Annotated in this window: 112 protein-coding genes and 1 tRNA gene (2 of these 113 cut by a window edge); 44 read left to right on the forward strand and 69 right to left on the reverse strand. The window is 68.9% G+C overall.

The features are described 5' to 3' along the window. The 3 genes in view from DA69_RS10875 to DA69_RS10885 are tightly spaced (at most 20 nt apart) and all read right to left on the reverse strand, a layout consistent with a single transcriptional unit that may run on beyond the window. A protein-coding gene (locus DA69_RS10875; RefSeq protein ID WP_025976110.1) for a hypothetical protein crosses the window boundary here: on the reverse strand, positions 1–210 show its 5' end (the start). Its footprint begins 294 nt before the window's first position; 210 of the gene's 504 nt are visible here — the first part of the coding sequence; it begins with the start codon at positions 208–210; its stop codon lies beyond the left edge, outside the window. A gap of 20 nt (positions 211–230) precedes the next feature. Beyond that, the gene (gene ubiB / locus DA69_RS10880) at positions 231–1814 is read right to left on the reverse strand and encodes a 2-polyprenylphenol 6-hydroxylase (protein ID WP_025976109.1); all 1584 of its coding nucleotides are present in this window, start codon (positions 1812–1814) and stop codon (positions 231–233) included. Continuing rightward, a complete protein-coding gene (locus DA69_RS10885) occupies positions 1802–2587 on the reverse strand; it encodes a class I SAM-dependent methyltransferase (protein WP_025976108.1) in 786 nt (261 codons plus the stop codon). The genes ubiB and DA69_RS10885 overlap by 13 nt, the downstream gene beginning before the upstream one ends. Before the next feature lie 123 nt (positions 2588–2710). Between DA69_RS10885 and DA69_RS10890 the strand changes: the two genes are divergently transcribed. Next, positions 2711–3007 carry a 4a-hydroxytetrahydrobiopterin dehydratase gene (locus DA69_RS10890; RefSeq protein WP_025976107.1) on the forward strand — a complete coding sequence of 99 codons (297 nt, stop codon included), beginning with the start codon at positions 2711–2713 and terminating at the stop codon, positions 3005–3007. Beyond that, positions 3004–3798 (forward strand): SDR family oxidoreductase, encoded by a 795-nt coding sequence (locus tag DA69_RS10895; RefSeq protein WP_025976106.1) that lies wholly within the window; start codon positions 3004–3006, stop codon positions 3796–3798. Before DA69_RS10890 ends, DA69_RS10895 begins: the two co-directional genes overlap by 4 nt. A 221-nt stretch (positions 3799–4019) precedes the next feature. Here the strand turns inward: DA69_RS10895 and DA69_RS10900 are convergent, their stop codons facing one another. The 5 genes from DA69_RS10900 to DA69_RS10920 all read right to left on the reverse strand — a co-directional run bounded on the left by DA69_RS10900 (position 4020) and on the right by DA69_RS10920 (position 9195). Then, positions 4020–5363 carry an amidohydrolase family protein gene (locus DA69_RS10900; RefSeq protein WP_025976105.1) on the reverse strand — a complete coding sequence of 448 codons (1344 nt, stop codon included), beginning with the start codon at positions 5361–5363 and terminating at the stop codon, positions 4020–4022. A gap of 3 nt (positions 5364–5366) precedes the next feature. After that, positions 5367–6863 (reverse strand): amidohydrolase, encoded by a 1497-nt coding sequence (locus DA69_RS10905; protein ID WP_025976104.1) that lies wholly within the window; start codon positions 6861–6863, stop codon positions 5367–5369. A 116-nt stretch (positions 6864–6979) separates the two neighbouring features. Beyond that, a complete protein-coding gene (locus tag DA69_RS10910) occupies positions 6980–7261 on the reverse strand; it encodes a DUF167 family protein (RefSeq protein WP_025976103.1) in 282 nt (93 codons plus the stop codon). Positions 7262–7501: 240 nt separating this feature from the next. Further along, on the reverse strand, positions 7502–8431 hold the full coding sequence (locus DA69_RS10915; protein ID WP_025976102.1) for an electron transfer flavoprotein subunit alpha/FixB family protein: 930 nt from the start codon (positions 8429–8431) through the stop codon (positions 7502–7504). Then, positions 8431–9195, reverse strand: a complete 765-nt coding sequence (locus tag DA69_RS10920; RefSeq protein WP_025976101.1) for an electron transfer flavoprotein subunit beta/FixA family protein — start codon at positions 9193–9195, stop codon at positions 8431–8433. Before DA69_RS10920 ends, DA69_RS10915 begins: the two co-directional genes overlap by 1 nt. Before the next feature lie 125 nt (positions 9196–9320). Here DA69_RS10920 and DA69_RS10925 point away from each other — a divergent pair, with 125 nt between their 5' ends. Then, positions 9321–9662, forward strand: a complete 342-nt coding sequence (locus tag DA69_RS10925; protein ID WP_025976100.1) for a hypothetical protein — start codon at positions 9321–9323, stop codon at positions 9660–9662. 29 nt (positions 9663–9691) lie between these two features. On the opposite strand, the gene DA69_RS10930 is transcribed toward DA69_RS10925, so the two are convergent. Then, complete coding sequence (locus tag DA69_RS10930; RefSeq protein ID WP_025976099.1) at positions 9692–10264, reverse strand: cob(I)yrinic acid a,c-diamide adenosyltransferase; 573 nt, start codon at positions 10262–10264, stop codon at positions 9692–9694. 34 nt (positions 10265–10298) lie between these two features. Beyond that, positions 10299–10502, reverse strand: a complete 204-nt coding sequence (locus tag DA69_RS10935) for a twin transmembrane helix small protein (RefSeq protein ID WP_025976098.1) — start codon at positions 10500–10502, stop codon at positions 10299–10301. A gap of 143 nt (positions 10503–10645) precedes the next feature. On the opposite strand from DA69_RS10935, the gene DA69_RS10940 reads away from it, so the two are divergent. Together DA69_RS10940 and DA69_RS10945 are read left to right on the forward strand one after the other, a co-directional pair. After that, complete coding sequence (locus DA69_RS10940) at positions 10646–12802, forward strand: TonB-dependent receptor domain-containing protein (RefSeq protein ID WP_025976097.1); 2157 nt, start codon at positions 10646–10648, stop codon at positions 12800–12802. A gap of 113 nt (positions 12803–12915) precedes the next feature. Further along, entirely contained in the window at positions 12916–14040 is a 1125-nt protein-coding gene (locus DA69_RS10945) for a hypothetical protein (protein WP_025976096.1), read from the forward strand. A 218-nt stretch (positions 14041–14258) separates the two neighbouring features. Here DA69_RS10945 and ahcY read toward each other — a convergent pair whose 3' ends face one another. Further along, positions 14259–15650 (reverse strand): adenosylhomocysteinase, encoded by a 1392-nt coding sequence (ahcY, locus tag DA69_RS10950; protein WP_025976095.1) that lies wholly within the window; start codon positions 15648–15650, stop codon positions 14259–14261. A 254-nt stretch (positions 15651–15904) separates the two neighbouring features. On the opposite strand from ahcY, the gene DA69_RS10955 reads away from it, so the two are divergent. Next, positions 15905–17389: a globin-coupled sensor protein gene (locus DA69_RS10955; protein WP_025976094.1), complete on the forward strand. Its 1485-nt coding sequence runs from the start codon at positions 15905–15907 to the stop codon at positions 17387–17389. 75 nt (positions 17390–17464) lie between these two features. Then, positions 17465–18481, forward strand: coding sequence for a biotin synthase BioB (bioB, locus tag DA69_RS10960; RefSeq protein ID WP_025976093.1), 1017 nt, complete (start codon positions 17465–17467; stop codon positions 18479–18481). Between the two features lie 53 nt (positions 18482–18534). On the opposite strand, the gene DA69_RS10965 is transcribed toward bioB, so the two are convergent. The 12 genes from DA69_RS10965 to DA69_RS11020 all read right to left on the reverse strand — a co-directional run bounded on the left by DA69_RS10965 (position 18535) and on the right by DA69_RS11020 (position 27571). After that, positions 18535–18732, reverse strand: coding sequence for a hypothetical protein (locus DA69_RS10965; RefSeq protein WP_025976092.1), 198 nt, complete (start codon positions 18730–18732; stop codon positions 18535–18537). Positions 18733–18783: 51 nt separating this feature from the next. After that, entirely contained in the window at positions 18784–19758 is a 975-nt protein-coding gene (locus tag DA69_RS10970; protein ID WP_235599149.1) for a hypothetical protein, read from the reverse strand. Between the two features lie 82 nt (positions 19759–19840). Further along, positions 19841–21046, reverse strand: a complete 1206-nt coding sequence (locus tag DA69_RS10975; RefSeq protein WP_025976090.1) for a divergent polysaccharide deacetylase family protein — start codon at positions 21044–21046, stop codon at positions 19841–19843. Positions 21047–21167: 121 nt separating this feature from the next. Beyond that, on the reverse strand, positions 21168–22607 hold the full coding sequence (locus DA69_RS10980) for a S41 family peptidase (protein WP_025976089.1): 1440 nt from the start codon (positions 22605–22607) through the stop codon (positions 21168–21170). A gap of 342 nt (positions 22608–22949) precedes the next feature. Then, positions 22950–24044, reverse strand: a complete 1095-nt coding sequence (locus DA69_RS10985) for a murein hydrolase activator EnvC family protein (protein ID WP_025976871.1) — start codon at positions 24042–24044, stop codon at positions 22950–22952. Next, positions 24044–24508: a 23S rRNA (pseudouridine(1915)-N(3))-methyltransferase RlmH gene (rlmH, locus tag DA69_RS10990; RefSeq protein WP_025976872.1), complete on the reverse strand. Its 465-nt coding sequence runs from the start codon at positions 24506–24508 to the stop codon at positions 24044–24046. Before rlmH ends, DA69_RS10985 begins: the two co-directional genes overlap by 1 nt. 24 nt (positions 24509–24532) lie before the next feature. Continuing rightward, entirely contained in the window at positions 24533–24982 is a 450-nt protein-coding gene (gene rsfS / locus DA69_RS10995; RefSeq protein WP_025976873.1) for a ribosome silencing factor, read from the reverse strand. A 114-nt stretch (positions 24983–25096) separates the two neighbouring features. After that, the gene (locus DA69_RS11000; RefSeq protein ID WP_035302174.1) at positions 25097–25783 is read right to left on the reverse strand and encodes a nicotinate-nucleotide adenylyltransferase; all 687 of its coding nucleotides are present in this window, start codon (positions 25781–25783) and stop codon (positions 25097–25099) included. Between the two features lie 136 nt (positions 25784–25919). After that, positions 25920–26537 carry a DUF6655 family protein gene (locus DA69_RS11005; RefSeq protein WP_035302177.1) on the reverse strand — a complete coding sequence of 206 codons (618 nt, stop codon included), beginning with the start codon at positions 26535–26537 and terminating at the stop codon, positions 25920–25922. Next, entirely contained in the window at positions 26534–26974 is a 441-nt protein-coding gene (locus DA69_RS11010) for a VOC family protein (protein ID WP_025976876.1), read from the reverse strand. The genes DA69_RS11005 and DA69_RS11010 overlap by 4 nt, the downstream gene beginning before the upstream one ends. Positions 26975–26983: 9 nt before the next feature. Then, positions 26984–27223, reverse strand: a complete 240-nt coding sequence (locus DA69_RS11015) for a zinc-finger domain-containing protein (RefSeq protein ID WP_024355136.1) — start codon at positions 27221–27223, stop codon at positions 26984–26986. A 57-nt stretch (positions 27224–27280) separates the two neighbouring features. Further along, positions 27281–27571 carry a hypothetical protein gene (locus DA69_RS11020; RefSeq protein WP_025976877.1) on the reverse strand — a complete coding sequence of 97 codons (291 nt, stop codon included), beginning with the start codon at positions 27569–27571 and terminating at the stop codon, positions 27281–27283. A 189-nt stretch (positions 27572–27760) separates the two neighbouring features. Between DA69_RS11020 and DA69_RS11025 the strand changes: the two genes are divergently transcribed. Further along, positions 27761–28735, forward strand: a complete 975-nt coding sequence (locus DA69_RS11025; RefSeq protein ID WP_025976878.1) for an ABC transporter ATP-binding protein — start codon at positions 27761–27763, stop codon at positions 28733–28735. Positions 28736–28834: 99 nt separating this feature from the next. Here DA69_RS11025 and DA69_RS11030 read toward each other — a convergent pair whose 3' ends face one another. After that, positions 28835–29230, reverse strand: a complete 396-nt coding sequence (locus DA69_RS11030; RefSeq protein WP_025976879.1) for a hypothetical protein — start codon at positions 29228–29230, stop codon at positions 28835–28837. Positions 29231–29307: 77 nt separating this feature from the next. Here DA69_RS11030 and DA69_RS11035 point away from each other — a divergent pair, with 77 nt between their 5' ends. Then, the gene (locus tag DA69_RS11035; protein WP_025976880.1) at positions 29308–29784 is read left to right on the forward strand and encodes an RNA pyrophosphohydrolase; all 477 of its coding nucleotides are present in this window, start codon (positions 29308–29310) and stop codon (positions 29782–29784) included. A gap of 165 nt (positions 29785–29949) precedes the next feature. On the opposite strand, the gene DA69_RS11040 is transcribed toward DA69_RS11035, so the two are convergent. The 5 genes from DA69_RS11040 to DA69_RS11060 form a co-directional block, all read right to left on the reverse strand. Then, positions 29950–30219: an ATP synthase F1 subunit epsilon gene (locus DA69_RS11040; protein ID WP_025976881.1), complete on the reverse strand. Its 270-nt coding sequence runs from the start codon at positions 30217–30219 to the stop codon at positions 29950–29952. Positions 30220–30222: 3 nt separating this feature from the next. Continuing rightward, positions 30223–31743 carry a F0F1 ATP synthase subunit beta gene (atpD, locus tag DA69_RS11045; RefSeq protein ID WP_025976882.1) on the reverse strand — a complete coding sequence of 507 codons (1521 nt, stop codon included), beginning with the start codon at positions 31741–31743 and terminating at the stop codon, positions 30223–30225. Positions 31744–31780: 37 nt separating this feature from the next. Further along, complete coding sequence (locus tag DA69_RS11050; protein ID WP_025976883.1) at positions 31781–32650, reverse strand: F0F1 ATP synthase subunit gamma; 870 nt, start codon at positions 32648–32650, stop codon at positions 31781–31783. A gap of 37 nt (positions 32651–32687) precedes the next feature. Next, complete coding sequence (atpA, locus tag DA69_RS11055) at positions 32688–34220, reverse strand: F0F1 ATP synthase subunit alpha (protein ID WP_025976884.1); 1533 nt, start codon at positions 34218–34220, stop codon at positions 32688–32690. 67 nt (positions 34221–34287) lie between these two features. Beyond that, entirely contained in the window at positions 34288–34842 is a 555-nt protein-coding gene (locus DA69_RS11060) for a F0F1 ATP synthase subunit delta (RefSeq protein WP_025976885.1), read from the reverse strand. A gap of 226 nt (positions 34843–35068) precedes the next feature. Here DA69_RS11060 and DA69_RS11065 point away from each other — a divergent pair, with 226 nt between their 5' ends. Genes DA69_RS11065 through DA69_RS11075 form a run of 3 tightly spaced genes read left to right on the forward strand, consistent with a single transcriptional unit; the run spans position 35069 to position 37778 of the window. Continuing rightward, a complete protein-coding gene (locus tag DA69_RS11065; protein WP_025976886.1) occupies positions 35069–36079 on the forward strand; it encodes a cation diffusion facilitator family transporter in 1011 nt (336 codons plus the stop codon). 55 nt (positions 36080–36134) lie between these two features. Then, the gene (locus DA69_RS11070; RefSeq protein ID WP_025976887.1) at positions 36135–36962 is read left to right on the forward strand and encodes a TerC family protein; all 828 of its coding nucleotides are present in this window, start codon (positions 36135–36137) and stop codon (positions 36960–36962) included. Between the two features lie 3 nt (positions 36963–36965). Further along, positions 36966–37778: a glutaminyl-peptide cyclotransferase gene (locus tag DA69_RS11075; RefSeq protein ID WP_235599150.1), complete on the forward strand. Its 813-nt coding sequence runs from the start codon at positions 36966–36968 to the stop codon at positions 37776–37778. A 158-nt stretch (positions 37779–37936) separates the two neighbouring features. Here the strand turns inward: DA69_RS11075 and DA69_RS11080 are convergent, their stop codons facing one another. Next, positions 37937–40099: a primosomal protein N' gene (locus DA69_RS11080; RefSeq protein ID WP_025976889.1), complete on the reverse strand. Its 2163-nt coding sequence runs from the start codon at positions 40097–40099 to the stop codon at positions 37937–37939. Between the two features lie 171 nt (positions 40100–40270). On the opposite strand from DA69_RS11080, the gene fsa reads away from it, so the two are divergent. From fsa to DA69_RS11095, 3 genes are read left to right on the forward strand one after another with little or no spacing between them, the layout of a single operon-like run. Next, positions 40271–40924: a fructose-6-phosphate aldolase gene (fsa, locus tag DA69_RS11085; RefSeq protein WP_025976890.1), complete on the forward strand. Its 654-nt coding sequence runs from the start codon at positions 40271–40273 to the stop codon at positions 40922–40924. Between the two features lie 25 nt (positions 40925–40949). Further along, positions 40950–41651 (forward strand): DUF484 family protein, encoded by a 702-nt coding sequence (locus DA69_RS11090; RefSeq protein ID WP_025976891.1) that lies wholly within the window; start codon positions 40950–40952, stop codon positions 41649–41651. 11 nt (positions 41652–41662) lie between these two features. Next, positions 41663–42577 (forward strand): tyrosine recombinase XerC, encoded by a 915-nt coding sequence (locus DA69_RS11095; protein ID WP_029972433.1) that lies wholly within the window; start codon positions 41663–41665, stop codon positions 42575–42577. 107 nt (positions 42578–42684) lie between these two features. On the opposite strand, the gene lpdA is transcribed toward DA69_RS11095, so the two are convergent. The 3 genes from lpdA to DA69_RS11110 form a co-directional block, all read right to left on the reverse strand. Continuing rightward, positions 42685–44097: a dihydrolipoyl dehydrogenase gene (gene lpdA / locus DA69_RS11100; RefSeq protein WP_025976893.1), complete on the reverse strand. Its 1413-nt coding sequence runs from the start codon at positions 44095–44097 to the stop codon at positions 42685–42687. 205 nt (positions 44098–44302) lie between these two features. Then, a tRNA-Gly gene (locus DA69_RS11105) sits at positions 44303–44377 on the reverse strand. A 273-nt stretch (positions 44378–44650) separates the two neighbouring features. After that, the gene (locus DA69_RS11110; protein ID WP_025976894.1) at positions 44651–45433 is read right to left on the reverse strand and encodes an SDR family oxidoreductase; all 783 of its coding nucleotides are present in this window, start codon (positions 45431–45433) and stop codon (positions 44651–44653) included. A gap of 54 nt (positions 45434–45487) precedes the next feature. Between DA69_RS11110 and DA69_RS11115 the strand changes: the two genes are divergently transcribed. Further along, positions 45488–45892 (forward strand): YkvA family protein, encoded by a 405-nt coding sequence (locus DA69_RS11115; protein WP_025976895.1) that lies wholly within the window; start codon positions 45488–45490, stop codon positions 45890–45892. A 177-nt stretch (positions 45893–46069) separates the two neighbouring features. Here the strand turns inward: DA69_RS11115 and DA69_RS11120 are convergent, their stop codons facing one another. Further along, positions 46070–47071, reverse strand: coding sequence for an NADPH:quinone oxidoreductase family protein (locus DA69_RS11120; protein WP_025976896.1), 1002 nt, complete (start codon positions 47069–47071; stop codon positions 46070–46072). A 109-nt stretch (positions 47072–47180) separates the two neighbouring features. Between DA69_RS11120 and DA69_RS11125 the strand changes: the two genes are divergently transcribed. The 3 genes from DA69_RS11125 (at position 47181) to DA69_RS11135 (ending at position 51866) form a co-directional block, all read left to right on the forward strand. Continuing rightward, the gene (locus tag DA69_RS11125; RefSeq protein ID WP_025976897.1) at positions 47181–48056 is read left to right on the forward strand and encodes an isoaspartyl peptidase/L-asparaginase family protein; all 876 of its coding nucleotides are present in this window, start codon (positions 47181–47183) and stop codon (positions 48054–48056) included. Positions 48057–48232: 176 nt separating this feature from the next. Beyond that, positions 48233–50143 carry a BCCT family transporter gene (locus DA69_RS11130; RefSeq protein ID WP_025976898.1) on the forward strand — a complete coding sequence of 637 codons (1911 nt, stop codon included), beginning with the start codon at positions 48233–48235 and terminating at the stop codon, positions 50141–50143. A gap of 70 nt (positions 50144–50213) precedes the next feature. Further along, on the forward strand, positions 50214–51866 hold the full coding sequence (locus DA69_RS11135; RefSeq protein ID WP_025976899.1) for a serine hydrolase: 1653 nt from the start codon (positions 50214–50216) through the stop codon (positions 51864–51866). 178 nt (positions 51867–52044) lie between these two features. Here the strand turns inward: DA69_RS11135 and DA69_RS11140 are convergent, their stop codons facing one another. From DA69_RS11140 to prmC, 5 genes are all read right to left on the reverse strand, one after another. Beyond that, the gene (locus DA69_RS11140; RefSeq protein ID WP_025976900.1) at positions 52045–52446 is read right to left on the reverse strand and encodes a hypothetical protein; all 402 of its coding nucleotides are present in this window, start codon (positions 52444–52446) and stop codon (positions 52045–52047) included. An 85-nt stretch (positions 52447–52531) separates the two neighbouring features. Beyond that, complete coding sequence (locus tag DA69_RS11145; RefSeq protein ID WP_025976901.1) at positions 52532–53266, reverse strand: DUF4893 domain-containing protein; 735 nt, start codon at positions 53264–53266, stop codon at positions 52532–52534. 85 nt (positions 53267–53351) lie between these two features. Further along, positions 53352–54698 carry a hybrid sensor histidine kinase/response regulator gene (locus tag DA69_RS11150; RefSeq protein ID WP_025976902.1) on the reverse strand — a complete coding sequence of 449 codons (1347 nt, stop codon included), beginning with the start codon at positions 54696–54698 and terminating at the stop codon, positions 53352–53354. An 82-nt stretch (positions 54699–54780) separates the two neighbouring features. Then, positions 54781–55680, reverse strand: a complete 900-nt coding sequence (locus DA69_RS11155; protein WP_235599151.1) for a DUF4167 domain-containing protein — start codon at positions 55678–55680, stop codon at positions 54781–54783. 276 nt (positions 55681–55956) lie between these two features. After that, entirely contained in the window at positions 55957–56865 is a 909-nt protein-coding gene (gene prmC / locus DA69_RS11160) for a peptide chain release factor N(5)-glutamine methyltransferase (protein WP_025976904.1), read from the reverse strand. A 72-nt stretch (positions 56866–56937) separates the two neighbouring features. Between prmC and DA69_RS11165 the strand changes: the two genes are divergently transcribed. Then, complete coding sequence (locus DA69_RS11165) at positions 56938–58212, forward strand: YihY/virulence factor BrkB family protein (RefSeq protein WP_025976905.1); 1275 nt, start codon at positions 56938–56940, stop codon at positions 58210–58212. Between the two features lie 10 nt (positions 58213–58222). On the opposite strand, the gene prfA is transcribed toward DA69_RS11165, so the two are convergent. Beyond that, the gene (gene prfA, locus DA69_RS11170) at positions 58223–59290 is read right to left on the reverse strand and encodes a peptide chain release factor 1 (RefSeq protein ID WP_025976906.1); all 1068 of its coding nucleotides are present in this window, start codon (positions 59288–59290) and stop codon (positions 58223–58225) included. A gap of 198 nt (positions 59291–59488) precedes the next feature. On the opposite strand from prfA, the gene DA69_RS11175 reads away from it, so the two are divergent. The 3 genes from DA69_RS11175 (at position 59489) to DA69_RS11185 (ending at position 61722) form a co-directional block, all read left to right on the forward strand. After that, a complete protein-coding gene (locus tag DA69_RS11175) occupies positions 59489–60106 on the forward strand; it encodes a response regulator (protein ID WP_025976907.1) in 618 nt (205 codons plus the stop codon). An 86-nt stretch (positions 60107–60192) separates the two neighbouring features. Next, complete coding sequence (locus tag DA69_RS11180) at positions 60193–60963, forward strand: sulfite exporter TauE/SafE family protein (RefSeq protein WP_025976908.1); 771 nt, start codon at positions 60193–60195, stop codon at positions 60961–60963. A gap of 66 nt (positions 60964–61029) precedes the next feature. Next, the gene (locus DA69_RS11185) at positions 61030–61722 is read left to right on the forward strand and encodes a hypothetical protein (protein ID WP_025976909.1); all 693 of its coding nucleotides are present in this window, start codon (positions 61030–61032) and stop codon (positions 61720–61722) included. Between the two features lie 3 nt (positions 61723–61725). Here the strand turns inward: DA69_RS11185 and DA69_RS11190 are convergent, their stop codons facing one another. From DA69_RS11190 to DA69_RS11210, 5 genes are all read right to left on the reverse strand, one after another. Then, on the reverse strand, positions 61726–62322 hold the full coding sequence (locus tag DA69_RS11190; protein ID WP_025976910.1) for a glutathione S-transferase N-terminal domain-containing protein: 597 nt from the start codon (positions 62320–62322) through the stop codon (positions 61726–61728). Between the two features lie 2 nt (positions 62323–62324). After that, a complete protein-coding gene (gene ispG / locus DA69_RS11195; RefSeq protein ID WP_025976911.1) occupies positions 62325–63479 on the reverse strand; it encodes a flavodoxin-dependent (E)-4-hydroxy-3-methylbut-2-enyl-diphosphate synthase in 1155 nt (384 codons plus the stop codon). 80 nt (positions 63480–63559) lie between these two features. Next, the gene (locus tag DA69_RS11200; RefSeq protein WP_025976912.1) at positions 63560–64690 is read right to left on the reverse strand and encodes a helix-turn-helix domain-containing protein; all 1131 of its coding nucleotides are present in this window, start codon (positions 64688–64690) and stop codon (positions 63560–63562) included. 98 nt (positions 64691–64788) lie between these two features. After that, positions 64789–67068 (reverse strand): phosphoenolpyruvate--protein phosphotransferase, encoded by a 2280-nt coding sequence (gene ptsP / locus DA69_RS11205; RefSeq protein WP_025976913.1) that lies wholly within the window; start codon positions 67066–67068, stop codon positions 64789–64791. Positions 67069–67123: 55 nt separating this feature from the next. Then, positions 67124–68413 (reverse strand): aspartate kinase, encoded by a 1290-nt coding sequence (locus DA69_RS11210; protein WP_025976914.1) that lies wholly within the window; start codon positions 68411–68413, stop codon positions 67124–67126. Positions 68414–68458: 45 nt separating this feature from the next. Here DA69_RS11210 and ubiG point away from each other — a divergent pair, with 45 nt between their 5' ends. Next, positions 68459–69289, forward strand: a complete 831-nt coding sequence (gene ubiG, locus DA69_RS11215; protein WP_029972436.1) for a bifunctional 2-polyprenyl-6-hydroxyphenol methylase/3-demethylubiquinol 3-O-methyltransferase UbiG — start codon at positions 68459–68461, stop codon at positions 69287–69289. A 4-nt stretch (positions 69290–69293) separates the two neighbouring features. On the opposite strand, the gene DA69_RS11220 is transcribed toward ubiG, so the two are convergent. The 5 genes from DA69_RS11220 to DA69_RS11240 form a co-directional block, all read right to left on the reverse strand. After that, a complete protein-coding gene (locus DA69_RS11220) occupies positions 69294–69827 on the reverse strand; it encodes a GNAT family N-acetyltransferase (protein ID WP_082891490.1) in 534 nt (177 codons plus the stop codon). 88 nt (positions 69828–69915) lie between these two features. Continuing rightward, the gene (locus DA69_RS11225) at positions 69916–70365 is read right to left on the reverse strand and encodes a DUF1178 family protein (protein ID WP_025976917.1); all 450 of its coding nucleotides are present in this window, start codon (positions 70363–70365) and stop codon (positions 69916–69918) included. Continuing rightward, entirely contained in the window at positions 70362–71201 is an 840-nt protein-coding gene (locus DA69_RS11230) for a carbon-nitrogen hydrolase family protein (RefSeq protein WP_025976918.1), read from the reverse strand. The genes DA69_RS11225 and DA69_RS11230 overlap by 4 nt, the downstream gene beginning before the upstream one ends. Continuing rightward, positions 71202–71459, reverse strand: a complete 258-nt coding sequence (grxC, locus tag DA69_RS11235; RefSeq protein ID WP_025976919.1) for a glutaredoxin 3 — start codon at positions 71457–71459, stop codon at positions 71202–71204. It lies immediately after the preceding gene. A gap of 35 nt (positions 71460–71494) precedes the next feature. Further along, complete coding sequence (locus DA69_RS11240; protein WP_025976920.1) at positions 71495–72301, reverse strand: ComF family protein; 807 nt, start codon at positions 72299–72301, stop codon at positions 71495–71497. On the opposite strand from DA69_RS11240, the gene DA69_RS11245 reads away from it, so the two are divergent. Further along, the gene (locus tag DA69_RS11245; protein ID WP_025976921.1) at positions 72300–73196 is read left to right on the forward strand and encodes a methyltransferase domain-containing protein; all 897 of its coding nucleotides are present in this window, start codon (positions 72300–72302) and stop codon (positions 73194–73196) included. The two genes, DA69_RS11240 and DA69_RS11245, sit on opposite strands and share 2 nt — an antisense overlap. Positions 73197–73199: 3 nt before the next feature. Here DA69_RS11245 and DA69_RS11250 read toward each other — a convergent pair whose 3' ends face one another. The 4 genes from DA69_RS11250 to DA69_RS11265 are packed head-to-tail and all read right to left on the reverse strand — an operon-like array spanning position 73200 to position 76124. Continuing rightward, complete coding sequence (locus DA69_RS11250) at positions 73200–73376, reverse strand: Flp family type IVb pilin (RefSeq protein WP_024355184.1); 177 nt, start codon at positions 73374–73376, stop codon at positions 73200–73202. Positions 73377–73402: 26 nt separating this feature from the next. Continuing rightward, a complete protein-coding gene (locus DA69_RS11255; protein ID WP_025976922.1) occupies positions 73403–73819 on the reverse strand; it encodes a (deoxy)nucleoside triphosphate pyrophosphohydrolase in 417 nt (138 codons plus the stop codon). Continuing rightward, positions 73816–75204, reverse strand: a complete 1389-nt coding sequence (gene argJ / locus DA69_RS11260; RefSeq protein ID WP_025976923.1) for a bifunctional glutamate N-acetyltransferase/amino-acid acetyltransferase ArgJ — start codon at positions 75202–75204, stop codon at positions 73816–73818. The genes DA69_RS11255 and argJ overlap by 4 nt, the downstream gene beginning before the upstream one ends. Beyond that, on the reverse strand, positions 75201–76124 hold the full coding sequence (locus tag DA69_RS11265; protein WP_025976924.1) for a peptidylprolyl isomerase: 924 nt from the start codon (positions 76122–76124) through the stop codon (positions 75201–75203). The genes argJ and DA69_RS11265 overlap by 4 nt, the downstream gene beginning before the upstream one ends. Positions 76125–76400: 276 nt before the next feature. Between DA69_RS11265 and secA the strand changes: the two genes are divergently transcribed. Beyond that, positions 76401–79253 (forward strand): preprotein translocase subunit SecA, encoded by a 2853-nt coding sequence (secA, locus tag DA69_RS11270; protein WP_025976925.1) that lies wholly within the window; start codon positions 76401–76403, stop codon positions 79251–79253. A 123-nt stretch (positions 79254–79376) separates the two neighbouring features. Further along, positions 79377–80540 (forward strand): class V aminotransferase, encoded by a 1164-nt coding sequence (locus DA69_RS11275; RefSeq protein ID WP_025976926.1) that lies wholly within the window; start codon positions 79377–79379, stop codon positions 80538–80540. A 4-nt stretch (positions 80541–80544) separates the two neighbouring features. Here the strand turns inward: DA69_RS11275 and DA69_RS11280 are convergent, their stop codons facing one another. From DA69_RS11280 to DA69_RS11290, 3 genes are read right to left on the reverse strand one after another with little or no spacing between them, the layout of a single operon-like run. Continuing rightward, on the reverse strand, positions 80545–81354 hold the full coding sequence (locus DA69_RS11280) for a hypothetical protein (protein WP_025976927.1): 810 nt from the start codon (positions 81352–81354) through the stop codon (positions 80545–80547). Between the two features lie 34 nt (positions 81355–81388). Continuing rightward, positions 81389–82276: an alpha/beta fold hydrolase gene (locus DA69_RS11285; RefSeq protein ID WP_025976928.1), complete on the reverse strand. Its 888-nt coding sequence runs from the start codon at positions 82274–82276 to the stop codon at positions 81389–81391. A gap of 5 nt (positions 82277–82281) precedes the next feature. Next, positions 82282–82776: a Fur family transcriptional regulator gene (locus DA69_RS11290; RefSeq protein WP_025976929.1), complete on the reverse strand. Its 495-nt coding sequence runs from the start codon at positions 82774–82776 to the stop codon at positions 82282–82284. A gap of 151 nt (positions 82777–82927) precedes the next feature. Here DA69_RS11290 and DA69_RS11295 point away from each other — a divergent pair, with 151 nt between their 5' ends. Next, on the forward strand, positions 82928–83716 hold the full coding sequence (locus DA69_RS11295; RefSeq protein ID WP_025976930.1) for a SapC family protein: 789 nt from the start codon (positions 82928–82930) through the stop codon (positions 83714–83716). A gap of 102 nt (positions 83717–83818) precedes the next feature. Here DA69_RS11295 and DA69_RS11300 read toward each other — a convergent pair whose 3' ends face one another. Both DA69_RS11300 and DA69_RS11305 read right to left on the reverse strand, forming a co-directional pair. Then, entirely contained in the window at positions 83819–84226 is a 408-nt protein-coding gene (locus DA69_RS11300) for a MaoC family dehydratase (RefSeq protein WP_025976931.1), read from the reverse strand. 17 nt (positions 84227–84243) lie between these two features. Beyond that, positions 84244–85266 carry an NADP-dependent oxidoreductase gene (locus tag DA69_RS11305; protein WP_025976932.1) on the reverse strand — a complete coding sequence of 341 codons (1023 nt, stop codon included), beginning with the start codon at positions 85264–85266 and terminating at the stop codon, positions 84244–84246. Between the two features lie 327 nt (positions 85267–85593). Between DA69_RS11305 and DA69_RS11310 the strand changes: the two genes are divergently transcribed. After that, on the forward strand, positions 85594–85899 hold the full coding sequence (locus DA69_RS11310) for a hypothetical protein (protein WP_025976933.1): 306 nt from the start codon (positions 85594–85596) through the stop codon (positions 85897–85899). 70 nt (positions 85900–85969) lie between these two features. Here the strand turns inward: DA69_RS11310 and DA69_RS11315 are convergent, their stop codons facing one another. After that, entirely contained in the window at positions 85970–86698 is a 729-nt protein-coding gene (locus tag DA69_RS11315) for a response regulator (protein ID WP_025976934.1), read from the reverse strand. Positions 86699–86896: 198 nt separating this feature from the next. On the opposite strand from DA69_RS11315, the gene DA69_RS11320 reads away from it, so the two are divergent. The 10 genes from DA69_RS11320 (at position 86897) to DA69_RS11365 (ending at position 97199) form a co-directional block, all read left to right on the forward strand. After that, positions 86897–87103, forward strand: a complete 207-nt coding sequence (locus tag DA69_RS11320) for a NepR family anti-sigma factor (protein WP_025976935.1) — start codon at positions 86897–86899, stop codon at positions 87101–87103. Beyond that, a complete protein-coding gene (locus DA69_RS11325) occupies positions 87100–87708 on the forward strand; it encodes a sigma-70 family RNA polymerase sigma factor (protein WP_025976936.1) in 609 nt (202 codons plus the stop codon). Before DA69_RS11320 ends, DA69_RS11325 begins: the two co-directional genes overlap by 4 nt. An 80-nt stretch (positions 87709–87788) precedes the next feature. Next, entirely contained in the window at positions 87789–89474 is a 1686-nt protein-coding gene (locus DA69_RS11330) for a sensor histidine kinase (RefSeq protein ID WP_235599152.1), read from the forward strand. Between the two features lie 47 nt (positions 89475–89521). Beyond that, complete coding sequence (locus DA69_RS11335; protein WP_025976938.1) at positions 89522–89659, forward strand: entericidin A/B family lipoprotein; 138 nt, start codon at positions 89522–89524, stop codon at positions 89657–89659. Positions 89660–89797: 138 nt separating this feature from the next. Beyond that, positions 89798–90916, forward strand: coding sequence for an alanine dehydrogenase (ald, locus tag DA69_RS11340; protein WP_025976939.1), 1119 nt, complete (start codon positions 89798–89800; stop codon positions 90914–90916). A gap of 48 nt (positions 90917–90964) precedes the next feature. Continuing rightward, a complete protein-coding gene (gene obgE, locus DA69_RS11345; RefSeq protein WP_025976940.1) occupies positions 90965–92020 on the forward strand; it encodes a GTPase ObgE in 1056 nt (351 codons plus the stop codon). A 186-nt stretch (positions 92021–92206) separates the two neighbouring features. After that, positions 92207–95101 carry a DNA polymerase I gene (polA, locus tag DA69_RS11350; protein ID WP_025976941.1) on the forward strand — a complete coding sequence of 965 codons (2895 nt, stop codon included), beginning with the start codon at positions 92207–92209 and terminating at the stop codon, positions 95099–95101. A gap of 31 nt (positions 95102–95132) precedes the next feature. Continuing rightward, positions 95133–95441 carry a GNAT family N-acetyltransferase gene (locus DA69_RS11355; RefSeq protein WP_025976942.1) on the forward strand — a complete coding sequence of 103 codons (309 nt, stop codon included), beginning with the start codon at positions 95133–95135 and terminating at the stop codon, positions 95439–95441. Between the two features lie 38 nt (positions 95442–95479). Continuing rightward, positions 95480–96703 (forward strand): NAD(P)/FAD-dependent oxidoreductase, encoded by a 1224-nt coding sequence (locus tag DA69_RS11360; protein ID WP_025976943.1) that lies wholly within the window; start codon positions 95480–95482, stop codon positions 96701–96703. 145 nt (positions 96704–96848) lie between these two features. Beyond that, positions 96849–97199: a zf-TFIIB domain-containing protein gene (locus DA69_RS11365; protein WP_025976944.1), complete on the forward strand. Its 351-nt coding sequence runs from the start codon at positions 96849–96851 to the stop codon at positions 97197–97199. 9 nt (positions 97200–97208) lie between these two features. Here the strand turns inward: DA69_RS11365 and DA69_RS15030 are convergent, their stop codons facing one another. Further along, on the reverse strand, positions 97209–98933 hold the full coding sequence (locus tag DA69_RS15030; protein WP_025976945.1) for a hypothetical protein: 1725 nt from the start codon (positions 98931–98933) through the stop codon (positions 97209–97211). A gap of 209 nt (positions 98934–99142) precedes the next feature. Between DA69_RS15030 and DA69_RS11375 the strand changes: the two genes are divergently transcribed. From DA69_RS11375 to DA69_RS11395, 5 genes are all read left to right on the forward strand, one after another. Beyond that, positions 99143–99850, forward strand: coding sequence for a response regulator transcription factor (locus tag DA69_RS11375; RefSeq protein ID WP_025976946.1), 708 nt, complete (start codon positions 99143–99145; stop codon positions 99848–99850). Continuing rightward, positions 99819–101429, forward strand: coding sequence for an ATP-binding protein (locus tag DA69_RS11380; protein ID WP_025976947.1), 1611 nt, complete (start codon positions 99819–99821; stop codon positions 101427–101429). The genes DA69_RS11375 and DA69_RS11380 overlap by 32 nt, the downstream gene beginning before the upstream one ends. Continuing rightward, positions 101426–101881, forward strand: coding sequence for an HPr kinase/phosphorylase (locus tag DA69_RS11385; RefSeq protein ID WP_025976948.1), 456 nt, complete (start codon positions 101426–101428; stop codon positions 101879–101881). The genes DA69_RS11380 and DA69_RS11385 overlap by 4 nt, the downstream gene beginning before the upstream one ends. 77 nt (positions 101882–101958) lie before the next feature. After that, the gene (locus tag DA69_RS11390) at positions 101959–102363 is read left to right on the forward strand and encodes a PTS sugar transporter subunit IIA (RefSeq protein ID WP_025976949.1); all 405 of its coding nucleotides are present in this window, start codon (positions 101959–101961) and stop codon (positions 102361–102363) included. Next, positions 102360–102656, forward strand: a complete 297-nt coding sequence (locus tag DA69_RS11395; RefSeq protein WP_029972442.1) for an HPr family phosphocarrier protein — start codon at positions 102360–102362, stop codon at positions 102654–102656. Before DA69_RS11390 ends, DA69_RS11395 begins: the two co-directional genes overlap by 4 nt. Here the strand turns inward: DA69_RS11395 and mnhG are convergent. The 8 genes from mnhG to DA69_RS11435 all read right to left on the reverse strand — a co-directional run. Further along, positions 102616–103047 carry a monovalent cation/H(+) antiporter subunit G gene (gene mnhG / locus DA69_RS11400; RefSeq protein ID WP_025976951.1) on the reverse strand — a complete coding sequence of 144 codons (432 nt, stop codon included), beginning with the start codon at positions 103045–103047 and terminating at the stop codon, positions 102616–102618. The two genes, DA69_RS11395 and mnhG, sit on opposite strands and share 41 nt — an antisense overlap. Beyond that, complete coding sequence (locus tag DA69_RS11405; RefSeq protein WP_025976952.1) at positions 103044–103325, reverse strand: K+/H+ antiporter subunit F; 282 nt, start codon at positions 103323–103325, stop codon at positions 103044–103046. The genes mnhG and DA69_RS11405 overlap by 4 nt, the downstream gene beginning before the upstream one ends. Next, on the reverse strand, positions 103322–103819 hold the full coding sequence (locus DA69_RS11410; protein WP_029972443.1) for a Na+/H+ antiporter subunit E: 498 nt from the start codon (positions 103817–103819) through the stop codon (positions 103322–103324). The genes DA69_RS11405 and DA69_RS11410 overlap by 4 nt, the downstream gene beginning before the upstream one ends. Beyond that, positions 103816–105411 (reverse strand): monovalent cation/H+ antiporter subunit D, encoded by a 1596-nt coding sequence (locus DA69_RS11415; protein ID WP_025976954.1) that lies wholly within the window; start codon positions 105409–105411, stop codon positions 103816–103818. The genes DA69_RS11410 and DA69_RS11415 overlap by 4 nt, the downstream gene beginning before the upstream one ends. Beyond that, positions 105408–105752, reverse strand: coding sequence for a Na+/H+ antiporter subunit C (locus DA69_RS11420; RefSeq protein ID WP_025976955.1), 345 nt, complete (start codon positions 105750–105752; stop codon positions 105408–105410). Before DA69_RS11420 ends, DA69_RS11415 begins: the two co-directional genes overlap by 4 nt. Further along, positions 105749–108703 carry a monovalent cation/H+ antiporter subunit A gene (locus tag DA69_RS11425; RefSeq protein WP_051582068.1) on the reverse strand — a complete coding sequence of 985 codons (2955 nt, stop codon included), beginning with the start codon at positions 108701–108703 and terminating at the stop codon, positions 105749–105751. Before DA69_RS11425 ends, DA69_RS11420 begins: the two co-directional genes overlap by 4 nt. A 295-nt stretch (positions 108704–108998) precedes the next feature. Beyond that, on the reverse strand, positions 108999–110249 hold the full coding sequence (locus DA69_RS11430; RefSeq protein WP_025976957.1) for an NAD(P)/FAD-dependent oxidoreductase: 1251 nt from the start codon (positions 110247–110249) through the stop codon (positions 108999–109001). Next, positions 110246–111165 carry the 3' portion of a M24 family metallopeptidase gene (locus DA69_RS11435; RefSeq protein ID WP_025976958.1) on the reverse strand. 250 nt of this gene lie beyond the right edge of the window, so 920 of the gene's 1170 nt are visible here — the last part of the coding sequence; the start codon falls outside the window, past its right edge; the stop codon is at positions 110246–110248. Before DA69_RS11435 ends, DA69_RS11430 begins: the two co-directional genes overlap by 4 nt.

Consider the following 111165-nt stretch of genomic DNA (forward strand, 5'->3'; position numbering starts at 1 on the left):
AGGCGCGATCGCCGTCGTCGGCGCAGCCGGAGCGGCCTGCGGGCGAGCCGGAGCGGCGTCGCCCTCGAAGGCGTGCGGCAGGGTGGCCGCTGCTGCGCCCGAACCAGTCGCGGGGCCAGTCGCAGGCAGTGCAGGCGCCTGTTGCGCCAGCGCCGGGGCGGCCAGCAGGGTCGCGCCCATCAGGGCGGCGGTCAGAGAAAAGGTCTTCATGCGCAGGCTCCGAAGAAACGTCAGGCGACGATCATCGGCCAAAGCGTCAGCACCAAGGCGGCCGCCGACGCGCATAGGGCGACGGTGACGGCGGCGACCACCCAGGGCCGCGTTCCGGCCTTGTCGATCACCAACGTCTGAGACGGCGGCGGGTTCTGCACTAGGCGCGACAGCGCCTTCAGCGCGGCCACGGCCTCCTCCATCGCTTCCTTGGCCTGGTTCGCCGGCCCCAGCTCGCGGCGGATCCAGCGCTCGACCACCGGCTTGGCGGCCTCCCACAGGTCGTGATCGGGATTGAGGCGGCGCGCCACCCCCTCGACCGAGACCATGGTCTTCTGCAGCAGCACCAGTTCGGGACGCATATGCATGTCGAACAGGGCGGTGATCTCGAACAGCTGGCCCAGCAGGCGGCCCATCGACACCTGGCTGGCCTGGCGGCCGATCACCGGCTCGCCCACCGCGCGCAGGGCCTGGGCGAAGGTGTCGACCGAATGGTGGGGCGGGACATAACCGGCCTCGAAGTGGACCCGGCTGATGCGATCGTAGTCGCGGCTGATGAAGCCCCACAGGATCTCGGCAAGGTAGCGGCGCTCGGCCGGTCCCAGCCGCCCGACGATGCCGAAGTCGATGGCCGTCAGTTGCGCGGGCGCGTCGGCGAACAGATTGCCCTCGTGCAGGTCGGCGTGGAAGACGCCGTGATCCAGCGCCTGAACCAGGAAGGCGCGCACCACCTTGTCGGCCAGGGCGTCCTTGTCGAGGCCCGGCAGTTGGACCAGCGCCGGGTCCGTCATCGGCAGGCCGGACGCCCATTCCAGGGTCAGCACCCGCTTGCCCACCCCGTCCCAGACGACGGCGGGCGCGGACATATAGCCGTCCTTGGCCATGACCTCGGCCAGTTCGGAGGCGGCCGCCGCCTCCAGCCGCATGTCCAGCTCAAGCTGCAAGGACTGGGCGATGATCTCGACGAAGGCGCGCGGCTCCAGCCGACGGGCGGGCTCGACGAAGCGGTCGACCAGCTTGGCCCCCAGACGCATGGCGTCCAGCCCCTGGGCCACGCGGCGCTCCACGCCGGGGCGCAAGACCTTGACCGCCACCTTGCGCCCGTCCGCCAGCCAGGCCGGATGCGCCTGCGCCAGCGACGCGGCGCCCATCGGTTCGCTCAGATCAATGAACAGGCTTTCGACCGGACGGCCCAGCGAGCGTTCGATCTCGCGCTTGGCCTCCTCCAGCGGGAAGGGCGGCAGCTTGTCCTTCAGCCGGCCCAGGTCCTGGGCGAACTGCAGGCCGAAGATGTCGGCGCGGGTGGCCAGCACCTGGCCCAGCTTGATGGCGACGGGGCCGAGGTGCTCGAAGGCCTCGCCGACGCGCTGGCCGGGCCGCCCGGCGCGATGCCTGCGGCTGGCGAGCATCTGAATCAGTTGCGCGAAGGGGCGGCCCCAGGCGGGCAGCAGCGGGTTGGCCTCGCGCGGGATCAGGGCGTCATGGCGCGCCAGCACCCAGCCCCAGCGAATCATGCGCAGGGCGGCGCCGACCGGATGGCGGACGGGCTGCGCCTCGGGCTTGGGCGGCGGGGCGTTGAAGGTCAGCCGGCTCAGATCGCCCACCCATGGTGGATGGCGGCGATCCCGCCCGACAGGTTGGTGACGCTGACGCGGCTGAAGCCCGCCTCCTCGATCATCCGCTTGAAGATCTGCTGATCGGGGAAGCGGCGGATGCTCTCGACCAGGTACTGATAGCTGTCGCGGTCCTTGGCGACCAGTTGGCCGATGCGCGGAATGGCGTGGAAGGACCAGGCGTCATAGGCCTTCCTCAGCGCGCCGGTCGTCGGGCGCGAGAACTCCAGGCAGATGAAGCGGCCGCCCGGCTTCAGCGCGCGGCGCGCCTCGCGCAACGCCTGCGAAATGTCGGCCACATTGCGGATGCCGAAGCTGATCGAATAGGCGTCCAGACAGGCGTCCGGCAGCGGCAGGTGCATGGCGTCGCCGACGCCCCAGGCCATCTCGGGCTCGCCGCCCTTGGCCACGCCGTTCAGGATCATCTCGGCGTTGTAGTCCATGACGATGACGGTGGCGTCCTCGCCGCCGCGCCGGTCCTGCGCCGCGCGGGCCATCTTCGAATAGCGGCGGGCCATGTCGCCGGTGCCGCCGGCCATGTCCAGCACCACCTCGCCTGGCCTGACGTTCAGCTTGGCCGCCGTGGCGTCCTTCCAGATGCGGTGCACGCCCGCGCTCATCAGGTCGTTCATCAGGTCGTAGTTGGAGGCGACGGAGTTGAACACGCCGCGCACCATCTGCACCTTTTCCTTGGCGTCCACGTCGCGGAAGCCGAAGGAGGAGGTCTTGCCGGAAGCGTCGGAGGAGGGATCGGCCTGGGTCATGGGTGTGGGTGTAACGCCTCCCGCCGCCGCCGTCATCCGGGGAAGCGCCGCCCGGACATCGCGTCGCGACTTGTCGCATCCCGGGGCGCGCGATACGCCTGAAGAAAATCCAAGGAGACGCTCATGACCGCCGCCCTCGACGTGACCGAAGTTCTGGCGGGCCTGCCCGACTGGCGCCGCGCCGACGATCCGCGCCCGGCCATCGCGCGGACCCTGCGCTTCGCCGATTTCAACGCCGCCTTCGGCTTCATGACCCGCGTCGCCCTGCTGGCCGACAGGGTCGATCACCATCCGGAGTGGTCGAACGTCTACAACCGCGTCGAGGTGCTGCTGACGACCCATGACGCCGACGGGGTGACCGAGCGCGACGTGGCGATGGCCCGCTTCATCGACGAGGCGGTCAAGGGCCTGGTCGAGTGACGGCCCCCCGATCGGGCCGCGTCGCGGGCAAGGCGGCCCTGATCACCGGCGCCGCCGGGGGCCTGGGCCAGGCCATGGCCCGGATGCTGGTCCGCGAAGGGGCTAGGGTGGCGCTCAGCGATCTGGACCTGAACGGCGTCCGCGCCCTGGCCGAGGCGATCAACGCCGACCACCCCGGCATGGCCTTCGCCTATGAGCACGACGTCACGCGCGAGGACGACTGGGTCCGCGTCGTCGGCGCGGCGGTCGAGGACATGGGCGGCCTCAGCATCCTGGTGAACAACGCCGGGATCGGCGGCCAGTTGCTGTGGGCCGAGCAGGACACGCTGGAGAACTGGCGCCGGGTTCAGGCGATCAACCTGGAATCCGTCATGCTGGGCTGCAAGCATGCGATGGCGCCGCTGCGGGCCTCGGGCGCCGGGTCGATCGTCAATATTTCCTCCATCGCGGGACTGGCGGCGGCGCCGGGCATGGGCGCCTATAACGCCACCAAGGCGGCGGTCTGGCTCTACACCAAGACGGTGGCGCTGGAAGCGGCCAAGGCAGGCTGGAACGTGCGGGCCAACTCGGTACACCCGGTCTTCATCAAGACGCCGATCCTCGATCCCTTCGTCGCCATGGCGGGCGGGGACGAGGCGAGCGCCCACGAAAAGCTGGCGCGCGGCATCCCGCTGAAGCGCATCGGCGAACCGGACGATGTGGCGTACTGCGTGCTGTATCTCGCGTCAGATGAATCGAAGTTCGTAACCGGCGCCGAGTTCAAGATCGACGGCGGACTGACAGCGCAGTAGGGGCGCGGGCCCAGCCCACGTTCTCCGTCATCCTCCGACTTGATCGGAGGATCGGGCCATCCCCCACTCGACGCCCCACAGTCAGAACGCGCCGCCGCACTCGATCCTCGGGTCAAGCCCGAGGATGACGGCGTGGAGAAAGGCGGACGGCGAGCGGAGCGGCGAAACAAAAAGGGCGCCGCGGTCTCCCGCAGCGCCCCCCTGTCGTCAGGCTTGAAGCCTCAGTTGCCGTAGGCGGGCGGCATCGCCCCTTCGCCGCCGGTGCGATAGCGGTCGCGCAGGAGCAGGTTGCGCGCCTGCAGCGGCTGCTCCACCCCGTCGATCAGCACGGCCGAGGGCTGGCTCAGCGGCTCCAGCGGATCGCCCGACCAGACCACGACGTCGCCCGCCGCACCGGCCTTCAACTCGCCGAACTGGCCGTCGAAGCCGAAGATGCGGGCCGGGTTGACCGTGATCGCCTGGATGGCCGCCGCGAAGGGCAGGCCGTGCGACACGGCGTTGCCGGCGTTGTAGCGGATGTCGCGGGCGCGGTGGGCCGAGCCCTCATTGCCCTTGAGGGCGATGACCACGCCCGCCGCGTTCAGGGCCGCCGCATTCTGCATCCTCGCCGCCCGCATCTCGAAGTTCGAAGGCAGATTGGTGGTCGGGTGCAGGATGACGGGAACCTTGGCCGCCGCGATCTCATCGGCGACCAGCCAGCCTTCGACGGCGCCGTCCAGGATGATCTTGATCCCTTCCTCGCGCGCCAGACGCAGCACCTGCTGAATGTCCGAGGCGCGGTTGACGGTGACGATCAACGGCATACGCCCCTCGGCCACCGGGATCAGGGCCTCCATATCGGCGCGCGACAGCGACAGGGCGCGCATGTCGGCCCGCTCATAGGCGGCCTTGTTGCGGGCGTAGGTCCGCACCTCGGCCAGGGTCTCCTTGAACAGGACGAACTCGGCGCCGCGCGCGCCGCCCGCCACCGCCTTGCCGGCCTCGCCGAAGGGCGCGACCATGGCCACGCGCGGCTTCACCAGGATGTCGGCGCCGCCCAGCTTGATGACCGCCGCCTGACCCGCGAACAGGCCCGGCGTCTGGAAGCCGCCTGCGCCTGCGCCGGCGAAGTCGCTGTCGTCATGGCTGTGGCCGCCGCCCGAACCGCCGTGCTGCGGCGTGACCACAGCGCGCGTGACGCCGCCCAGACGCGCGACCGGCAGGGTGAAGGACCACGGGTCCAGCCCATAGGACAGGTCGAAAGCCGCCGTCAGGGTGTTGGCGCGGTTGGCCAGATCGTTCGAGCCGCGCACCGAGCCGACCTCAGTGCCGCCGAGGCCGGAATCCACGGCGACGAAGCCCGGCGTCACCACCTTGCCGCGCGCGTCGATGACCCGCAGACCGGCCGGGGCCGCGCCGGTTCCGACCGAGACGACCTTGCCGCTACGGATGACCACGGTGCCGTTTTCGATCACCGAGGTTCCGGTCAGCACCTGGCCGCCGGTGATGGCGACGTCCTGCGCCAGGGCGGGACCGGTCAGGGCCAGGGCCGCGACAGCGCCCGCGAGGAGAGTTTTGATACGCATGGTTCAACGGGCTCCCTGGGCGACGCCAGCGGCGGACAGGCCGAAGCCGGGCTGACCCAGTTCGAAATCGGACACGGGCTGGAAGGCGGGGTTCTGACGGTCGAACGCCAGTCCGCCGTCGATGAAGACCTGATCGGCGCGGGCGTAGATGGAGAAGGGATCGGCGCTCCAGATCACCACGTCGGCGCGCTTGCCGCTTTCCAGAGAGCCCGTCTCCTTGTCGATGCCGATGGACTTGGCCGCATTCAGCGTGATCCAGCTGATGGCGTGCTCTTCGGCGATGTCCATCCCGGCGCGGCGACCGGCCGACAGGGCGGCGGCGGCTTCCTGGTTCAGGCGCTGGATCAGTTCGGCGTCGTCCGAGTGGATGACGGCGCACGAGCCCTGGGGCGCGTCGGTCAGGGCGGCGTTCTCCTCGATGCCGTCCAGAGCCTCCATCTTGAAGCCCCACCAGCCGGTCCACATGGCGGCGCAGACGCCTTCGCGCGCCAGCAGAGGCGCGATCTTGTAGGCCTCGACCGCGTGGTGGAAGGTGGTGATCTTGTAGCCGAACTCCTTGGCCACATCGAGCATGACCGCCATCTCGTCGGCGCGGTAGCAGTGGTTCTGGATCAGGATCGACCCGTCCAGCACGCCGGCCAGGGTCTCAAGCTGCAGGTTGCGGGTCGGGGGCGTGCCCTGACCGGTCTCGCGCCACTTGTCCCACTTGTCCTTGTAGTCGCGGGCCGAGATGAAGGCGGCGCGATAGCCGGCGACATTGCCCATGCCGGTGGCGGGCGACTGGTTGCGGCCGCCGTAGACGCGCGAGGGGTTCTCGCCGCACGCCATCTTCAGGCCGTAGGGGGCGCCCGGGAACTTCATCCCCTGCATGGTCACCGAGGGGACGTTGCGCAGGGTCACGCCGCGACCGCCGAACAGGTTGGCCGAGCCGGGCAGGATCTGCACCGTCGTCACCCCGCCCGCGCGGGCGGCGTTGAAGCCGGGGTCCTGGGGCCAGATCGAGTGCTCGGACCAGACCTGGGCGGTGTTCGGGTTGGTGGCCTCGTTGCCGTCGCTCATCCCCTGCACGCCGGGCGAGGGATAGACGCCCAGGTGGCTGTGAATGTCGATGATGCCGGGCGTGACGAAGCGGCCGCGCGCGTCGACCACCTGGTGACCCGCCGGGACCGGGGTGTCCGCCCCGCCGACAGCGGCGATGCGGCCGTCGGTGACGACGACGACGCCGCCCTCGATCTTCTGGCCCGCGCCGGTCAGCACCGTGGCGCCGACGATGGCCATGTTCTGGCGCGGCAGGCCGCGGTAGGTCGAGGGATAGGGGTCCTGATTGGCCCAGCCGTCCAGACCCGGCGCCATCGTGCGGTCCTTGGAGGCCGACGACGTCGAGGCGGTCTGCGTCTTGGGCGACGCCTCGCCGGTCGTGGCGCAGGCCGACAGGCTGAGCGCGCCGAGCGCGCAGGTGAGGACAGCGAGGCTTGGACCCCGCAGGCGACTGAACAACATGGGCGAGCCCCCTCGCGCCCGCAAACGGCGGGCAAACAATGGCGCGTATACAATCGCCTGTTTCCGTCAGGGTAAAGCTCTAAAAGCGGTTGCTCGCGGCAAAGTCAGCGAAGCGCTCAATCGGCGGGCAGACGGACCCGGACCTCCGCGTCGGTCAGGCCGTCGACCTCGATCATCTTCAGCCGCGACTGGCCGCCGCGCGCCAGGGTTACGTCGCGCTTGGGCACGCCCAGCGCCTTGGCCAGGAAGGCGGTCAGGGCGGCGTTGGCCTCGCCCTCCACCGGCTGGGCGCGCACGCGGACCTTCAGCACCGGGCGGCCGTCCGGGTCGACGTCCCAACCGTCGATGCGATCGGCCGAGGCGCGCGGGGTCAGTTTGACGGGGATGCGGGCGGTCATGGGACGTGTTTGGCCCATTCACGCGAGAGCGCCAAGCTAACCTTCCCGCTCATCCCGGCGGACGCCGGGATTCAGTGCTTTGGCTTCAGGCGCCGCGCAGGCTTGCGGATATCTCCACCGTTGAGCGCGCAGCTCTTACTGGGTCCCGGCGTCCGCCGGGATGAGCGGATATAGAAGGCGGATAAGAAAACGCGCCGGACGATCTCTCGCCCGGCGCGCTTCCAACTCAGCGTGACGCCCTTAGCCCAGAGCGGCCATCAGTTCCGGCACGGCGGTCTTGTAGTCGGCGACCCAGCCGTAGTCGGCGACCTGGAAGATCGGGGCGTCGGCGTCCTTGTTGATCGCGACGATCACCTTGGAGTCCTTCATCCCGGCCAGGTGCTGGATGGCGCCCGAGATGCCGATGGCGATGTAGAGGGCCGGGGCCACGACCTTGCCGGTCTGGCCGACCTGATAGTCGTTGGGCGCATAGCCCGCATCGACCGCCGCGCGCGAGGCGCCGACGGCGGCGCCCAGCTTGTCGGCCAGCGGGTCCATGACGGCGTGGAACTCTTCGGCCGAGCCCAGGGCGCGGCCGCCCGAGACGACGATCTTGGCGGCGCCCAGTTCGGGGCGGTCCGACTTGACCATCTCTTCCGAGACGAAGGCGGTCTTGGGCGCTTCGCCGGCGGCGACGCTCTCGACAGGGGCCGAGCCGCCTTCAGCGGCGGCGGCGAAGGCCGTCGGGCGCACAGTGATGACCTTCTTGGCGTCGGCCGACTGGATCGTCTCCAGAGCGTTGCCCGCGTAGATCGGCCTGATGAAGGTGTCGGCCGAGACGACCTCGACGATGTCCGAGATCGGCGCGACGTCCAGCTTGGCGGCGAGGCGCGGAGCGAAGTTCTTTCCGTCCGTGGTGGCGGGGGCCAGGATGGCGTCATAGCTCCCGGCCAGCGGCAGGACGGTGGCTTCGACCGCTTCGGCCAGACCGTGGGCGACGGCGTCGCCCTCGGCCAGCAACACCTTGCGGACGCCCGAAATCTTGGCGGCGGCGTCCGCCACGCCCTTGGCGTCCTTGCCCAGCACCAGGACGTCCACGTCCGACGACAGCGCCAGGGCGGCCGTCACGGTCTTGTGGGTGGTGTCGCGAACGGCCGAGCCGTCGTGGTCGGCGATGACGAGAACGGCCATTACAGAACCCCTGCGTCTTTGAGCTTGGAAACCAGTTCGGCCGCATCGGCGACCTTGACGCCCGCCGAACGCTTCGGCGGTTCCGTCACCTTGAGCACCTTCAGGCGGTCGGCCGTGTCGACGCCGTAATCGGCGACCGCCTTCACGGCGATCTCCTTCTTCTTGGCCTTCATGATGTTCGGCAAGCTGGCGTAGCGCGGCGTGTTCAGGCGCAGGTCGACCGACACGACGGCGGGCAGTTCGGCCGCAACCGTCTGCAGGCCGCCGTCGACTTCACGCGTCACCACAGCCTTGCCGCCCTCGATCACCAGCTTGCCGGCGAAGGTGGCCTGCGGCCAGTCCAACAGGGCGGCCAGCATCTGGCCGACCGCATTGTTGTCGCCGTCGATCGACTGCTTGCCCAGCAGGACCAGATCCGGCTTCTCCTCGTCGACCACCGCCTTCAGCACCTTGGCGACGGCCAGCGGCTCCAGGTCCGTGTCCGACTGCACCAGAACGCCGCGATCGGCGCCCATGGCCAGGGCCGTGCGGATGGTTTCCTGAGCCTGGGTCACGCCGATGGAGACGACGACGATCTCGGTCGCCGTGCCCGCGGCATGATGTTCCTTGCCTTCCTTCAGACGCACCGCCTCTTCGACGGCGATTTCGTCGAAGGGGTTCATGCTCATCTTGACGTTGGCCAGATCGACGCCGGTCTGATCCGCCTTGACGCGGGCCTTGACGTTATAGTCGATCACCCGTTTCACCGGGACGAGTACCTTCATGAGCCTATCCACTTGGTCATCGAAATGTCGGTCGAGGGATTGGACCGACGAGGCCGACCTGTCAACGTAACGCTACGTGAAGTGCGGTGGTGTCGCGGACGCATTTTTGATTTATTGAGACCGGCATGAAACGCTTCCTGACGATCCGTCGCCTCAGCTTTATCTTCTTCAGCCTGTTTGCTGTGACGCTGGCGGGGGTGTTCATCCTGCAGCGTTTCTGGGTCGATCCGGGCGATCGCTGTACGGCCAAGGGCTATTGGTACGACTTGGAGACGCGCATCTGCGCCCAGCCCGTCTACATCCCCGACATCACCAAACGGCCGGAGGGCATGTCGCGCGCTGAAGCCTCGGCCGAGGCCAACCGCGACCTGGTCAAGCTGGAAGACCAGATCGCCGCCGACAAACGCGCCCGCGCCGCCGCCACCGAAGCCGAGCGCGAGCGGGTCAAGGCGCTTCAGGGCCGCTAAGCCTCCGGCTCTTCAGTCTTCGCTCAGCCTCAGCGCGTCGCGCCGGGGCGCCACAGCACGTCGCCCGCGCCGTTGGCGTTGGCGCGGCGGGCGGCGACGAAGAGGTGGTCCGACAGGCGGTTCAGATAGCGGACCGCCTCAGGGTTCACCGTCTCGCCGCTTTCCACCAGGCGCACGCCGTCGCGCTCGGCCCGACGGCACACGGTGCGCGCCAGATGCAGATGCGCCGACAGCGGCGAACCGCCTGACAGGATGAAGCTGTCCAGCGGCTTGAGACAGCCGTTCATCCAGTCGATCTCGCTTTCCAGACGCTCGACCTGAGAGGCGATGATGCGCAGCGCCTCCCACTTGGGCGCAGGCTCCAGCGGGGTGGCCAGGTCGGCGCCCAGGTCGAACAGCTCGTTCTGGATGCGGCCCAGCATGGCGTCGATGCGGTCGTTCTGGCCACTGTTCAGGCGCGCCACGCCGATGACGGCGTTCAGTTCGTCGACCGTCCCATAGGCCTCGACCCGCAGATCGGTCTTGGACACCGGCGCGCCCGAGGCCAGTCGCGTCTGACCGGCGTCGCCGGTGCGGGTGTAAATCTTGTTCAGCGTCACCATGGCGCGCCCTCCCCTGTTTTCGTCGGCGCCGGCCTCAGCCCGCGTGCGTGCGTTTCAGCCACATTCCGATCATCAGCAGCAGCACCGCCACCGCCTGCAGGGCCACGCGCCACCGCATCAGCTTGTTGGACCGGACGCCGGCGCCCTCGCCCCCGCGCTGCAGGTTGTACAGGCCCAGGCCAAGAGTGATCGCGACGGCGGCCACGGCGATGAGGATCAGGATGTCGATGATGTCCATGACCGCCTCTTTAGGCCCACCCGCATTGGCGCGCCAGTCAGGTCCGAGGCAGGCGCAAATGCGACCTATTCGCACACCCCGGTTGCCAGATAGATGCGAACGCTGTTGAGAAGCGTTCTCATTTCTTAAGGCCCTTCCCCACCATGTCCTGCTTCCCCATCTCCCGCCGCTCGTCCCTGCTGACCGCCGCCGCCCTGATGACCGTCGCGGGTCCCGCGCCGGCCTTGGCCAGGGACAGCGGCGACGGGATGGATCAGGCGCACAAGGTCGCCGATGTCGTCGTCACCGCATCCGGCTTCGAACAGAGGATCACTCAGGCGCCCGCTTCGATCAGCGTGCTGCCGCGCCAGGAGATCGAAGAGATTCGCGCAACGTCGATCGCCGAGATTCTCAACAACATCGAGGGCGTGGACACCGGCTCGGGCGTCGGCAAGTCGGGCGGCCAGACCATCAACATCCGCGGCATGGGTCCGGACTACACCCTGGTCCTGATCGACGGCCGCCGCCAGAACACCGCCGGCAGCGTGACGCCCAACGGCTTCAACGAAACCGCCAACAGCTTCCTGCCGCCGGTGTCGGCCATCGAGCGGGTCGAGGTGGTGCGCGGGCCGGTCGCCACCCTCTATGGTTCCGACGCCATGGGCGGCGTCATCAATCTGATCATCCGCAAGGTCGGGCAGGTTTGGACCGGCTCGGCCTCGGCCAACTATACGCTGCAGGGCGACAGCGAGTTCGGCGACTTCTGGGGTGTGAACGGCTACGCCTCGGGTCCGCTGATCGCCGACCGCCTCGGCCTGGCCTTGCGCGGCTCCTGGGCCGAGCGCGAGCAGTCCAACCTGAAGTACCGCGACGTGAACGGCGACGAGGTCGAGGTCGCCGGCTTCGGCCGCAGCGCCACCGCCTATGAGATCTGGACCCTGGGCGCCCGCCTCAGCCTGACGCCGAACACAGACCACGACCTGTGGCTGGACGTCGACGCCGCCAGCCAGTGGTACGACAACGCCAGGGGTCAGATGGGGACCAACACCGTCGCCGGCGGCTACAAGGACTTCCTGGAGTTCAACCGCGAGCAATACCTGCTGGCCCACAACTGGCGCTTCAGCTTCGGCACGCTGGAATCCACCCTGTCGCACAACAAGACCGAGACGCTGGGCCGTCTGATCCCGCGCGGCGTTTCCGGCGCCGGCGGCGACCGCACGCTGGAGACGACGACCACCCTGTTCGACACCAAGCTGAACAGCCAGTGGCGCAACCACACCTTCACCGTCGGCGGTCAATATATGGACGCTGAAATGACCGACGGCGTGGCCAGCGGCAATTTCGTCTTCGAGCAGTGGGCCCTGTTCGCCGAGGACGAATGGCGGCTGCGCGATGATCTGGCCCTGACCGTCGGCCTTCGTTACGACGACCACTCCAGCTTCGGCGACCACGTCAGCCCGCGCGCGTATCTGGTGTGGAACGCCAATGAGCAGTGGACGCTGAAGGGCGGCGTCAGCGGCGGCTACAAGACCCCGCGCCTGGAGCAGCTGACCCCCGGCATCAACGGGTTCGGCCGCCAGGGCGCCCTGCCGTTGATCGGCAGCCCGGGACTGAAGCCCGAGACCAGCACCGCCTATGAGTTCGGCGTCTATTTCGACAACGCCTCGACCTTCCGCGCCAACGCCACGATCTTCCGCAACGACTTCGAGGACAAGATCGCCTCGGGCCAACCGATCGCCAACTGCACCTTCGGCCTGACCCAGGCCCAGTATGACGCCGGGACCTATTCCAAGACGGGCTGCGCCGACGTGGGCTTCTGGTCCGCCATCAAGGAGTTCGGCCAGAGCGTGAACATCGACGAGGCCGTGACCCAGGGGCTGGAAGTCGCCGCCCGCTGGCGCTTCGCTGAAGCCTGGAGCCTGCACGGCAACTACACCTATACCGACAGCGAGCAGAAGTCCGGCGCCCGGGCGGGCCAGCGCCTGACCGACACGCCCGAACACATGGTCAACGCCCAGCTGCGCTGGCGGCCCACCGACCGCCTGTCGACCTGGGTGCGCGGCGAATACCGCTCCGAGCGCTGGCGCGGCGAAGGCGCCGCCCGCGACGCCCTGGGCGACTTCAAGGCCTATGAGCTGTTCCACATCGGCGGCTCGTACGAAGTCAACGACCGGGTGACGCTGAATGCGGCGGTCTACAACCTGTTCGACAAGGACTTCGTGCGCCTGGCTCCCTATGGGACGCCGGTCGCCTATTCGCCGGAATACGCCAACAATCAGGAACCGCGCCGCCTCTGGGTGTCGGTGACGACGACCTTCTAAACCCCGCTTCGGTTTCCTCCGCGACTGACCGGGCCGCCTCCTGCGGGAAGCGGCCCGTTTTTTTGGCGCTCCAAACTAAGCCGTTGGTCACCTTTGGCGAGCACAATGGCGGCATGACCGATCGCGCCATCCGCAATCTCGAACACCTGCGCCGCACCGCCTCGACGGCGCGGGTGCTGAACCTGCTCAAGGTCTACGACGAACACGGCGACACCGAGGGCTGGGCCGAGCGGCCGATGTTCCGCACGCCTGCGCTGAACCGCGCCCTGATCATCAAGCACCGCCTGCGCCGCAACGAGACGGACGCCTTCCCCGGCCGGCGGCAGGTGGCGACCAAGATCGTGGTGCCGATCGACAGCACCGACCTGAAGACCGGCGGCCGCTTCATCTTCGTCAATCAGATCGGCTTTGAACGCGCCATGCATGAAGCGTTCGGCGTCGACGCCGATCATCCGGACCTGAAGACCCTGCGGCTGATGGACCGGCTGCCTTCGCTGGACCCCTTCCTGCTGCGCGAGCAACTGAGACGCGGCAATGTCGACGCCGCGCCCTGCTACTTCGCCCTCAGCGACGCCGACCTGGAGCGGATGCTGGAGTTCGTCCAACTCGAAATCGAGCCCTTGGTGACCCTCAGCATCGGCGACGGGGTCGTGGCCGCCGGCTCGACAGCCCGCATGGCCGCGAAGATCCTGTCCAACGCGCCCGGCGACCGGCTGGAGGCCCTGCGCCTGACGCTGAAGCTGGAGCCTGAGCAGTATCAGGAGGGCGTCTTCTGCTGGAAGGGCTTCCTCTATTACAAATGGGCGCTCAGCAGCCTGATGGCCGACATCGTCAATGTCGCCGACGAGGTGGTGACGGTGCAGCCCGTCGGCCCCAGCGACCGGGCCGCCGCCGAGTATATTCAACGCGGACGCGGCGTCCTGCGCGCGCGCATCATGAAAACCTGCGACGAGGTCAGCCGGACGCTGCGCTATTACGACGACGCCTATGCGGCCCTGACGCGCGAGGGCAATCCGGTGGCGTTCCGCGACTTTCTTCTGGAGGCGCCGGCCCTGTTCACCCGGCTGGGGGACCAGCTGGGCGCGGTGCAGCACATCGTCAGCTTCTGGCGCTTCCGTTTCAACCCCAAGGCGCCGCCAGTGGGGGTGGACGAGCTGATCGACATCTTCATGGACTTCGAGACCGGCCTGATGGGACGCGGGCCGGACGAGTTCGATCCGCGCGACATCGCGGCGTGAACTGAGCGCCGCTTTCCTCCCCATGAAATGGGGAGGGGGACCCCGAAGGGGTGGAGGGGCTTGAACAGCGGGACGGAAAAGAAGGCCGAGGCGAATCCAAGCAGCCCCTCCGTCTCGTCGGCTACGCCGCCGATCCACCTCCCCATTGCATGGGGAGGAAAGAAAAACCCCGCGCCGTCGCCGGCGCGGGGCTTCTGCCTTTAGACCTTCAGCAGGCCTTAGTAGCGGTAGTGTTCCGGCTTGAACGGGCCTTGGACCGGCACGTTGATGTAGTCGGCCTGGTCCTGGTTCAGCGTCGTCAGCTTGGCGCCCAGCTTGGCCAGGTGCAGGAAAGCGACCTTCTCGTCCAGGTGCTTGGGCAGGGTGTAGACCTTGTTCTCGTACTTGGCGGCGTTGGTCCACAGTTCGATTTGGGCCAGCGTCTGGTTGGTGAAAGACGCCGACATCACGAACGACGGGTGGCCCGTGGCGTTGCCCAGGTTCACCAGACGGCCTTCCGACAGCAGGATGATCTTCTTGCCGTCCGGGAACTCGACGTGGTGGACCTGGTCCTTGATCTTGTCCCACTTGAAGTTCTTCAGACCCGCGACCTGAATTTCCGAGTCGAAGTGGCCGATGTTGCAGACGATGGCGTTGTTGCGCATGGCGCGCATGTGCTCGACGCGGATGACGTCCTTGTTGCCCGTCGTCGTGACGAAGATGTCGGCCTTGTCTGCGACGTCTTCCAGAGTCTGGACCTCATAGCCTTCCATCGCCGCCTGCAGGGCGCAGATCGGGTCGATTTCGGTGACGATCACGCGGGCGCCGCCGTTGCGAAGCGAAGCGGCCGAGCCCTTGCCCACGTCGCCGTAGCCGCAGACCACCGCCACCTTGCCCGACAGCATGACGTCGGTGCCGCGACGAATGGCGTCGACCAGCGATTCGCGGCAGCCGTACAGGTTGTCGAACTTGGACTTGGTGACGCTGTCGTTGACGTTGATGGCGGGGAAGGGCAGCTCGCCGCGCTCGGCCATCTGATACAGGCGGTGCACGCCCGTGGTGGTCTCTTCCGACACGCCGCCGATGGCGTCGCGGATGGCCGAGTAGAAGCCCGGCTTCTCCTTCAGGTAGCGCTTCATGACCGAGAAGAGGGCTTCCTCTTCCTCGTTCTGCGGGTTGTCGAGGACCGACGCGTCCTTCTCGGCCTTCGGACCCAGCACGCACAGCAGGGTGGCGTCGCCGCCATCGTCCAGGATCAGGTTCGGATAGCCGCCGTCGGCCCATTCAAAGATCTTGTGGGCGTATTCCCAGTACTCGACCAGATTCTCGCCCTTGAAGGCGAAGACCGGCGTGCCGGCGGCGGCGATCGCGGCGGCGGCGTGGTCCTGGGTCGAGAAGATGTTGCACGAAGCCCAGCGCACCTCGGCGCCCAGGGCTTCCAGCGTCTGGATCAACACGGCCGTCTGAATGGTCATGTGCAGGGAGCCGGCGATGCGGGCGCCCTTCAGCGGCTGGGACGCGCCATATTCGTCGCGCAGCGCCATCAGGCCCGGCATCTCGGTTTCGGCGATGGCGATTTCCTTGTTGCCGAAATCGGCCAGGGAGATGTCGCGGACGATGTAGTCGGTCATGCTGGAATGTCTTTCGGCCACTATCAGGGGATTGTCGCCGCTATAGCGCGACGCGGCGGGTGGAGCAATCAAGACATAAGGATGTCTTTATATGAATCGGGCCAGGGCGCTGACCACCTCGGCCTCCCACAGCGATTTGAGCCCGCCCATTAAGGGAATCTACGCATCCGCGGCTTAACCCGGCCAATACCCTCTTGATGACAAGGGGTATTAAGGGCTCTCCCCCGCCCTGCCGTTGCAGTGAGTATCGCGTCATGGCTTCCCACGAGATCGACCGCCGCATGAACTTCATGGGTCTGGGTCGGCCGTCCGCCGGTTACAGCGCCGTTTCCGGCGTGCTGCGCAAGAACGCGCCTCTGGCCCTGGCCGCCTTCTACGACAAGGTGCGCGCCGAGCCTGAGATGCGCCGCTTCTTCCGCGACGAAGGCCACATCAGCGCCGCCAGCAACGCCCAGCAACGCCACTGGGACGCCATCATCGACGGCCGGGCCGACGAGGACTACGCCGCCTCGGTGCGCACCATCGGCCGGGTTCACGCCCGCATCGGTCTGGAGCCCCGCTGGTACATCGGCGGCTACAGCGTGATCCTGGCCCACCTGACCCGCGCCATCGTCGAGCGGCCGAAAAAGCTGTTCGCCAATCGCCGCGAACATGACCGCATCACCGCCGAGGCCGTGGCCGAACTGACCCAGCGGGTCATGCTGGACATGGACCTGGCCATCTCCATCTATCTGGACGCCCTGCAGGAAGAGCGCGACCGCGTTCAGGCCGAACATGACGCCGCCGAGGCGCGACAGGCCGAGGTGGTGCGGGCGCTGGGCGCCGCCCTGCACAGCCTGGCCGACAACGACCTGTCGGTGACCATCCCCCAAACCTTCCCCGAGCAGTATCGCTCGCTGCAGAACGACTTCCACGCCGCGACCCGCGCCCTGCGCACCGCCGTGCGCGCCGTGGCCGACAGCGTCGAGAGCTTGAGCGCCGGCTCCAGCCAGCTGGCCGTCGCCTCCGAGGATCTGGCCAGCCGCACCGAGCGTCAGGCCGCCAATCTGGAGCGGACCGTCAACGAAGCCGACGCCATCGCCCGCGAAGTGGCCGCCACCGCCGACGGCGCGCGCCAGACCGCCGAGGCCCTGGCCGCCGCCCGCGCCGATGTCGAACACACGACCCAGGTGGTCGGCGACGCGGTGTCCGCCATCCACGCCATCGCTGAATCCTCGGCCGAGATCGCCCGCTTCACCAGCCTGATCGACGAGATCGCCTTCCAGACCAATCTGCTGGCGCTGAACGCCGGGGTCGAGGCCGCCCGCGCGGGCGACGCCGGCCGCGGCTTCGCCGTGGTGGCCCAGGAAGTGCGCGCCCTGGCCCAGCGCTCGTCCGAAGCCTCGGGCGAGATCCGCACCCTGATCTCCACCTCCTCGGCCCAGGTGGCGCGCGGGGTCGATCTGGTCGAGCGCACCGGCGCGGCGCTGGAGCGCATCGGCGCCAAGGTCACAGCCGTCGACGGCCTGGCCGGCGGCATCGCCGGCTCGGCTCAGGAACAGGCGGAAGGCCTGGCCCGCGTCCGCCGCGCCATGGGCGAGATGGACGACATCACCCAGCAGAACGCCGCCATGACCGAGGAGGCCACCGCCGCTGCCCGTCAGCTGGCCAACGAGGCCGTCAGCCTGAACCAACAGGTCGGCCGCTTCCGCCTGGACCGTCCGGTCGCCAGCGCGGCGGGGCCGCGCCTGGTCGCCTGACGGGCGCCTCGCGCAACATCGTGCGGCCAAGACAGGCTTGGCGGATCGGCCGCAAGTCGTCTAAGCCGTCGCCCCATGGCTGACGACGCTTCGATCCGACCCGCCCGCGATCTCTCGATCCCCCGTCACGACTGGACTTTGGAGGAGGTCGAGGCCCTGTTCGCCCGCCCCTTCATGGAGCTGGTGTTCGAGGCGGCGAGCGTGCACCGCCGCTGGTTCGACCCGAACGAGGTCCAGAAATCCCAACTGCTGTCGGTCAAGACCGGCGGCTGCGCCGAGAACTGCGGCTACTGCTCGCAGTCGGCCAGCTTCAAGACCGGGCTGAAGGCTGAAAAGCTGATGGAGCCGACCGCCGTCATCGCTGAGGCCATGGCGGCCAAGGCGGGCGGGGCCAGCCGCTTCTGCATGGGCGCCGCCTGGCGCGAGCTGAAGGACCGCGACACGCCCAAGCTGGCGGCCATGATCTCGGGCGTGAAGGCGCTGGGGCTGGAGACCTGCGCCACCCTGGGCATGCTGAACGCCGACCAGGCGAAACAGCTGAAGGAGGCGGGCCTCGACTACTACAACCACAACCTCGACACCGGGCCGGAGTATTACGCCGAGGTGGTGACGACCCGCTCCTATCAGGACCGGTTGGAGACGCTGCAGCACGTCCGCGACGCAGGTATGTCGACCTGCTGCGGCGGCATCGTCGGCATGGGCGAGAAGCGCCGCGACCGCGCGGGCCTGCTGCATGCGCTGGCCACCCTCCCCGTCCACCCCGACAGCCTGCCGGTCAACGCCCTGGTCCCCGTCGGCGGCACGCCGCTGGGCGAGCGGGTGCTGAAGGAAGGCGAGATCGACCCGATCGAGTTCGTCCGCACCGTCGCCGTCGCCCGTCTGGTCTGCCCCAAGTCGATGGTCCGCCTGTCGGCCGGCCGCGAAGGCATGACGCCCGAGATGCAGGCCCTGTGCTTCCTGGCCGGCGCCAACTCCATCTTCGTCGGCGGCAAGCTGCTGACCACGCCGAACCCGGAAGAAGACGACGACGCCAAGCTGTTCGCCCTGCTGGACCTGAAGCCCATGCCGTTGAAGATCGAGGCGCGGGCTTAGGGCTCGCCGTCCCCCTCCTCCTCAGCCATCCTCGGCCGGGAGGGCGGAGGCCCCTATTTGCTCATCCAGGGCCGCGCCGCCCCGCTCTTGATGCGGGCGGCCTGTTCACGCTGGAAGCGCCCGCCGCGCGGCGGCTTCGGCCGCGCCTCGAGCGCCGCCTTCTTGAGCCGCAGAGCCCGCTGAACAGGCGTCTCGCCGGCAACAGCGTCCGCGGGTTCGGCGGCGGGGGTGTGATCGTCGTCAGTGCTCATGCTCGATCTGTAACACGGCGACGCGTTCAGGGCCGAGATTTTGCGCCGTCTTCAGGGCTGGCGTCGCGCAGTCAGTTCGCTTCGCGTCATCACTTCAGCGACCGCTTCAGCTTGCGCCGACACCGAGCGCCTCTGCGCGCGAGGCGCATATAGAGCCGCAAGATAGGATCTGTCCCATTCGGTCAGTCCGGCAGGAAGGCTCCCGGAGAAGAGGTTCAGGACCGTATCAAACCCTGTCGTGTCGGCGCTGGCGTCGATCTGCGCCAAGGCGATCATGGAAACGTAATCGGCAAGCTGCGTCGTATTGACGGAACCGATCAAATCCATGTCAACGATGACAATCACCTTGAAAAGCGTCTCCACCACGGCCGCGTCAAGCCGCGTATTGCCCTGGCGGCGCTTTATGATGGGTGCAGCGCCAATGGCGCAGTCGTATTCATTGCAGTTCAGGATTTTAGCGATTTCTCGGTCAACAACTACGCCGCCTCTCTCGCCGGGCATCCGCACCCCGCGCTGCCCCGTATCTGGATCTGTAGGGATGCTCAGAGACCACCAGCGCACAGGCCGTTCGTCCGCCAGAAAGGCGCGGAACGCCCCCCGGCCCGCATCCCAACCGGTGACATTCTGTCGGAACAGTTGGGGGTTCGCCTGGTTCAGGCTCTGAGCCGTCGCGCGGCCGTCTTCAGCAAAAACCACGACAAGATTGCTTTCGCAGCCCGGTTTGCCTGTATGCAGCCCCAGGCCTGCCGCAGTCTGGCTCACGCGATCAATGATCGCCTGGGCGGGCTCGCGTGCCAGGTTGACCACCCCAGGGCAGATCGGCCCGCGCCATTGCGCCAGCGGGCGGCCCGGAGACGGCGCCGCCACTCGACCGACGAAGTCACGCACAGCCTCAGGCGTCGCCCGGCCCTGCACAGCGACTTCAGGCAGGACCGTGACGTCAGGCTGCGCCTGCGCCAAGGCCGTTGAGGCCAGCCCCGTTAACGCCAGCGCGGCCCAGAGGGCGCCCATACGAAAGCTGCTCACTTCCCAGACCTCCTGCCGACAAGAACATCGATACCCTAGTCGACATCACGCCGTTCGCCTAGCCGAAGAAGCAGCCCCCGCCTTAGCGCCCCGGCCGCCGGGTCATCGCAGAGGCGGGGGCCAGCTGCAGGCCCCGCGCCTCCAGGCCCGCCGTCCAGCGGGCGGCGGCTTCGACGGTGACGGGGTAGGAGAAGCCGGTTCCCAGCGCCGCGCCGTTGGTCTTGGCGGCGGCCTCTAGCGCGTTGAACTGGCGCAGGATGGCGGCGGGGCTCTGTTCCTCGTCGATGATGCGGTCGGCGCTGGCGCGGGCGAAGGCGCCGGGGCGGCGGCGCATCGAGCCGTCGTCGAGGAAGGCCAGACCGCGCTGACGCAGATTGGTCATCAGCGCGCCCATGCTCTCGTCCGAGGTCGCGAACCGGTCGCCCAGATAGTTGGTCACGCCGAAATAGCCCGTGGCGCGCGCAAGCAGCCAGTCCAGCTTGACCGCCACGTCGTCGGCGCCGCCGCTGGACAGAAGCGTGTAGGGGCCGGGGTCGTTGTCGGGATAGCCGGTGGGCTCCATCGGCAGTTCGATCATCACCTCATGGCCGTGGGCGCGGGCCATGTCGATCCAGGTCTGAAGGCCTTCAGCATAGGGCACGAAGGACAGCGTCACCTCGGCGGGCAGACGTTCGATCGCCGCGCGAGTGGTGGCGGTGTTGAGGCCGAGGCCGCCGACGACCAGGGCCACCATCGGCTTGCCGTTCGAACGGAAAGGCCGGGCGTAGGCCTGGGCCGGGACGCGGCCGTCAGAGGCGATGCGCGGCAGGGGGCCGTTCGGTCCGGGCTGGAACAGGCCCGGGATCGGCGCCTTGGGCAAGGGATTGGACGGGGCGCGCACCGGGGCGCTGAAGCCCTGGCCTGAAGCCACGCTGGCGCCGTCCGGCAGGGTGATCAGGGCCTCGCCCCCCATAGCGCCGCCCTCTTCGCCCATCAGGGCCGGGTCGATGGCGCCGAGGTCCTGATAGATGTCCAGACCGCTGAAGCCGAAAGCCTCGGCGCCGGTCGGGGCGGTGTCCGCTGCGGCGGGGCGCTCAAGTCGCGCGCTGGCCGTCGGCGCGCCGGCGCGCGGATCGCCCAGAACGGCGACGAACAGGGCGGCCGCGCCGATAACGAAGACCCCGGCCGCGCCCGCCGCGACGGGCGGCTTCTTCAGGGCGTTGAGGACCGGGTCCATGGCGACGCGCGACCGGGGCTCCGGCGGCGCGCCTGCGGCGGCGGCTAGGGCGGACTGGCGCTTGGCGAACATGGTCAGGATGGCGGCTCGAGCTTGCAGGCGCCGCACAGGCGCGGCACCCCTCAGCCTCAGTTAAGCCCTGCGCCGGTTAAGAAACCCTAACGGCGCGTTCACCACGTTCGAGGGCCGCGCCTCAGTCGCTCTTCGGCTTGTTCCCCGGCGTGATTTCCGGGGCGCGCGGCGCCGGGGGGTCTTTCGGCGCGACCGTGACCTTGGGCGCGTCGGTCTCGGCCGTCTCGACCTTGTCCTGTCCCGGTTCGGTGATGACGATCCCTTCGGGCGCGGCGGCCAGTTTGGTCAGGTCGCCGCCGGCGCGCAGCACATCCAGCGCCCGCTCCAGCTGATAGTCCTTGTCCTTGGAATAGTCGGCGCCGGGCGCCTCGCGCGGGGTGTGCGGCCCCTTGCGCTCGGCCCCGATGGAGGAATCCAGCGCCGTCGAATAGGCCGCCTCGGAATAGATGAAGCTGGAGCGCGAGACGATGCGCGCCTCGGCCTCGGAGCGGGCCACTTCCAGGTCCGGCTCGATGCCGATCTTCTGGATCGAGCGGCCCGACGGCGTGTAGTAGCGTGCTGTGGTGATCGACAGGGCGCCGTCCTGGCCGCCGCGCAGCGGGATCACCGTCTGCACCGACCCCTTGCCGAAGCTGGTCAGGCCGACGACCGTCGCCCGCTCCTGATCCTTCAGGGCGCCCGCCACGATCTCGGACGCCGAGGCCGAGCCGTAGTTGATCAGCACCACCACCGGCAGGCCGCCGGTCAGGTCGCCCGGCTTGGCGGCGTAGCGTTCGATATCCTCGGGCTTGCGGCCGCGCTGGCTGACGATCTCGCCGCGCTCCAGGAAGGCGTCGGACACGTCGATGGCCGCCGTCAGCAGCCCGCCGCCGTTGTTGCGCAGGTCCAGCACATAGCCCTTCAGGCCGGGTTTCTCGCGCTTCAGCCGCTCGATGGTCTCGGTCAGCTCGCGGCCGGTGTTTTCGTTGAAGGTGGAGACGCGCAGGTAGCCGAAATCGCCTTCCAGACGGCCGGTGACGGATTCGACCTTGATGACCTCGCGGGTCAGCACGACCTCGCGCGGCTCTTCGCCGTCGCGCAGGAAGGTGACGGTGACGCTCGTGCCGGTGGCGCCGCGCAGCTTGTCCGAGACCTCGGAGACGCTGAGGCCCGCCGCGTTCTGGCCGTTGACGGCGCTGATGACGTCGCCCGCCTGAACCCCGGCGCGCCCGGCCGGGCTGTCGTCCATCGGCGAGATGACCTTCACCAGGCCGCCTTCGGAGGTGATGGTCAAACCGACGCCCGAATACTCGCCCGAGGTCCGTTCGCGCAGGTCGTCGAACCCCTTGGCGGGCAGGTAGTTGGAATGCGGATCGAGCGCCGTCATCATTCCCTGCAGGGCGGCCTCGATCAGCTTCTTGTTATCGACCGGAACGACATAGGCCTGCTCGACGATGCCCAGCACGTCGCCGAACATCTCGAGCATCCGGAAGGTCTCGTTGCGCGGAGTCTGGCTGGCCACAGCCGCCGCCGATCCGCCCAGCGCCAGGGCGGCGGCGCCCACGAGAAGCAGTTTACGCATTCGGTCTCTTTCCATCGGATCCGCTCTCGGCTCCGGTCGTCCAGGGCGGCGCGGACGCCGCAAACGGCGCGCGCGACAGTTCGGCCGATACAAACAGCGTCCGCGCCGATTTGAAAGGGATTTCGCGCGGTTGGATGGGACAGAGCTTGCCGGATGACGTCGCCTGCCGCCTGCAGCTGGCCGTCATCCTCGGGCTTGACCCGAGGATCGAGCGCAGGGCGCGCCCGACTTGTCCCGGGCCGCGCAGACGGAAGGCCCGATCCTCGGGTCAAGCCCGAGGATGACGGCAGGATGGGTGGATGCAGGCGAGATAGAAGGATAACGGCGGCAGACAGAGCCCCCTTACTGGAGCCACGGCGCCGGATCGATGGGCCGTTCCTGGCGGCGCAGTTCGAAATAGGCCTCGCCGTCCTCGCCGGTGCGGCCCAGGGTCTGGCCGTCGCCGACGCGTTGGCCCGTCTCGACCTCCAGACGGTCCAGGCCCGCGATCACGGCGCGCCAGCCGGGGCCGAGGTCCAGGATCACCACCTCGCCCCACTCCTTCAGCGGCCCGGCGTAGGCGACGCGGCCCGCCGCGGGCGCGCCGACCGCCTCATGGCTGGAGCGCCAGCTCCAACCGGCCGAACGGCCGCCGAAGCGTTGCGAGGGCGTCCCCGCGATCGGCGGGGTCAGGCGGCTGCGGCCCGCAGGCAGGCGGGCGGCGGGCGCCGCTTCGGGCGCCTCGGCCACCTGCGGCGTCTGCCCGCCCAGTTCGCGGATGCGGGCTTCCAGCGCCCGTGTCGCGCGCTCGGCCCGGGCCGCCTCGGCGCGCAGGACGGCGCGCAGGGCGGTCTTGCGCGCCGTCAGCCCCTCGATCTCGGCGCGGCGGTCGTTCTGGGCGCTCTCGACGGTGAACAGGCGCTCGCTGGACAGGGCGGCCAGGCGGCGGATGCGGCCGATCTCGGCCTGGCGCTCGACCAAGGTTTCGGCGCGCTTCTGAAGGTCGGGCGTGATAGCCCGGATCAGGATGGAGGCGCGCACGGCGTCCACCGCCTGATCGGCGGGGATCAGCAGGGGCGGAGGCGGCTTGCGGCTCATCATCTGCAGGGCCGACAGCAGCCGTCCCTGCGCCGCGCGCTCGCGCGACAGAGCGGCGACCAGCGACCCCTCACGCTCGGCCAGCTCCTTCAGCCGGGCGCGCTGCGCCTCCAGCTGCACGTCGTCTTCGGCCTCAGCCCGGCGCAGGTCGCGCAGCTGGCGGTCCAGGTCGACGATCTCCTCGGCGGCGGCGGCGGCCTCGGCGCGCAGGCGGCGGGCGCGCGCGGTCTCGTCGCGATACTCGGCCTGAAGCCGGGTCAGCTCGGCGTTGGCCTGACCCGCGCGCTGGCTGGCCGCCGGCCCGGCTAGGGCCAGCAGCAGGCAGGAAGAGGTCAGAAAAAGAACGGCCCCGCGTCGCATCAGTCGCGATGATAGGGCGAACCGGCCAGGATCGTCACGGCCCGATACAGCTGTTCGGCCAGCATGGCGCGGGCCAGGGCGTGGGGCCAGGTCTGCGGCCCGAAGGCCAGGGTCGAACGCGCGGCGCGGCGCACGCTTTCGTCCAGACCGTCGGCGCCGCCGATGACGAAGACCAGGCGCCGCTCGCCCTGGTCGCGCAGGGCCGCCACATGGTCTGCGAAGGCGCGCGAGGAATAGGTCCGCCCCCGCTCGTCGCAGGCGATGAGGTGCGCGCCCTCGGCGGCGGCGAGCAGCAGCTCGGCCTCCGGCGCCTTACCGGGCTTCTTCGGCTCAAGGTCGATGAGTTCGAGAGGCCCCAGGCCCAGCGCCCGCCCCGACAGGGTGGCGCGCCGGGCGTAGTCCTCGGCGAGGGTCGCCTCGGGACCGCGGCCCGGCTTGCCGATGGCCGCGATCGCCAGCTTCATGAGGTCAGCCCGCCGTCAGGAGGATCAGCCGCGGACGGGGCCGCCGCGGTGGGCGCTGTCCACCGCCCAGATCTTCTCGATGTTGTAGAAGGTGCGCACTTCGGGGCGGAACAGGTGGACGATGACGTCGCCCGCATCCAGCAGCACCCAGTCGCAGTGCGGCAGGCCCTCGACCTTCACCTTGCCCAGCCCCAGCTCCTTGAACAGGCGCAGCAGGTGGTCGGCGATGGCGCCGACGTGGCGGTGCGACCGGCCCGAAGCCACGATCATGGCGTCGGACATCGGGCTCTTGCCGCGCAGGTCGATCAGGACGATGTCCTGAGCCTTGTCGTCGTCGAGTTTGGCGAGGATGGCCTGCTCCAGTTCGGTCGCGCCGACCGGCAGAGGCTGGCGCCCATCGCTGCCGGACTCGTCGCTACTGGGGCCGTCCTCGGCCTGACCGTCTTCGGAATGGACGGAATCCATCAGGTCCATTTCGTGCGCCGCGTTGGAAACGGCGTCTTGCGCATCATGCGCGGTCGAGGGGGTCAGCGGAGGGCTCCAAGGCGATTTACTAAAACTCCAATCTAGCACGCCCGGCGCGAAAGGTCACCCGACCTGATTCGACTCTTCGCCCCGCCCCGCCCGCGCGGCGCGGATGGCCGTCGAGGAGCGGTGATTCAGCGGCGCCGACAGATAGGTCCAGGCCGGCGCCTCAAGGCTGGGCAGCAGGCCGGCCTGGGCCATCGGCACGCGATACCGCGCGAAACGCACGGCCGCCGGCGCCGTGCGGCTGTCCAGCAGGCTGCCGGGCCGGGCGATCACCGCCACGGGCATCAGCCGCATGATGTCGGTCCAGCCGCGCCAGCGATGGAAATCCGCCAGATTGTCAGACCCCATCAGCCAGACGAACTGCACCCCCGGATGGCGCGCGACGATGGCGCGCAGGGTGTCCACGGTCCAGCGCGTACCCGCCCGCGTCTCGAAATCCGAGATGATCATGGCCGGGCCGACCGTCGCCGCGGCCGCCCGCGCCGAGGCCATCCGCTCGGCCAAGGGGGCGGTCTCATGGGCTGACTTCAGCGGGTTCTGCGGCGAGACCAGCCAGACCACCCGGTCCAGCCCCAGTCGTTGCATGGCGGTGGCCGCCACGTGGGCGTGGCCGTCGTGGGCCGGATTGAACGAGCCGCCGAACAGGCCGACCTTCATCCCCGGCGCCAGGTCCAGCCCGTCGCGCAGGGCGCCTCGGCGAAGACCGGAGCCTTTCGGCGCAGGACCGGCGTGGAAGAAGGACAAGGGCGTCTCTTGCGGCGGCGGCGAACAGATGAGCGCGGCCGGAACGCCTTATGCTCACTTGCGCCCTAACACGGCCGAACGCGCCTGTCTCGCTCCGCGAACGGACCGAGCGGCGCAAGGGCGATTTGGCCCCGCCCTAGAATTCCTTCCAGCTCGATCCCGGATCGCGCTCGCCCGGCTGGGCCAGTTGCTGACCCCAGGTCAGCATCATGAAGGCCTTGTGGCTGCGGATCTTGTACTGGCCGATCATGGGCGTGACGGCGCCCAGGGGCATGCCGGTGCGCGCGTCGTAGAGGAAGCCCGAGAACTCGGCCACGCCCATGCGGTCGCGGTTGGAGTAGAGCGACACCTCGGGGATGGAGACGACGTTCAGGCTCTCATTGATCGGCACCCGCATGTCGGGGATGCCGACAACCCGGCGCAGCTGATCCAGCGACAGGGCCCCGGCGCGCACCTCGAAGATGGCGTCGGCCTCGCCCCGCTCGCGCACGATGGCGTAGCCGGCTTCCGACAGGGCGGCGCGGATGGCGCTCAGCGCATAGCGGGCGTTCTCGGCCTGGAAATAGGTCTCGTCGACGAAGACGCGCGCGCCCTGGGGGATGGGCAGGGTCAGGCCCTCGACGGCGCGGTCGGCCGCCCGGTTGACCAGCAGCATGTCGGTGGCCGTCCGCGCCGGATTGGTCTCGGTCACCATGGCGCAGGCGCCCAGGGTCAGGACCAAGGCGGCGGGCAGGAGACGGAGAGCAGTCCTCACCAGGCGCCCACGTTCGGCATGGAGGCCCACGGCTCGGCCGGAGCCAGACGCTCGCCCGCCTGCAGCAGTTCGATCGAGATGCCGTCCGGCGAGCGGACGAAGGCCATGTGGCCGTCGCGCGGCGGGCGGTTGATGACGACGCCGCCGTCCATCAGGCGCTGGCAGGCGGCGTAGATGTCGTCGACCTGGAACGCCAGGTGACCGAAGTTGCGGCCGCCGTCGTAATCCTGATCGTCCCAGTTGTAGGTCAGTTCGACTTCAGGCGACTTCTCGGCCTCGGCCCGCGCCTTGTCCGCAGGGGCCGCCAGATAGACCAGGGTGAAACGCCCGGCCTCATAGTCGGCGCGGCGCGTCTCCTGCAGACCCAGCAGGTCGCAGTAGAAACGCATCGAGGCGTCCAGATCCTTCACCCGGACCATGGTGTGCAGAAAACGCATCGTCCCGCCTCAGTGCGCCTCGGGCGGGCGGGCCGCCGGGTCGAGGTATTCGTTCTCCGGCTGCGGGTGCGCCGACAGCACGAAGCGGCGGTCGCAATAGCCGCACTCGATGAAGTCGTCCTCGCCCATGTCCATATAGACCAGCGGGTGGCCCAGGGCCCCGCCGCCGCCGTCGCAGGCGACGCGCTTGGTCGAGACGACGATCTCTTCGGGGGGAGGAATGACGGCTTCGAGATGACGGGGAGGCATGATCCGGTCCGGTCTGGAGAGGCTTTGCGCCGTTCCTAGGCGGACCGGAACCTCAGGTCAAACATCCGACGCGGCGGGCTTGCGGCCCATCACCTTGTCGAACAGGGCCTTGCGCTTCTTGAACAGGGTCAACCCCAGGCAGCCGGCGCCGACCCACAGGCCGACCTCGCCGACCACCGCGGCGACGGCGGCGATGATCGCCGCCTGGGTCATAGGCAGGTATTCCATCTTGCCGGCGCCCAGCGCCAGGGCGAAGCCGACGTAGCCGACGGCGCAGAAACCCATGGCGATAAAGCCGATCAGGCGGGTTCGGGTCAGCGTTTTGCGGGAGGCGATGGCGGGGGTCATGGCGTTTCCTTATCCAAGCGAAGTTGTCTTTCTGACAAGCAAGCTAGACACCCTTGAGGGCGGCGTCAAGCGCCTTTTACATATCGTCTCGCAGCCTTGTCTTCACCGTCGCAACGACGCCTTGGCGAACGGCGCCGCGCCCCCTACCTATGCCGTCCGCCCCTCCCTGCCCGAGTCGAAGTCCGCGCCATGACCCAAGCCCCCGCCCTGCCCGTCAACGCCATCGAGGTCAGGGGGCTGAAGAAGACCTACAAGGGCTCGCGCAAGTCGCCGCCGAAGACGGCCCTGCGCGGGGTCGACCTGACGGTGCCTCGCGGCTCGATGTTCGGGCTGCTAGGGCCCAACGGCGCGGGCAAGTCGACCCTGATCAACATCATCGCGGGCGTGGTGAACAAGTCCGAGGGCACGGTCCGCATCTGGGACCGCGACATCGACCATGAGGCGCGCGACGCCCGCTCGGCCCTGGGGGTGGTGCCGCAGGAAATCGTCGCCGACGTCTTCTTCACCCCGCGCGAGGCGCTGGAGGTCCAAGCCGGCTTTTACGGCGTGCCCGCGAACGAGCGCCGCTCGGACGAGCTGCTGGCGGCCCTGGGTCTGTCGGACAAGGCCAACGCCTATGTCCGCGCCCTGTCCGGCGGCATGAAGCGGCGCCTGATGGTGGCCAAGGCCCTGGTGCACAATCCGCCCGTGCTGATCCTGGACGAGCCGACCGCCGGCGTCGACGTCGAGCTGCGCCGCCAGCTGTGGGACTATGTCCGCAAGATCAACGAGGAGGGGGTGACGGTGATCCTGACCACCCACTACCTCGAAGAGGCGCAGGAGCTGTGCGACACCATCGCCATCATCAACCGGGGCGAGGTCGTGGCCTGCGAGCCGACGCAGCAGTTGCTGAAACGTCTCGACACCCGCAACGTGGTGGTGACGCCCGAGACGGCGCCCGAGACCCTGCCGGTCCTGAACGGCTTCCACGTCGCCCCGCGCGCCAACGGCGCCTTCGTCGTCACCTATCGCACGGGCGAATCCAGCGTCGAGCAGGTGCTGGCCGCCGTGCGCGCAGCGGGCGTGACCATCAAGGACATAGCCACCGAGGACCCGGATCTCGAAGACGTCTTCCTGGCCATGACCTACGGCGACGCCAGCCGCCCCGACCCGACGCAGGACTGAGGCGTAGCCCTTCGTCCTCTTCTCTTCCTCCCGCCGTCATCCTCGGGCTTGACCCGAGGATGACGGCGTAGTTAGACGCCGGCGCTTGCGAACAGGCGTTCAGCCCACCATTACCGTGCCGAGCAGCAGCTTGGCCCCCGGCTTGCCCAGGATCGCGTCCGTCGCGTGCTGCAACGCCACCACCAGCCATTCGACATTCGGCGGCGCGTCCGGCAGCAGCCGCTCGGCGGCGATGCGGACGATCTCGTTATAGGCGGCGCTGAGGCGCGGCTGCGACAGGCGCGCCCGCTCCATCAGGGCGCCGTCGGCGATGTCCAGCCCGGTCTCGACCGTCATGACCCCGCGCCGCCCGTCGCGGCGCAGAACCGTGGCCGTGGCGGTGGGCAGGGGCAGATAACCGCCCTTGCCGCCGCCGCTCTTCTCAGGCGAAGCGTGCGCCGCGCCCGCCAGCGTCAAGGCGCTCAAAGTCAGGCCGATCAGATGGCGTCTGTCCATGCGGCGACCTTAGTCGCGGCGCCTTTCCCGGACGTTGACGCCTAGCCCGCACCGAGACGGCGGCGTATGCGAAGGGCATGAGCATCGATCTGTCCCTCTATCGCCCCAACGTCGGGGTCGTCCTGTTCAACCCGGCCGGCCAGGTCTGGTTCGGCCGCCGCGCCGACACGCCCGAGCCGTGGAACTGGCAGTTCCCGCAAGGCGGCGTCGACGACGGCGAGGACCTGGAGGCCGCCGCGCGGCGCGAACTGCATGAAGAGACCGGCGTGCGCTCCATCGCCCTGCTGGGCCGCACGAGGGATTGGATCCCCTATGACTTCCCCGCAGGCCTGCCGAGCCCGAAGAGCTGGAAGGGGCTGAAGGGGCAGCGCCAGCAGTGGTTCGCCTTCCGCCTGACCGGCGCCGAGGACGAGATCGACCTGAACGCGCACGGCGAGCCCGAGTTCGACGCCTGGCGCTGGGGGCGGCTGGACGAAGCGCCCGGCCTGATCGTGCCGTTCAAGCGGCCGGTCTATGAGCAGGTGGCGCGGGCGTTCGGAGAGTGGGCCGCCTAGGCGCTCGCCCTCCAACCCCTCGGCCCTTCCCTTCCGTCATCCTCGGGTCAAGCCCGAGGATGACGACGGTTGGGCGCCCTTCCGCCAATGCACTAAAGCCATCGCCCAAAACAAAAGGCCCCCCGCCGGAGCGAGGGGCCTTTGATCGTTTCAGCCGCGCGAACCTTAGTTCGCGGTCAGCTCCGAGGCCTCTTCGGCCAGGATGGTCAGGCCTTCGCCGTTGACGTCGGCGAAGCCGCCCTTGACCTCGAAGCGGCGGCGCTGGGCGCCGTCATAGACGGTCACCAGGCCTTCGCGCAGGGTGGTCATGAAGGGCGCGTGGCCCGGCAGGACGCCGAAGTCGCCCTCGACGCCCGGCGCATCGACCTGATCGACCGAACCGGCGAAGACTTCGCGTTCCGGGGCGACGAGGGAGAAGTTCAGCTTACCGGCCATGACTTAGGCTTCCGCAGCCATCTTGGCGGCCTTCTCGACGGCCTCTTCGATGGCGCCGACCATGTAGAAGGCAGCTTCCGGCAGGTGGTCGTATTCGCCGTCGCAGATGGCCTTGAACGAGCGGATGGTGTCGGCCAGCTCGACGAACTTGCCCGGCGAGCCGGTGAACTGTTCGGCCACGAAGAAGGGCTGCGACAGGAAGCGCTGGATCTTGCGGGCGCGCGACACGACCAGTTTGTCGTCTTCCGACAGCTCGTCCATGCCCAGGATGGCGATGATGTCCTTCAGCGCCTTGTACTGCTGCAGGATTTCCTGAACGCGGCGGGCGACGGTGTAGTGCTCCTCGCCGATCACCAGCGGGTCCATGATCCGCGAGGTGGAGTCCAGCGGGTCCACGGCCGGGAAGATGGCCTGGGCGGCGATGTCGCGGTTCAGAACCGTCGTCGCGTCCAAGTGGGCGAACGAGGCGGCGGGCGCCGGGTCGGTCAGGTCGTCAGCCGGGACGTAGATGGCCTGGATCGAGGTGATCGAGCCCTTCTTGGTCGAGGTGATGCGCTCCTGCAGGTTGCCCATCTCGGTGGCCAGCGTCGGCTGATAGCCCACGGCCGAGGGGATGCGGCCCAGCAGAGCCGACATTTCCGAACCGGCTTGCGTGAAGCGGAAGATGTTGTCGATGAACAGCAGGACGTCCTTGCCCTCTTCATCGCGGAAGTATTCGGCCTGGGCCAGGCCGGTCAGGGCGACGCGGGCGCGGGCGCCGGGGGGCTCGTTCATCTGGCCGTAAACGAGGGCGCACTTGGAGCCTTCGCCGCCGCCGGCGACGTTCACGTTCGACTCGATCATCTCGTGATACAGGTCGTTGCCTTCGCGGGTGCGTTCGCCCACGCCGGCCAGAACCGAATAACCGCCGTACGCCTTGGCGATGTTGTTGATCAGTTCCTGCATGGTCACGGTCTTGCCGACGCCGGCGCCGCCGAACAGGCCGGTCTTGCCGCCCTTGGTGTAGGGGCAAATCAGGTCGATGACCTTGATGCCCGTGACCAGGATTTCCGACGAGGTTGACTGCTCTTCGAACGAAGGCGCCTCGCGGTGGATCGGGCGGAACTCGGTGGTCTTGATCGGACCGGCTTCGTCGATCGGCTGACCGACGACGTTCATGATGCGGCCGAGCGTGCCCGGGCCGACCGGCGCCATGATCGACTTGCCGGTGTCGACGACGGCCTGGCCGCGCGTCAGACCTTCGGTCGTGTCCATGGCGATGGTGCGAACCATGTTCTCACCCAGGTGCTGGGCGACTTCCAGGACCAGGGTGAAGGGCTCGCCCGTCTTCTGGTCGACGTTCTGGGTTTCCAGAGCGTTCAGAATGCCCGGCAGGTGGCCGGTGAACTCAACGTCGACGACGGCGCCGATAACCTGGGCGATCTTGCCCTGGCCCGCGACAGCGACGGGAGCGGCGGCCGGAGCGGCCTTCTTGGCGGCCGGCTTCTTGGCGGCGGGTTTCTTGGGGGCGGTGGTGTCGGTCATCGGGGTTTATCCGTGTCGAATGTCGGCTGTGTCGGGATCAGAGCGCTTCAGCGCCGGCGATGATCTCGATCAGCTCGGTGGTGATCTGGGCCTGGCGGGAACGGTTGTACTGCAGCGTCAAGGCGCTGATGAGGTCGCCGGCGTTACGCGTGGCGTTGTCCATCGCAGCCATCTGGGCGCCGAAGAAGCCGGCCTGGTTTTCCAGAAGGGCGGCCAGGATCTGCGTCGTCAGGTTGCGCGGCAGCAGGGTCTCGAGGATGTCCTCTTCCGACGGCTCGTACTCATAGAGCGCGCCGGCGTCGGCCGAGGCGTCGGCGTCGACTTCGGCCGGGGCCAGCTGACGCGACGACGGGACCTGAGAGATCACCGACTTGAACTGGCTGTAGAAGAGCGTGACCTTGTCGGCCTCGTCCGCCTCGAACTTTTCAGCCAACAGTTCGGCGATCGGCTGGGCCGAATGCAGACCCACCGTCTTGTGCTCGCTCAACTCGAAAGTCTTGACGACCTTGTCCCCGAACAGGCGGGTCAGCTGGTCGCGCGACTTGCGGCCGACAGCGACGATCTCGACGTCCTTGCCGTTGGCGATCAGGCTGTTGATGTGGTCGCGCGCGGCGCGGATGACGTTGGTCGAGAACCCGCCCGCCAGACCCTTGTCGGCCGTGGCGACGACGACCAGGTGCTTCTGGTCGGCGCCGGTTCCGGTCATCAGGCGCGGGCCGTCGTCGCCGACGCCCGCCGCCAGGTTGGCGATGACCGAGGCCATCCGCGACGCATAGGGGCGGGCGTTCTCCGCCTGCTCCTGGGCGCGCTTCAGCTTGGCCGCGGCGACCATCTGCATGGCTTTCGTGATCTTCTGCGTCGCTTTGACGCTTCCGATCCGATCGCGCATTTCCTTGAGGCTAGCCATCCGGCTCTGCTCTTCCTTTGACTACAGGGCCGAACGATCAGGCGAAGGTTTTGGCGAAGGCCGCCAGGATGTCCTTCAGCTCGGCTTCCAGCTCGGGCGTCAGGGCCTTCTTGGTGCGGATGCCTTCCAGCAGCGAGGCGTGGTTGGCGTGAACGCGGGCCAGCAGTTCGCTCTCGAAGCGGCCGACGTCCGAAACGGCGATGCCGTCCAGATAGCCGCGCGTGCCGGCGTAGATCGACACGACCTGCTCCTCGACCGCCAGCGGCGAGTACTGCGGCTGCTTCAGCAGCTCGGTCAGGCGGGCGCCGCGGGCCAGCAGGCGCTGGGTCGAGACGTCCAGGTCCGAGCCGAACTTCGCGAAGGCGGCCATTTCACGATACTGGGCCAGCTCGCCCTTAATCGACCCGGCGACCTGCTTCATGGCCTTGATCTGGGCCGAGGAGCCCACGCGCGACACCGAGATGCCGACGTTCACGGCCGGACGGATGCCCTGATAGAACAGGTCCGATTCCAGGAAGATCTGGCCGTCGGTGATCGAAATCACGTTGGTTGGGATGTAGGCCGACACGTCGTTGGCCTGGGTTTCGATGATCGGCAGGGCGGTCAGCGAGCCCGAGCCGTAGTCCTCGTTCAGCTTGGCCGAACGCTCCAGCAGGCGGCTGTGCAGGTAGAAGACGTCGCCCGGGTAGGCTTCACGGCCCGGCGGACGGCGCAGCAGCAGCGACATCTGGCGGTAGGCCACGGCCTGCTTGGACAGGTCGTCATAGATGATCAGGCCGTGCATGCCGTTGTCGCGGAAATACTCGCCCATGGCGGTGCCGGCGAACGGAGCCAGGAACTGCAGCGGGGCCGGTTCCGACGCCGTGGCGGCCACGACGATGGTGTATTCCAGCGCGCCCGACTCTTCGAGGGTCTTGACGATCTGGGCCACGGTCGAGCGCTTCTGACCGATGGCGACGTAGATGCAGTACAGCTTGGCCGACTCGTCGTCCGACTTGTTGACCGTCTTCTGGTTCAGGATGGTGTCGATGGCGACGGCGGTCTTGCCGACCTGACGGTCGCCAATGATCAGCTCGCGCTGGCCGCGACCGACCGGGATCAGGGTATCGATCGCCTTCATGCCCGTCTGCATCGGCTCGTGAACCGATTTACGCGGGATGATGCCGGGGGCCTTCACGTCGACGCGGCGACGCTCGGTGAACTGGATCGGGCCCTTGCCGTCGATCGGTTCGCCCAGCGGGTTGACGACGCGGCCCAGCAGGCCCTTGCCGACCGGCACGTCCACGATTTCGCCCAGGCGGCGCACGTCGTCGCCCTCGGCGATGGCGGCGTCCGCGCCGAAGATCACGGCGCCGACGTTGTCGCGTTCCAGGTTCAGGGCCATGCCCTTCACGCCGGCCTTGGTGAACTCGACCATTTCACCCGCCTGGACGTTGTCCAGGCCGTGGATGCGCGCGATGCCGTCGCCGACCGACAGCACCTGGCCGACGTCGGAAACGTCGGCTTCTACGCCGAAGTTGGCGATCTGCGACTTGAGGATGGCCGAGATTTCGGCGGCGCGGATATCCATGATTGGCTCTTTCGGCTTTCGTCTTCGGTGCGGGCCCGCTGGCCCGGCTTGAACTGAAATTCGGGGTTTAGGCGCGCTTCAGCGCAAAGGTCATCTGGTCGAGCTTGGTCTTCAGCGAGGCGTCGAACAGCTTCGAGCCCACCTTGACCTTCAGGCCGCCCAGGATCGACGGATCGACGCGGGCGGTCAGTTCGGGGTCGCGGCCCAGGGCGGCGCGCAGCTCGCTCTGGATCGTCTTGGTCTGAGCGGCGCTGAGCGCCACGGCCGAAGTCACCTCGGCGGCCACCACGCCCGTCTTCTTGGCGTACAGCGCCTCGAAGGCGGCGATCACGCCCGGCAGGTCCGCCGCGCGGCCGTTCTGGCCCAGCAGGCCCAGGAAGTTGCGCGTCGTGGCCGTGAACTGCGCCTTGTCGGCGATGGCCGCCAGACCCTTGGCCTGATCATCCGAAGAGATCAGCGGCGAGGTCGCCAGACGGCGCAGGTCGGCGCTGTCGATCCAGGCCGCCTTCAGCGAAGCCAGATCGGCGCGCACGGCGTCCAGCGCCCCCGTCTCATCCGCCAGGTCGAACAGCGCCTGTGCATACCGTCCGCCGACTTCCGTCGTCCTGAAATCGTCCGCCACTTATATTGGTCCGCGTCTGAAGCGATTGTCGCAAGACCGGCCGCAGTCGCCTGCGCCAGTCAAGGGCCTGATATGCTTTGAGAAAGCACGCTGGGGACGCATCTTTCGATACGCCCTTCGCTAAAGCCGCGCGGCTGATACCATGCAAGGCCGCAAGCCGCAACCAAGGGGCGCGGAACGATAACGCCGCACCCGCGCTCCTTTGGTCGAACCGAAGCGGGATGTCATGGCCGCCTCTACATCCAAGCAGGTGATTTTCGCGGCCCTGGCGGGCAACGCCGCCATCGCCATCACGAAATTCGCCGCCGCCCTGTTCACCGGCTCGGCCGCCATGATGAGCGAGGCGATCCACTCGGCCGTGGACACCGGCAATCAGGTCCTGCTGCTGATCGGCCTGCGCCGCGCCGCGCGGCCGGCCAGCGAAAGCCATCCCTTCGGTCACGGGCTTCAGCTCTATTTCTACACCTTCGTCGTCGCCATCCTGATCTTCGGCCTGGGGGCGGTCATCTCGATCCTGCACGGGCTCGAGCGCATCCGCGCGCCCGAGCCGATCCAGAACCCCTGGGTCAACTATCTGGTGCTGGGGCTGGCGGTGCTGTTCGAGGGCGGCTCCTGGTGGGTGGCGTTGAGGGCCTTCAACGGCCAGCGCGGCGGCCGCCCTTTGCTGGCCGCCGTGCGAGAGAGCAAGGACCCCACCATCTTCACCGTGCTGTTCGAGGACACCGCCGCCCTGACCGGCCTGGTCATCGCCCTGATCGGGGTGGTCGCCAGCCACGTCTTCGGCCTGCCCGTCATCGACGGGGTCGCCTCCGTGGCCATCGGGGTCGTGCTGGCCCTGACCGCCGGCTTCCTGGCCTTCGAGAGCCAGAGCCTGCTGACCGGCGAGGCCGCCGATCCGGCCACGCGGGCCGGCATCGCCGCCATCGCCCGCTCCGAGCCGGGCGTCGAGGGCCTGAACGACCTGCGCACCATGCATTTCGGACCCAACGAGATCCTGGTCGCCCTCAGCCTGGATTTCGACGACCGGCTCAGCGCCGCCGATGTCGAGGCTGCGGTGGCGCGGCTGGAGCAGCGCATCCGCGCCGTCCACCCCCAGGCAGGCCGCATCTATGTCGAGGCCCAGAGCCTGGCGAGCCACGCGGCGGTCCGCGCGGCCGTCATGGCGGGGGGCGGGCCCGGCGCCCTAGTGTCCGATGTGCCGGGGGGTGCGACCACGACGCCGCGCACGACCGCTTGATGCAACCTCACAGCCCCGTTACCGCTTATGCTCACCATCACATCCTGGAAACCCGATGCTTGAAAGCATAACCCCGCTCCTCAGCGACCCCGCCGCCTGGGCGGCCCTCGTGACTCTGGTGGTCATGGAGGTCGTGCTGGGGATCGACAACCTGATCTTCATCTCGATCCTCTCCAACAAGCTCCCGCCCGAGCACCGCCAACGCACGCGCCGCATCGGCATCGGCCTGGCCCTGATCATGCGTCTGGGCCTGCTGGCCACCATCGGCTGGATCGTCGGCCTGACTCAGCCCGTGTTCGACCTGGGCTTCCACGGCGAGACCTTCGACACCGCCTTCTCCTGGCGCGACCTGATCCTGATCGCCGGCGGCCTGTTCCTGCTGTGGAAGGCCACGAAGGAGATCCACCACTCGGTCGACACCACCCCGTCGAACGATCTGCTGGAGAAGGACAAGAAGGACGTCGTCCTCAACAACGTCGGCGCGGCCATCTTCCAGATCATCCTGCTGGACCTGGTCTTCTCGGTCGATTCGATCCTGACCGCCGTCGGCATGACCGAACACGTGCCCATCATGATGGTGGCCGTCATCGCCGCCGTGACCGTCATGCTGCTGGCCGCCGATCCGCTGGCCAATTTCATCGACAAGAATCCGACCGTGGTCATGCTGGCCCTGGGCTTCCTGCTGATGATCGGCGCCGTGCTGATCGCCGACGGCTTCGGCGTCCATGTGCCCAAGGGCTATATCTACGCCGCCATGGCCTTCTCGGCTCTGGTGGAAGGCCTGAACATGTGGTCGCGCAACGCCCAGATCAGAAAGGCCCAGGCCCAGGAAGCCGCGCGGGCCGCCCTCAACAAGGCCGAAACCGCCGAGCGCGGCGTCTAAGACATGGGCGTGGGGCCGGTCCTGGCGATGCTTCTGCTGGCGCTTTGCGCGCCGGCGGCGGCGCAAGCGCCGGGGCCGGCCCCCGCATCTTCTCCCGCCCGCCCAGCGCCCGCGCCGATTCCGGTCTACGGCTATGAGGTGGTGCGGGCCTTTCCCCACGATCCGGCCGCCTTCACCCAAGGGCTGGTCATCCGCAACGGCGTGCTGATCGAAAGCACCGGCCGCAACCCGTCCAGCGTGCGCCGCGTGCGGCTCGAGGACGGCGTCGTGCTTCAGAGCCATGAGCTCGACCCCGAGTATTTCGGCGAGGGCCTGACCGAGAAGGACGGGCGCGTCTTCTCCCTGTCCTGGATCAACGGCGTCGGCTTCATCTGGAATGCGGACGACCTGAAGCCCGTCTCCCGCTTCGCCTATGCGGGCGAAGGCTGGGGGCTGACCCACGACGGGTCGCGCCTGATCCTGTCCGATGGATCGGCGACCCTGCGCTTTCTCGACCTCGACACCCTGGCCGAGACGGGTCGCGTCGCCGTCACCCTGAACGGTCGTCCGCTGGGGCGGCTGAACGAGCTGGAATGGATCGACGGCGAGGTCTGGGCCAACGTCTGGCAGACCGACTTCATCGTCCGCATCGACCCGGCGTCCGGCCAGGTGGTCGGGGTCATCGACCTGACCGGCCTGCTGCCGAGGGATCAGGCCAAGGACCCGCTCGACGACGTGCTGAACGGGATCGCCTGGGACGCCAAGAACCGCCGCCTGTTCGTCACCGGCAAGAACTGGCCCACCCTGTTCGAGATCAAGCTGACCGGGCCGCGATAAGCCCCTTCTTCCCGCTCGTCCCGGCGGACGCCGGGATCCAGTCCTTTGGCTGCAAACGACCGCTTCTGAGGCTCTCACTGGGCCCCGGCGTCCGCCGGGGTGAGCGAATGTAAGGGACGCTTTCAAGCAGCGAGCCGCCGGCGGCGAGCGATAGCGCCCTACAAGAAACTATAAGGATCCACGTCCACGGTCAGTCTGACGGACGCCGGGACCTTCACCCGCGCCAGCCAGGCGCGCAGGAAGGCCTGCAGGTTCACGTCGCGATCCGCCCGCACCAACAGCCGCTTGCGTCGCCGTCCGCGCACCAGGGCCAGGGGCGCGTCGGCGGGACCATAGACCTCCAGCCGCTCGGCGTTGGGGATGGCCTCGGCCAGGTCGCGGGCGACCTTCTCGACCGCCATGGCGTTCTCGCTGGACAGGATCAGCGCCGCCAGACGGCCGTGCGGCGGCAGGGAGGCCGCCTCGCGCTCGGCCATCTCGGCCTCGACGAAGGCGTCGCGGTCGCCCGCCGCCAGGGCCTGCAGCACCGGATGCTCGGGCGTCCAGGTCTGCAGCAGGGCGCGGCCCGGCTTGTCCGCCCGCCCCGCCCGGCCCGTGGCCTGGGCCAGCAGTTGATAGGTCCGCTCGGCGGCGCGGAGGTCGCCGCCGCGCAGGCCCAGATCCGCGTCCACCACGCCCACGAGCGTCAGGCGCGGGAAGTTGTGGCCTTTCGCCGCAGCCTGGGTGGCGACCAGAATGTCGATCTCGCCGTCGGCCATGCTCTGTATCAGGGCGCGGGCCGACTTGCCGTCCGGCACGGTGTCCGAACTGAACACGGCGGTGCGCGCCTCGGGGAACAGCTGGCGCACCTCTTCCTCGACCCGCTCGACGCCCGGCCCCACGGGAACCAGCGAGTCCTCGGCCCCGCATGACGGGCAGGCCTTGGGCTTGGGCATGGAGAAGCCGGTCAGGTGGCAGACCAGCCGCCCGGTGTAGCGGTGCTCGACCAGCCAGGAATCCGTGTCCGGCGCCGTCAGCCGATGCCCGCACGACCGGCACAGCACCACCGGGGCGTAGCCGCGCCGGTTGAGGAACAGCAGGCTCTGCTCGCCGCGCGTCAGCGTCTCGCCGATGGCTTCGCGTAAAGGTGCGGACAGCCAGGTCTGCGGGTCCGGCGGACATTCGCGCAGGTCGATCAGGCCGATCTCGGGCAGGACCGCCGCCCCGTGTCGCGCCGCCAGCTTCAGCCAGCGATACCGCCCCTGATGGGCGTTCCACAGCGTCTCCAGCGACGGGGTGGCCGAGGCGAGAACGACCGTCGCCCCCTCGATCCGCGCCCGCGCCACGGCCAGGTCGCGGCCGTGATAGACCAGCCCCTCCTCCTGTTTGAACGAGCCGTCGTGCTCTTCGTCCACCACGATCAGCTTCAGGTTGGCGTAGGGCAGGAACAGGGCCGAGCGCGCGCCGACGACGATGTTGCAGCGGCCGGAGACCACCGCCTCCCACGCCTGTCGCCGGCGCGGCGGGGCGACGCCGGAATGCCATTCGGCCGGGGCGACGCCGAAGCGGGCGGTGATGCGCTCGATCACCGCCTGGGTCAGGGCGATCTCGGGCAGCAGGATCAGCACCTGCGCCGTCGGATCGGCCCGCAGCGCCCGCGCCGCCGCCTCCAGATAGGCCTCCGTCTTGCCCGAGCCCGTCACCCCGTCCAGCAGGAAAGGGGCGAAGCCGCCCGCCGCCACAGCGTCCGCAATGGCCGCCGCCGAGGCCGCCTGATCCGGGTTCAGGGTCGCGGGCGCATGGTCGGGATCGGGCGGGTCGAAGGCGGCGACCGCCTCGACCTCGAACGGCTCCAGCACCCCTTCATCGACCAGTCCCTTGACCACGCCGGACGAGACGCCCGCCGCCCGCGCCAGATCGGGGCCGGGCATGGATCGTTGGCCCAGGGCCTCCAGCACCGCCGTGCGCGCCGCCGTCGGGCGGGCGGGACTGCGGCCCTCGACACGCCGCACCCGCCGCTCGGGCCGGGGCCGCGGCGCGCGCAGGCCCTTCAGCGCCGTCGCCGCCATCTCGCCGGGCGGGCTGAGGGTCCAGCGCGCCGCCCATTCGACGAAGTCCAGCGTCCGTTCCGGCAGGCGCGGATCGGCCAACACCTGCTCGACCGCCTTCAGCTTGCGATTGGAGCCGGTCGTCTCGAACACCTCGGCCACCACGCCGCGGATCAGGCGCGGCCCCAGCGGCACGGCGACCTGATCGCCGCGCATGACCGTCAATTCCTCAGGCACTTCGTAGTCGAAGGCTTCCGGCACCGGCAGGGGGATGAGGACGGAGGCGACCTTCACGCGGCTTCTCCTCCCCACTGTGTGGGGAGGTGGCGCGGCGCGCAGCGCCGTGACGGAGGGGCCGCTTCAAACCGGGCATGCCCCTCCACCACTACGTGGTCCCCCTCCCCATAAAATGGGGAGGAAAAGGGGAGTCGCCCTTCGCGTTGGTCAGGGTTAGAACTCTTCCCCATGAAACTCTTTCTCGACACCGCCGACGTCGCCGTCATCAAGGACCTGCTGCCCACCGGGATGGTGGACGGCGTCACCACCAATCCTAGCCTGATCGCCAAGTCGGGTCGCAACATCGCCGAGGTCATCGCCGAAATCTGCGCCCTGGTCGAGGGGCCGATCTCGGCCGAGGCCGTGGCCACCGACTTCGAGACCATGGTCAAGGAGGGCGACAAGCTGGCCTCCATCGCCCCCAACGTCGTGGTCAAGCTGCCGCTGACCTGGGACGGCCTGCGCGCGACGCGCGCCTTCGCCGACAAGGGGATCAAGACCAACGTCACCCTGTGCTTCTCGGCGACCCAGGCCATGCTGGCGGCCAAGGCCGGCGCGACCTTCATCTCGCCCTTCGTCGGCCGTCTGGACGACGTCGGCGCCGACGGCGTGGGCCTGCTGGAAGACATCCGCACCCTGTACGACATCCACGACTTCAGCACGGAAATCCTGGCCGCCTCGGTGCGCAATGCGGACCATGTGACCGCCGCCGCCCTGGCCGGCGCCGACGCCTCGACCATTCCGGCCGACGTTTTCAAGGCCTTGGTCAAGCACCCGTTAACCGACAAGGGGTTGGATGCCTTCCTGGCGGACTGGGGCAAGACCGGTCAGTCCATTTTGTAATTTTTGACCCGATGAGAGGTCCCGCTTGAGCACTTCCCTGGACCTCTCTGCCGACCCGGCCGCGGGCCTTCATTGGCCGCAGGTGCGCGCCTGGCTGGAAGATCACGCCGAACACCTGCTGGACGACCGGGCCCTGCTGGAAGAACTGGGCCTGGCCGCCACCGGCCGCAACGTCGTCGATTTCGGCCGCGCCGCCCTGGCGCGGCTGGAGGCCGTCGCCCAGCGCGAGGCCGGCGCGCGCAAGCTGATCGAAGAGATCGCCCGCGCCAACTTCGCCGCCCAGACCCAGACCCATGTCGCCGCCCTGGACCTGATGGAGGCGCGCACCCACGTTGAACTGGCGCGCCATCTGGACGCCGTCGCGCAGGGCCGCTTCGGCCTGGCCGGCGCCGCCGTGGCGATCGAGAAGCCGGGCGCCGTCCCCTTCGGCTGGAAGGCGCTGGAGCCGGGCCGCGTCGACGCCCTGCTGGGCGAGGACGGCCTGCACTGGCTCGGTCCCAACTTCACCGGCCTCAGCCTGTTCGGCCCTTCTGAGGGCGAAGTCGCCTCGGTCGCCCTGGTGCGGATGAGCCTGAGCGCGCCCGGCGAAAGCCTGCCCCGACCGGCCCTGTGCGCCTTCGGCTCGGCCGAGGACGACGGCTTCACCCCCGCCATGGGCTGCGAACTGGTGGCCTTCGTCGCCCGCGTCGTCGAACGCATGGCCGAGCGATGGCCGCTGGAAGCCTGACCGCCCCCTGCATGACTTCGCAGGACGCCCTGGCCGCCTGGCTGGAGCATCTGGCGCATGAGCGCCGCCTGTCGTCGCGCACGCTCGAGGCCTATGGCCATATCGGGCGGCTGTATCTGGCCTTTCTGGAGCGCCATCGCGGCGGGGCGCAGAGCGCGGCCGAGCTCGGCTCGGTCACGGCGGCCGAGGCGCGCGCCCACCTGGCCGAGCGCCGCAGCGGCGAGCGCCCGCTGAACGCCCGCTCGCTCAGCCAGACCCTGGCCGCCATCCGGGGCTTTCACGCCTTCCTCGACCGACGGCTGGGCGTGGCGACGCCGCAACTGACCCTGGTGCGCGGGCCCAAGGTCAAGCCCTCCCTGCCCCGACCGATCAGCGAGGATCAGGCGAAGGGCCTGCTGCATGAACCCGAGGCCGACCCCGACATGGAGCCGTGGGAGGCGGCGCGCGACCGCGCCGTCCTGACCCTGCTCTACGGTTGCGGCCTGCGGATTTCGGAGGCCCTGTCGCTGACGCGGTCGGACGCCCCCCTGCCGGACAGCCTTCGCATCACCGGCAAAGGCGGCAAGACGCGCATGGTCCCCGTCTTGCCGCAGGTGCGCGAGGCGATCGACGCCTATCTTGCGCTCCAGCCCTTCGTCATCGACGCCGATCAGGCCCTGTTCCGGGCGCGGCGCGGCGGCCCTTTGAGCGCCCGTCATGTGCAGGCTACCGTGCAGCGGCTGCGCGGGCGGCTCGGCCTGCCCGCCTCCGCGACGCCCCACGCGCTGAGGCACAGCTTCGCCACCCACCTGCTGGGGGCGGGGGCCGATCTGCGTTCGATCCAGGAACTGCTGGGCCACGCCAGCCTGTCGACGACGCAGAAATACACCCAGGTCGACGCCGCCCGCCTGCTGGCCGCCTACTCGCAGGCGCACCCGCGCGGCTGACCGCGGGGCGCCAGACCGCCAGGATCGCGCTTCCTGACGCCGTTCCAAACAAAACGGCGCGCCCCGTGCGGAGCGCGCCGTTCTGACTTCAAACGGAAGCCGGAGGCTTACGCCTGCATGGTCCAGCCTTCGACGCCCATGGCCGCCTGACGGACGGCTTCGGAGCGGGTCGGGTGGGGGTGGCAGGTGCGGGCGATGTCCTCGGACGAGCCGCCGAAGGCCATGGTCATGCAGGCCTCGCCGATCAGCTCGCCGGCCTGCGGGCCGTAGATGTGGACGCCCAGAACCTTGTCGGTCGCGGCGTCGGCCAGGACCTTCACGAAGCCCTCGGTCTCGTGGTTGATCTTAGCGCGGCTGTTGGCGGCGAAGGGGAACTTGCCCTTCTTGTAGTTGACGCCCGCGGCCTTCAGCGCCTCTTCGGTCTTGCCGACCCAGGCCACTTCCGGGCCGGTGTAGATGACCGACGGCACCAGGTCATAGTCGACGTGGCCCGGCTTGCCCGCGATCAGTTCGATCACGGCCACGGCGTCTTCCTCGGCCTTGTGGGCCAGCATCGGGCCGTGCGTCACGTCGCCGATGACCCAGACGCCCGGCGCCGAGGTCTTGAAGTGGTCGTTGGCGATGAAGCCGCGCTGATCCGGCGTGACGCCGACCGTCTCCAGCCCCAGGCCTTGCGTGTAGGGGCGGCGGCCGATGGCGACCAGCACCACGTCGCCCTTCAGCGTCTCCGCCGCGCCGCCCTTGGCCGGCTCCAGCGTCAGTTCAACGCCGTCCTTGGAGGTCTGGGCGCCGGTGACCTTGGTCCCCATGCGGAAGGTCATGCCCTGCTTGGTCAGGCCGCGCTGGAAGGCGGTGGCGACTTCGCCGTCCATGCCCGCGCCGACCTTGTCGAGGAACTCCACGACCGTGACCTGGGCGCCCAGGCGGCGCCAGACCGAGCCCAGCTCAAGGCCGATCACGCCCGCGCCGATGACGATCAGATGCTTGGGCACCTTGGGCAGGAACAGGGCGCCGGTCGAGTCGATGACCTTGCCGTCCTCGAAGGCGACGCCCGGCAGGGGGGTCGGCTCGGAGCCGGTGGCGATGATGATGTTCTTGGTCTCCAGCGTGGTCTTGGCGCCGCCCTCGGCTTCGACCTCGACCTTGCCCTGACCCGTGATGCGGCCGAAACCCTTCACCACGTCGACCTTGTTCTTCTTCATCAGGAATTCGATGCCCTTGGTCAGGGCTTCGACGCTGTCGTCCTTGGCCTTGTGCATCTGGGAAAGGTTCAGCTTGGGCTTCACCTCGATGCCGATGCCGGCGAACTCGACGTTGGCGGCCTCATACAGCTCCGAAGCGTGCAGCAGGGCCTTGGAGGGCATGCAGCCGACGTTCAGGCAGGTGCCGCCCAGCGTGGCGCGCTTCTCGACCAGGGCGGCCTTGAGGCCCAGTTGGCCGGCGCGGATGGCGGCGTTGTAGCCGCCCGGCCCGCCCCCGATGATCACCACGTCATAGGTCTGGGAAGCGGCGTCGGCCATGAGGTCCTCTGATCGGTCTGGCGCTGGATACGAAATGCGCTGGGAAGGAAGCGGCGCGGACACTAGCGCCGCTCCCGGCGGGGTCAACCGCCAGGCTCCATATAGGCCGCGATCGCGCGCGGGGCCATGCGGACGGAGACACAATGGGCGGAAAAGCGAAACGGGGCCCGATCTTGCGACCGGACCCCGTTTTCCACGCTTCGACTGGAGCGGGCGAGGCGATTCGAACGCCCGACCCTCACCTTGGCAAGGTGATGCTCTACCCCTGAGCTACGCCCGCACTCCGTTGGGAGCGATGTGCTGCTCCCCGTCGAGGAAGGGGCGTATAGCGGACCGACTTCGGATCGCGCAAGCCCCTTTTTCGATTTTCGTCCAATCCGTCGATTTTTTTCGAATAGCCCTGAAACTTCACACGAAAACGGCCCCCGAAACGCCCGCGCGGACGCCTCGGAGGCCGCTTCAAAGCGCCGCCGCCTGCCGCCGCTACGCGCCCCGCCCGCTCAAGCAGCGAGCCGCCGCGCGGCGAGCGTTAGCGGCCTTGCCGCTCCTCGCCTTAGCGAGGCGCGAGACGGATCGCCCCGTCCAGACGGATGCACTCGCCGTTGATGTAGGTGTTCTCGGCCAGATGCAGGGCCAGGGCGGCGTAGTCGGCCGGCGTGCCGAGGCGCTTGGGGAAGGGGATCATGGCGGCCAGGGCGTCCTGCACCTTCTGGTCCATGCCCGCCATCATCGGCGTCCACATGATGCCCGGCAGGATGGTGTTGACCCGCACGCCCTCGTTCATCAGGTCGCGCGCGACCGGCAGGGTCATGGCGTAGACGCCGCCCTTTGACGCCGAATAGGCCGCCTGGCCGATCTGGCCGTCCTGAGCCGCGACCGAGGCGGTGTTGATGATCAGGCCGCGCTCGCCGTCCTCCATCGGCTCCAGCGTGACCATGCCCGCCGCCGACTGCGACAGAACGCGGAAGGTGCCGAACAGGTTGATCGAGACGGTGCGCTCGAACTGGGCCATGTCGTGGGCGCGGATCTCGCCGGTGTCCTTCTTGCGGCTGACGGTCTTCTGGCCGGTGGCGATCCCGGCGCAGTTGACGGTCAGGCGCTCCTGGCCGTGGGCGGCGCGCGCCTTGGCGAAGCCGGCGGAGACGCTGTCGTCCGACGTCACGTCGACCTTGCAGAAGACGCCGCCGATCTCCTGGGCGATGACCTCGCCGCGCTCCTCGTTCAGGTCGAACAGGGCGACCTTGACGCCCTTGGCCGCCAGGGCGCGCGCCGTGCCTTCGCCAAGGCCCGAAGCCCCGCCCGTCACCACCGCCGCGATCGAAGCGTCGAGTTTCATGGAAGTCGTCCTATATTCGATTGAACCGAGTGCTCGTGCGAGGATTTAGCGGCCATGACCGCAAAGACCAACGGAATGTCGCCTGATGACGCCATCAATCCTGACAAGGCCCTGGTTCCCGCCGTGCAGAAGGTGAACGAGTTGCGCGTGCGCAAGGGCTTCTGGCCCAAGATGCGGCACACCGCCGCCCGCATCCCCTTCGCCCAGCAGGCGGTCGCCGCCTGGTACGCGGCCCAGGACCCCAAGACCCCGCTGGCGGCCAAGGGCCTGATCCTGGGGGCGCTGGCCTATTTCGTCATGCCGGTGGACGCCATTCCCGACATCTTCGCCGGCATCGGCTTCACCGACGACGCGGCGGTGATCGCCGCCGTGCTGGCCACCCTGGGCGCGCACCTGAAGCCGCGCCACCACGATCAGGCGGCGCAGGCGCTGAAACGTCTGCGGGAGGACGAGGAATAAATCCTTCTCCCCTTGTGGGAGAAGGTGGGCGCCGGAGGCGCTCGGATGAGGGGTGTCGGCGCCTGGTCTGAAACCCTGTCGCCGTCCCTCTGCATCAATCACCTGAATGCCGCGCTCACACCCCTCATCCGGCCCTGACGGGCCACCTTCTCCCACAAGGGGAGAAGGATGCTCCGATCAATCTTCCACCTTCACCACGATCTTGCCGACAGCCGTGCGGTCGCTAAGGGCCTGGATGGCCTCGTGGGCGCGTTCCAGCGGGAAGGTGCGGCTGACGCGCGGCTTGATCTTGCCCTCGGCGTAGAGCTGCATCAGCTCGGCCATGTTGGCGGCGTGGGCCTTGGGGTCGCGGGCGACGGCGGCGCCCCAGAAGACGCCGATGACCGACACCGACTTCAGCAGCGTCAGGTTCAGCGGCAGGGACGGAATCCCCGCCGGGAAACCCACCACCAGATAGCGCCCGTTCCAGTCCATCGCGCGCAGGGCCGGCTCGGCGTAGTCGCCGCCCACCCCGTCGAAGACCACATCGGCACCGTCGCGGCCGGTCGACAGCTTGAACTCGCCCGACAGCGTCTTCTGCGCCGCCTTGTCCATCGGGCCGGACGGGTAGATCAGGCCGTTGTCGGCTCCCAACTCCAGCGCGAACTCCACCTTGTCGTTGGTCGAGGCGGCGGCGACCACGCGTGCGCCCATCGCCTTGCCCAGCTCGACGGCGGCAGCCCCGACGCCCCCCGCCGCGCCCAGCACCAGCAGGGTCTCGCCCGGCTGCAGCTGCGCCCGGTCCTTCAAGGCGTAGTAGCTGGTGCCATAGGTCATGATGAAGCCGGCGGCGGTCTCATAGTCCATGCTGTCGGGAATGGGGATCAGGGTCTCGGCCCTGACCTTCAGTCGCTCGACCATGCCGCCCCAGCCGGGCACGGCGACGACCCGGTCGCCCCGGAACACGCCCTTCACCCCCTCGCCGACGGCGTCGACCACGCCCGCGACCTCGGCCCCCGGTGCGAAAGGGCGCTCGGGCCTGAACTGGTATTTGTCGGCGATGATCAGGGCGTCGGGATAGTTGACGCCCACCGCCTTGACCTCGATCACCACCTCGCCCGGTCCGGGCGTGGGGTCCATGACCTCCTCGACGACAAGCGATTCCGGGCCGCCGGGAGCCTTGGACAGGACTGCGCGCATTAGGAACTCTCTTCAGCCACCCCCGCCGGCCATGGCGCCGACACGCCAGCGACGCTAATCAGCCTGCGGCCCGATGCAAAGAGGCCGAACAGGTTCTGAGGAGACGATCATGGCGAAACCCGCCCTCATCCTTCACGGCGGCGCCGGGGCCCGGCGCGAGCGCAACTACGACGCCGAGGTCGCCAACATGCGCCAGGTGGTCGAGGCGATGAAGGCGCGGCTGGACGCCGGCGCCTCGGCGCTGGACGTGGCGGTCGAGGCCGTCGTCATGCTCGAAGACTCCGGCCTCTACGTCGCCGGGCGCGGCGCCTCGCCCAATCTGGCGGGCGAGTATGAGCTGGACGCCAGCCTGATGGACGGCGCGACCGGCAAGGCCGGGGCCGTGGCCGCCCTGCAGGGGTTCCGCAACCCGGTCGTCGCCGCCCGCGCGGTGATGGACCGCACCCCCCACGTCATGCTGGCCGGAAGCGGCGCCGCCCGCTTCGCCGCGGAACAGGGCCTGACGCGCGTGGAGGACCCCGCCGCCTGGTTCACCGGCGCGGGCAAGGGCGAGGACAACCACCCGCCCAGCATGTTGAGCCACGGCACCGTCGGCTGCTGCGTGCTGGACAGCCAGGGCCGTCTGGCGGCCGCCACCTCGACCGCGGGCGTGTTCGGCAAGATGCCGGGCCGCGTCGGCGACACCCCCATCCCCGCCGCCGGGACTTGGGCCGACGAGCACGCCGCCGTCTCCTGCACCGGCCAGGGCGAATATTTCATCCGCGTCGCCGCCGCCGCCCGCACCGCCTTCGGCGTCGCCGCCGGTCATTCGCTGGCCGAGGCCTCTCAGAGCGTGGTCGACCGCATCGGCGCCCTCGGCGGCGACGGCGGCCTGATCGCCCTGGACCGGGAGGGGAACATCGCCGCACCCTACAACAGCCAGGGCATGAAGCGCGCCTGGCTGGCGACCGACGGCCTAATCGGGGTCGAAGTGTTCGAGCGGTGAACCGTCGCGAGGGCGGCGCCGCCCTCGCCTCCTCCCCATCTGCGCCGCGCCCGACCGGTCCTGCGCCCGTCCTCGACCGTGACCCGGGGCCTCAGCTCGGGCCTGACCTGGGGCCTGATCTGCAGCAGGGTCGGCGAAGGGCTGGAACAATAAGCTTCGCCGGGCGCTTGGCCCCCATGCTGACGACCAAGATGAACCCCCGCGTCTTCTGGGGGGCCAGCGCGATTGCGGGCGGGCTGCTGCTGCTCGCCCTGATGGCGCCCGCTACGTCCGACCTGCTGTTCGGGCGCGCCCAGGCCTGGGTCATAGACACGTTCGGCTGGTTCTACGTGGCCTCGGTGGCGGGCTTCCTGCTGTTTGTGGCGGTGCTGGCGGTCGGGCCGACCGGACGGCTGAAGCTGGGGCCGGACGACGCCGAGCCGGACTTTCCCTATGTCTCCTGGCTGGCCATGCTGTTCGCGGCGGGCATGGGCATCGGCCTGATGTATTTCGCCGTGGCCGAGCCGGTTCAGCACTACATCGCCCCGCCCGAGGCCCAGCCCGACACGCTGAACGCCGCGCGCGAGGCCATGGTCATCACCTATACCCACTGGGGCGTGCATGCCTGGGCCATCTACGCCGTGGTCGGCCTCAGCCTGGGCTATTTCGCGCACAGGAAGGGTCTGCCCCTGACCATGCGGTCGAGTCTCTATCCCCTACTGGGCAAGCGGGTGAATGGTTGGCTGGGCGATGCGGTCGACATCTTCGCCATCTGCGGCACGCTGTTCGGCATCGCCACCTCCCTGGGGCTGGGCGTGGCGCAGATGAACTCGGGACTGAACTACGTCTTCGGCGTGCCCAGCCATGTGATGATGCAGGTCGGGCTGATCGCCGTGGTCATGGGTGCGGCGACGATCTCGGTCCTGACGGGCGTAGACAAAGGGGTGCGGCGACTGTCCGAGTTGAACCTCGTCATCGCCGTCTGCCTGATGCTGTTCGTGCTGATCGCGGGGCCGACGCTGTTCCTGCTGCGGGCCTATGTGCAGAATTTCGGCCTGTATCTGGATCATTTCTTCGTCCGCACCTTCACCCTCTACGCCTATGAGCCGCGCGCCTGGATGGCGGACTGGACCCTGTTCTACTGGGCCTGGTGGATCGCCTGGTCGCCGTTCGTCGGCATGTTCATCGCCCGCATCTCACGCGGGCGGACCGTTCGGGAATTCCTGATCGGCGTGCTGCTGGTGCCGTCGGCTTTCACCTTCCTGTGGATGACGGTCTTCGGCAATTCGGCCATGAGCCTGGACCTGAGCGTGGCGGCGGGGGCGATCTCGGAGGCCGTTCAGGCGGACCTGTCGACGGCCCTGTTCCGCTTCCTGGAGTATCTGCCGGGGACGGCGATCACCTCGATCCTGGCCATCGCCCTGGTGGCGGTCTTCTTTGTCACCTCGGCGGATTCAGGCTCTCTGGTGATCGACACCCTGGCCTCGGGCGGCGCCGAGGACACGCCGCGTTGGCAGCGCATCTACTGGTGCCTGGTGCAGGGGCTGGCGGCGGCCCTGCTGCTGCTGGCCGGCGGGCTCGGCGCCCTGCAGGCGGCGACACTGGTGGCGGCCCTGCCCTTCGCCGTCATCATGATCCTGGCCTGTTTCGGCTTGGCGCGGCAGATGAACGCCGACCTGAAGGGCGAGGCCGTCGAGACCGACGCGGCGCCGCTGCGCGAACAGCTCAAGCGCATCCTAGCCCCCGCCAGCCGCCGCGATATTGATCGCCAGATCGCACGCCACGGCGCCCCGGCGCTGGAAGAGGTGCGCGCCGCCGTGGCCGCCGAGGGGCTGGAGAACAGCGAAGTGCAGAGCGACGAGAACGGCGTCTGGCTGAGGGTCGAGCACGCCAACGGACGGGACTTCCTGTATCGACTGGGCGCCCGGTCGCGACCTCGCCCCGCCCTGACCGCGCTGGAGGCCCCCGAAAGCCGCCGGGCGCTGGAGTGGCGGCTCAGCGCCGTGACCGGCGACGGCGCCCGCCCGCGCGACGTGACCGGCTTTACCCGCGCCCAGATCGTGGCGGACGTGCTGGAGCACCTGCAACGCTGGCGGCTGGCCGCCTAGGTCAGACTCCCCCTTGGCCCCGGAGACGGGCGGCGGTAGCGTCGCCGCTCAGTCTTCGGGAGCGTTCTTGATGTCCATCCGCCTGTCGCGCCGCGCGGCGCTGATTTCGTCCGCCGTCGCCGCCACGGGCGCGGCCCTGCCGACGACCGGCTGGGCCCAGACCAGCGCCGATACACGCTCCGACGAGGAGATCGCCGCCGCCGCCGACGCCTGGGTGCAGCGCTGCATGGCCGCCTGGCCGGAGCAACCCGCCGTGTCGCTGGCCCTGGTGCGCGACGGCAAGACGGTGCTGGCCAAGGGTTACGGCGTACGCCGCCAGGGCAAGGCCGAGCCGGTCGATGAGCACACCCTGTTCGCCATCGCGTCGAACTCCAAGAACGTCACCGCCGCCTGCCTGGCCATCCTGGTCGACGAGGGCAAGGTGAAGTGGGACGAGCCGATCAGGACCTATCTGCCCGGCTTCACCCTGTCGGACCCGATGGTCGGCGAGCGCATCACCGTGCGCGATACGCTGAGCCACCGCGCCGGCTTCGGCCTGGGCGCCGGCGACCTGCTGTTCTGGCCCAATAGCGACCGGACCCGAGCCGAGGTCCTGGCCCAGGCCGCCTTCGTGCCGATCAAGGACGGCTTTCGCGAAGGCTACAACTACTGCAACCTGATGTTCGTGGTCGCGGGCGCCGTGATCGAGAAGGTGTCGGGCCTGTCGTGGGAGGATTTCGTCCAGACCCGCATCTTCGACAAGGTCGGCATGAGCGAGAGCGTGCCCCTGGCCCGCCTGGCCGATCCGAAGAAGAGCGCCCTGCCCCACGGCCGCGTCGGGCCGCCCCTGCGCTATCAGGGGCCGATGACCCAGATCGCCGACTCCATCGTCGAGGTGTGGAACTGGGATTCGGCGGCGGCGGCGGGCGGCATCTGCGCCAGCGCCCACGACTGGGCCAAGTGGATCGCCGTGCGCCTGAACGACGGCAAGCTGGCCGACGGGTCGCGCCTGTTCTCCGAAGCCGCCGCGCGCGAGATGGTCAAGCCCAACATCATCGTCTCCTCGTCCAACGGACCGACGGCTGAGCTGCCCAACCGGGCCGTGGCCTCGACCTACGCCATGGGCCTGCAGGTGCAGGACTATCGCGGCGAGCGGCTGGCGACGCACGGCGGCGGCTCGCCGGGCGGCATCTCGGCCACAGTGCTGATCCCCGGCCGCAAGATCGGTTTTTCCGTCTTCACCAACGCCGAGGAGAGCTTCCTCTTGCGCGCCCTGCGTTCGGGCCTGTCGGACATCGCCATGAACAAGGTCGACGTCGACTGGATCGCCGACTCCAAGAAGCGCGAGGCCGAGGGGACCGAAAAGTCGCTGAAGGCCGCCGTCGAGATCGACGCCAAACAGGCGGCGGGCGCGGCGCCGTCCCTGCCGCTGGAGGCCTACGCCGGAACCTGGCGCGACCCCTGGTACGGCGACATCGTCATCGAGCCGAAGACCGAAGGTCGCGGCCGCAACCGCAAGTCCGGCCTGTGGCTGCGCTTCACCCACACCCCTGCGCTGCAGGGCTGGCTGGAGCCCTATGACGGCGAGACCTTCCGCACCCGCTTCCCCGACAAGCGCGAAGAGGACGCCTTCATCACCTTTGCGATCGCCACGGCCAAGCCCGCGACCGCCACGGTCAAGGGCGTCTCGCCCGACATCGACTTCAGCTACGACTATCAAGACCTGCGGCTGACGCGGGTCTGAAAAAAGTCCCTTCTCCCCTTGTGGGAGAAGGTGGCCCGTCAGGGCCGGATGAGGGGTGTGGGCGCCTCGCCTAGAATGTGGGGCGACGACACGTTTGAACCTTGAAGCCGCCCGCCATCACCCCTCATCCGTCATGCTGCGCATGCCACCTTCTCCCACAAGGGGAGAAGGGCCTCGGTCAGCGCGCCGGGCGCTGCCCCGCCTCGAGAATCGGCATCCCCGCCTCTGTCGGGATGTAGATGGTCTGGCGACCGTCCTTACCGGCCGTCTCCTGCAGCATGTTGATGTAGGACCAGCGCAGATAGGCCTCTGGGCCGCCCAGGGCCTCAGCCATGATGCGGTTGGCCTCATTGGCGCCCTTGGCGCGCTCGATCTCGGCGGCGGCGGTCAGCTTGGCCGAGTCCAGGGCGGCCTGGGCCTCCAGCACGCGGATGCGGCGGTTCTGCACGGCCTCTTCATAGGCGGCGCGGCCGGCCATCTGCTTGGAGTAGACGTTGTAGGTCGGAAATCCGATCAGCACGATCGCCAGGACGGCGACGACGCCGACGATGGATCCAACGGTGAGGCCGACGCCGCGCATGGGCTTGTCCTGAAAAGCTAAAGCAAAAGAGACGCGCAAGGTGGCGGCGAGAGCCGCCTGCGGTCAAGCATCATGACGACGCCGATCAGCGTCGGCGCTTCGGCGTTGCGGCCGGGGCCGGAACCAGCTCCAGAATGTCGAGATTGGACTCATTGGCCGGCCAGGGCGTCACCAGCCGCCAGCGGCTTTCGCCGATCCGCTCTAGCACCGAGACCATGTCGCGCTCGGGCCGCTGGCCATAGGCGCGGGCGGCTGGCTCCGACGCCAGCGCCATCGAGCCGAGGAAGACCATTTCACGATCATTCTCGGGGAACAGCAGACCCGCCTGACGTTGCGAGCCGCTGAGCTTGGTCAGCTTGAGCCCCAGGGCGGTGTTCTCGATGCGGCAGGCGAACCAGCCGTAGACGACATAGCCCAGACCGCCCTCGCCGCCCTGAGAGCCCAGCTTGATCGTCCGGCAGCGATAGGCGCCCTCCGGCGGCGTCACGCCCGCCCGCGTCGCGGCCGGGTCGATCAGGTCGCCCAGCGACGCCAGGTCGCCCGAACCTGTCTGACGCCTGGACTGCTCCAGAGCCAGCGACCAGGCGGCGGCCCGGCGCTGATAACGATCACGATCGGCGGCGGTGATGACGCCGCGCCAATCCGCCAGAACGGCGCCCGTCGGCGCGTCCGGCGCGGCCGGAATGGAAGGCGGCGGCGGAGGCGGAGGGGGCGGCGGCGGGGTCGTGGCGCACGCCGCCAGCAGGGCGGACAGCGACAGCGCCGCCAGACCGGTGCGGACAACGGTTGGTCGGAAAAAGTCAACGGGCGCGCGCTGCATATCGGGTTTCCCTGACGAACGGGATCGAAAGCCCCATTTCTCTAGGAAGCCGTCGCAGCCCTCCGCGTCAACCCTGAGCCGCGACTTATGAAGCGGCGCGCATCGCCGGCGGTCCGCTGAGGGCGCGCGTCAACGCCTGCGCCAACCCCGTCACGGAGACCGGGCGGTGCAGCACCTCGGCCACGTCCGCGGCCCTGGAAACCTCAGGATCCGAACTGACGCCCAGCACGGGGGTGGAGCGCATCGCCGGGTCCGTCCGCAGGTCCGTCAGGAAGGCCGCGCCGCCGTCCGTCGCCAGATCCAGATCGAGCACCACTGCGTCCGGCCGCAGGTCGCGCGCCATCGCCGCACCCTTGGCCGCGCAGTCCGCGACATGAAGCTGCAAGCCGCCGAAGTCCTGCACCAGGCGTCGCATCAGGGCGACGGCGGCCTTGTCCCTGGCGACATACAGGACCACGCCGTGCGGCAACCGCGACAGCTCCGGCAACAGGCGATCCGCATTCGGCGCCCCATCCGTCGAAGCCGCGTCGGCGGCAGGCAGGCTGATGATGAAGGCGGCGCCCCGCCCCTCGGCGCTGACGCCTTCGAGACGGCCTTGCATGGCTTGCAACTGGGTCCTGGCGGCGGCCAGTCCCGGCCAGGATGAGCGGGCGCCCTCTTCGCCGACAGCGGCGATGGCGTGGGCGGCGAGCGGCTGGAACAGGGTTTCAAGCTGCGCCGACGACAGGCCCGGACCGTTGTCGCGAACCGTCACCTGGACCTCGCCGCCAAGACGGCGCGCCTGAATCTCCACAAAGCCGCCGGGGTCGCTGCGGCGCACCGCACCCGCGATCACATCGGCGAAGACGCGCATCAGGCGTTCCGGATCCACCATCGCGGTCAGCCCGGCCTGAGGCTCGGGCAGGGCCAGCGACACCTTGGCCGCCTCGGCATCCTGAAGCAGGGGCAGGCAGGCGCGGTGCGCCAGCAACAGGGGATCGACGCGTTGAAGCCGGCCCGTCGCCGGCCGTTCGGCCTCGGCCAGGGCGCTCAAGCCCTCCACCAGCGTCAGCAGGCGCGTCGCCGCTTCGCCGATGCGTTCGGCCGCCTGCCGTTGGCGATGGCTGAGCGGCTCGCCCCCTGCGTTCAGCCGCAGCAGATCGGAAAAGCCCAGCACGCCCTCCAGCGGCGTGCGCATCTGGCGACTGACGACGCGGATCAGATCGGCATGGCGACGACGGCCCTGAAAGGCCTCTTCTTCAGCACGCAGGCGCGCCGCATCGGACTGCGTCAGCGCGGCCTCGAGCTGGGCGACGCGGCGACGGGCGCCTTCCAGCTGGCCGTCATGAAGACGCTGGACCGCGCCGATGCGTCGATGCGCTCGGAAAGACAGCCGGACCCCGGCGACGCCTGTCGCCAGACAGAGAGCGACTACAAAGACGAGCAATTCCATCACCCTTCCTCCCATAGAGAGGAGGATGACGACGAAAGGTTGTATTTTTCTGTAGGCGCAACCTTTACGGGTTAAGCGGGTCTCAGCCTTCTTCGTCCGTGGCGACCGCATCGGCCTTGCGGCGGGTGCGACGCTTGGGCGCGGGGGCCGGTTCATCCTCGGCGGAGGCCGCTTCTTCGGCCGCGATCGGCCGCGTCAGAAAGCCCGGCAGGGCGGCGGCGTCATCGGTCGGTTGAGCCGCATCGTCCTCGGCCGCCGCACGCGCACGTCGCGGAGCGCGAGGCGCGCGAGGCGCACGCTCGACCGGGGCTTCTTCAACCACGGCCGGCGCCTCGGCGCTCTGAATCGGCTGGTCCTCGCCCGGCGCCGAATCTTCGCCAGAGGCCGCAGCGTCGCCTTCGCCTTCATTGTTCTCGAAGCGGCGGTTGCGCTCCTCACGCCGGCGCTCCCAGCGCTCCCGGCGCGTTTCGCGGCGGCCGCCCTCGCGGCCTTCGGCGTCGGCGCCGTTGTCCGATCCCTCGCGGTCACGGTCACGGTCGCGATCGCGCTCACGGTCGCGGTTGGCCTCGCGGTCGGCGCGCTCGGCCTGGCGGCGCGCCTCGTCTTCTACACGGCGCTCCTCGGCTTGCTGAGCGGCGATGATCGCGGCGGCCTGAGCGCCCGATTCGTCCTCGAAATCGATGTCGAAGCCTTGGCCCGCCAGTTCGCGCTGGGCGATCTCGCTGACCGGGCGTTGCGGCTGAAGCGCGCGCAGGACGCGGAAATAGTGTTCGGCGTGCTGGGTGTAGTTCTCCGCCAGGACGCGGTCGCCAGCGGCTGCGGCGTCGCGCGCCAGCTGCATATAGCGTTCATAGACGGTCTGGGCGTTGCCCCGGACCTTGATGTTCTCAGGACCTTGCGAGTCCCACGAACGGTTCGGATTGGTGGCGTTGGCGTTGTTGCCGCCGCCGGGCTTCCGGTTGCGTCCGCGCTGACGCTTCATGCCCTTGAAATCTCTCATCGGAGCTTACCGTGCTGGTGCGGGCCGCCGTCGAAGAAGACGGGCGGGACCCTGTTCGTCGTTCCGTTCGTTCGGGGCCTATCCCCGGTGCGAGCTTTTCGGAAAACCGTGCGTTCCCCGTGGTCCGCCGCGTCCGTCTGAGGGGCGCGACCGTCACTGGACCCGGACGCGCTTAAGCGAGCAAACCTGCCCGAAAAGGATGCGTTGGGATGGGAACAACACGGACTTAGCGCGCGGCGCGCCGCTTTCCAAGGGTTTTTATTGCAGCGGCGCTTCGATCTCGGGGATGGGGCCCACGCGGGGGTCCGGACCGTTGGTCACGACGCGGTCGCGATCCGCCAGGTCCTTGACCACCTTGACGTCGGTGAAGCCGGCCGCCTCGAACAGGGCCTTGACCGCCTCGCCCTGGTCCCAGCCGATCTCGACGGCGAAGACGCCTTCGGGGCGCAGGATGCGGGCGATCTCGGGCGCCAGGTCGCGATAGGGCTGCAGCCCGTCCGGCCCGCCGTCCAAAGCCAGATGAGGGTCGTGCTCGCGCACCTCGGGGTCCAGGCCGGCGATGTCGCCGGTCGGAATATAGGGCGGGTTGGACACCACCAGATCGAAGCTGGCGTCGGCGAAACCCGCCGCCCAGTCCGTTCGCATGAAGGTGCAGCGGTTGTTCAGGTCCAGATTGGCCGCGTTCTCGCGCGCCACGGCGATGGCCTCGGTCGAGATGTCGGTGCCGACGCCGCGCGCGCCGCGCCGCTCGGCAAGGGCCGCCAGCAGGATGGCGCCCGACCCGGTGCCCAGATCAGCCATCTCGAAGGTCGAGTGCGGCGGAAAGGCGCGCACGATGACGTCCACCACCGTCTCGGTGTCCGGGCGCGGGCTCAGCACGTCGGGGGTGACGTTCAGCATGATCTTCCAGAAGCCCTTGCGGCCCAGGATGCGCGACACCGGCTCGCGGCGCAGGCGACGATCGACCATGGCGTCCAGCGCGCGGGTTTGCTCTTCGCTGAGAGCGCGATAGGGATCGGTCAGGATGTCGACGCGCCCCGCCCCGGTCGCCGCCTCAAGCAGCAGGCGGGCGTCGATGGAGGGGCTGTCGATGCCGGCGGCCTTCAGGCGGGCCTGCGCGCCTTTCCAGGCGGTCAGCAGGGTCGGTCGGGTGTTCTGATCGGGCATTCCCGGTGATTGGGGTCTGCGGCGCGCGATTTCAAGACGGAACGGCATCGCAGCGTAGCCGTTGAGGGGCGAATGGGGATTCACGACCTGCTCAAATCGAACCGTCGCCGTTCAAGGCGTCGCCCGTCTCATTCCTCGACGAGAGGCGGCGGCGGCCTGGTGCGTTATCTGGCGGCTGCGGCCGGCGGGCTGGCGACCGGAGCCACCGCCGCCCACCTGCTCTATACGCAAGGCCATCGCTTCGGCCTTGAGCTGCGGCCGGCGCGCCCCGACGTCCTGCCGCCGCGCGATCCGACGCCCGAGGACTATGACGCCAAGGAGCCGGGACGCGGTCGCCTGGCCCAGCGGCCGTTGCAAATCCCGCACAAGGGCTGGGTCGATATCCTGTGGCGCACGGTGATGGGCTATTTCGGCGACCGGGTCGGCTTCGTGGCGGGGGGCGTGACCTTCTTCATGCTGCTGGCGCTGTTCCCGACGCTGGGCGCCTTCGTCACCATCTACGGCCTGTTCGCCGATCCGACCGACGCCTGGGGCCAGCTCAGCTTCCTCTATGAGATTCTGCCCTCGAACGTAGCGCAGTTCCTGGGGGCTGAGATGACGCGGCTGGCGGGCAATTCCACCGGCCAGCTGACCTTCACCCTGGTGTGGACCCTGCTGCTGACGCTGTTGGCGGCGAACGGGGGCATCAAGACGCTCTTCTACGGCTTGAATCTCGCCTATCACGAGGTCGAGCGGCGCAACATCGTGGTCTACAACCTGATGTGCATGGCCTTCACCGTCTCGGCGATGGCGGCGGTGCTGCTGAGTTCGGCTCTGGTGGTCGGCGTGCCCTTGGTGCTGGCGGTGTTCGGGCTTCAAGACGAATGGGCCTATCTGGCCCCCTTGCGCTGGCCCCTGCTGTTCTTCGGCTATGTCGGCGCGCTGGCCCTGATCTACCGGCTGGGGCCGAGCCGGGCGCGGGCGCGGTGGCGCTGGCTGACGCCGGGCGCCCTGTTCGCAGCGACGATGAGCCTGCTGGTCTCCTTCCTGTTCAGCTGGTTCCTGACCAATTTCGTGCGCACCGATTCCTACGGCCCGCTGGCGGCGGCCATGGGTTTCCTGCTGTGGACCTGGTTCTCGGTGCAGGTGATCCTGATGGGCGCGCGTCTGAACGCCGAGATCGAACACCAGACGGCCCAGGATACGACCATCGGCCCGCCCCTGCCCATCGGCGAGCGGGGCGCGGTGATGGCCGATTCCGTCGGGGCCCGACGCGGCAACCCCGCCGCCCTGGCCTATACGCTGAAATACGCCGAGAGCCTGGGCGACCGGGTGCTGAAGCGAGGCGCCCGCAAGAGACGGCGCTGAGGCCGGCCCCTTAAGCGAACTCAGCTTCCAGATCGGCCAGGCGAGCGGCCTGATCCTCGGCGATCAGGGCGTCAAGCAAAGGGGCCAGGTCGCCTTCCAGAATCTGCGGCAGGCTGTGCAGGGTCAGGCCGATGCGGTGATCAGTCACGCGCCCTTGCGGGAAGTTGTAGGTGCGAATGCGCTCGGACCGGTCGCCCGAGCCTACCTGAGACTTGCGCGCGTCGGACCGAGCGGCGTCCTTGGCCTGGCGCTGCATGTCGTACAGGCGGATGCGCAGGTTTTTCATCGCCTTGTCCCGGTTCACGTGCTGCGACTTCTCCGACGAAGTGGCGACGATGCCGGTGGGCAGGTGGGTGATGCGCACCGCCGAATCCGTTTTGTTGACGTGCTGGCCGCCCGAGCCGGAGGCGCGGAAGGTGTCGATGCGGATGTCCTTGTCCAGGATCTCGATCTCGACGTCCTCGACCTCGGGCAGGACGGCGACCGTGGCCGCCGAGGTGTGGATGCGTCCGCCCGCCTCGGTGGTCGGCACGCGCTGGACGCGGTGGACGCCGCTTTCAAACTTCAGACGACCGAACACGCCTTCGCCGCTGACGGTGGCGATGATTTCCTTGAAGCCGCCCGCATCGCCCTCGGTGGCGCTGTCGATCTCGACGCGCCAGCCGCGCGTGGAGGCGTAGCGCGAATACATGCGGAACAGGTCGCCCGCGAACAGCGCCGCCTCATCTCCGCCGGTGCCGGCGCGCACTTCAAGCACGGCCGAGGCGTTTTCATCGGCGTCGCGCGGCGCCAGCAGCAGGGCGACCTCGCGCTCCAGTTCCGGCAGGCGTGCGGTCAGGGCGTCCAGTTCATCGGCGGCCAGGGCGGCCATTTCCGGGTCGGCGGCCATGGCTTTCAGGTCTTCGATCTCGGCGCGGGCGCGCGCCAGCGCCTGAACCGCATCGGCCACGGGCTTGAGCTCGGCGTGCTCTTTCGACAGGCGCACGATCTCGGCGCCGTCCGTGGCGGCGCCCATCCGGGCCTCCACCTGATGGAAGCGGTCGAGCACCTGATCGAGCCGGGCCTGGGGCAGTCGCAACGGCGTGTCCTTGCAGAGGAAAACGAGGGCGGAGCCTTACCCGCGCCGCCGCGCCGTGTCGATAAAAACGCCTCTACACGCGATCATGGAGCGATTGTGAACCGCCGTCACAAACCCGTCAGCTCGGTTTCTTCGGACCTGCAAGCGCCCTAGCTCCACCTCGACTTTAAAGGGCTGGAACGGAAGTGGAGACAGGGCATGACACATCAAAAACCTCCTGAAGGGGCGCCGGTGGGCATCACGCCGGGCGCCGATGTCGCGCGCCTGTGCGCGCTCTACGACGGCCTGCTGACGCCGGGCTCACCTGCCATAAGTCCCGCCGCCGAAAAGGAATTGAAGGCGCTCGCCAACATCTTCGACCTGGACGCCGAGCGGCCCGCCGCCGAACTGTGGCCCTATGTCCGCGCGGTCCTGGTGCGGCAGGCGCCGCCGGAGCCGGCGGCGGCCTCCACGCCGGTCGAGCCCCGCACCGTCCTGCTGGTCGAGGACGACGCCGACGCCGCCGCCGACCTGACCGAGGCGCTGGACGCCGCCGGACATCGCGTGATCGGCCCCTTCCACAGCGCCGAAGCGGCCGAGGCGGCGACCGCCCTGCACGCCATCGACCTGGCCCTGCTGGACATCAATCTGTCGGGCGAGGCGACCGGCGTCGACCTGGCGCGCAAGCTGAAATCGCGCTGGGGCATGCCGGTCATCTTCCTGTCGGGCGACGTCACGGCGGCGGCGCACAACGCCGAGTTGGCCGCCGCCATGGTGATCAAACCCTACAGCGGGCGCGACGTGCTGGACGCCATCGCCCGGCTGGAGGGGGCCTGACGCCCAGCAGGGGCCCTCGCGCAGGCCATTGCCAGACCGGCTGCGACCTGCGCCTGATGGTCCGTGATCCCCGGCTGAGGCGCTGAATGGAAACCTTCTTCCTGTTTCTGCTGGTCGGCGTCCTGGCCCAGGCGGTCGATGGGGCGCTCGGCATGGCCTATGGAGTCATCTCGTCGTCCGTCCTTCTGGCGCTGGGGGTGCCCCCGGCCACGGCGTCGGCCAGCGTTCACGCCGCCGAAGTCTTCACCACCGCCGCCTCGGCGGGCAGCCACGCCTGGCACAAGAACGTCGAATGGCGGCTGATGGCGCCGCTGGCCGTCGCCGGGGTGATCGGCGGGGTGCTGGGCGCCTATGTGCTGACCGGGCTGGAAGCGGCGGTGATCAAGCCTTTCATCGTCGCCTATCTGGCCCTGATCGGGGTGTGGATTCTGTGGCGGGCCGGGCACGATATTCCGCATCGTCGCCTGCCCGCCTGGATCACCGGGCCGCTGGGACTGGTCGGCGGCTTTCTGGACGCGATCGGCGGCGGAGGCTGGGGGCCGACCGTCTCCTCGACCCTGGTCGGCGCCGGGCACGAGCCGCGCAAGGCCATCGGCACGGTCAACACGGCCGAGTTCTTCCTGACCGTCGCCGTCTCGGCCACTTTCGTCTGGGCCCTGGTCACCGGCCACTGGGAAGAAGCCGGGGCCCTTCAGAATCACGCCGCCGCTGTGGGCGGACTGGTCGTCGGCGGGCTGATCGCCGCCCCCTTCGCCGGCCTGATCGTCAAGAAGGTGCCGCGCAAGGTGCTGACCTATGCCGTCGGCGGCCTCTTGATCGTGCTGGCGGCGTTCCAGGGCTATCAGCTCCTGACCTAACGCGGGTCATTGACAGCCGATCGCGCGGCTGGCCGACTGTCCCTACACTAGGCCGGGGGGCGACGAATGCGCGTATGGATGATCGGCGTCATGGTCGGGGGACTGGTGTCCGGCTGCGCCTCGACGCAGACGATCCCGCCGCAGATCGAACAGATCGATCAGCCCGCTCTCGGCGCCGTCGCCGCCATCGAAGTGGGCGAGGCGGCGGTCGCGACAGGACGGGGCGGAAGCCTGCCGGGTCTGGCCCTGGCCAATGAGCTGAGCTGGGGCGACGGGGTGCTGAGAAAACGCTTCACCGTCGCGCCGGGCCGACTAGCGGCGCGCCAGAGCGACGTCCGCCACATCTATTATTTTTCCGACAGGATGACTGCCCGCGATCCGCTGTTCGGAACGGCGCCCTATGCCTCCGGCGGGCTGTGCCGCGCCAAGGACGGCTCAGGCCCGGTGCGCGGCTTCATCACGCCGGGCCAGTGCGTCCTGACCTGGAACGCGACGCCCCAGGTGCGCGATATCCGTATCGAAGAGGCCGACGAGGGCGCGCGGCGACGCGAGCTGATCTACCACGGCCGCGCCGACGGCAAGGTGCGCTTCCTCTATCGCGAGACGATGGGCGACAGCGCGCCCCAGACCCAGAGCCTCGACTATGACCTGGCCCACAGCGCGGTGATCGGCTTTCGCGGCGCCCGGCTGGAGGTTCTGGAGGCGGACAACACCCGTCTGCGTTACCGCTTTCTGGCCCCGTTCGACGGGGACGACTGAGCCTCAGACGGGATAGGTGTCGATGAAGCTGGGCCGCTGCTCCAGCGCCGTCTGCAGGGCGACCAGGTTCGGGCGCCCGGTCTTCCAGTCGTAGTCCGGGTGGCGGAAGCCGATCCAGGTGACGGCGACGCCCGCCGTCAGCACGCCCATGTCCAGCGCCTCGGCGTCCGGCGCGGCGGCTTCCAGCGCGTCCAGGGCGCGGCCCATATTGACGGTCCAGCGCTCGATCCAGGACGCCGAGCGCTCCTGCTCCGGGCGGCGCTTCTCCAGCACCAGTTTGACGCCCATCTCGAGCGCGGCGTTGCCGAGCGTCTCCAGCCGCTTGACCCGCAGACGCTCTGCGCCTTCCGGCGGCAGCAGGCGCGGGCCGGCGCCCAGGGCGTCCAGGTATTCAGCGATCACCGGGCTGTCGTTCAGCGGCAGGCCGTCCTCGGCGATCAGGGTCGGCACCTGCACCACCGGATTGGTCGACAGCAGCTCCGGCGCATTGCCGTAGGGATCGACGACGATCTCCTCGATACGGTCGGCCAGACCCTTTTCACGGGCGACGATGCGCACCTTGCGCGCGAAGGGCGACGGGGTGGTGATGTAGAGTTTCATGATTACTCGGCGGCGTTGAGGGCGGCGGGAGCCGCGCGGGCGGCGTCCAGTTCGGCGGCCTTGGCTTCGACCTGGGCGACGATCTCCTCGATCATGCCGTCGTTGGCCTGTTTGTGGGCGATCTTGCCGTTCAGATAGACCATGCCCGCCCCCTTGCCGCCGCCGGTGAAGCCGACGTCGGTATAGAGGGCCTCGCCCGGCCCGTTGACGACGCAGCCGATGATCGACAGCGACATGGCGGTCGAGATGTGCGCCAGCCGCTCTTCCAGAATCCCCACCGTCTCGATGACGTTGAAGCCCTGACGGGCGCACGACGGGCAGGCGATGATGTTCACCCCCCGGTGACGCAGGCCCAGCGACTTGAGGATGTCGAAACCGACCTTGATCTCTTCGACCGGATCGGCGGCCAGGGACACGCGGATGGTGTCGCCGATGCCCGACCACAGCATATTGCCCATGCCGATGGCCGATTTGATCGTACCGGTGCGCAGCGGCCCCGCCTCGGTCACGCCCAGGTGCAGGGGGCAGTCGATGGCGTCGGCCAGCTGCTGATAGGCGGCGACCGTCAGGAAGGGGTCGGACGCCTTCACCGAAATCTTGAACTCGTGGAAGTCCAGGTCCTGCAGGATGCGGGCGTGGTTCAGGGCGCTTTCGACCATAGCGTCGGGGCAGGGCTCGCCGTATTTCTCCAGCAACTCCTTCTCAAGCGACCCGGCGTTGACGCCGATGCGCATGGAGCAGCCGTGGTCGCGGGCGGCCTGAACGACCTCCTTGACCCGCTCGATCGAGCCGATGTTGCCGGGGTTGATGCGCAGGCAGGCGGCGCCCGCCTGGGCCGCCTCGATGCCCCGGCGGTAATGGAAATGGATGTCGGCCACCAGCGGCACGCGGGCCTCGCGCGCAATGGTCCTGAAGGCCGCCGTGGACTCCTCATCCGGGCAAGAGACTCGGACGATGTCGGCCCCGGCCTCCTCCAGCTGACGAATCTGCTCCAGCGTCGCCGCCGCATCGGCGGTCGGCGTATTGGTCATCGACTGGACGCTGATCGGCGCGCCCCCGCCGACGGGAACGGAGCCGACCATGATCTGGCGGCTCTTGCGGCGCTCGATGTGGCGCCAGGGGCGGACGTGGCCGAGTTCTGAACTGTGGTCGCTCATGACGCCGTACACATAGGACAGGAGGGACGGCAAAACCACGACAGACGACGAAAGATCGTCGTCGCAGTCAAAGGATCAGATCAGGCGGCGGGCGGCTGGGCGACCGGGGCAGCGGCAGGCTGATACGGCTGCGGTCCCGGCGCCGTCGCTGCGGCGGCCGCCGCAGCGGCCTGGGCGGCGCGGGCGCGGGCCTCGACGGCGGCGGCGGCGCGCGCCTCGGATTCGCGCGCGGCGGCCTGGGCGCGATTGTTCAGCGTGCCCAGCGGCGACTGAGGCGCGGGCAGGACGCCGCCATGCTCGCCGTTCAGATAGACGTCGAACGCCTCCGGATCGGGCGTGTCGATGGTCGCCGACAGGCCGGGCGGCGCGCGCCAGGCTTCGCCCGCCGCCAGTTGGCGCGCGAACAGGATGCGGCCGTCGCCCTGACGGATAACCAGGATGGCGGGTTTGCGGGCCTGAAGCGTGACCTGCGACACCGTGGCCGAGGCGCCGTAGATGGCGCCGCGCGGGTTGAAGGCGGCCTGCACCGGCGGGGCCGGCGGCGGCGCGGCGTTGGGGTCGTCCGGGTCGATGCCGGTCAGCTGCGCCTCCAGGCCCGGCGTGATGTACATGGCCGGCGTGGTCTGATCCGGCGGGGCGGCCCGGGGGGCGCCGAGGTAGAGGGCGCGGTCGCGCTGGCGGTCGGCCTGCTCGGCCCAGTCCTTGGGCACGGCGACCAGATCCGACGGGTGCGGCGCCTCGATGCGGTTCAGACGCTGAAACACGTTCCAGCCGACCACCACCGCCAGAAAGGCGCCGATGACGCCCAGGATCTTGGGCGAGTTCTGGCGCATCTGCTGCAAGGCGGCGCCCGTCGGCGGCTGCAACGGCACGGCCGCATCGGGATATTCCTGCTTGAACCGCTCGACCGCGTTCAGCTCGTCCAGCCCCAAGGCGCCCGCATAGGCGCGCACATAGCCCATCGAGAAGATGCGCGACGGCAGGGCGGCGTACTCAGCCTGCTCCAGCGCCGTCAGGAAACGCGGATGCACCCGCGTCATGGTCGAAAGCTGGGCCATCGACAGGCCCGAGGCCAGACGCGCGGCGCGCAAAGTCGCGCCCAGGGAATCATCCGAGGGATCTTCCGGCGCCGGCTGGGGCGTCGGCTCAGGGGTCTGATCCAGCGTCGCGTCGGCGTCGAAGTCGAACGCGGCTTGCCGATCCTGGTCCATAGGGTCGGGGTTCCGTCACGCCAGGCGGCCGTGCGCCCGTCATCCCCGCTTAGACGAGGCGAGGAGCGCGGGCAACGCGGGAAAGCGGCGCAGCTTTCCTAGACTTCCACGTTCAGCTTGCGCGCCAGCGACTCGATCTCGCCGCGCACCGACCCGGCTGAGGAGCCGAGCAGGACGTTCATGCCGCGCCGAGCGGCGTTCAGATCGGCCGACAGGATCATGCGCTTGACAGGCCCCACCCCGCCCGCGGGGGCGGACAGGCGGCTGTAGCCCAGGGTGATCAGGGCGAAGGCCTCCAGCGGGCGGCCCGCCAGTTCGCCGCAGACGGAGACCGGCGTGGCGCTGTCGGCGCACTTCTGCTGGATCTCGGCCAGGGCGCGCAGGAAGGGCGGCGACAGGGCGTCATAACGCTCGGACACCCGCGGGTTCGTGCGGTCGGAGGCGAACATATACTGCATCAGGTCGTTGGTGCCGATCGAGACGAAGTCGGTCAGCGGCAGCAGGGCGTCCAGGTGCCACAGCAGGCTGGGGCACTCGATCATGGCCCCGACGCGCAGCAGGGACGGCAGCGGGCGCCCCCGGCGCCGCGCCCAGTCGCATTCAATGTCGACCAGTTCGCGCGCGGCCCTGAACTCGTCCACCGTGGCGATCATCGGGAACATGACGCGCAGTTCGCGCCCGGCGGCGGCGGTCAGCAGGGCGCGCAGCTGCATCCTCAGCAGGGCCGGACGATCCAGCCCCAGACGGATGGCGCGCCGCCCCAGCGCCGGGTTCTCCTCGCGCTCATTGTCCAGATAGGGCAGGACCTTGTCGCCGCCGATATCCAGCGTGCGGAAGGTGACCGGCCGATCGCCCGCCGCATCCAGCACCAGCTTGTAGAGCGCCGTCTGCGAGTCCAGGCGCGGCAGTTCGTCCGAGACCATGAACTGGAACTCGGTGCGGAACAGGCCGATGCCCTCAGCCCCGGTGGCGTCCAGATTCTCCAGATCCACCGCCAGACCGGCGTTGGTCAGCAGCACGATGCGTTTGCCGTCCTTGGTGACGGCGGGGGTGTCGCGCAGTTGGTCGAACTCGGCGCGTTGCTGGGCGCGCACGGCCATGCGGCTCTCGACCGCCGCCAGCATGTCCGGACGCGGCCGCAGATAGGCCTCGCCCGTCTCGCCGTCGACGATCACCTGATCGCCCTCGGTCAGGCGGTCGCGCAGGCCCTGAAGGCGGCCGACGCAAGGGATCTGCAGGGCGCGCGCGACAATGGCCGCGTGGGCGGCGGCGGAGCCCTCTTCCAGCAGCAGGCCGCGCAGCTTGTGGCGCGGATATTCCAGCAGGTCCGCCGGACCCAGATTCTTGGCCACCAGGATCGCGTCGTCGGGCAGGTCGCGCTGGCCCGGATGGTCGCCCGCCATCAGACGCAGCAGGCGGTTGGCCAGGTCCTCGAAGTCGTGCAGCCGCTCGCGGATGTAGGGGTCGCGCGCGTTGGCGAAGCGGGCGCGGTGCTCGTTGCGGACGCGGTCGACGGCGGCCTCGGCCGTCAGGCCAGAGCGCACCGCCTCCTCCAGCGACCGGTTCCAGCCCCGGTCGTCGGCGAACATGCGATAGGTCTCCAGCACCTCATAGGGGGTGCCGCCCAGCTTGCCCTGACTGCCTTCCAGCAGGGCGTCGATGCTGGTGCGCAGACCGTCCAGCGCCGCCTTCAGGCGGACCTCCTCGGCGACCGGGTCGTCGGCCAGAAGCTGTTCGGGCGCGATCGGCGCCTCGTGCAGCACCGCCCGACCGAAGGACAGGCCTTCGGCGAACTTCTGTCCCCGCAGCCGTTCGGGCCGATGAGGCGCCACCTCGACGTCGCGCAACTCCTCCAGCGCCAGCAGCTCGCCCGAGGCCACCGTCTCGGCCAGGACCATGGCGATGGTCTGGATGTCCTCGATCTCTTCCTCGTCATAGCGACGAGCGGCGCGGTTCTGGACGACCAGGACGCCGATGGCCCGGCCGCCGCGCAGCAGGGGCGCGCCGAGGAAGGCGTGATAGGGGTCTTCGCCCGTTTCCGGCCGGTAGGAGAAGCTGGGGTGCGACTGGGCGTCCGACAGGCTCAGCGGCTCGGCCGTGCGGGCCACCTCGCCGACCAGCCCCTCGCCGGGGCGCAGGCGGGTGTTATGGACGGCCTCGGGGTTCAGCCCCTCGGTGGCGAACAGCTCCAGCTCGCCCGAGGCGCGCCGCAGATAGATGGAGCAGACCTCGGCCACCATGGAGCGGGCGATGATCCGCACCACCATGTTCAGCCGGGTCTGGGCCGGCGCGCCGCCCCCCGGCCCGGCCAGGGCCTCGCGGATCTGGCGCAACAGGAGGCGTGGCCCCCTCGCCGTCACTGCTGCGCCCTTTACCATGGTCTCTCCCGCCTAACCGTCCGATCCGTTCAGATAGGGCGGCGCGTCCGTTATCCTAGCTTTCCGCGTCCAGTCCGTAGGCTGCGTGCAGCGCACGCACCGCCAGCTCTGCATAATCCGAATCGATCAGAACGCTGATCTTGATTTCAGAGGTCGAGATAGCCTGGAACTTCACGCCCTTGTCGGCCAGGGCGCGGAACATGGTCTGGGCCACGCCCGCGTGGCTTCTCATGCCGACGCCGATCACCGACACCTTGGCCACGTCGTCGTCGACCCGCAGCTCCTCGAAGCCGATCTCGGCCTTGGCCGCCATCATCAGCTCGGCGGCGCGGCGCGCGTCGCGGCGGCCGGTCGTGAAGGTCAGGTTGACCGCGCCTTCGGTGCGGGCCTGGCTCTGCACGATCATGTCGACATTGACCTCGGCCTCGGCCAGGCGGGTGAAGACGTCGGCCGGGGCGTCCGTCCGGTCCGACAGGCCCAAAAGCGTGATCCGGGCTTCGTCCCGGCTCATGGTCACGCCGGAAACGATGCGCTTTTCCACGATCTCATCCTCGTCGCAAATCAGGGTGCCGGCGTGTTGCGGCAGGTTTCCGTTTTCATCCGGTTCGATGAAGCTGGACAGGACGCGCACCGGCACGCGCTTGTGCATGGCCAGCTCGACCGAGCGGGTCTGCAGCACCTTGGCGCCCAGCGACGCCATCTCCAGCATTTCTTCGTAGGACACCTTCTCCAGACGCCGGGCGCGGCTCTGGATGCGCGGGTCGGTCGTATAGACGCCGTCCACGTCGGTGTAGATGTCGCACGGCGCGCCGAGCGCCGCCGCCACCGCCACCGCCGAGGTGTCCGAGCCGCCCCGGCCCAGGGTGGTGATGCGCCCGTCGCGGGTCACGCCCTGAAAGCCCGGCACGATGGCGATCTCGCCCGCGTCGACGGCGGCGCCCAGCACCTCGCCCGGCACGTCCTCGATGCGCGCGCGGCCGTGGGCGTCGTCGGTCAGGATCGGAATCTGCCAGCCCATCCAGCTGCGCGCCTTGAAGCCCATGTTGCGCAGGGTCAGGGCCAGAAGGCCCGAGGTCACCTGCTCGCCCGAGGCGACCACCACGTCGTATTCGTCGTCCGACAGGGCGCCGTCGGCGTACAGGCCCGGCGCAGCGGCGCCGACGCCGTCGGTCCAGGCCACCAGCTCATTGGTCTTGCCCGCCATGGCCGAGACGACCACGGCCACGCCCTTGCCTCTGGAGGCCTCGGCGGCGACGATGCGCGCCGCGCGACGGATGCGTTCCAGGTCGGCCATGGAGGTGCCGCCGAACTTCATCACCAACCGGTTCGTGTCGGCCCGCGTCATCCCTGCGCCTGATCCCCCTGCTTGCATGGCGGGCGAAGGCGGTCCATGCCTGAGCCCATGCCCGCTTCTAACGACAGCCTCGATCCGCGCAAACCCCAAAGCGATGAGGGTTTTTCACCCTTTGCTACCGATCGTGCCGAAGGGCCGAGCATCGATCCTGCCGATGTGGCGCGCTTTTCGGCCCAGGCGGCGCAGTGGTGGGACCCCAAAGGCCCCTTCGCTCCCCTGCATCGCTTCAATCCGGCGCGGCTGAAATTCGTGCGTGACCGGGCGGCGGAGCATTTCCAGCGCGACGTAAAAGCGCGCGCGCCGTTCGACGGCCTCAGCCTGATCGACATCGGCTGCGGCGGCGGGCTGATCGCCGAGCCGATGCGGCGCATGGGCTTTGACGTCACCGCCATCGACGCCTCGTCCGAAAACATCGGCACCGCCCGCGCCCACGCCGAACAGGTCGGTCTGGACATCGCGTATCGCGCCGCCACGGTGGAGCAGATGGTCGAAGCGGGGGCCGGGCCGTTCGACGTGGTGCTGACGATGGAGGTCATCGAGCACGTCGCCGACCCGGAAAGCTTCATCCGCGCCTGCTCCAGGCTGATCAAGCCCGGCGGCCTGATGATCGTCGCCACCCTGAACCGCACGCTGAAGGGGCTGCTGCTGGGCAAGGTCGCGGCGGAATATGTGCTGCGCTGGGTGCCGGCGGGCACCCACGACTGGCGCCAGTTCCTCAAGCCCGAGGAACTGCGCGCCATGCTGGACGGGGAGCCCCTGAGCGTCACCGGCCCCTACGGCCTGGCCTACGACCCGCTGAACGACCGCTGGAGCGAGGGCGACGACGTGGGCGTCAACTATATGATGATGGCGACGCGGGACGCCTGACCGCTCAGAGCGGCCGGACCATGTAGCGGGCGTCGTCGCCGTAGCTGGCCAGCTTCGCGGCCATGCCGGGCGGGTTCTGAACCTCGAAACCGTTGCGCGACCAGAAGCTTGATGCGTCGTTGACCGCGACCAGCGCCACCGACGGCCAGCCGTCCGCCCGGGCCTGATCAGCCAGACGCTCGATGATGGGGCGGGTGTGGCCGCCGCCGCGCATGTCGGGGTGCAGGGCCAGGTCGTGCAGATAGACCACCTCGGCGTCGGTCGGGATGGCGTCGATCAGCACGTTCAGCGCCGGGGCCGCATTCGCCTTCCACGGATAGGCGACCAGATAGCCCATAATCCCTCCGTCCGGCGCCGCCAGAACGAAGCAGCCCTGAGGATAGAGCTCCAGCCGGTTGGCGAAACAGGCGCGCTCTTCCGGATGATCGGGGAAGGACAGTTGGGCCACCGCGACCACGCCGTCGAGGTCGTCCGGCGTCATGGCCCGCCAGTTCAGTTCGGACAGCGGGCGTTCAGCTTCGCCCTGTTGAATCGCCATTGCACGCTCCATTCATCCGTTGGCGTCAAACCCCTCCGCGCCCGACATAGGCGACCGCGCACCGTGCGTCGCCGGCGAAAGACTGCGACTAATTCGCCTTCTTGGGGTCGGGCGGCAAACTGGGCAGGGGGGCGCAGGGCACGCCGTCGTCCCTCAGCTTCTTGACCTCGGCGGGGGTGGCCTCGCCGTAGATCTCGCGTTTTTCGCTGCGGCCTTCGTGGATGTCGCGGGCCTCGCGGGCGAAGGCGTCGCCGACGTAGTCGAAGTTCTGCTCGACGTGGGCGCGCACCTGCTGCGCCGCCTGCATCATCATCGACTGCATCTGCTTCAGAGCTTCAGGTTTCAGGGCGTCGGTCGACGGCGCGGTCTTCTTCGTGCCCGAGACGGCCGGGGCCATCACCTGCTTCCTCACGGCCGTCGAACCGCAGAAGGGGCACTCGACCAGGCCGCGCGCCGCCTGATCGTCATAATCGGACGAGGAGCCGAACCAGGCCTCGAAGCCGTGGTCTTGGTCGCAGGACAGGGCGTAACGGATCATAGGGGCAGGTCGAAGTCGCGGTCGTGGCGCAGGGCCGGCACGGAGGCGCGCGCCCGCTCCACGGAGGAAAGGTCCAACCGAGCGTGAAGCACGGCCGGTTCGTCGTGGTCGAGCCGGGAGATGATTTCGCCCCAAGGCCCGACGACCAGAGAGCGGCCCCAGGTCTGGCGGCCGTCCTCATGCGCGCCGCCCTGGGCCGGTGCCAGGATGAAGGCCCCTGTCTCGATCGCGCGGGCGCGCAGCAGCGTCTCCCAGTGCGCCTCGCCGGTCGGACGGGTGAAGGCGGCGGGAACGGCGATCAGGCTCGCGCCCGCCTTGGCCAGGGCGCGGTGCAGATGCGGAAACCGCAGGTCGTAACAGATGGTCAGGCCCAGACCGCCCCAGGGAGTATCGGCGACCGCCGCCGCCTCGCCGGGCCGCACCGAAGCGCTTTCGCGATAGGTCTCGCCGTTCGGCAGGTCGACATCGAAGACGTGCAGCTTGTCATAGCGCGCCGCGATCGTCCCGCCGGGGTCGATCAGCAGCGAGCGATTGGCGGCGCGCGGGTCGTCCGCCACGCCCGAACGGACAATGGCCGAGCCGACCAGAAGCCAGACGCCCAGTTCGGCGGCCAGGGCCTGCAGCCCCAGCACAGCCGGATCGGCGCCTTCGTCCGACAGGGCGGCGTCGCGGAAGGCCCAGCGCTGTTCGAGGACGTTGGTCCCCTCAGGCGTCAGGATCAGCTGGGCGCCCCCGGCGGCGGCCACGCGGATCAGGGGCTCGACATGCGCCAGCCCTGCGGCCGCCGTCGCCGGCGTCCGCGTCTGGATCAGCGCAATGTCGAGCGTGTCGGTCACCTAGGCCGCCAGCAAGGCGTCCAGCTCGCCCTTGCGGTCCAGGGCGTGGATGTCGTCCGAGCCGCCGACGTGTTTCCCGTCGATGAAGATCTGCGGGAAGGTGGCGGCGCCGCCCGAGCGCTGGACCATTTCGGCCTTCTTCTCGGGGTCGTTGGAGGCGACGATGTTGGTATAGGCCGCGCCCTTGCTGTCCAGCAGGGCCATGGCGCGGATGCAGTAGGGGCAGCCGGGTTTGGTGTAGAGAACGACTTCGGCCAAGGGAGACTCCTAAAGGCTGAGGGGAAGGTTCTCTTTCATTTAGGCGGTTCTCGCGCGTTTTTCACCCTCGCGATGACGGCCAGGTCGACGGCGCGCGCTCCGGCCTCCATCAGGACCCGCGCGCAGGCCTCTGCGGTGGCCCCCGTCGTCAGCACGTCGTCGACCAGGAGCAGGCGCCGTCCCTTGATGCGTCGCCGCCCGGCCTCGGTCACAGCGAAGGCCGCCTTGACGTTCAGCCGCCGCCCGCGCGCGGACTTGCCGCCCTGGCTGGCGGTCGGCATGGGGCGGATCAGGGCGTCGGGCAGGTAGTCGAGCCGCGCCGCGCGGGCCAGCGGCCGGGCGATCTCGGCGGCCTGATTGAAGCGACGCGACAGCAGGCGGGCGCGGTGCAGGGGCACAGGGACCACGGCGTCCGCCGTCTCGATCAGGGGCGCGGCCGAGCGGCTGATCCAGCGGGCGAACAGGGGGGCGAACTGCTGCTGGTCGCCGTGCTTGAACTTCAGGATGATCCCGCGCGACGCCTCGTCATAGACGCAGGCCGCCCGCGCCCGATTGAAGGCGTAGGGGCTGGCGATGCAGGCCGCGCACCGATCCGCCGCGAAGTCGCCGCCGTCGCATTCAAACGCGGCGCCGCAGCCGTCGCACACCGGCGCCTCCAGAAAGGCCACCCGGCTCCAGGCGTCGGGCGAAAGGCCGGCGGACGCCGCCGCCTCGCGGCTGTCGTGGGCGAGCGGCGGCAGCAGAATATCCAGCAGGCCCCGGCCCGCATCGCGTGCGCCGGATGCTAAAGGCCCCCCGACGCCTTTCAATCGACCTCGCCAGCCCCCATCCTGAACCGACATGAGCGCCCCCTCTCCCTCCTCCGGTCCCCCGATCATCTTCGACGCCGCCCGCCGAGCCGCGCGTCTGAGCCGCGCCGAGCGACGCTTCCCCGACGCCGACTTCCTGCATCTGCGCGCCGCCGACAATGCGGTGAACAGCCTCGAAGTGATCCTGCGCGAGTTTCAAACGCCCGTCGACCTGTCGCCCCACCCCGGCGTCTTCGCCCGCGCCCTGGCCGACAGCCCGGCGCGCGAACGGGTGGCTGAGGTCCGCGCTGTCGGCTCGACGGCCGAACGCGCCGCGCCCGGCGCGGAGCCGCTGGGGCTGGAGGACGGATCAGCCGATCTGATCATCAATCTTCTGGGCCTGCACTGGGCCAACGACCTGCCCGGCGCGCTGAGCCAGATCCGCCGTGCGCTGAAGCCGGACGGTCTGTTCGTCGCCAGCCTGTTCGGGGCGGCGACGCTGAAGGAGTTGCGCGGCGTGCTGACCGAGGCGGAGCTGGAGGTCAACGGCGGCGCCCAGGCGCGCGTCTCGCCCTTCGCCGACGGCTTCGACGGGGCGGCCCTGCTGCAACGGGCCGGGTTCGCCCTGCCGGTGACGGACGTGGACCGCGTGACCGTGCGCTATGGCGATCCCTTCGCCCTGATGCGCGACCTGCGGGCGATGGGCGAGACCAATGTGCTGGCCGGGCCCATTCGACCGCTGAGCCGCGCCGTGCTGGCTCGCGCGGCCCAGCTCTACGCCGAGCGCCACGCCGAGGCGGACGGACGCATCCCCGCCACCTTCGAAATGGTTCACCTGGCCGGGTGGGCGCCGCACGAGAGCCAACAGAAGCCCGCCAAGCGCGGCTCGGCAAAGACGCGTCTGGCCGATGCGTTGGGCGTCAGGGAGCAGACCGGCGAGGAAGGCTGACCGTCAGCTTCCGGCGGCGAGCACGAACTGGCTGACCTTGCCGTAAATCACTTCCATCCGCCCGGAGAAGGCGCCGAGCGCGGCCAGAACCACCATGCCGATCAGGCCGCAGATCAGGCCGTATTCGACAGCGGTGGCGCCGCCTTCGTCGCGGAGCAGCCGGTGGATGAAACCCTTCACGCCCGGCCTCCCCTGTCGTCGGCCCGTCAGAGCAGATCGCGCAACCAGGCGATCAGCGGTTCATCGGCCGGAGGCATGGGATAAGCCGACAGCTTGTCCGGCTTCACCCAGGCCAGGCCCGCATGCTCGCGCGCCTCGACCATGCCGGACCAGCGCCGGCACAGATATAGTGGCATCAACAGGTGAAACGATTCGTAAGCGTGACTGGTAAACACGAAGGGGGCCAGGCAGGCCTCCTTCACGTCGATGCCCAGTTCTTCCTTCAGCTCGCGGATCAGGGCCGTCTCGGGCCGTTCGCCCGGCTCGACCTTGCCGCCGGGGAATTCCCACAGACCCGCCAACTGCTTGCCCTCGGGGCGTTTGGCGATCAGCACCCGGCCGTCCGGATCGATCAGGGCGACGGCGACGACGAGGACGGTGGGAACGGCGGGCGTCTCGCTCACGAGCGGTAGTCTCCGTTGATCTCGATGTAGCGTTTGGTCAGGTCGCAGGTCCAGACGGTGGCCGAGGCGCGCCCCGAGCCGACATGAACGGTGATGTCGATCTCGTCGTTCTTCATATAGGCGCTCATGACCGCCTCGTCGTAGTCAGGCGACGGGGCGCCGTCGACGGCGGCGACGTGGGGACCGAAGCGGATGGCGAGACGGTCGCGGTCGACCGCCTCCTCCGTCTTGCCCACAGCCATGACGATGCGGCCCCAGTTGGCGTCCTCGCCGGCGATGGCGGTCTTGACCAGCGGGCTGTCGGCAATCGACTTGGCCAGTTTGCGCGCCGAGGCGGGCGAAGCGGCGCCCTCGACCATCACCTTGACGAACTTGGTCGCGCCCTCGCCGTCCTTGACCAGTTGGTGAGCCAGATCCAGCATGACGGCGTCCAGCGCCGCCGAGAATTCCTTCAGGCGGCGGTCGCCGACGCGGCCGATGCGCGGCGCGCCGGACGCGCCCGTGGCGAACAGCAGCGCCGTGTCATTGGTGGAGGTGTCGCCGTCTACGGTGACGCTGTTGAAGGTGGTGCGGACGTGCAGGTTCAACAGCGCCTTCAGCACCGGCGGGGCGATGTCGGCGTCGGTGACGATAAAGGCCAGCATGGTCGCCATGTCCGGCGCGATCATGCCCGAGCCCTTGGCGATACCGGCGATGCGGACCTTGACGCCCTCGATCTCACATTCTGCGTAAGAGCCCTTGGGGAAGGTGTCCGTGGTCATGATGCCCAGACCGGCCCTGGCCCAGTTGTCGGCTTTCAAACCGGCCTGAACCTCGGGCAGGCGAGCGGTGATCTTCTTGTCGTCCAGCACCACGCCGATGACGCCGGTCGAGGCCAGCATGACGTCCCGCTGGCGGCAACCAAAGCGTTTGGCGAACGTCGACGCCGTGCGACGCGCGGCATCGGCGCCCGCCTTGCCGGTGAAGGCGTTGGCGCAGCCGGCGTTGACGATCAGCGCCCGGACCTCTTCGCCGCCCTTGTCGGCGTCCAGCTGGCGCTTGCACCAGTCGACCGGGGCCGAGCCGACCTTGTGCCGGGTGAAGACGCCCGCGCACGACGCGCCTTCGGGAAAGTGAAAGACCACCAGATCGTCGCGCTCATGCTTGTAGAAGCCCGCGCGCGCGGTCGCGATCTCGACCCCGCCGATCGGCGCGATGGCCGGAAAGGGCACGGCCAGCGGCGAGATCATCAGTCCCGGCTTGCCCGGCGCCGAGGCGGCCTTGGACGGCGTCGACCCGGCCGACTGGGCCGCGCGTTTCAGGGCCGAGGCCAGGGGGTCTAGCGCCTTCTCGATGGCGGTTTCGATCTTCTTGCCGGTCGAGGCGGACTTGGGCGGCTGGCTCATGTGGCGTTTCCGGCGGCGGGAGGAACGGTGACTTTATCGGCGGGCGTGGAGGCAGGCGAAGACGCCTTTGCGTCGTTCAGGGTGATTTCCACCTCGGCCTTGCCGCGAAGTTGCTCGAGCAATTGGCGCACGCCTTCATAGGTCAGATAGCGGACGATCTGGGGACGGGCCTGCTCCGGCGTCGGCGGCGTCTCGACGCGTCGGTCTTCGACCTTGAGCACGGCCCAGCCGGTCTCGGTCTGGATCGGACCGACGACCTGGCCCGGCGTCTTGCCCTGCAGGGCCGTCGCATAGGCCCCCGGCAGAACGTCGAGCGTCGAATAGCCTAGATCGCCGCCGGAATAGCGGGTGGCGTCGTCGATGGAGCGTTGGGCTGCCACGGCCTCGAACGCCGCCCCCTGCCCCAGCACGCCGAGCACGGCGTCGGCCTGCTCCCTCGTCGGGGCCAGGATCAGGCGCACGCGGACCTCTTCGGTGGCGCGCGCCAGACGCTGCTGCTCGGCGTAGAGGCGTTCGACCGCCTGTTCCGAAACAGCGCCGGAGACCACCTTTTCCACCAGCATGTCGCCCAGGATGCGTTCGCGCACGGCCTGCAGGCGACGCTGGGCGGCCGGGCTGGAATCCAGGCCGCGACGCTCGGCCTCGGCCGCCAGCAGCTTCTGATCCACTACCTCGTCCATCACCCGGCGAAACAGTTCGGAGGAGACATCCAGCGGGTCGTCCTCGCCGATCAGCCCTTGCGCCACCGCCTCGCGCCGCACGTCCGAGGCCCAGACGGCGCGGTCATTGACCCTGGCCACCACCCGGTCGTTCTTTTCCGGCGCAGCCTCGTCGCCGCCGCGCCCGCAGGCGGCCACGCCCATCGCCAGCCCGACGGCGGCGACCAGAAACAGGCTGGTGAGGGGACGCCGCGCTCGCATCGGACGCTCCGGGCAAGGGTCTGGGGACAGGTCGCCGGGGCGACCGTTCGCGCCTGCGCGGCGCCGCCTTAAAAAGGCCCTCGCGTTGACAGGGGTAAGGGCGGTGCTTAAGTCCCGCCTGCGCCCAAGTCGAGGGATTTTCGATCGTATGCGCGGCCCTTCGCGCGCCCTGACTGCAGGGAAGGCCTGGGGCTGGCGTGATCGCGGCCTCCCGACCGGGCGAAACCTGTCTTTCTCAGAGCCTTCAGCCGCTCGACCGCCTGACCCGGATCGCCCATGCTCGGCTTCGCCAAGAAACTTCTCGGTTCCTCCAACGACCGCAAGGTCAAGGCCTTCCAGGCCCAGGTCCAGAAGATCAACGCCCTAGAACCTAAGTTCGAGGCCTTCTCTGACGACGAACTGCGCATGATGACGCAGACTTTCCGGGATCGCATCGAGGCCGGCGAGAGCCTGGACAAGCTGCAGAACGAGGCCTTCGCCGTCGTGCGCGAAGCCTCCAAGCGCGTGCTGGGCCAGCGTCAGTACGACGTGCAGATGGCCGGCGGCATGATCCTGCACGAAGGCGGCATCGCCGAGATGCGGACCGGCGAAGGCAAGACCCTGGTGGCCGTGGCCCCGGTCTACCTGAACGCCCTGGCGGGCAAGGGCGTCCACGTCGTCACCGTCAACGACTACCTGGCCCGCCGCGACGCGGAGCAGATGGGCAAGGTCTACCGCTTCCTGGGCCTGGAGGTCGGCGTCATCGTCAACGGCCTGTCGCAGGGTCAGCGCCAGATGGCCTATCAGGCCGACATCACCTACGGCACCAACAACGAGTTCGGCTTCGACTATCTGCGCGACAACCTAGTCTACGACCGACGCGAGATGGTGCAGCGCGGCCACCACTTCGCCATCGTCGACGAAGTGGACTCCATCCTGATCGACGAGGCGCGCACGCCGCTGATCATCTCGGGCCCGACCGAGGACCGCTCGGACCTGTACAAGATCGTCGACGCCCTGGTGAAGGAACTGGTCAAGGACAAGGCCACCTACGACCTCGACGAGAAGCAGCGTCAGGCCCTGCTGACCGAGCTGGGCTCGGAGCGTATGGAGCAGATGCTGGAACAGGGCGGCCACTTCGCCGAGGACACCGTCGATCTGTATGATCCGGCCAACGTCAGCCTGGTCCACCACACCAACCAGGCCCTGCGCGCCAACACCCTTTACCAGCGCGACAAGGACTACATCATCAAGGACGGCGAGATCGTCCTGATCGACGAGTTCACCGGCCGCATGATGACCGGCCGTCGCCTGTCCGAAGGTCTTCACCAGGCCATCGAGGCCAAGGAAGACGTCAAGATCATGCCCGAGAACCAGACCCTGGCCTCGGTGACGATCCAGAACTACTTCCGCCTGTACGAAAAGCTGTCCGGCATGACCGGCACGGCGGCGACCGAGGCGCAGGAGTTCCTTGACATCTACAAGATGGACGTCCTGGAAGTGCCAACCAACCGTCCGATCCTGCGCAAGGATTACGACGACGAGGTCTACCGCACCTTCGCCGAGAAGAACCGCGCCATCGCCGCTCAGATCGCCGACTGCTATGTGCGCGGCCAGCCGATCCTGGTCGGCACGGTGTCGATCGAGAAGTCCGAAGAACTGTCCGACCTGCTGAAGGACTACGACTATCAGGTCGAGGTTTCGCGCAAGCTGAAGCCCGAATACGAAGGCCGTGAGAAGGAAGCCCAGAAGGTCGGCGACCTGGCCTATGACATCGAGTACGTCACCGGCCGCGGCATCCCGCACAATGTCCTGAACGCGCGCCAGCACGAACAGGAAGCCTATATCGTCGCCGAGGCGGGCCTGCCGCACGCGGTGACCATCGCCACCAACATGGCCGGCCGCGGCACCGACATCCAGCTGGGCGGCAACCTGGACATGCGGATCCAGCGCTGGGTCCAAGAACAGCGCAACATGGCGATGGAGGTCCCGCCCGAGGCGCTGGCCGCCAAGGAAACCGAGTTCAAGGCCGAGATCGCTGTCGCCAGGGAGAAGGCTCTGGCCGCCGGCGGCCTGTTCGTCCTGGGCACCGAGCGCCACGAAAGCCGCCGGATCGACAACCAGCTGCGCGGCCGGACCGGCCGTCAGGGCGACCCCGGCACCTCGAAATTCTACCTGTCGTGTGAAGACGACCTGCTGCGCATCTTCGCCGGCGACCGCCTGGACGCCATCATGCGCCAGTTCGGCGTGGCCGAAGGCGAGGCCATCAGCCATCCGTGGCTGAACCGCGCCGTCGAAACGGCCCAGAAGCGCGTCGAAGCCCGCAACTACGACATGCGTAAGAACGTGCTGAAGTACGACGACGTCGTGAACGATCAGCGCAAGGCCGTCTTCGAACAGCGCCAGGAGTTCATGGACTCCACCGATCTGTCGGAACTGGTCGCCGACTTCCGCAGCGACGTGATCAACGACCTGGTCGAACGCTATATGCCGCCCAAGGCCTATGCCGAGCAGTGGGATATCGACGGCCTGGACGAAAAGGTCCGCTCGACCCTGGGCCTGGAGCTGCCGCTGCATGACTGGGCCGCCGAAGAAGGCGTCTCCAACGAAGAGATCGAAGAGCGCATCACCGTCGCCGCCGACGCCCGCGCCGCCGAGCGTCTGGAGTTGATCGGCGCCGATCAGACGCGCGGCCTCGAAAAGCAGTTCATGCTGCAGATGATCGACATGCAGTGGCGCGAGCACCTGGTCCACCTGGACCACCTGCGCGGCGTCATCGGCCTGCGCGGCTACGGCCAGCGGGACCCGCTGAACGAGTACAAGACCGAAGCCTTCAACCTGTTCGAGACGCTGCTGCACGACCTGCGCCACAACGTCACGCGCTGGCTGATGACGGTCGAGTTCCAGTTCCAGGCGCCGCCGCCGATGGAAATGCCCGAGTTCCAGGAAATCCACCTGAACCCCGGCACCGGCGAGAACGAAATGGCCAACCCGATGGCCCAGAACCCGGAAGGCATGCTGACCGGCGATGATCGTTCGAAACTGCCGGTCGAGGCCCTGCCCGCCGACTGGGAGCGCACCAGCCGCAACGCCGACTGCCCCTGCGGCTCGGGCCGCAAGTTCAAGCACTGCCACGGTAGTTTGGTTTAAAGGCGCGCTGACGCGCGCGGATTGAGCGCCGAAAGACTGAGTTGAGAGAGGCGGGTTCGCGAAGGCGGCCCGCCTTTTTCTTTGCCCGGTGACGCCGGCCGCCATGCGGGTTAGCGTACCCTCATGAACTACAAGCCCCTGTTCTCGCGCGCGCTCGGCCTCGACCCCGAACGCCTGCATTTCGCCGCCCACAGCCACCACCTGTGGCCCGACGCCAGCTTCGACGGCCAGGTGCGGGCCTGGGCCGAGGCCAACCGCTTCGCTGATCGCAAATGGGACCTGATCTTCGGCGAGGTCATCCCCGAGGCTCAAGGCCACGTCGCGCGCGAGCTGGGCCTGCCCTCGCCCGACAGCCTGATCTTCGCGCCGAACACCCATGACATCCTGCTGCGCATCGTCTCGGCGGTCGACACGGCGCCGGTGCGCATCCTGGCCACCGACGGCGAGTTCCACTCCTTCCGCCGCCAGTCGGAACGCTGGGAAGAGGCCGGTCAGGCCGTCGTCACCCGCGTGCCCCTGGCCCCGTTCGAGACCTTCGCCGAGCGGTTCGTCGCGGCGGCGCGGGCGGGCGGGCACGACCTGATCTTCGTCAGCCAGGTCTTCTTCCGTACCGGCGGCCTGTTCGAGCGCATCGCCGAACTGGCGGACCTGGCCGCCCCGGCCGGACCGTGGGTCGTGGTGGACGGCTATCACGGCTTCATGGCCACGCCGACCGACCTTTCGGCCGTGGCGGACAAGATCTTCTATCTGGCGGGCGGCTATAAGTACGCCATGGCGGGCGAAGGCGCCTGCTTCCTGCACGCCCCGCCTGGCTTCGGGCCCCGCCCCGTCGTGACCGGCTGGTTCGCCGAGTTCGGCCATCTGGAAGGCCCGCCCGGCGGGGTTCAGTACCGCACCGACGGCGGCCGCTTCTGGGGCGCCACCTTCGACGCCAGCGCCCTTTACCGCTTCAACGCCGTGCGCGCGATGCTGGACCAGCACGGCCTGACCACGGCGATGATCGCCGACCACGCGCGCGGCCTGCAGGCGCGGTTCCAGGCGGCGGTTCAAGCCGAAGAAGCGGGCCCCCTGTCACAGGCCGAGATCCTGAATCCGGTCCACGGCGAGGCCCCGCGCGCCCGCTTCCTGGCCCTGCGTCACGCGGACGCCCCGCGCTGGAAGGCGGCCCTGCAGGAGATGAACGTCATCGCCGATGTGCGCGACGACGTCATCCGCTTCGGCTTCAGCCTGTACCAGAGCCAGGAAGACGTCGAGCGGCTGATCCACGCCTGCGCCCGGCTGGACTAGGCCTTTAGAAGAACAGGCTGTCGGCGTCGCGGCGAGCCTCGGGCGGATCGGTGCGGCGCGGCGGACGCTCGCGGCGCGGCGCCGGGGCTGAGGCAGGCGGCGTCGCCCGCGCGGCCGGTGCGGAAGTTGCCGGGGCCGGATCGCCCGGCAGCCGCGGCGTCGGGGTCGCGCGCGGTGCTGGAGCGGCGGCTGCTGGCGGCGGCGGCGCGCTCGCCTCGGTCTTCGGCGGCGGGCCCAGCGTCGGATATTTCGGCGTCGGCGGCAGGGGCGGTCGGCGCGCGGACGGCGGCGAAGCCGGGGCGGTCAGCGCGGGTTCTGCGTCAGACGACGAGGCCTCGAGCGCCTGTCGCGCCTGGGTTCGCGCGCGGGGGCTGTCGCAACGACACAGAACCAGATCCTCGCCGTCGCGCCACAGGATCAAGGGCCTGCGCGGCGGCTCGGCCCAGCGATGGGCCAGGCGGGCCAAATCCGTCTCCAGCGCCTCATCGGCGCCGACGGGGATGGCGCGGACCTCATGCCCGTGCGCCTCCCATAGCGGCGCCGTCTGCGCCACCCAGTCCCGCCCCGCGCCGTCCGGGTCGTAGACATAGACGGGGGTCAGGCCGAAGGCCGCGGGACCCGCCGCCTGCTCCAGCCGCGCCTCCAACCCCTGAGACGCGGTCAGGCGCTGCAGATCGTGCCGCGCCACGCCCAGCCACCAGGCCGCCACAACCACGCCGAGCAACAGCAGACCCAGCACGGCGCCGATCAGCGTCCCCAGCAGCAGGCGCGGCCAGTCCGTGTCGGAGGATGAGGTCAGGGCGGCGGAGGTCATCGCCGCCAAGGCCTAGCACCGAATGGCGCGGCTGTCAGACCGCCAGGTCCAGCAGGGCGTCGCGCGTCAGCTCGGCATGGGTCATGGGGAACAGGTGGCCGCCCCCCGCCACGGTCTCGGCCTCGACATTCGGGCGGCGCGACGACGGGGCGACGGCGCACAGGGCGCCTGTCTCCGCCTTGAGGATTCTCACAGCGCCTGGATAGCTCGCCAGGGCCCGCCAGGGGTCGTGCGCCTGGGCGGCGTAGTTGGAGGCCTCCCACGCCGGGGCGCAGGCCAGCTCCAGCCCGCAATCGGTCTCGACCAGACCATCAGCCAGATAGTCGGCCAGCATCATGTCCGGCCAGCCCTTGAAGGCGCCGCGTCCGCGATAGGCGCCCATCGCCTGTTCACGACTGTCGAACAGGGCGCGGCGGCGCAGGGTGTTGGCGACGATGGGAAAGCGCTGGGACAGCAGGCCCGCGAGCGGCAGGTTCATCGCCCACACCATCTCGCGGCGCCAGACGACAGGGTCCAGCAGCAACAGACGCGAGACCCGATCCGGGCGCTCGGCGGCGGCCATCAGGCCGCTGGTCCCGCCGATGGAATGGCCGGCCAGGGCGACAGGAGGGCCGTCGATCGCCTCCAGAAGACAGATCAGGTCGTCGCGATGATCCTTCCAGCTGCGGCGGCCGTCGGGAACGGCGGGCAGGCGCGTGCGGCCGTGCCCCCGCAGATCCGGTGCCCAGATGCGCAGCGCGCCCGACAGGGGCTGCAGCACGGAGCGATAGGTCAGGGCGTTGAAGCCGTTGGCGTGGACGAAGATCAGGTCGACCGGCCGCTTGGGATCGCCGAAGTCCAGCACGGCCATGTCGCCCGCGCCCCAGCGATTGTCGATCGGCACGCTGATCCGGCGCGGCGCCGACAGGGCCAGGGCGTCCATCCGGATCAGGCCGCGATGCGGCAGGCGCCGCACCGGCCGTGGCCCTCGATCGTGGTGCGGTCGATCGCGTAGCCCGCGTTCGCAGCCGCCTGGGCGATCACATCGGCGCCGGGAACCGCCACCTCTTCGGTCGCGCCGCAGCAGTCGCAGATCAGGAAGGCCGCCGCATGGCCGCCCGGCGCGCAGGCGTCGGCCGTGCAGGCGACATAGGCGCTGATGGAGGCGATGCGGTGGGCCAGCCCGCGCTTCTCAAGGAATTCGAGGGCGCGATAGACGGTCGGCGGCTTGGCGGCCTGACCATCGAGGCCATAACGGGCGATCAGGTCATAGGCCTTGACCGGCTCGGCGGCCGACAGCAGCAGTTCAAGCACGCGGCGGCGCGGGGCGGTCATGCGGTCGCCGTCGGCCGAAAAGCGGGCCTCGACGGCGGCGATCGCCCGTTCGACCTCGGCGGCGCCGGGTCGGCTGTCGATGTGATCATGATCGCAGGCGTCGCCCATGAGCTAGAGCTAGGGGGTCCTGAGCCGCGCCGCAACCGGGACCGCGCGCCGCAGGCCCGATCAGGCCCCATTGTGGCCAAACCGCGGCGTTTGCGGCGGCCTCGGGCATGGGCTAGAAGAGCCGTCCTTTCTGTTCAGAAGACCCTATTTCATGACCGACGCCACCCAAGCGAACAGCCCCCTGTCGGGCACTGTCCTGTTCTATTCCCAGCCGGAGCCGCTGTCGGCCGACGTGCACGGCAAGCTGGGCGTGACGCCCGCGGACAAACCCTACGCCTTCGTGGCCCAGACCCACGTCGTGCCGCTGACGGTGACGGAGTTCGCCCCGGCCGCCCTGTCCTATCCGGTCATCTTCGTCGGCGACGCCAAGCAGCCCGTCGCCGCCATGGGCCTGAACCAGGGCGAGAACCTGTTCATCGAGAACGGCGACTTCCGCCCCGACGCCTATATTCCGGCCTATGTCCGCCGCTATCCCTTCGTCTTCGCCAATGACGAAGAGCAGAAGCGCATGGTGCTGTGCATCGACCGCGCCGCCCCCTTCGTGGTCGAAGGCGGCGAGACGCCGCTGTTCGAAAACGGCCAGCCCAGCGGCTACGTCAACTTCGGCATGGAGTTCTGCAACAACTTCGAGCAGGAGCGCGTGCGCACCGAGTCCTTCATCAACCTGCTGACGGAACTGGACCTGTTCGAGGTGCGTGAAGCCACCTTCACCCCGCGCAACGCCGACGGCTCGGCCGGCGCGCCGCAAAAGATCGCCGAATACTTCGCCGTGTCGGAAGACAAGCTGAAGGCCCTGCCGGTCGAGAAGCTGGCCGAACTGCGCGACAACGGCGCCCTGGGCCAGATCTACGCCCACCTGGTGTCGCTGCTGGGCTGGGACCGCCTGATCGCCATGGCCCTGACCCGCGCCGCCCAGCAACCGGTCGCCGCCAACGCTTGATTGAATCTGGCCCGACGCACGTTCGCGCGACGGCCCGATGAACAATGAAATGAAGACGCCCCGTCAGACTGCTGGCGGGGCGTTTTTTGTCAGGAGATGGGTTTAGCGGCGGGCCACGAGGGCGCGGGTCAGGCAGGAGAAGACCAGCCGTCCGGCCTCGTCCAGCATGTCCTGCTGGGCGATGACCACGCCCTTCTCGTCGCCGACCGGATCCTTGCCCATCACCGTCAGCCGGCCGCGCAGCAGTTCGCCCGCCGGGGGATTGCGCAGGAAGCGCAGCCCGTCGACCGCGAGGGTCTTGGACCCCGCCCAGCCGCCCATGCGATCGGCGGACAGACGGCTCCACAGGGCGTAGACCATCGCTTCAGGCGCGCCATAGGCGACGTCCCACCCCGGCAGGAAGCGTTCGGCGAACAGGTCCAGCGCCGCCGCATCCACGGCGCAGGCGCCCAGAGGAATGACCTGGCCGATCTCAAGATCCTCGAAATGGACGTGCAGAGGTTCGGTCATGCGCGGTCGTTCCTCGCTCAGGCCGCCGGCTCCTCCGACACCCGGACCATCAGCTTGCCGTCATGGTCGCCGGTGAACAAGCGATTCAGCGAGCCGACCGCCCCTTCCAGACCGTCATCGACGTGGACCTTCCACTGAATTTTCCCGTCGGCCAGCCAAGGCCCCATTTCGGCGATCATCTCCTTGGCGCGGTGCGCGTAGTCGAGGACCAGGAAGCCCTGCACGTTCAGACGGTGGGTGATGATGCGCGAGAAATTGGGCGAAGGCGGCATCCGCGTGGCGTTATAGGCCGAGATCAGGCCGCAGACGGCCATGCGGCCGTGCACCTTGAGCCGGTTCCACACGGCGATCATGATGTCGCCGCCGACGTTCTCGAAATTGAGGTCGATGCCGTCGGGAGCCAGCCGGTCCAGGGCGTCGCCGACATCCTCGTTCTTGTAGTCGACGGCGCCGTCGAAGCCGAGCTCCTCGGTCAGCCAGCGACATTTCTCGGCGCCGCCGGCGATGCCGATGACGCGGCAGCCGCGCTGCTTGGCCACCTGGCCGGCGATGGAGCCGACCGCCCCGGCCGCCGCCGAGATCACCAGGGTCTCGCCCGCCTTGGCCTTCAGCACGTCGGTGACGCCGAAATAGGCCGTCATCCCGGTCATGCCCAACACGGACAGGTTGGCGGTCAGCGGCAGGCCCGGCGCACGATGGACGGGCCGCAGCCCCGCCTCGGGCACGACAGCGTAGTCGGCCCAGGCGCCGGACAGAGGCGTGACCAGATCGCCTTCCTTGAACCGCTCGCCGCGCGACTGCTCGACCACCCCCAGCGTCAGCCCGCGCATGACGTCGCCCAGACCCACCGGCGGCAGATAGCCTTCGGAATCGTTCATCCACGTGCGGTTCGTCGGGTCGATCGAAAGATAGATCGTGCGGACCAGGACCTCTCCGTCCTTCAGATCAGGCACGACGCTTTCGACCAGTTCCAGATCCCCATCCTGAATCAGCCCCTGCGGGCGGCGACGCAGGATCCACTGCCGGTTGCGCAAGCTCATCAGTCTGTCTCCCATCAGGGTTTTCTTTCAGGACCCATAGTGGCGCCTCCCGCTGGCAGAGCAAGCCGCCGAACGCAGACGCGTGACCGCCCAGCAAAAAAGAAGGCGGACCCTTTTTGAGGATCCGCCAGGAGTCGCATCATCGAGAATGAGGCGAGGGCGAAGACCGACGGTCAGGTCGGCCCGGGGAATAGCCCTCGGCGACCGAATAACGACGGACTTGCGACTCGGTTCCCGACCCGGGCGACGGGCTAGCGTCGAAGGAACGGCCGAGCGACGGCGACGTTGGCCCTACAGGTTCTCAAACCGCGACAAGGAGGCGAGCCCATGACCCATCAAGACCCGCATTCGCACTCGGCCGACGCCGTAGAGACTCACCACCCCGTGGAGGCCCAATATGTGCGCCAGGGCCGCGGCGGGCGTCGCATCCTGATGCTGCTGATCGTATCGGCGGGGGCGGCCGCCGTGTTGCTGTTGGGCATATGGGCCGTCAACAACGCCGGCCTGCGTCGAACCTCCGAGGAGGCCAGCATGACGCCTGAACCGCCGCCGGTCGTGGATGCCGACCGCACCGCCCGCAGCGCCGGCCCGGAAGCGGCGCCGCCGCCGGTCGACGCTTCTCCCGCCACCTGATCTTGCACCAGCAAAAAGGGGCTCCGCAGCAGCGGAGCCCCTAAAAAGGCGTCGGGGGCGCCGCCGTGGATCAGGCGGCCGCCTTCTGGCGCGAGGGATGGAAGAACAGCGCCTGGCTGATCGCCGCCTTCACCGTTTCCGGCTGGAAGGGCTTGGTGATCAGGAAGGTCGGCTCGGGCCGTTCCCCGGTCAGCAGCCGCTCCGGGAAGGCGGTGATGAAGATGACCGGAACATCGAACTTGCGCAGGATGTCCTTGACCGCGTCAATGCCCGAAGAGCCGTCCGCCAGTTGGATATCCGCCAGAACCAGTCCCGGCGCGTGACGCGAAACGGCGTCCACGGCCTCGTCGTGGGTGGTGGCGGTGCCGGTGACCCGGTGGCCCAACTCCTTCACCAGGCTTTCGATGTCGGACTGAGCTTCAGAGATCAGGCGCTCGACCGTGCGCGGATCGACGGCCAAAATCTGGGCGGCCTCGGACGGCGTAAAGCCTTCCAGCGCGGTCAACAGGAACGCTTGTCGCGACTGGGGCGCGATGCGCATCAGCCGACGAGAAGCGTCGTCGGCTTCGGAGACGCCGCCGCTTTCCAGCTGGGCCCCGGTGCTCGACCAGATAGTGTGGAAGACGTGGTAGAGCGCCACCCGCGGCGTCATGTCGGCGGGCAGTTGACGCTCGCCCGCCGCCAGGGCTTCAAGCGCGACGCGGACATAGTTGTCGCCCGTGCTTTGATCGCCGGTAAGGGCGCGCGCGTAACGGCGAACATAGGGCAGATGCGGCGCAAGTCTGGCCAAAAGGCTCATATGTAGATCCCCGACTGCGCCCGCCTCCACTGACGAGACGGGCTTAGACGGACCTTAACGTATCAGAGACGCCACGGTTCCGTGAGCTTCGTCCAGCTTGAGCATAAAATAGCAACGGCGTAGGAACTCTATTGGAGAGGCGGCGTTTTGCGTCTCTATGAACGACTTCACAAGGCTTGGGCGGCGGCCGGAAACTCCATGATTGAACCTAAGGACACCCCCGCGCGTATCAGCGGGTCCAACTCGGACGAACGCGATCTCGAAGAGGTCCGTCTGCGTCAACAGGCCATCGGCGTTAAGCTGCGCCATATGTTCGACGAAGTCGTCAACGAGCCCGTGCCGGACGAATTTCTGGAAATCCTTCGCCGCGCCGATCAGGGCGCATCCGCCAAGGAGGGGCAGTGACCACCACGACCCCCGCCGCCCGACCCTCGTCATCAGACGACAACGCGTTCAAGGCTGAACTCGTCACCCTGATCCCTCATCTGCGGGCCTTCGCCCGGACCTTGACCGGCGACCCGACGGCCGCCGACGATCTGGCTCAGGAAGCCATGATGAAGGCGTGGGACGCCCGCGCCAGCTATCAGATGGGCACCAACATGAAGGCCTGGACCTGCATGATCCTGCGCAACCAGTTTTATTCTGAAAAGCGCCGCTCGTGGCGTCAGACCCAGTTGGACCAGGAAGCCGCCGAACGCACCTTGATCGCCGTAGACGACCCCGAGGCGCCGGTGGCGCTGGACGAACTGCGTCAGGCGCTGAAGTCGCTCCCGGAAGAACAGCGCGAGGCCCTGATCCTGGTGGGCGCGGGCGGCTTCGCCTATGAAGAAGCTGCGGAAATCTGCCAATGCGCCGTCGGCACGGTGAAGAGCCGGGTGTCGCGCGCGCGCAAGGCGCTGCAGGCCACGCTGGAGCGCGGCGGTTATGCGCGCGACGGCCAATCGGCGGGCGACGCCATGCGCTCGATCCTGGCCGACGCGGACAGATTAAGCGGCGCCGGGCGCAAATAGCGGTGCGTGTCGGCCGGGTTCTGGGCCGCAAGCTCGGGCGCCGTCGCGTCCAGGGCATCCGATTCCGCCTGGGCTTGGCCATGGCCTTGGGCCTGCTGCCCATACTGCTGCTCGGCGTGATCCAGACCGAGGCCGAGTTCCGCAAGCAGGAGCAGGAGCGCCGGCTCGACCTGCAGCTGGCGGCCGAACGCAGCGCCTCGGACGCCAAGGCCCGGATCAGCTCGACCGTGGTGCTGCTGCAGGCTCTGACGCCGGAAGGGGGCGGCTTCTTTTGCGAGGCTCGCCTAACCGCCCTCGCTGCGCGGATGGAGGGGATCGCCAGCCTGGCGCGCTACAGCGCCACGGGCGCGCCGGTCTGCGCCTCGCGCAGCGAGAGCGAGGCGCAGACGAAACAAAACGTGTCGGCGGATACCTGGCACCAGCGCCTGAAGCGCGGCGAAGACGTGGTGATGCAGCGTTCGGCCGACGGCGAATCCCTGATCGTCGCCGTCCGTTGGGAACGCCCGATGGGCGCCTTTCAAGGCGCGATGGCGGCCACGGTGCCGCTGAGCGTGCTCCAGCCGGACATCCGCGATCCCGCCTTGCCCGCCGGGTCGGAGGCGGCGCTGACGGATGGCGCCGGAAACATTCTGATCGCCACTGATCCGCGGCCGTTCGCGCTGAAACGCGCGGCCGAGGCGAACGGCTGGACCGACCGGGCGCGCGCCGACGCCGTCGTCATGTTTGAAGCGCGCGACGCCCAGGGACGACGCCATGTCTATGGAGGCGCGCCTCTGGCTGGGCAGGATGTTTTCGTCCTGCTGTCGGCGCCGGCGCCGGGACTGCTGTCCTGGGCGCGGCTGAACCCGTTCGGCACCCTGTTGCTGCCGCTGGCGGCGTGGCTGACCGCCTTTGCCGCCGTCATGCTGCTGTCCGAGCGGATCGTGGTGCGCTGGCTGGATTATCTGGAACGGGTGGCCGCCATCTATGCGCGAGGACGTTTCTCCATTCGCCCGGTCCAGGCCGAGCACGCCCCGGCCGAAATCCGCACCCTGGCCCGCACCCTGGGCCAGCTGGGCGAGACCATCACCCGTCGCGACCGGGATATTCTGGATGCGCTGGAGGAGAAGGACGCCCTGCTGCGCGAAATCCACCACCGGGTGAAAAACAATCTGCAGATCATCTCGTCCCTGCTGTCCATGCAGCAACGGGCGGTGACCGATCTGGGCGCGCGGGCGGCGCTGGGCGACACGCGACAGCGCATCACCGCCCTGGCCCAGATCTATCGCGTCCTCTACCAGAGCGAGGACATTCGCGAGGCCGACGCCGACACCTTCCTGCGCGAACTGGTCGGCCAGCTCATCGCCGGGGAAGCGGTGCGCGGCCCCCTGGTGACGACGTCCATCGAAGCCGACCCGCTGATCATCGACCCGGACAAGTTGGCGCCCCTGGCCCTGTGGCTGGTCGAAGCCGTGTCCAACGCCCAGAAACACGCCTTCGCTGGCCGCGGCGGCGAGCTGAAGGTGCGCTTCAAGGTCGATGGCGACACCAGTGTGCTGGAGGTCGAGGACGACGGCCCCGGACTGGACGACGCCGTCGAGGCGGGCGTCGGCCGCACCTTGATGATGGCCTTCGCCAAGCAACTACGCGGCGAGGCCCGGATCATTCCCGCGCCGGGCGGCGGCTCAATCGCGCGGCTGACCTTCGTCACGCCCGAAGCCCGCGACGCAGCCCAGGTGCGAGAGGTCGCAGCCTTTCGTCTCAGCGGAACCCCGCCCCAAGCGTAGCGTTGTATGGAGGACGGGCGCGGAGCCCGAACCAACAGGAGCCTCCTATGCGCAAGATCATCATTCTGGCCGTCGCCGCCGCCGCTTTGACCACCGCCGCCTGCAACACCATTCAGGGCGTCGGCAAGGACACCCAGGCCGCTGGCCAGGCGGTCGAAGGCGCCGCTCGCGACGCCAAGAACTAACGGCCCAGCCCTCATCGGGCCGGAATTTTTGCCCCGCGGACATTTGTGTCCGCGGGGTTTTATTTTTCGCTAGCGCCGCACGGCCTGCTTGTTTAGCGTCCGCGCGCCCCACGCAGGGGTCAGGACAGTGAAAGAAAAATGCGCGTCGGCTCCCCCCGAGAAACCAAGACCAATGAACATCGCGTCGGCCTGACGCCGGCCGCGGCCGGCGAATACGTCGCCCACGGCCATACCGTCCTGATGGAGACCGGAGCCGGCCTGGGCGCGGGCTTTACCGACGCCGACTACGAGAAGGCGGGCGCACGCATCGCCCCCGACGCCGCCGCCGTCTTCGCCGACAGCGACATGATCGTGAAGGTCAAGGAGCTTCAGCCCGCCGAGTTCCCCCTGCTGAAGCCAGACCACATCCTGTTCGCCTATCTGCATCTGGCGCCCGATCCCGAACAGGCGAAGGCCCTGCTGGCCTCGGGCTGCGCCGCCATCGCCTATGAGACGGTGACGGACGCCAATAGAGGCCTGCCGCTGCTGGCGCCCATGTCCGAGGTGGCCGGACGGATCGCGGTCTTTTCGGCGGCCGAGACCCTTTTGAAGCACAAGGGCGGGATGGGGCTGCTGTTCTGCGGCGTGCCCGGCGTGGCCCCCGCGCGGGTGCTGGTGCTGGGCGGCGGCGTCGTGGGGCTGAACGCCGCGCGCATGGCCGTCGGTCTGGGCGCCGAGGTGGTGGTGCTGGAGCGCTCCATCCCCCGGATGCGTCATATCGACGAAGTGACCGGCGGGCGCGTCATCACCCGCTATTCCTCGCTGCACGCCATCGAGGAGGAACTGCCCAAGGCCGATGTGGTGATCGGCGCCGTTCTGACCCCGGGCGCAGAAGCCCCGACCCTGGTGCGACGGGACCAGTTGTCGTCGATGAAGAAGGACAGCGTCCTGATCGACGTCGCCATCGACCAGGGCGGCTGTTTCGAGACTTCGCGCCCGACCACCCACGATGACCCGACCTATGTGGTCGACGGCGTCATCCACTATTGCGTCGGCAACATGCCCGGCGCCGTGCCGCGCACCAGTTCTGAGGCGCTGAACAACGCCACCCTGCCCTATGGCCTGGCCCTGGCGGACCGGGGACTGGAGGCCCTGCGCGCCGATCCGCACCTGGCCCGCGGCCTGAACGTGCTGAAGGGCGAGATCACCCATCCGGCCGTCGGCAAGGCGCTGGGCCTGTCGTGGCGCGACCCCTTCGGCGTCTGGGCGCGCGGCTAAGATCGCACCCGCCTGTAATTCGCCGCGCTTCTAGGCCATAAGGCGCCCATGAAGTTCCTCGACCAGGCCAAGATCTACATTCGCTCCGGCAACGGCGGCGCGGGCTCCGTCTCGTTCCGCCGCGAAAAGTTCATTCCCAACGGCGGCCCGGACGGCGGCGACGGCGGCAAGGGCGGCGACGTCTGGGTTGAGGCGGCCGATGGGCTGAACACCCTGATCGACTTCCGCTACCAGCAGCATTTCAAGGCCCAGACCGGCCACCACGGCCAAGGCCGCCAGATGCACGGCGCCAAGGGCGAGGACGTGGTCCTGCGCGTCCCCGTCGGCACCCAGGTGCTGGACGAGGACAAGGAGACCGTGCTCGTCGACCTGGACGAGCCGGGCATGAAGGTGAAACTGCTGTCCGGCGGCAACGGCGGCTGGGGCAACACCCGCTTCAAGGGGCCGGTCAACCAGGCGCCGCGCCACGCCAACCCCGGCCAGGAAGGCCAGGAGCGCTGGATCTGGCTGCGGCTGAAGCTGATCGCCGACATCGGCCTGGCCGGCCTGCCCAACGCCGGCAAGTCGACCTTCCTGTCGGCCGTCTCGGCGGCGCGGCCCAAGGTGGCGGACTACCCCTTCACCACCCTGACGCCGAACCTCGGCATGGTGGACCTGAGTCCATCGGAACGCTTCGTCATCGCCGACATCCCCGGCCTGATCGAAGGCGCCAGCGAGGGCGCGGGCCTGGGCACCCGCTTCCTGGGCCACGTCGAGCGCTCGGCCAGCCTGATCCACCTGATCGACGGCACGCAGGACGATGTGGTCGAGGCCTATCGCATCATCCGCGGCGAGCTGGAGGCCTATGGCGAAGGCCTGGCCGACAAGACCGAGATCCTGGCCCTGAACAAGATCGACGCCCTGACGCCCGAGGCTCGTGAGGAGAAGGCGGCGGCTCTGGAGGCGGTCGCGGGCCGTCGCCCGATGCTGGTGTCCGGCGTCTCAGGCGAGGGCGTGACCGAGCTGCTGCGCGCCGCCTGGGCCGAGGTCAAACTGACCCGCGGCGAGGTCACCGACGAGGGCGCGGACATGATTCCCGAAACGCCGGGCGGCTGGCAGCCGTAAGCGCGGGAGCTCTCCTCCCCATGCAAATGGGGAGGTGGCGCGGACGCGATAGCGTCCGTGACGGAGGGGCTGCTTGGTTCCGCTGTGGCAAAGCCTCTCCACCGCTCCGCGGCCCCCCTCCCCACGGCGTGGGGAGGAAAGCTAAGGCCGGATGACGCCGCGCCTTCCGCCCCCTATGTTCGCGTCATGACCGACGCGACCGCCGAAATCCCCGCCCGCCCCCTCACTCAAGACGGGCCGCCCTTGCGGCTGTGGATGATCGACGCCTCGGCCTACATCTTCCGCGCCTACCACGCCCTGCCACCGCTGACCCGCAAGTCGGACGGCCTGCCCGTGGGCGCGGTGCAGGGCTACTGCAACATGCTGTGGAAGCTGATCCGCGACATGAAGGGCGAGGACGGCCCGACGCACCTGGTCGCCGTTTTCGACCATTCGGAGAAGACCTTCCGCAACGACCTCTATGATCAATACAAGGCCCACCGTCCGCCGGCGCCCGAGGATCTGGTCCCGCAGTTCCCGCTCGTGCGCGAGGCCACCAAGGCCTTCGGCGTCCACTGCGTCGAGATGGCCGGCTACGAGGCCGACGACCTGATCGCCACCTACGCCTGCCAGGCGCGCGACGCGGGCGGCGAGGCGGTGATCGTCAGCTCCGACAAGGATCTGATGCAGCTGATCGGGGGCGGCGTGGTCATGTACGACCCGATGAAGGATCGCCGCCTGGACGAAGAAGCCGTGTTTGAAAAATTCGGCGTCACGCCCGACAAGGTGGTCGAGGTCCAGGCCCTGATCGGCGACAGCGTCGACAACGTCCCCGGCGCCCCGGGCATCGGCCCCAAGACCGCGGCCCAGTTGATCCACGAGTACGGCGACCTCGATACGCTCCTGGCCCGGGCCGGCGAGATCAAGCAGCCCAAGCGCCGCGAGACCCTGATCAACTTCGCCGATCAGATCCGCCTGTCGCGCGAACTGGTCAAGCTGACCTGCGACGCGCCGCTTCCCGAACCGATCGACGACTTCGTCATCCGCGACCCGGACCCGCAGACCCTGTCCGCCTTCCTGGAGATGATGGAGTTCCGCTCGCTGGCCCGCCGCGTCGGCGACGGCAAGGCGCCGCAGAAGGAAGGCTCGACCTTCGCGCGCCAGCCAAGCGTCCCGGTGGCTACGCCGCGCTATGGCCAGACCGAAGTCGCCGCCCCGGCCGAGCCCCAGGCGATCGATCATGATCGCTATGAATGCGTGCAGACGCTGGAAGACCTCGACCGCTGGATCGCGCGGGCCAAGGCGGCGGGCGTGGTCGGCTTCGATACCGAGACGGACGCCCTGTCCTCGACCCACGCCGGGCTGTGCGGGGTGTCGCTGGCCGTGGGGCCCAACGACGCCTGCTACATCCCCCTGACGCACGAACATGAGCCGACCGGCGACGGCGGCTTGGACTTCGGCGACGGCGGCGACGCGCGCCCGCCCCTGCAGCAGATCGACAAGCCGACCGCCCTGTCCCGGCTGAAGGCGCTGCTGGAAGACCCGTCGGTGCTGAAGGTCGGCCAGAACATCAAATACGACCTCGCCGTCATGGCCCGGCGCGGCGTGCGCGTCGCCCCCATCGACGACGTGATGCTGATCTCCTACGTGCTGGAGGGCGGTCTGCACGGCCACGGCATGGACGAGCTGGCGCGGCTGCACCTCGGCCACGAGCCGATGACCTTCAAGAGCGTGGCCGGGACCGGCAAGAGCCAGAAGAGCTTCAAGCACGTGGAGATGAAGTCGGCCGTCTGTTACGCCGCCGAGGACGCGGACGTGACCCTGCGCCTGCATCGCCTGCTGAAGCCGCGTCTGGCGGCCGAGGGGCTGTCGAGCGTCTATGAGACGCTGGAGCGCGGCATGCCCGCCGTTCTGGCCGACATGGAGCGGGCCGGCGTTCGCGTCGATCCGGATCGTCTGCGCTCCCTGTCCTCGACCTTCGGCCAGCGCATGGCCGAGCTGGAAGAGGAGGCGCACAAGCTGGCCGGCCGCCCGTTCAACGTCGGCAGCCCGCGCCAGATCGGCGAGATCCTGTTCGGCGAGATGAACCTGCCCGGCGGCAAGAAGACCGCCAGCGGCCAGTGGGGCACCGACGCCAGCGTGCTGGAGGAGCTGGCTCAGACGCAGGCCCTGCCCCGCACCATCCTGGACTGGCGCCAGCTATCCAAGCTGAAGGGCACCTATACCGACGCCCTGGTGGCGGCCATGGACCCGCAGACGAATCGGGTCCACACCTCCTATCAGCTGGCGGCGGCGACCACGGGACGCCTGGCCTCGTCCGATCCCAACCTGCAGAACATCCCGATCCGCACCGAGACCGGCCGCCAGATCCGCCAGGCCTTCATCGCCTCGCCGGGCAATGTGCTGATCAGCGCCGACTACAGCCAGATCGAGCTGCGCCTTCTGGCCCACATCGGCGACATCCCCGAGCTGAAGCGCGCCTTCAAGAGCGGCCTCGACATCCACGCGGCGACCGCGTCCGAGATGTTCGGCGTGCCGGTCGAGGGCATGCCCAGCGAGACGCGCCGCCGCGCCAAGGCCATCAACTTCGGCATCATCTACGGCATCAGCGCCTTCGGCCTGGCCGCCCAGCTGGGCATCGACCAGGGCGAGGCCGGCGCCTACATCAAGACCTATTTCGAACGCTTCCCCGGCATCCGCGCCTACATGGACAGGACCAAGGCGCTGGTGAAGGAGCAGGGCTTCGTCACCACCGTCTTCGGCCGGCGCATCCACATCCCGGCCATCCACTCCAAGTCGGGCGCCGAGCGCCAGTTCGGCGAGCGCGCGGCCATCAACGCCCCGATCCAGGGCGCCGCCGCCGACATCATCCGCCGCGCCATGATCCGCATGCCCGGCGCCCTGGCCGAGGCGGGTCTGCAAACCCGCATGCTGCTGCAGGTCCACGACGAACTGGTGTTCGAGGCCCCCGAGGCCGAGGCCGACCGCGCCATCGCCGTCATCCGCCGCATCATGGAAGGCGCCGCCCTGCCTGTCGTCGATCTGAGCGTGCCGCTGGACGTCGAGGCCAAGGCGGCCCCGAACTGGGACGGCGCGCACTAAAACCCATTGGCTTTCCAGCAAGGATCACGACATGAGCCTGGACCCCGAAATCCGCGACAACGAAGACGCCAAGCGTTACGAGCTGGAGGTCGACGGCGAGACCGCCGTGGTCATCTATAACCCGGTCGCGGGCGGGCGGCTGATCACCGAGACCCTCGTGCCGGTCCCGCTGGAAGGGCGCGGCATCGCCAGCCGCATGGCAAAGCACGTCCTGGCCGATCTGAAGGACAAGGGTCTGCTGGTCCTGCCGACCTGCACCTTCTTCTCCAGCTATCTGAAGAAGCACCCGGAATACGCCGATCAGGTGCATCCGACCTATCGAGCCATGCTGGGCCTCTGACGGTCGCTTCGCGCGCGATCCCCTGCTAGGGCGGGGCGATGAAGTCTTCAGACATCGACGTCCTGATCGTCGGCGCCGGCGCGGCCGGCATGATGTGCGCCATCGAGGCCGGCAAGCGCGGCCGTCGCGTGCGCGTGATCGATCACGCCCGCGCCCCCGGCGAAAAGATCCGCATCTCGGGCGGCGGCCGCTGCAACTTCACCAATCTGGGGACGAGCGGCGCCAACTTCCTGGGCGAGAACCCGCGCTTCGCCCTGTCGGCCCTGCGGCGCTTCACCCAGCACGACTTCATCAAGATGGTCGACCGCCACGGCATCGCCTGGCACGAGAAGACCCTGGGCCAGCTTTTCTGCGACGACAGCGCCAAGCAGATCATCCGCATGCTGACCGACGAGATGAAGGCGGCGGGCGTCGCCCTGTCGCTGGGCGTCGGCGTCAAGACGGTGGAGCGCGCGGGCGAGCGGTTTCAGGTCGATCTGGACGACGGATCGCGCGTGACGGCGGCGTCGCTGGTCGTGGCGACGGGCGGCAAGTCCATTCCCAAGATGGGGGCCACCGGCTGGGGCTATGAGGTCGCGCGGCGCTTCGGCCTGCGCGTCACCGACACCCGGCCCGCGCTGGTTCCCCTGACGTTCGAGCCGGGCCTGCTGGAGCAGCTCAAGCCGCTGGCGGGCGTGTCGGTCGACGCGGTGGTGCGACACAAGGCGCCCAAGGAGGCCGGCCCCGGCCGCCCGGCCAAGGAGACCGTCTTCCGCGAAGGCCTGCTGTTCACCCACCGCGGCCTGTCGGGGCCGTCGATCCTGCAGATCAGCTCCTACTGGCGCGAGGGCGAGGCGATCACCGTCGACCTGGCCCCTGGCCGCGATGCGGCGGCTGAAATTCTGGCCGCCAAGACCGAGAACGGCAAGCAGGCGGTCCACACGGCCGTCGGCCACGTCGTGCCGCGCCGTCTGGCCGAGGCCCTGTGTGCGCGCGAAAACCTGTCGGGCAAACTGGCGGAAGTCGGCGACAAGAAGCTGCGGGCCCTGGCCGAGGCGGTCAACGCCTGGACGGTCAAGCCGGTCGGATCCGAAGGCTATCGCACCGCCGAAGTGACGCTGGGCGGGGTCGACACCGCCGCCCTGGACCAGCAGACGATGGAGGCCAAGACCGTCCCCGGCCTGTTCTTCATCGGCGAAGTGGCGGACGTGACCGGCTGGCTGGGCGGCTACAACTTCCAGTGGGCCTGGTCGTCGGGCTGGGCCGCGGGTCAGAGCTGCTGAGCCGGTGAAACAGAGCCTGCGGCGACGCGGCGCGTTGTCGCGCGCGCGGACGCGCCCTACCTCTTTCACGTAGCGGGACGGGCCCCTCTGGCGGCGCTTCGGCGGCGTGATGTCGGACCGCCTTCAACGACGAAAGAGGATGACGATGCCCCTGCTGATGTGCCCCAACGATAATGCGCCCATGCAGACGCTGGATCGCCACGGCGTCCAGTTCGACATGTGTCCGACCTGTCGCGGCGTCTGGCTGGATCGCGGCGAACTGGAGAAGCTGATGGCCGCCGCCGGCGACGAGGGCCGCGCCGCCGCGCCCGCGCCCGCGCCCCAGGCCTATGCGCCGCCGCCGCAACCGTCCCAACAACCCTGGGGCGGCCAGCCGGCCTATCGCGAGCCGCCGCGTCAACGCGACGACCGATATGACCACGACCGCCGCCGCGACGACGACTATCAGTACCGCAAGAAGAAGAAGCGGCTGGATATCTTCGACATCTTCGACTGAGCCGTCGATTTAGGCCGCCAGCCCCGCCGCCTGCATCAGCGGGCGCAGAGCCTGAACCGCCTGCGGCTCGGCGCTGAGGGCGGCGCGGGCGTCCGGCGCGCGCATCAGGCGCACCGCCTCGGCGCGGGCGCGCTCGGCGACCGGCCCGCTGGGGCCCGTCTCGCCCGCCGCCAGACGCAGCAGCACCGCCAGCTTCTGCGGAAGCGGGGCCGGCGCGCGGGCCAGTTGCGCCGTCAGCCGGGCGTCGGCCTCGATCGCGCCGCCAACGGCGCCGAGGGCTTCGACCACCCCTTGCGTCTCACGCTCGGACAATCCGCCCTTGCGCACGCCGCGCTGAAGCTCGGCCAGGGCCATCAGCCGCTGCCCGGGCGGCGTCGCGCCCGGCGTGCGGGTCCGCATCTCGGTCTCAAAGCGCAGGGAGACGACGCAGGCGTCCAGCCAGCGCGCGGCCGCCCGCTTGTTGGCGCCGCCGGTGACGTTTTCGCATAGGCGCGTCAGCCGCTCCGCCTCGGACAGGACGCTGGCGCAATCCTTGACATAGGCGGCGACGAAGTCGGCCGCGACCAGCGCCTTGGACCGCTCGATAAAGGCGGTCTGCACCTCTTCCAGCGTCAGCAGACGCCCCGCCGTGGCCGTCAGCGCCATGGCCAGGACGCGCAGGATCTCGATCTCGCCGACCGCGTCGCCGGGGCGCAGGCGGCGCTGGCTCATCAGTTCGCGCAGCACCATGCGCGCCAGGGAGGCGGCCAGCAGGGGAAACTCGCCCGCCGCCAGCCGCTCGCCCAGACGCCGCACCGGCCCCTCGATCGGCGGGGCCAGCAGGCTGAGGCGCGCATCCTGCGCCAGGACGGCGTCCACCTCGCGCGGGGCGGCCATGCGCACCACCGCCGCCAGGCTGGCGCCCTGATCCAGCCCCGGACCCAGCACCTGGGCCAGGCCGTGACGCGACCCCAAAAGCTCGCACAGAATCTGCTCCACCGGCACCAGCACCAGGGCGCGCGGCGCGCCTTCTGCCGGGGCCTGATCGCAGATGTCCATCAGCCGCTCGACCCGCGCCCGCGCGCCCGGCAGGCCGCGCAGAGCGCCCGCCACCGCCCCGCCCATGACGAAGGCTCGGTCCGCCGCGCCCTGAAGCGCCAGAGCCGTCGCCGCGACCGGCCGATCCTCGAAGCTGGGAAACTGCTTCTTGCGACCGGCGGTCAGCAGCCGCTCGATCGCCTGTTCGGCCAGGCGCTGATAGTGGCGCATCAGGTCGTGCACCGACTGACCCGGGATGGCCTGCGCCTCGGGCACGGCGACCTTCTGGATCGCGTGCTGAAGTTCGACCCCAGAGGCCTCCAGCCGCTCGGCCAGGTCGGGCCGGTGCAGCAGTTCGAAGGCCGTCGCGCCCTGCCGGTTCAGCCAGTCCTCCAACACGCGGCCAAGGGTCTCGCGCGCATGGGGGGCGTACAGGTCGCCGACGCCGCGACAGGCCGGGCCGCGCTGGTCGACGGCGGGCGGACGCTTGCGCGACAGTTCCGGCGCGCCGCGCGTCAGGATGATGACGCTGGCGAACTCCATCGTGTCGGGGTCCAGCGTCTCCTTGGTGACGCGCACGGCGACCGCCTCACGGTCGCGCAACAGCGCCTCGGCGGCGTCGACGGCCTGACGCCGGTCCTCCACCGCCTGATGCAGGGACCAGTCGGCCGGCGCCGTGCGGCGGATGTAGATTTCGTAATGAACAGGTCCGGCCATGACGCCCTTCGCAAGCACAGACGCTTATCCTGCGGCCCCAAGCTTAAGTTCGGGTTTCGCTTTCGCCTCCAGCGGTTGAAAGCCGCGACGACGCGCTCCATTTTGTGTGAACGTAAAGTCACCACGATCGAGTAGAACAGTTACGCTTGCCGTGCGTTGTGCAGACGACGGCGGACCGGACGTTCCCCGCCCGCACTAAGGAGAAGCCCTTGGCCAACATCACTCTGGTCGACGACGACGAGAATATCGTCGCCTCCGTCTCCCTGGCTCTGGAAAGCCATGGCCACATGGTGACCGCCTATCACGACGGCGCCTCGGGCCTGGAAGCGCTGGAGACCACCCCGCCGGACCTGGCGATCCTGGACGTCAAGATGCCGCGCATGGACGGCATGGAAGTGCTGCGCCGCCTGCGCCAGACCTCCAGCCTGCCGGTCATCATGCTGACATCCAAGGACGAGGAGATCGACGAAATCCTCGGCTTCAACCTCGGCGCCGACGACTACATTCACAAGCCCTTCAGCCAGCGCCTGCTGATCGAGCGGGTGAAGGCCCTGCTGCGCCGCGCCGGCGTCGAAGGTCTGGACCCCATCGACCCGGCCGCCGCCGAAGCCGGCAAGGCGATCAAGCGCGGCAAGCTGTCGATGGACCCGGCGCGCCACGAATCGACCTGGGACGGCAAGCCGGTGAAGCTGACCGTCACCGAGTTCCTGCTGCTTCAGGCCCTGGCCCAGCGCCCCGGCTTCGTGAAGAGTCGCGACAATCTGATGGACGCCGCCTATGACGATCAGGTCTATGTCGACGACCGCACCATCGACAGCCATGTGAAACGGATGCGAAAGAAGTTCCGCATGGTCGACCCTGAGTTCGACGCTATCGAGACCCTGTATGGCGTCGGATACCGCTACCGCGAGAGCTGAACCTGAAACCGTCCGGGCGCGGCGCCGATTCCGCTTCGGCGGATCGCGCCTGGGCGGATTCATCCTGGCTCTCAATCTTCTCAGCCTGCTGATCCTGTTCGGCGGCGCCTTGCTGCTGAACGAATGGCGGCGAGGGCTGATCGAGGCGCGTCAGGAATCCCTCGGCGTTCAGGCCGAGCTTCTGGCCAACGTTCTGGGCGAACTGGGCATCACCCAGGGCGACCCCTATCCCATGCTGGACGACCGCGCCGCCGCCCTGTGGTTGCGCGACAACTTCATTCCGGCCGGGCAGCGCGCCCGCCTGTTCGACATCGACGGGATCGAGGTGTCCGACTCCTTCCGGGTCAGCGACACCATTCCGGGCGCGCCCCTGCCACCCGCCCACCCGGCCGGAACGGCTCTGGCCCCCGCCGAACCATCGCCGCGCGAGACGGCGCGTCTGGCCCGGGCCAACGCCGAGCTGTCAGCCGAAGTCGAGAGGGCTCTGACCGGCGCGCCCCAGGCCTCCCTGCGCCGAAACGAGGAGGGCGAGCGGGTCGTCTCCGTCTCCCTGCCCGTCCGCCATGTGCAACAGGTTCTGGGCGTGCTGACGCTGGAGGCCGGCGACGTCAACGCCACCCTGGACGCCCAGCGGCGGGCTCTGATGCCCTTCGCCCTGGTGGCCCTGGCGGTGAATCTGCTGGCGTCCCTGGTGCTGCACCTGTTCGTAGCCCGGCCGGTCATGCGGCTGTCGGCGGCGGCGGACCAGGTGCGCCTGCAACGCGCCCGCGCCATCTCCCTGCCCGACCTGGAAGACCGCAAGGACGAGATCGGCGATCTGGCCCGCGCCCTGGAGTCGATGACCGACACCCTGTCGACCCGGATGGACGCCATCGAACGCTTCGCCGCCGACGTCAGCCACGAGATCAAGAACCCGCTGACGTCGATCCGCTCGGCTCTGGAGACCCTGCCGCTGGTCAAGACGGACGAGCAGCGCGCGCGTCTGACCAATCTGCTGCAACAGGACGTCCGGCGCCTGGATCGGTTGATCACCGACATCTCCAACGCCTCGCGCCTGGACGCCGAACTGTCGCGCGACCGGCCGCGCGCCATCGACCTGAACGATCTGCTGGGCGACATCATCGGCGTCTATGAGGCCGGTCGGAAGCCGGACGAACCGGCTGTTCGGCTCGTCACGGCGACCGACAACGCCCGCGTCATGGGCCGCGACGTGCCTCTGGGCCAGGTGTTCCGCAACCTGATCGACAACGCCCGCTCGTTCAGCCCCGCCGGCGGCGAGGTCCGTGTGAGCCTGTATCGCGACGACAGCCCGGCCGACCTGCCGCTGCGCATCCGCATCGACGACGACGGCCCGGGCATCCCGGCTGAAAACTTGGAGACGGTGTTCGAGCGCTTCTACACCTCGCGGCCCAAGGGCACGGCCTTCGGCGCCAACTCGGGTCTGGGCCTGTCCATCGTCCGCCAGATCGTCGACGCCCACGGCGGCCGGGTCCGCGCCGAAAATCGCAAGGGCGAAGACGGGTCCGTTCTGGGCGCCCGCTTTGAAGTCAGCCTGCCCGCCGTCGGCAAACGCGCATGACCCCTGCCCGCCAGCCTGTCCACGCCAGCGTCGTCACCGCCCGCACGTCGCAGGGATGGCGCGGCGTGCTGATCCAGGGGCCGTCCGGCGCAGGCAAGAGCGACCTGGCGCTGCGGCTGATGCAGAACGGATGGCGGCTGGTCGGCGACGACTGGGTGGAGGTCTTCGCCTGTCGCGGCGCGCTTTACGCCACTGTTCCCGACACCATCGCCGGGCGGATGGAGGTGCGCGGCGTCGGCATCGTCAGCCGGCCTTTTCGCCCCTCGACCCGGCTGGCCCTGGCCCTGCGCCTGACGCGCGAGCCGGTCGAGCGCCTGCCCCAGCCGACGTGGCGGGTCATCGAGGGCGTGCTCCTGCCTCAGCTCGATCTGGATCCGCGGCCGGCCTCTGCGGCGGCCGTCGCGGCGGCCGCCCTTCACGCTGTTTCCGAGATGGCGCCGCCCGCTCTTTGATCCGGGCCGCGATTGCCCTATGAAACAAGGCTTGTCGCTCGCGAAGGCGGGCTGGGGATGTCTTTGGTGAAGCCTATATGATCGGGCTGGTGATCGTCACCCACGGGGGCCTGGCCTCTGAATTCCTGTCGGCGATGGAGCATGTGGTGGGACCGCAACGCGGCGTCGCCGCCATCTGCATCGGCCCCGAGGACGACATGGAGCGGCGCCGCCGCGACATCGTCGACGCCGCCGCAGCCGTCAATGAGGGCGAGGGCGTCATCCTGCTGACCGACATGTTCGGCGGCACCCCGTCCAATCTGGCCATCTCGGTCATGGAGCAGACCGGCGCCGAGGTGATCGCCGGGCTGAACCTGCCCATGCTGATCAAGCTGGCCAGCGTGCGCGGCCGCGAAAGCCTGGAGGCCTGCGTGGCCCATGCTCAGGACGCCGGGCGCAAATACATCTCGGTCGCTTCCTGGGTGCTGGCAGGCGAGAAATGAGCGACGCCGCCGATCCAGCCGCCATCGCCACGGCGACGCTGAACATCTGCAATCAGCGCGGCCTGCATGCTCGCGCCTCGGCCAAGTTCGTCAAACTGGCCTCGGAGTTCGAATCCGAGATTCATGTCACGCGCGACGGGGTGAGCGTGGACGCGCGCTCGATCATGGGCCTGCTGATGCTGGGCGCCGGGATCGGCTGCGATGTCGAGGTGAAGGCCGAAGGGCGCGACGCGCCCCAGGCCGTGGCCGCCCTCACCGATCTTGTGGCGCGTCGCTTCGACGAGGACCAGTAACCAGGTCAGGAGGCGTGCGGACGACGCCCGCGCACTCGCCCTCCAGCGGCACGCGCACGCCGTCGCCGGATCTATCCGTCCGGTCGCGGAACAGGGCGGCCCGAGCCAGGATGATCAGCGTCACCGGCGTCGTCGCCGTGAAGAAGACCGCCGCCAGCAGTTCGACGGGCATGAAGCGCCCCTCCGCCCCGGTGAAATAGATCACCGAGCCGCACAAGACCAAGAACATGCCCAGCGTCGCCCCCAGCGTCGGGGCGTGAACCCGCTCGTAGAAGGTCTGCAGCCGCACGAGGCCAAGTGCGCCGATGAAGGTCAGGCCGGCGCCGAACAGCACCAGCCCCGCCGCCAGCAGGGCCGCCCAGGCCGGGACATTGGCGGGAAAGCCGCTCATTCGATCACCTCGCCGCGCATCAGGAATTTGGCCAGGGCGACCGAGGAGGTGAAGCCCAGCATGCCGATCATCACCGCCGCATAGAAGTACTGCTGGGTTCCCGTCCGCACCCCGAAGGCGACGACCAACAACATGCCCGCCTGGTAAAGCGTGTCGAGGCCCAAGATGCGGTCCTGAGCGCGCGGCCCCTTGGCGATGCGCCACACGCCGATCAGGCCGGCGGCCGCCAGGAACAATTGCGCCAAAACCAGCGCCCAGTAGAAGACGGCGCCGCTCATTCGAAGATCTCCATCAGGCGGCGCTCATAACGGTTCTTGATGCGCTCCGCCCAGTCGTCGCCGTCCTGCAGATCGAGGATATGCAGCAGAAGCACGCCGGTCGCGTCCTCATATTCGACCCAGATGGTGCCCGGCGTGCTGGTGATGACCACCGCCAGGACCGCCAGGCCATAGCGGTCGCGCATCTCCAGCGGAATATGGACGAAGCCCGAGACGCGGCTGTCGCGCGAGGCGTTCAGCCCCAGCACCACCAGAGCCACCTCCCAGTTCGAGCGAACGATGTCCAAGGCGACGACTGCGGCGAAGCTCAGCAGGGTCAGCGGCTTTTTAAGCCGCACCGGCTCAACATCCAGAACGCGCATGATCTGCGGCGCCGCCAGGGCCATCAGCAGCGCCAGGGCGAGCGACGGCGCCGCCGTCGAGCCGCTGAGCAGCAGGGAGGCCCCGAACAGCCCCAGCGACAGTATGGGGTGAGGCAGAACCGCCCGGATCATGCGCTGCCTCCCAGCACTGCGCGGACATAGGCGTCAGGCCGCACCAGCCAGTCGGCCGTGTGGTCGGCATAGGCGAAGCCCGCCTCGCCGAAGATCGCCAGAAACAGGCAGGCCGCCAGCAGGCCCGCAATGGCCACGCCCTCGGCGGCGCCGACCACGATCGCCGGTTCGGCGTCGTCGTCTCGCGCCCACAGCGCCGCCATGCCCAGCCGCGTCAGACCGATCAGGGCGCCCAGCGAGGCGAGCGACAGGGCTATGATCACCCCATAGCCGGCCCAGCCGCCCAGGCCCGACAGGGCCTCCATCATGGCCAGCTTGCCGATGAAGCCCGCCAGCGGCGGCAGGCCCGCGATCATCAGGGTCGAGATCAGGAAGGCTCCGCCCAAAGCCGCCACCGCCGCGGGAATGACCAGACCTGGCTCATTGCGCTCTTCGTCGTCAAAGGGGTCGAAATATTCATCGTCGAAGACGGCGCGGCCCGAGCGGGCGCCCAGGTCCTGGCCCCTGTTCAGGACCTCGGCCAGCATGAAAAGGGCGCCGCAGGCCAGGGTCGAGCCGACCAGATAGAAGACCGCCCCGCCCAGGACATCGGCGTTGCCCGTCCCGACCGCCGCCAGCACCGTGCCCGAAGAGACGATGACGGCGTAGGCCGCCGCGATCGACAGGTCGCGCGCCGCGATCATGCCTGCCGTGCCGAAGCCGATGGTCGCCAGCCCGCCCAGCAGGATCCACAACTGGCCGAACCCGGCCGAGGCGCCGCTGTCGGGCGCGAACAGCAGGAAGCTGAGGCGGATGATCACATAGGCGCCGACCTTGGACAGAATGGCGAAGACGGCCGCCGCCGGGGCGCTGGCCGCCGAATAGGTGGTGGTCAGCCAGAACCCCAACGGCCACATGGCGCACTTGGTCAGGAAGGCCACGCCCAGGATCGCCGCCCCGACGTGGAACAGGCCTCGGTCAGCCGCGGCGATCTGGGGAATGCGCACGGCCAGATCGGCCATGTTGAGGGTGCCGGTCACGCCGTAGATCAGGCTGACCCCGATCAGGAAGAGCATGGACGCCGTCAGGTTGACGGCGATGTAGGCCAGACCCGCGCGGATCCGCGCCTCGCCCGAACCATGCAGGGCCAGGCCATAGGAGGCCGCCAGCATGATCTCGAAGAAGACAAACAGGTTGAACAGGTCGCCGGTCAGGAAGGCCCCGTTGACGCCCATGACCAGCAGCAGGAACAGGGCGTGGAAACGGGGCCCGGCCCGGTCCCACCGCGCCAGAGCGAAGATCATGGAGCAGGCGCCCAGCACGCTGGTCAGGGCCACCATCAGCGTCGACAGACGATCGGCCACCAGGACGATGCCGAACGGCGCCGGCCAGTCGCCCAGTTGGTAGACGCGGGCGGTGTCGCCCCCGCCCGCCGCCCCGGTCGCGCTTTCGTGCAGCAGGGCCAGGGCCATGGCCAGGATGGCGGCCATGGCGAACAGGCTCAGGCCGCCCTTCAGCAGGCGGCGGCGCTCGTCGAACAGCAGCATGGCCGCCGCGATGACCATCGGCAGCACGATCGGCCCGATGATCAGATGTTCCTGCCAATCGGTCATTCGGGCGCCTCCTGGCCGTCGACATGGTCGCTGCCGGTCTCGCCGCGCGAGGCGAGCAGCACCACCAGGAACAGGGCCGTCAGGGCGAAGCTGATGACGATGGCCGTCAGCACCAGGGCCTGGGGCGTCGGATCGGCGTAGAGGGCCGGGTCCTCGGCGCCCTCGCGGGTGAAGGCCGCCGCGCCGGAACGCAGCCGCCCCATGGAGAAGATGAACAGATTGACCGCATAGGAGACCAGCGACAGGCCGATGATCACCTGGAAGGTGCGCGGGCGCAGCATCAGCCACACCCCCGAGGCGGTCAGCACGCCGATGGCCAGGGCCAGGACGATCTGGGTCATTGCACCCCTCCCTTCTGCTCGGCGTCCGCTTCGGCCTCGGCCTCCTCAATGCGCGCGCGGCGCAGCGACTGGTGCGCCAGGGCGACCAGGATCAGCACGGTGGCGCCCACGACCAGGACCACGACGCCCAGATCGAACAGGACGGCGCTGGCCAGAGGGACGCGGCCCAGCAGCGGCAGGTCGGCGTACTGGAAATAGGAGGTCAGGAAGGGCTGGTCGAAGATCCACCCCACGGCGCCGCTGGCCGCCGCAATCAGCAGGCCGACGCCGATCCAGATGATCGGGCGGATCTCCAGCCGTTCCTCCACCCAGCGGGCGCCGGACGCCATATATTGCAGGATAAAGGCGATCGACAGCGCCACCCCCGCCGCGAAGCCCCCGCCCGGCAGGTCATGCCCGCGCAGGAACAGGTGCACCGCCAACAGGATGATGAAGGGGAAGAGCCAGCGCATCACCACGCCGGGAATCATCATGGTGTCGCTGAGGGTGTCACCCTCGCTGCGGCCCTCGCGGGCGCGGTCAGACGCATCCTGAACGCGCTTTTGTATCGGCTGGGACAGGCTGTCGCTGGCCGGCCGGAAGCGGCGCAGCAAGGCCAGCACCGTCAAGCCGACCACGCCCAGGACGGTGATCTCGCCGAAGGTGTCGAAGGCGCGGAAGTCGACCAGAATGACGTTGACGACGTTGCGGCCGCCGGCCTCCTCATAGGCCTTCTCGATAAAGAAGCGCGACACGCCCTCGACCGGCGGGCGCACCATGACGGCCCAGGAGATCAGCGCCACGCCCGCCCCGGCGAAGATGGCGATGCCCCGGTCCAGACGACGGCGCCAAAGCGCGCGGCGCCGCTCCGACTCAGGGACATGGATTTCGGCCAGCCGCTTGGGCAGCCAACGCAAGCCCAGCAGCAGCAGCACCGTCGTCACCACCTCGACCACAAGCTGCGTCAGGGCCAGATCCGGCGCCGACAGCCAGACGAAGGTCAGACAGCTGGCCAGCCCCGCCCCGCCCATCAGGATGACGGCCGCCAAGCGATGGTATTTGGCCTGCCAGGCGGCGGCCAGGGCGCAGGCGCCCCCCGCCAGCCACAGGGCGGCGAAGGCCAGGTTGTGCGCCTGGGGCACGCGGAACTCGGGCCAGGTCAACACGAAGCCGCCCGCCGCCGCCACGGCCCCCGACAGCAAGGCCGTCAGCAGGATCAGGCGCAACTGCGGCTGCAGGCGCTGCGCGCCCAGGTGGCGCACGATCCATTGCGACAGGTCCATCAACATGACCTGGGAGCGCTCGAACAGATAGCCGCCGTTCAGCCGCTTCATGCCCCAGGGACCGCCGCGCGGATTGGCGTTCAGCGCCTTGCCGAAGACGACATAGAGGCCGATGCCGCCCGCCATGGCGATGACGCTGAGCAGCAGCGGCAGGTTGAAGCCGTGCCACAGGGCCAGGCTGTAATAGGGCAGGTCGAAGCCGAGCATGGTCACGGCCGCGCTGCGCAGGAAGGGGCCGACGGTGACCGCCGGGAAGACCCCGACCAGTAGACACAGGGCCACCAGCACCTCGACCGGACGCCGCATCCAGCCGGGCGGCTCGTGCGGGACGCGGTCCAGCTCAGTCGATGGCGGCCCGAAGAAGGTCGTGTGGATGAAGCGCAGCGAATACAAGACGCTGAAGGCGCTCGCCAGGGTCGCCAGCACCGGCAGGGCCTGGTTCAGCGCCGAGGTCTGAGTGCTGGCCAGGGCCTCGGCCAGGAACATCTCCTTGGACAGGAAACCGTTCAACAGGGGCACGCCCGCCATGGCGGCGGCGGCGACCATGGCCAGGGTGGCGGTGATCGGCATGAAGCGGATCAAGCCGCTGAGCTTGCGCATGTCGCGCGACCCGGCCTCGTGGTCGATGATGCCCGCCGCCATGAACAGCGAGGCCTTGAAGGTGGCGTGGTTGATGGTGTGGAAGATGGCCGCGATGGCGCCCAGGTCCGATCCCAGCCCCAGCAACAGGCAGATCAGGCCCAGGTGGCTGATGGTCGAATAGGCCAGCAGGCCCTTCAGGTCGTGCTGGAAAATGGCGCACCAGGCGCCGACCAGCAGGGTCGTCAGGCCCAGGCCGCCGACCACGAAATACCACATCTCGGTCTCGCCGAAGACGGGCCAGAACCGCATCAGCAGGAAGACGCCCGCCTTCACCATCGTCGCCGAGTGCAGATAGGCGCTGACCGGCGTCGGGGCCGCCATCGCGCGCGGCAGCCAGATGTGGAACGGGAACTGGGCGCTCTTGGTCAGTGCCCCGATCAGGATCAGCCCCAGGGCGACCGGGTAGATCGGGCTGGCCAGGATGACGTCGCGCGCGGCGATGACGGCGTCCAGCTCATAGCTGCCGACGATGCGGCCGATCAGGATCATGCCGACCAGCAGGGCCACCCCGCCGGTGGCCGTGATGGTCAGCGCCATCCGGGCGCCCTCGCGCGCCGAGGCGTTCTGGTGCCAGTAGCCGATCAACAGGAAGGAAAAGAGGCTGGTCAGCTCCCAGAAGACCACCAGCTGAATCAGATTGCCCGACAGCACCACGCCCTGCATCGCGCCCATGAAGGCCAGCAGGAAGGAGAAGAAGCGCGGCACCGGGTCCTTCGGCGACATGTAGTAGCGCGCATAAAGCACCACGAGCGCGCCGATCCCCAGGATCAGGGCGCTGAACACCCATGACAGGCCGTCCAGGCGAATCGTAAGGTTCACCCCCAGGGACGGCAGCCACGCCAGCGTCAGCTTCAACACCTCCCCGTCCTGGAACCGCGGCCAGAGCACCGCCAGACAGCCGACGCTGATCAGGGCGATGATCCACGACAGAATGGCCGCAGAGGTCCGCGCGTGACGCGGCAGCCCCGAGGCGATCATGGCCCCGATGAAGGGCAGGACGAGAATGACGAGCAGGAGGAAGCTGGCTGGCACGGGCGTGTCGATCATCTCCGATAGGTTGTGGGACGGCGCCCGAAAGACTGCGGATCGCGCCTTTTCGTTTTGCCAGACTTTTTCCTAAGGGAAATGACGCCCTTGCGTCAAAGCGACGAGTTGGCGCGATTGTGACCGTAGCAGGAGCGGTTCGGCCATCGCCTTGCCGCAGCGCCGCGACCTCACGGCCGGTTTAGCCGTGGATCGCCTCAACCAGGAACAGACTCGAGCCAGGGCGACGAACGCCTGCGGGGCTGTACGGTACGGCCCGGTCTCGCCCCTTCGCCACGCCATCGGCGCCCTCGGAATCTCAGCCGAAGCGCTCGATCTTAAGAGCCTCGGTCCAGGCAGGCGCGGGGCGGCCCAGCGCCATCTGCTCGATGATCTCCGCCGTCCGCGCCGCCGTCGTCAGGCCCAGATGCTGGTGACCGAAGGCGTAGTGCACCTGAGGGTGAGCGTTCAGCCGTCCGATGGCGGGCAGATAGTCCGGCAGAGTCGGCCGAGGGCCGCACCACCGGTCAGGCTGGGCCGAGAAGGCCACGCCCAGGTCGCGCAGATGCGCCTCGATGCTGCGCCACTTGCGCGGATCGGGCCGGGCGGACGGGGCGCCGAACTCGACATGGCTGGAGGCGCGCAGGCCCCCGTCGAAGCGGGCGACCGCCAGGGCCCGGTCCTCGAACACGGTCAGAGGCAGGTCGTCCGGCCAGTCGTGCTGGGCCGACTGCACCGAATAGCCCCGCTCGCCGATCAGAGCCGCCCGCGCGCCCAGAGGCCGCATCAGGCGCTCCGACCAGGCCCCGGCCGCGACCACGACGCGATCGGCGTCGATGACTGTTCCGTCCGACAGGGCGACCTCGGCGGCGTTGGCCACGTGCCGGATGGCGGCGGCATCGGCGTGGACCGTCTGCCCGCCTTTGGCGGCGAAGGCGGCCAGTAGGGCGTCGCGCACCGCCTGCGGCTCGCTGACCTGACCCGTGCCGGTGAACCGGATGCCGCCCGCCGGACGCTGACGCAGGACGGCGTCATAGGCGGCCAGTTCCTCCGCCTCCATCACGCGGAAGCGCGCCCCGCCGGTGCGCGCGGCGCTCCAGCCGGCCAGCCCGCGCCGGGCCGCATCGGGCGTGGACCAGACCACCGAATGGCCCGTCGCCCGGATCAGGCTCTCGGGCGCCTGGGCCAGAGCGGCCAGACGCATCCAGGCGCCGACCGGATCGTCCAGCAGATGCGCCAGAACCTCGGCCCCGTGAGCGACCGCCGCCGGTCGAGACGCCGCCAGGAACCGCAGCGCCCAGGGTCCCCACAGCGACGCATCGCGCGCTCGAAAATCGAGCGGCCCGCCAAAAGCGAACAGCCGCCCCACGGCGCCCTTGAGGGTCGCAGGCGAGGGCATGGGCTCGCATTGCTCGGCGGCGATGTGGCCGATGTTGCCGAAGGAGGCGCCGCGTCGCGAGTCGCCCCGGTCGATCAGCGTCGTCTCAAAACCGGCCGCCTGAAGGCGAAGCGCCGTCGCCGCCCCCACCAGCCCCCCGCCGACGACGGCCCAGCGCCGGGCTGTCATCATGCCGCCGCGTCCTCTCCGAACGGGTCGTCCAGACTATGCGACGGCTCGGTGAACCAGACCGGCCCGGCCTCGGTCATGTAGAAATGGTCTTCGAGGCGCACGCCATACCGGCCGGGAATGACCAGCATCGGCTCGTTCGAGAAGCACATGCCGGGCGCCAGCGGCGTAACATCGCTGCGCACCAGATTGGGCGCTTCGTGAATGTCCAGACCGATGCCGTGGCCGGTGCGGTGGGGCAGGCCCGGCAGGCGGTAGTCTGGGCCATACCCGAGGCCGGTCAGATAATCCCGCGCGGCGGCGTCCACGCTGGCGCAGGGGGCGCCCAGGGCCGCGGCGGCGAAGGCGCGGGCCTGCGCTTCCTTCTCATGCGCCCAGACGCGGCGGAAGTCCTCCGTCGGCTGGCCGAAGACATAGGTGCGGGTGATGTCCGAGTGATAACCGTCCACCAGGGTCCCGGTGTCGATCAGCACCACATCATCCGCCGCCAGGGCGCGGTCGCCCTCGCCCCCGTGCGGCAGGCAGGTGTCGTCGTCGAAGGAGACCAGGCAGAACCAGGACCCGCCCTCGCCGCCAAGGGCGCGATGTTCGGCGTCGATGAAGTCCTTGACCTCGGAGGTGAGGACGCCCGCTTTCAGCCAGTGGCGGGTGCGGCGCTGGACCTCCAGAGTGATGGCCTTGGCGCGGGTCAGAAGGGCGATCTCGGCCGCCGATTTGATGCTGCGCTGGGCGACGATGAGCGGGCCGCCGTCCGTGACGCGCTCGGCCCCCAGAACGCGGCTGAGGCCCAGCCAGATGAAGGCCGCCGCCTGATCGTCGATCGCCAGCACGCCGCCCTCGGGAAGGCTGGCCGCCGCCAGGGCATAGGGGCTTTCTTCCTCTTCCCAGGTTAGGATGTCGCCCGCGACAGCCCCCGCCG

The organism is Brevundimonas naejangsanensis, assembly GCF_000635915.2.
GTDB lineage: Bacteria > Pseudomonadota > Alphaproteobacteria > Caulobacterales > Caulobacteraceae > Brevundimonas > Brevundimonas sanguinis.

Coding starts and splice junctions, on each gene's coding strand:
- DA69_RS10885 (WP_025976108.1), bottom strand. CDS start 2,587: ATGACCCAGGCCGATCCCTCCTCCGACGCTTCCGGCAAGACCTCCTCC.
- DA69_RS10890 (WP_025976107.1), top strand. CDS start 2,711: ATGACCGCCGCCCTCGACGTGACCGAAGTTCTGGCGGGCCTGCCCGAC.
- DA69_RS10900 (WP_025976105.1), bottom strand. CDS start 5,363: ATGCGTATCAAAACTCTCCTCGCGGGCGCTGTCGCGGCCCTGGCCCTG.
- DA69_RS10905 (WP_025976104.1), bottom strand. CDS start 6,863: ATGTTGTTCAGTCGCCTGCGGGGTCCAAGCCTCGCTGTCCTCACCTGC.
- DA69_RS10910 (WP_025976103.1), bottom strand. CDS start 7,261: ATGACCGCCCGCATCCCCGTCAAACTGACCCCGCGCGCCTCGGCCGAT.
- DA69_RS10915 (WP_025976102.1), bottom strand. CDS start 8,431: ATGGCCGTTCTCGTCATCGCCGACCACGACGGCTCGGCCGTTCGCGAC.
- DA69_RS10920 (WP_025976101.1), bottom strand. CDS start 9,195: ATGAAGGTACTCGTCCCGGTGAAACGGGTGATCGACTATAACGTCAAG.
- DA69_RS10925 (WP_025976100.1), top strand. CDS start 9,321: ATGAAACGCTTCCTGACGATCCGTCGCCTCAGCTTTATCTTCTTCAGC.
- DA69_RS10930 (WP_025976099.1), bottom strand. CDS start 10,264: ATGGTGACGCTGAACAAGATTTACACCCGCACCGGCGACGCCGGTCAG.
- DA69_RS10935 (WP_025976098.1), bottom strand. CDS start 10,502: ATGGACATCATCGACATCCTGATCCTCATCGCCGTGGCCGCCGTCGCG.
- DA69_RS10940 (WP_025976097.1), top strand. CDS start 10,646: ATGTCCTGCTTCCCCATCTCCCGCCGCTCGTCCCTGCTGACCGCCGCC.
- DA69_RS10945 (WP_025976096.1), top strand. CDS start 12,916: ATGACCGATCGCGCCATCCGCAATCTCGAACACCTGCGCCGCACCGCC.
- ahcY (WP_025976095.1), bottom strand. CDS start 15,650: ATGACCGACTACATCGTCCGCGACATCTCCCTGGCCGATTTCGGCAAC.
- DA69_RS10955 (WP_025976094.1), top strand. CDS start 15,905: ATGGCTTCCCACGAGATCGACCGCCGCATGAACTTCATGGGTCTGGGT.
- bioB (WP_025976093.1), top strand. CDS start 17,465: ATGGCTGACGACGCTTCGATCCGACCCGCCCGCGATCTCTCGATCCCC.
- DA69_RS10965 (WP_025976092.1), bottom strand. CDS start 18,732: ATGAGCACTGACGACGATCACACCCCCGCCGCCGAACCCGCGGACGCT.
- DA69_RS10975 (WP_025976090.1), bottom strand. CDS start 21,046: ATGTTCGCCAAGCGCCAGTCCGCCCTAGCCGCCGCCGCAGGCGCGCCG.
- DA69_RS10980 (WP_025976089.1), bottom strand. CDS start 22,607: ATGCGTAAACTGCTTCTCGTGGGCGCCGCCGCCCTGGCGCTGGGCGGA.
- DA69_RS10985 (WP_025976871.1), bottom strand. CDS start 24,044: ATGCGACGCGGGGCCGTTCTTTTTCTGACCTCTTCCTGCCTGCTGCTG.
- rlmH (WP_025976872.1), bottom strand. CDS start 24,508: ATGAAGCTGGCGATCGCGGCCATCGGCAAGCCGGGCCGCGGTCCCGAG.
- rsfS (WP_025976873.1), bottom strand. CDS start 24,982: ATGGACCTGATGGATTCCGTCCATTCCGAAGACGGTCAGGCCGAGGAC.
- DA69_RS11010 (WP_025976876.1), bottom strand. CDS start 26,974: ATGCGTTTTCTGCACACCATGGTCCGGGTGAAGGATCTGGACGCCTCG.
- DA69_RS11015 (WP_024355136.1), bottom strand. CDS start 27,223: ATGCCTCCCCGTCATCTCGAAGCCGTCATTCCTCCCCCCGAAGAGATC.
- DA69_RS11020 (WP_025976877.1), bottom strand. CDS start 27,571: ATGACCCCCGCCATCGCCTCCCGCAAAACGCTGACCCGAACCCGCCTG.
- DA69_RS11025 (WP_025976878.1), top strand. CDS start 27,761: ATGACCCAAGCCCCCGCCCTGCCCGTCAACGCCATCGAGGTCAGGGGG.
- DA69_RS11030 (WP_025976879.1), bottom strand. CDS start 29,230: ATGGACAGACGCCATCTGATCGGCCTGACTTTGAGCGCCTTGACGCTG.
- DA69_RS11035 (WP_025976880.1), top strand. CDS start 29,308: ATGAGCATCGATCTGTCCCTCTATCGCCCCAACGTCGGGGTCGTCCTG.
- DA69_RS11040 (WP_025976881.1), bottom strand. CDS start 30,219: ATGGCCGGTAAGCTGAACTTCTCCCTCGTCGCCCCGGAACGCGAAGTC.
- atpD (WP_025976882.1), bottom strand. CDS start 31,743: ATGACCGACACCACCGCCCCCAAGAAACCCGCCGCCAAGAAGCCGGCC.
- DA69_RS11050 (WP_025976883.1), bottom strand. CDS start 32,650: ATGGCTAGCCTCAAGGAAATGCGCGATCGGATCGGAAGCGTCAAAGCG.
- atpA (WP_025976884.1), bottom strand. CDS start 34,220: ATGGATATCCGCGCCGCCGAAATCTCGGCCATCCTCAAGTCGCAGATC.
- DA69_RS11065 (WP_025976886.1), top strand. CDS start 35,069: ATGGCCGCCTCTACATCCAAGCAGGTGATTTTCGCGGCCCTGGCGGGC.
- DA69_RS11070 (WP_025976887.1), top strand. CDS start 36,135: ATGCTTGAAAGCATAACCCCGCTCCTCAGCGACCCCGCCGCCTGGGCG.
- DA69_RS11075 (WP_235599150.1), top strand. CDS start 36,966: ATGGGCGTGGGGCCGGTCCTGGCGATGCTTCTGCTGGCGCTTTGCGCG.
- fsa (WP_025976890.1), top strand. CDS start 40,271: ATGAAACTCTTTCTCGACACCGCCGACGTCGCCGTCATCAAGGACCTG.
- DA69_RS11095 (WP_029972433.1), top strand. CDS start 41,663: ATGACTTCGCAGGACGCCCTGGCCGCCTGGCTGGAGCATCTGGCGCAT.
- lpdA (WP_025976893.1), bottom strand. CDS start 44,097: ATGGCCGACGCCGCTTCCCAGACCTATGACGTGGTGATCATCGGGGGC.
- DA69_RS11110 (WP_025976894.1), bottom strand. CDS start 45,433: ATGAAACTCGACGCTTCGATCGCGGCGGTGGTGACGGGCGGGGCTTCG.
- DA69_RS11115 (WP_025976895.1), top strand. CDS start 45,488: ATGACCGCAAAGACCAACGGAATGTCGCCTGATGACGCCATCAATCCT.
- DA69_RS11120 (WP_025976896.1), bottom strand. CDS start 47,071: ATGCGCGCAGTCCTGTCCAAGGCTCCCGGCGGCCCGGAATCGCTTGTC.
- DA69_RS11125 (WP_025976897.1), top strand. CDS start 47,181: ATGGCGAAACCCGCCCTCATCCTTCACGGCGGCGCCGGGGCCCGGCGC.
- DA69_RS11130 (WP_025976898.1), top strand. CDS start 48,233: ATGCTGACGACCAAGATGAACCCCCGCGTCTTCTGGGGGGCCAGCGCG.
- DA69_RS11135 (WP_025976899.1), top strand. CDS start 50,214: ATGTCCATCCGCCTGTCGCGCCGCGCGGCGCTGATTTCGTCCGCCGTC.
- DA69_RS11140 (WP_025976900.1), bottom strand. CDS start 52,446: ATGCGCGGCGTCGGCCTCACCGTTGGATCCATCGTCGGCGTCGTCGCC.
- DA69_RS11145 (WP_025976901.1), bottom strand. CDS start 53,266: ATGCAGCGCGCGCCCGTTGACTTTTTCCGACCAACCGTTGTCCGCACC.
- DA69_RS11150 (WP_025976902.1), bottom strand. CDS start 54,698: ATGGAATTGCTCGTCTTTGTAGTCGCTCTCTGTCTGGCGACAGGCGTC.
- DA69_RS11155 (WP_235599151.1), bottom strand. CDS start 55,680: ATGAAGCGTCAGCGCGGACGCAACCGGAAGCCCGGCGGCGGCAACAAC.
- prmC (WP_025976904.1), bottom strand. CDS start 56,865: ATGCCCGATCAGAACACCCGACCGACCCTGCTGACCGCCTGGAAAGGC.
- DA69_RS11165 (WP_025976905.1), top strand. CDS start 56,938: ATGGGGATTCACGACCTGCTCAAATCGAACCGTCGCCGTTCAAGGCGT.
- DA69_RS11175 (WP_025976907.1), top strand. CDS start 59,489: ATGACACATCAAAAACCTCCTGAAGGGGCGCCGGTGGGCATCACGCCG.
- DA69_RS11180 (WP_025976908.1), top strand. CDS start 60,193: ATGGAAACCTTCTTCCTGTTTCTGCTGGTCGGCGTCCTGGCCCAGGCG.
- DA69_RS11185 (WP_025976909.1), top strand. CDS start 61,030: ATGCGCGTATGGATGATCGGCGTCATGGTCGGGGGACTGGTGTCCGGC.
- DA69_RS11190 (WP_025976910.1), bottom strand. CDS start 62,322: ATGAAACTCTACATCACCACCCCGTCGCCCTTCGCGCGCAAGGTGCGC.
- ispG (WP_025976911.1), bottom strand. CDS start 63,479: ATGAGCGACCACAGTTCAGAACTCGGCCACGTCCGCCCCTGGCGCCAC.
- DA69_RS11200 (WP_025976912.1), bottom strand. CDS start 64,690: ATGGACCAGGATCGGCAAGCCGCGTTCGACTTCGACGCCGACGCGACG.
- ptsP (WP_025976913.1), bottom strand. CDS start 67,068: ATGGTAAAGGGCGCAGCAGTGACGGCGAGGGGGCCACGCCTCCTGTTG.
- DA69_RS11210 (WP_025976914.1), bottom strand. CDS start 68,413: ATGACGCGGGCCGACACGAACCGGTTGGTGATGAAGTTCGGCGGCACC.
- ubiG (WP_029972436.1), top strand. CDS start 68,459: ATGCCTGAGCCCATGCCCGCTTCTAACGACAGCCTCGATCCGCGCAAA.
- DA69_RS11220 (WP_082891490.1), bottom strand. CDS start 69,827: ATGGCGATTCAACAGGGCGAAGCTGAACGCCCGCTGTCCGAACTGAAC.
- DA69_RS11225 (WP_025976917.1), bottom strand. CDS start 70,365: ATGATCCGTTACGCCCTGTCCTGCGACCAAGACCACGGCTTCGAGGCC.
- DA69_RS11245 (WP_025976921.1), top strand. CDS start 72,300: ATGAGCGCCCCCTCTCCCTCCTCCGGTCCCCCGATCATCTTCGACGCC.
- DA69_RS11240 (WP_025976920.1), bottom strand. CDS start 72,301: ATGTCGGTTCAGGATGGGGGCTGGCGAGGTCGATTGAAAGGCGTCGGG.
- argJ (WP_025976923.1), bottom strand. CDS start 75,204: ATGAGCCAGCCGCCCAAGTCCGCCTCGACCGGCAAGAAGATCGAAACC.
- DA69_RS11265 (WP_025976924.1), bottom strand. CDS start 76,124: ATGCGAGCGCGGCGTCCCCTCACCAGCCTGTTTCTGGTCGCCGCCGTC.
- secA (WP_025976925.1), top strand. CDS start 76,401: ATGCTCGGCTTCGCCAAGAAACTTCTCGGTTCCTCCAACGACCGCAAG.
- DA69_RS11275 (WP_025976926.1), top strand. CDS start 79,377: ATGAACTACAAGCCCCTGTTCTCGCGCGCGCTCGGCCTCGACCCCGAA.
- DA69_RS11280 (WP_025976927.1), bottom strand. CDS start 81,354: ATGACCTCCGCCGCCCTGACCTCATCCTCCGACACGGACTGGCCGCGC.
- DA69_RS11285 (WP_025976928.1), bottom strand. CDS start 82,276: ATGGACGCCCTGGCCCTGTCGGCGCCGCGCCGGATCAGCGTGCCGATC.
- DA69_RS11290 (WP_025976929.1), bottom strand. CDS start 82,776: ATGGGCGACGCCTGCGATCATGATCACATCGACAGCCGACCCGGCGCC.
- DA69_RS11295 (WP_025976930.1), top strand. CDS start 82,928: ATGACCGACGCCACCCAAGCGAACAGCCCCCTGTCGGGCACTGTCCTG.
- DA69_RS11300 (WP_025976931.1), bottom strand. CDS start 84,226: ATGACCGAACCTCTGCACGTCCATTTCGAGGATCTTGAGATCGGCCAG.
- DA69_RS11305 (WP_025976932.1), bottom strand. CDS start 85,266: ATGAGCTTGCGCAACCGGCAGTGGATCCTGCGTCGCCGCCCGCAGGGG.
- DA69_RS11310 (WP_025976933.1), top strand. CDS start 85,594: ATGACCCATCAAGACCCGCATTCGCACTCGGCCGACGCCGTAGAGACT.
- DA69_RS11315 (WP_025976934.1), bottom strand. CDS start 86,698: ATGAGCCTTTTGGCCAGACTTGCGCCGCATCTGCCCTATGTTCGCCGT.
- DA69_RS11320 (WP_025976935.1), top strand. CDS start 86,897: ATGATTGAACCTAAGGACACCCCCGCGCGTATCAGCGGGTCCAACTCG.
- DA69_RS11330 (WP_235599152.1), top strand. CDS start 87,789: ATGGCCTTGGGCCTGCTGCCCATACTGCTGCTCGGCGTGATCCAGACC.
- DA69_RS11335 (WP_025976938.1), top strand. CDS start 89,522: ATGCGCAAGATCATCATTCTGGCCGTCGCCGCCGCCGCTTTGACCACC.
- ald (WP_025976939.1), top strand. CDS start 89,798: ATGCGCGTCGGCTCCCCCCGAGAAACCAAGACCAATGAACATCGCGTC.
- obgE (WP_025976940.1), top strand. CDS start 90,965: ATGAAGTTCCTCGACCAGGCCAAGATCTACATTCGCTCCGGCAACGGC.
- polA (WP_025976941.1), top strand. CDS start 92,207: ATGACCGACGCGACCGCCGAAATCCCCGCCCGCCCCCTCACTCAAGAC.
- DA69_RS11355 (WP_025976942.1), top strand. CDS start 95,133: ATGAGCCTGGACCCCGAAATCCGCGACAACGAAGACGCCAAGCGTTAC.
- DA69_RS11360 (WP_025976943.1), top strand. CDS start 95,480: ATGAAGTCTTCAGACATCGACGTCCTGATCGTCGGCGCCGGCGCGGCC.
- DA69_RS11365 (WP_025976944.1), top strand. CDS start 96,849: ATGCCCCTGCTGATGTGCCCCAACGATAATGCGCCCATGCAGACGCTG.
- DA69_RS15030 (WP_025976945.1), bottom strand. CDS start 98,933: ATGGCCGGACCTGTTCATTACGAAATCTACATCCGCCGCACGGCGCCG.
- DA69_RS11380 (WP_025976947.1), top strand. CDS start 99,819: ATGGCGTCGGATACCGCTACCGCGAGAGCTGAACCTGAAACCGTCCGG.
- DA69_RS11385 (WP_025976948.1), top strand. CDS start 101,426: ATGACCCCTGCCCGCCAGCCTGTCCACGCCAGCGTCGTCACCGCCCGC.
- DA69_RS11390 (WP_025976949.1), top strand. CDS start 101,959: ATGATCGGGCTGGTGATCGTCACCCACGGGGGCCTGGCCTCTGAATTC.
- DA69_RS11395 (WP_029972442.1), top strand. CDS start 102,360: ATGAGCGACGCCGCCGATCCAGCCGCCATCGCCACGGCGACGCTGAAC.
- mnhG (WP_025976951.1), bottom strand. CDS start 103,047: ATGAGCGGCTTTCCCGCCAATGTCCCGGCCTGGGCGGCCCTGCTGGCG.
- DA69_RS11405 (WP_025976952.1), bottom strand. CDS start 103,325: ATGAGCGGCGCCGTCTTCTACTGGGCGCTGGTTTTGGCGCAATTGTTC.
- DA69_RS11410 (WP_029972443.1), bottom strand. CDS start 103,819: ATGATCCGGGCGGTTCTGCCTCACCCCATACTGTCGCTGGGGCTGTTC.
- DA69_RS11415 (WP_025976954.1), bottom strand. CDS start 105,411: ATGACCGATTGGCAGGAACATCTGATCATCGGGCCGATCGTGCTGCCG.
- DA69_RS11420 (WP_025976955.1), bottom strand. CDS start 105,752: ATGACCCAGATCGTCCTGGCCCTGGCCATCGGCGTGCTGACCGCCTCG.
- DA69_RS11425 (WP_051582068.1), bottom strand. CDS start 108,703: ATGATCGACACGCCCGTGCCAGCCAGCTTCCTCCTGCTCGTCATTCTC.
- DA69_RS11430 (WP_025976957.1), bottom strand. CDS start 110,249: ATGATGACAGCCCGGCGCTGGGCCGTCGTCGGCGGGGGGCTGGTGGGG.